Annotated in this window: 112 protein-coding genes, 5 tRNA genes and 1 pseudogene (1 of these 118 running past the window's edge); 71 read left to right on the top strand and 47 right to left on the bottom strand. The window is 70.8% G+C overall.

Annotated elements, in window-relative coordinates; translation table 11 throughout:
* The 6 genes from ACZ56E_RS29235 to ACZ56E_RS29210 all read left to right on the top strand — a co-directional run.
* On the top strand, positions 1-178 hold the final stretch of the coding sequence (locus ACZ56E_RS29235; RefSeq protein WP_471218686.1) for a hypothetical protein. 371 nt of this gene lie to the left of the window's left edge; only the last 178 of its 549 coding nucleotides appear in the window; the start codon falls outside the window, past its left edge; it ends in the stop codon at positions 176-178.
* A 117-nt stretch (positions 179-295) separates the two neighbouring features.
* Complete coding sequence (locus tag ACZ56E_RS29230; RefSeq protein WP_471218684.1) at positions 296-1135, top strand: DUF4097 family beta strand repeat-containing protein; 840 nt, start codon at positions 296-298, stop codon at positions 1133-1135.
* A 154-nt stretch (positions 1136-1289) separates the two neighbouring features.
* Entirely contained in the window at positions 1290-2240 is a 951-nt protein-coding gene (locus ACZ56E_RS29225) for an ATP-binding cassette domain-containing protein (RefSeq protein WP_471218682.1), read from the top strand.
* Between the two features lie 32 nt (positions 2241-2272).
* Entirely contained in the window at positions 2273-3109 is an 837-nt protein-coding gene (locus ACZ56E_RS29220) for an ABC transporter permease (protein WP_471218680.1), read from the top strand.
* A 250-nt stretch (positions 3110-3359) separates the two neighbouring features.
* Positions 3360-4952: an acyl-CoA carboxylase subunit beta gene (locus tag ACZ56E_RS29215; protein WP_471218678.1), complete on the top strand. Its 1593-nt coding sequence runs from the start codon at positions 3360-3362 to the stop codon at positions 4950-4952.
* Between the two features lie 52 nt (positions 4953-5004).
* Positions 5005-5199, top strand: a complete 195-nt coding sequence (locus tag ACZ56E_RS29210; RefSeq protein WP_398308774.1) for an acyl-CoA carboxylase subunit epsilon — start codon at positions 5005-5007, stop codon at positions 5197-5199.
* 64 nt (positions 5200-5263) lie between these two features.
* Here the strand turns inward: ACZ56E_RS29210 and ACZ56E_RS29205 are convergent, their stop codons facing one another.
* Entirely contained in the window at positions 5264-6142 is an 879-nt protein-coding gene (locus ACZ56E_RS29205) for a LysR family transcriptional regulator (protein ID WP_471218676.1), read from the bottom strand.
* Positions 6143-6257: 115 nt separating this feature from the next.
* Between ACZ56E_RS29205 and ACZ56E_RS29200 the strand changes: the two genes are divergently transcribed.
* Positions 6258-6647 carry a tautomerase family protein gene (locus tag ACZ56E_RS29200; RefSeq protein WP_471218674.1) on the top strand — a complete coding sequence of 130 codons (390 nt, stop codon included), beginning with the start codon at positions 6258-6260 and terminating at the stop codon, positions 6645-6647.
* A gap of 83 nt (positions 6648-6730) precedes the next feature.
* Here the strand turns inward: ACZ56E_RS29200 and ACZ56E_RS29195 are convergent, their stop codons facing one another.
* The 8 genes from ACZ56E_RS29195 to ACZ56E_RS29160 form a co-directional block, all read right to left on the bottom strand.
* Positions 6731-7315 carry a GTP-binding protein gene (locus tag ACZ56E_RS29195; RefSeq protein ID WP_030361923.1) on the bottom strand — a complete coding sequence of 195 codons (585 nt, stop codon included), beginning with the start codon at positions 7313-7315 and terminating at the stop codon, positions 6731-6733.
* The gene (locus tag ACZ56E_RS29190; protein WP_404754775.1) at positions 7296-7886 is read right to left on the bottom strand and encodes a DUF742 domain-containing protein; all 591 of its coding nucleotides are present in this window, start codon (positions 7884-7886) and stop codon (positions 7296-7298) included. The genes ACZ56E_RS29195 and ACZ56E_RS29190 overlap by 20 nt, the downstream gene beginning before the upstream one ends.
* A 94-nt stretch (positions 7887-7980) precedes the next feature.
* Positions 7981-8394, bottom strand: coding sequence for a roadblock/LC7 domain-containing protein (locus ACZ56E_RS29185; RefSeq protein ID WP_030787419.1), 414 nt, complete (start codon positions 8392-8394; stop codon positions 7981-7983).
* A 10-nt stretch (positions 8395-8404) separates the two neighbouring features.
* On the bottom strand, positions 8405-11536 hold the full coding sequence (locus ACZ56E_RS29180) for a sensor histidine kinase (RefSeq protein WP_471218671.1): 3132 nt from the start codon (positions 11534-11536) through the stop codon (positions 8405-8407).
* 339 nt (positions 11537-11875) lie between these two features.
* Positions 11876-12460, bottom strand: coding sequence for a GTP-binding protein (locus tag ACZ56E_RS29175; RefSeq protein ID WP_362998169.1), 585 nt, complete (start codon positions 12458-12460; stop codon positions 11876-11878).
* Positions 12441-12842: a DUF742 domain-containing protein gene (locus tag ACZ56E_RS29170; RefSeq protein WP_362998167.1), complete on the bottom strand. Its 402-nt coding sequence runs from the start codon at positions 12840-12842 to the stop codon at positions 12441-12443. Before ACZ56E_RS29170 ends, ACZ56E_RS29175 begins: the two co-directional genes overlap by 20 nt.
* Before the next feature lie 141 nt (positions 12843-12983).
* On the bottom strand, positions 12984-13397 hold the full coding sequence (locus ACZ56E_RS29165; protein ID WP_030787430.1) for a roadblock/LC7 domain-containing protein: 414 nt from the start codon (positions 13395-13397) through the stop codon (positions 12984-12986).
* A gap of 9 nt (positions 13398-13406) precedes the next feature.
* Complete coding sequence (locus tag ACZ56E_RS29160; protein ID WP_471218669.1) at positions 13407-17432, bottom strand: sensor histidine kinase; 4026 nt, start codon at positions 17430-17432, stop codon at positions 13407-13409.
* Positions 17433-18007: 575 nt separating this feature from the next.
* Here ACZ56E_RS29160 and ACZ56E_RS29155 point away from each other — a divergent pair.
* The 9 genes from ACZ56E_RS29155 (at position 18008) to ACZ56E_RS29115 (ending at position 21988) form a co-directional block, all read left to right on the top strand.
* Positions 18008-18208, top strand: a complete 201-nt coding sequence (locus tag ACZ56E_RS29155) for a hypothetical protein (protein WP_398308761.1) — start codon at positions 18008-18010, stop codon at positions 18206-18208.
* A gap of 79 nt (positions 18209-18287) precedes the next feature.
* Positions 18288-19076 carry a fumarylacetoacetate hydrolase family protein gene (locus tag ACZ56E_RS29150; RefSeq protein ID WP_362998161.1) on the top strand — a complete coding sequence of 263 codons (789 nt, stop codon included), beginning with the start codon at positions 18288-18290 and terminating at the stop codon, positions 19074-19076.
* Positions 19069-20547 carry a glutamate--tRNA ligase gene (gene gltX, locus ACZ56E_RS29145; protein WP_471218667.1) on the top strand — a complete coding sequence of 493 codons (1479 nt, stop codon included), beginning with the start codon at positions 19069-19071 and terminating at the stop codon, positions 20545-20547. The genes ACZ56E_RS29150 and gltX overlap by 8 nt, the downstream gene beginning before the upstream one ends.
* 100 nt (positions 20548-20647) lie before the next feature.
* Positions 20648-21376, top strand: coding sequence for an HAD family hydrolase (locus ACZ56E_RS29140; RefSeq protein ID WP_471218664.1), 729 nt, complete (start codon positions 20648-20650; stop codon positions 21374-21376).
* 87 nt (positions 21377-21463) lie between these two features.
* Positions 21464-21535 (top strand) — tRNA-Gln (locus ACZ56E_RS29135).
* A gap of 41 nt (positions 21536-21576) precedes the next feature.
* Positions 21577-21649, top strand: a tRNA-Glu gene (locus ACZ56E_RS29130).
* A 62-nt stretch (positions 21650-21711) separates the two neighbouring features.
* Positions 21712-21784: transfer RNA gene (locus tag ACZ56E_RS29125), tRNA-Glu, on the top strand.
* Positions 21785-21815: 31 nt separating this feature from the next.
* A tRNA-Gln gene (locus ACZ56E_RS29120) sits at positions 21816-21887 on the top strand.
* 28 nt (positions 21888-21915) lie between these two features.
* A tRNA-Glu gene (locus ACZ56E_RS29115) sits at positions 21916-21988 on the top strand.
* A 42-nt stretch (positions 21989-22030) separates the two neighbouring features.
* On the opposite strand, the gene ACZ56E_RS29110 is transcribed toward ACZ56E_RS29115, so the two are convergent.
* Complete coding sequence (locus ACZ56E_RS29110) at positions 22031-22690, bottom strand: MerR family transcriptional regulator (RefSeq protein ID WP_471218662.1); 660 nt, start codon at positions 22688-22690, stop codon at positions 22031-22033.
* A gap of 105 nt (positions 22691-22795) precedes the next feature.
* On the opposite strand from ACZ56E_RS29110, the gene ACZ56E_RS29105 reads away from it, so the two are divergent.
* Entirely contained in the window at positions 22796-23281 is a 486-nt protein-coding gene (locus ACZ56E_RS29105; protein ID WP_471218661.1) for a DUF4188 domain-containing protein, read from the top strand.
* A 120-nt stretch (positions 23282-23401) separates the two neighbouring features.
* Here the strand turns inward: ACZ56E_RS29105 and ndgR are convergent, their stop codons facing one another.
* The gene (gene ndgR / locus ACZ56E_RS29100) at positions 23402-24118 is read right to left on the bottom strand and encodes an IclR family transcriptional regulator NdgR (RefSeq protein ID WP_058942291.1); all 717 of its coding nucleotides are present in this window, start codon (positions 24116-24118) and stop codon (positions 23402-23404) included.
* Between the two features lie 181 nt (positions 24119-24299).
* Here ndgR and leuC point away from each other — a divergent pair, with 181 nt between their 5' ends.
* The 4 genes from leuC (at position 24300) to ACZ56E_RS29080 (ending at position 27677) form a co-directional block, all read left to right on the top strand.
* Positions 24300-25727, top strand: coding sequence for a 3-isopropylmalate dehydratase large subunit (leuC, locus tag ACZ56E_RS29095; protein WP_468611466.1), 1428 nt, complete (start codon positions 24300-24302; stop codon positions 25725-25727).
* A 2-nt stretch (positions 25728-25729) separates the two neighbouring features.
* Positions 25730-26323 carry a 3-isopropylmalate dehydratase small subunit gene (leuD, locus tag ACZ56E_RS29090; RefSeq protein WP_471218658.1) on the top strand — a complete coding sequence of 198 codons (594 nt, stop codon included), beginning with the start codon at positions 25730-25732 and terminating at the stop codon, positions 26321-26323.
* Positions 26324-26571: 248 nt separating this feature from the next.
* Entirely contained in the window at positions 26572-26808 is a 237-nt protein-coding gene (locus tag ACZ56E_RS29085; protein WP_362998149.1) for an SCO5555 family protein, read from the top strand.
* A 161-nt stretch (positions 26809-26969) separates the two neighbouring features.
* Positions 26970-27677, top strand: a complete 708-nt coding sequence (locus tag ACZ56E_RS29080; RefSeq protein WP_468313250.1) for an HU family DNA-binding protein — start codon at positions 26970-26972, stop codon at positions 27675-27677.
* A gap of 74 nt (positions 27678-27751) precedes the next feature.
* Here ACZ56E_RS29080 and ACZ56E_RS29075 read toward each other — a convergent pair whose 3' ends face one another.
* On the bottom strand, positions 27752-27955 hold the full coding sequence (locus ACZ56E_RS29075) for a hypothetical protein (protein ID WP_471218655.1): 204 nt from the start codon (positions 27953-27955) through the stop codon (positions 27752-27754).
* Between the two features lie 14 nt (positions 27956-27969).
* Positions 27970-28605 carry a 2-phospho-L-lactate guanylyltransferase gene (cofC, locus tag ACZ56E_RS29070; RefSeq protein WP_471218654.1) on the bottom strand — a complete coding sequence of 212 codons (636 nt, stop codon included), beginning with the start codon at positions 28603-28605 and terminating at the stop codon, positions 27970-27972.
* A 152-nt stretch (positions 28606-28757) separates the two neighbouring features.
* Between cofC and ACZ56E_RS29065 the strand changes: the two genes are divergently transcribed.
* From ACZ56E_RS29065 to ACZ56E_RS29055, 3 genes are read left to right on the top strand one after another with little or no spacing between them, the layout of a single operon-like run.
* A complete protein-coding gene (locus ACZ56E_RS29065; protein ID WP_471218652.1) occupies positions 28758-29552 on the top strand; it encodes a lysophospholipid acyltransferase family protein in 795 nt (264 codons plus the stop codon).
* Positions 29549-30577 carry an NAD(P)H-dependent glycerol-3-phosphate dehydrogenase gene (locus tag ACZ56E_RS29060; protein WP_471218650.1) on the top strand — a complete coding sequence of 343 codons (1029 nt, stop codon included), beginning with the start codon at positions 29549-29551 and terminating at the stop codon, positions 30575-30577. The genes ACZ56E_RS29065 and ACZ56E_RS29060 overlap by 4 nt, the downstream gene beginning before the upstream one ends.
* A 47-nt stretch (positions 30578-30624) precedes the next feature.
* A complete protein-coding gene (locus tag ACZ56E_RS29055; RefSeq protein ID WP_468611460.1) occupies positions 30625-31782 on the top strand; it encodes a D-alanine--D-alanine ligase family protein in 1158 nt (385 codons plus the stop codon).
* 24 nt (positions 31783-31806) lie between these two features.
* On the opposite strand, the gene ACZ56E_RS29050 is transcribed toward ACZ56E_RS29055, so the two are convergent.
* Together ACZ56E_RS29050 and ACZ56E_RS29045 are read right to left on the bottom strand one after the other, a co-directional pair.
* Positions 31807-32307 carry a DUF3515 domain-containing protein gene (locus tag ACZ56E_RS29050; protein ID WP_471218648.1) on the bottom strand — a complete coding sequence of 167 codons (501 nt, stop codon included), beginning with the start codon at positions 32305-32307 and terminating at the stop codon, positions 31807-31809.
* Between the two features lie 20 nt (positions 32308-32327).
* Positions 32328-32561, bottom strand: a complete 234-nt coding sequence (locus tag ACZ56E_RS29045) for an Lrp/AsnC family transcriptional regulator (RefSeq protein ID WP_016642988.1) — start codon at positions 32559-32561, stop codon at positions 32328-32330.
* 212 nt (positions 32562-32773) lie between these two features.
* Here ACZ56E_RS29045 and ACZ56E_RS29040 point away from each other — a divergent pair, with 212 nt between their 5' ends.
* Both ACZ56E_RS29040 and thiD read left to right on the top strand, forming a co-directional pair.
* The gene (locus ACZ56E_RS29040) at positions 32774-33742 is read left to right on the top strand and encodes a thiamine-phosphate kinase (RefSeq protein ID WP_468611458.1); all 969 of its coding nucleotides are present in this window, start codon (positions 32774-32776) and stop codon (positions 33740-33742) included.
* A complete protein-coding gene (gene thiD, locus ACZ56E_RS29035; protein WP_468611457.1) occupies positions 33739-34551 on the top strand; it encodes a bifunctional hydroxymethylpyrimidine kinase/phosphomethylpyrimidine kinase in 813 nt (270 codons plus the stop codon). The genes ACZ56E_RS29040 and thiD overlap by 4 nt, the downstream gene beginning before the upstream one ends.
* Here the strand turns inward: thiD and ACZ56E_RS29030 are convergent.
* The 3 genes from ACZ56E_RS29030 to rpmB all read right to left on the bottom strand — a co-directional run bounded on the left by ACZ56E_RS29030 (position 34524) and on the right by rpmB (position 39272).
* Positions 34524-35798, bottom strand: a complete 1275-nt coding sequence (locus ACZ56E_RS29030; protein WP_471218645.1) for an FAD-dependent monooxygenase — start codon at positions 35796-35798, stop codon at positions 34524-34526. The genes thiD and ACZ56E_RS29030 overlap by 28 nt on opposite strands.
* A 35-nt stretch (positions 35799-35833) precedes the next feature.
* Positions 35834-38932, bottom strand: a complete 3099-nt coding sequence (locus ACZ56E_RS29025; protein ID WP_471218643.1) for an AfsR/SARP family transcriptional regulator — start codon at positions 38930-38932, stop codon at positions 35834-35836.
* Between the two features lie 154 nt (positions 38933-39086).
* Positions 39087-39272, bottom strand: a complete 186-nt coding sequence (gene rpmB / locus ACZ56E_RS29020) for a 50S ribosomal protein L28 (RefSeq protein ID WP_016642993.1) — start codon at positions 39270-39272, stop codon at positions 39087-39089.
* Positions 39273-39511: 239 nt separating this feature from the next.
* On the opposite strand from rpmB, the gene ACZ56E_RS29015 reads away from it, so the two are divergent.
* From ACZ56E_RS29015 to mutM, 10 genes are all read left to right on the top strand, one after another.
* Positions 39512-41203: a DAK2 domain-containing protein gene (locus ACZ56E_RS29015; protein WP_471218641.1), complete on the top strand. Its 1692-nt coding sequence runs from the start codon at positions 39512-39514 to the stop codon at positions 41201-41203.
* Positions 41204-41272: 69 nt separating this feature from the next.
* Positions 41273-43483 carry an ATP-dependent DNA helicase RecG gene (gene recG, locus ACZ56E_RS29010; RefSeq protein WP_471218638.1) on the top strand — a complete coding sequence of 737 codons (2211 nt, stop codon included), beginning with the start codon at positions 41273-41275 and terminating at the stop codon, positions 43481-43483.
* A 64-nt stretch (positions 43484-43547) separates the two neighbouring features.
* Complete coding sequence (gene rsmD / locus ACZ56E_RS29005; RefSeq protein WP_468611452.1) at positions 43548-44141, top strand: 16S rRNA (guanine(966)-N(2))-methyltransferase RsmD; 594 nt, start codon at positions 43548-43550, stop codon at positions 44139-44141.
* Positions 44142-44167: 26 nt separating this feature from the next.
* Complete coding sequence (gene coaD, locus ACZ56E_RS29000; protein WP_193433174.1) at positions 44168-44647, top strand: pantetheine-phosphate adenylyltransferase; 480 nt, start codon at positions 44168-44170, stop codon at positions 44645-44647.
* Positions 44648-44758: 111 nt separating this feature from the next.
* Complete coding sequence (locus ACZ56E_RS28995) at positions 44759-45844, top strand: cell division initiation protein (RefSeq protein ID WP_471218635.1); 1086 nt, start codon at positions 44759-44761, stop codon at positions 45842-45844.
* Between the two features lie 160 nt (positions 45845-46004).
* The gene (locus tag ACZ56E_RS28990; protein WP_471218837.1) at positions 46005-46655 is read left to right on the top strand and encodes a YceD family protein; all 651 of its coding nucleotides are present in this window, start codon (positions 46005-46007) and stop codon (positions 46653-46655) included.
* Between the two features lie 2 nt (positions 46656-46657).
* On the top strand, positions 46658-46831 hold the full coding sequence (gene rpmF, locus ACZ56E_RS28985; RefSeq protein ID WP_026165248.1) for a 50S ribosomal protein L32: 174 nt from the start codon (positions 46658-46660) through the stop codon (positions 46829-46831).
* A 7-nt stretch (positions 46832-46838) separates the two neighbouring features.
* Positions 46839-47669: a ribonuclease III gene (gene rnc / locus ACZ56E_RS28980; RefSeq protein ID WP_362998121.1), complete on the top strand. Its 831-nt coding sequence runs from the start codon at positions 46839-46841 to the stop codon at positions 47667-47669.
* Positions 47670-47754: 85 nt separating this feature from the next.
* Positions 47755-50211 carry a tetratricopeptide repeat protein gene (locus tag ACZ56E_RS28975; RefSeq protein ID WP_471218633.1) on the top strand — a complete coding sequence of 819 codons (2457 nt, stop codon included), beginning with the start codon at positions 47755-47757 and terminating at the stop codon, positions 50209-50211.
* Between the two features lie 106 nt (positions 50212-50317).
* Positions 50318-51178 carry a bifunctional DNA-formamidopyrimidine glycosylase/DNA-(apurinic or apyrimidinic site) lyase gene (gene mutM / locus ACZ56E_RS28970; protein ID WP_471218631.1) on the top strand — a complete coding sequence of 287 codons (861 nt, stop codon included), beginning with the start codon at positions 50318-50320 and terminating at the stop codon, positions 51176-51178.
* On the opposite strand, the gene ACZ56E_RS28965 is transcribed toward mutM, so the two are convergent.
* Both ACZ56E_RS28965 and ACZ56E_RS28960 read right to left on the bottom strand, forming a co-directional pair.
* Positions 51151-51531: a winged helix-turn-helix transcriptional regulator gene (locus ACZ56E_RS28965; RefSeq protein ID WP_468611448.1), complete on the bottom strand. Its 381-nt coding sequence runs from the start codon at positions 51529-51531 to the stop codon at positions 51151-51153. The genes mutM and ACZ56E_RS28965 overlap by 28 nt on opposite strands.
* 83 nt (positions 51532-51614) lie before the next feature.
* The gene (locus ACZ56E_RS28960) at positions 51615-52496 is read right to left on the bottom strand and encodes a CAP domain-containing protein (protein ID WP_471218629.1); all 882 of its coding nucleotides are present in this window, start codon (positions 52494-52496) and stop codon (positions 51615-51617) included.
* Positions 52497-52624: 128 nt separating this feature from the next.
* Here ACZ56E_RS28960 and ACZ56E_RS28955 point away from each other — a divergent pair, with 128 nt between their 5' ends.
* The 4 genes from ACZ56E_RS28955 (at position 52625) to ACZ56E_RS28940 (ending at position 58967) form a co-directional block, all read left to right on the top strand.
* Complete coding sequence (locus ACZ56E_RS28955) at positions 52625-52906, top strand: acylphosphatase (protein WP_468611446.1); 282 nt, start codon at positions 52625-52627, stop codon at positions 52904-52906.
* 402 nt (positions 52907-53308) lie between these two features.
* On the top strand, positions 53309-53512 hold the full coding sequence (locus ACZ56E_RS28950) for a hypothetical protein (RefSeq protein WP_098245029.1): 204 nt from the start codon (positions 53309-53311) through the stop codon (positions 53510-53512).
* A 260-nt stretch (positions 53513-53772) separates the two neighbouring features.
* Entirely contained in the window at positions 53773-57333 is a 3561-nt protein-coding gene (gene smc / locus ACZ56E_RS28945; RefSeq protein WP_471218626.1) for a chromosome segregation protein SMC, read from the top strand.
* Between the two features lie 209 nt (positions 57334-57542).
* Complete coding sequence (locus ACZ56E_RS28940; RefSeq protein ID WP_471218624.1) at positions 57543-58967, top strand: sugar porter family MFS transporter; 1425 nt, start codon at positions 57543-57545, stop codon at positions 58965-58967.
* 53 nt (positions 58968-59020) lie between these two features.
* Here the strand turns inward: ACZ56E_RS28940 and ACZ56E_RS28935 are convergent, their stop codons facing one another.
* Both ACZ56E_RS28935 and ACZ56E_RS28930 read right to left on the bottom strand, forming a co-directional pair.
* The gene (locus ACZ56E_RS28935) at positions 59021-60004 is read right to left on the bottom strand and encodes an LLM class flavin-dependent oxidoreductase (protein ID WP_471218622.1); all 984 of its coding nucleotides are present in this window, start codon (positions 60002-60004) and stop codon (positions 59021-59023) included.
* Positions 60005-60118: 114 nt separating this feature from the next.
* Positions 60119-61570, bottom strand: a complete 1452-nt coding sequence (locus ACZ56E_RS28930; RefSeq protein ID WP_471218620.1) for a purine-cytosine permease family protein — start codon at positions 61568-61570, stop codon at positions 60119-60121.
* Between the two features lie 199 nt (positions 61571-61769).
* Between ACZ56E_RS28930 and ftsY the strand changes: the two genes are divergently transcribed.
* Positions 61770-63005: a signal recognition particle-docking protein FtsY gene (ftsY, locus tag ACZ56E_RS28925; protein ID WP_471218618.1), complete on the top strand. Its 1236-nt coding sequence runs from the start codon at positions 61770-61772 to the stop codon at positions 63003-63005.
* A 90-nt stretch (positions 63006-63095) separates the two neighbouring features.
* On the opposite strand, the gene ACZ56E_RS28920 is transcribed toward ftsY, so the two are convergent.
* A complete protein-coding gene (locus ACZ56E_RS28920; protein ID WP_468611441.1) occupies positions 63096-63761 on the bottom strand; it encodes a bifunctional DNA primase/polymerase in 666 nt (221 codons plus the stop codon).
* 421 nt (positions 63762-64182) lie between these two features.
* Here ACZ56E_RS28920 and nsdA point away from each other — a divergent pair, with 421 nt between their 5' ends.
* The 6 genes from nsdA (at position 64183) to ftsH (ending at position 74773) form a co-directional block, all read left to right on the top strand.
* Positions 64183-65664, top strand: coding sequence for a transcriptional repressor NsdA (gene nsdA, locus ACZ56E_RS28915; RefSeq protein WP_471218615.1), 1482 nt, complete (start codon positions 64183-64185; stop codon positions 65662-65664).
* A 267-nt stretch (positions 65665-65931) separates the two neighbouring features.
* Positions 65932-67296, top strand: a complete 1365-nt coding sequence (locus ACZ56E_RS28910) for an ammonium transporter (RefSeq protein WP_471218612.1) — start codon at positions 65932-65934, stop codon at positions 67294-67296.
* Positions 67293-67631, top strand: a complete 339-nt coding sequence (locus ACZ56E_RS28905; RefSeq protein ID WP_471218610.1) for a P-II family nitrogen regulator — start codon at positions 67293-67295, stop codon at positions 67629-67631. The genes ACZ56E_RS28910 and ACZ56E_RS28905 overlap by 4 nt, the downstream gene beginning before the upstream one ends.
* Before the next feature lie 71 nt (positions 67632-67702).
* Positions 67703-70252 (top strand): [protein-PII] uridylyltransferase, encoded by a 2550-nt coding sequence (locus tag ACZ56E_RS28900; RefSeq protein ID WP_471218608.1) that lies wholly within the window; start codon positions 67703-67705, stop codon positions 70250-70252.
* Between the two features lie 908 nt (positions 70253-71160).
* On the top strand, positions 71161-72714 hold the full coding sequence (ffh, locus tag ACZ56E_RS28895) for a signal recognition particle protein (protein WP_468611437.1): 1554 nt from the start codon (positions 71161-71163) through the stop codon (positions 72712-72714).
* Positions 72715-72838: 124 nt separating this feature from the next.
* Entirely contained in the window at positions 72839-74773 is a 1935-nt protein-coding gene (ftsH, locus tag ACZ56E_RS28890) for an ATP-dependent zinc metalloprotease FtsH (protein ID WP_471218605.1), read from the top strand.
* Positions 74774-74807: 34 nt separating this feature from the next.
* On the opposite strand, the gene ACZ56E_RS28885 is transcribed toward ftsH, so the two are convergent.
* Positions 74808-75668, bottom strand: coding sequence for an SAM-dependent methyltransferase (locus ACZ56E_RS28885; protein ID WP_471218603.1), 861 nt, complete (start codon positions 75666-75668; stop codon positions 74808-74810).
* 217 nt (positions 75669-75885) lie between these two features.
* Here ACZ56E_RS28885 and proS point away from each other — a divergent pair, with 217 nt between their 5' ends.
* From proS to ACZ56E_RS28795, 18 genes are all read left to right on the top strand, one after another.
* Positions 75886-77301, top strand: coding sequence for a proline--tRNA ligase (proS, locus tag ACZ56E_RS28880; protein WP_471218601.1), 1416 nt, complete (start codon positions 75886-75888; stop codon positions 77299-77301).
* A 259-nt stretch (positions 77302-77560) separates the two neighbouring features.
* On the top strand, positions 77561-78157 hold the full coding sequence (locus tag ACZ56E_RS28875; RefSeq protein WP_362994255.1) for a hypothetical protein: 597 nt from the start codon (positions 77561-77563) through the stop codon (positions 78155-78157).
* 190 nt (positions 78158-78347) lie between these two features.
* Positions 78348-78785, top strand: a complete 438-nt coding sequence (rpsP, locus tag ACZ56E_RS28870) for a 30S ribosomal protein S16 (protein ID WP_398308681.1) — start codon at positions 78348-78350, stop codon at positions 78783-78785.
* Positions 78786-78787: 2 nt separating this feature from the next.
* Positions 78788-79027: an RNA-binding protein gene (locus ACZ56E_RS28865; RefSeq protein ID WP_014176063.1), complete on the top strand. Its 240-nt coding sequence runs from the start codon at positions 78788-78790 to the stop codon at positions 79025-79027.
* Between the two features lie 94 nt (positions 79028-79121).
* A complete protein-coding gene (gene rimM, locus ACZ56E_RS28860; protein WP_471218599.1) occupies positions 79122-79691 on the top strand; it encodes a ribosome maturation factor RimM in 570 nt (189 codons plus the stop codon).
* Positions 79691-80512 (top strand): tRNA (guanosine(37)-N1)-methyltransferase TrmD, encoded by an 822-nt coding sequence (gene trmD, locus ACZ56E_RS28855; protein WP_471218596.1) that lies wholly within the window; start codon positions 79691-79693, stop codon positions 80510-80512. Before rimM ends, trmD begins: the two co-directional genes overlap by 1 nt.
* 131 nt (positions 80513-80643) lie before the next feature.
* Positions 80644-80994, top strand: coding sequence for a 50S ribosomal protein L19 (rplS, locus tag ACZ56E_RS28850; RefSeq protein ID WP_150172712.1), 351 nt, complete (start codon positions 80644-80646; stop codon positions 80992-80994).
* Between the two features lie 45 nt (positions 80995-81039).
* Complete coding sequence (gene lepB / locus ACZ56E_RS28845) at positions 81040-81762, top strand: signal peptidase I (RefSeq protein WP_468611432.1); 723 nt, start codon at positions 81040-81042, stop codon at positions 81760-81762.
* Positions 81755-82840: a signal peptidase I gene (lepB, locus tag ACZ56E_RS28840; protein ID WP_471218594.1), complete on the top strand. Its 1086-nt coding sequence runs from the start codon at positions 81755-81757 to the stop codon at positions 82838-82840. The genes lepB (ACZ56E_RS28845) and lepB (ACZ56E_RS28840) overlap by 8 nt, the downstream gene beginning before the upstream one ends.
* Positions 82725-83702 carry a signal peptidase I gene (gene lepB / locus ACZ56E_RS28835; RefSeq protein WP_471218592.1) on the top strand — a complete coding sequence of 326 codons (978 nt, stop codon included), beginning with the start codon at positions 82725-82727 and terminating at the stop codon, positions 83700-83702. Before lepB (ACZ56E_RS28840) ends, lepB (ACZ56E_RS28835) begins: the two co-directional genes overlap by 116 nt.
* Positions 83703-83782: 80 nt before the next feature.
* Positions 83783-84535, top strand: coding sequence for a signal peptidase I (gene lepB, locus ACZ56E_RS28830; RefSeq protein WP_471218590.1), 753 nt, complete (start codon positions 83783-83785; stop codon positions 84533-84535).
* Positions 84525-85037: an NUDIX hydrolase gene (locus ACZ56E_RS28825; protein WP_471117996.1), complete on the top strand. Its 513-nt coding sequence runs from the start codon at positions 84525-84527 to the stop codon at positions 85035-85037. Before lepB (ACZ56E_RS28830) ends, ACZ56E_RS28825 begins: the two co-directional genes overlap by 11 nt.
* A gap of 55 nt (positions 85038-85092) precedes the next feature.
* Complete coding sequence (locus ACZ56E_RS28820; RefSeq protein WP_005311352.1) at positions 85093-85401, top strand: DUF2469 domain-containing protein; 309 nt, start codon at positions 85093-85095, stop codon at positions 85399-85401.
* A 99-nt stretch (positions 85402-85500) separates the two neighbouring features.
* Positions 85501-85908 carry a YraN family protein gene (locus ACZ56E_RS28815; protein WP_471218588.1) on the top strand — a complete coding sequence of 136 codons (408 nt, stop codon included), beginning with the start codon at positions 85501-85503 and terminating at the stop codon, positions 85906-85908.
* Entirely contained in the window at positions 85908-87527 is a 1620-nt protein-coding gene (locus ACZ56E_RS28810; protein WP_471218586.1) for a YifB family Mg chelatase-like AAA ATPase, read from the top strand. Before ACZ56E_RS28815 ends, ACZ56E_RS28810 begins: the two co-directional genes overlap by 1 nt.
* Complete coding sequence (dprA, locus tag ACZ56E_RS28805; RefSeq protein ID WP_471218582.1) at positions 87524-88690, top strand: DNA-processing protein DprA; 1167 nt, start codon at positions 87524-87526, stop codon at positions 88688-88690. Before ACZ56E_RS28810 ends, dprA begins: the two co-directional genes overlap by 4 nt.
* Positions 88691-89052: 362 nt before the next feature.
* A complete protein-coding gene (whiG, locus tag ACZ56E_RS28800) occupies positions 89053-89895 on the top strand; it encodes an RNA polymerase sigma factor WhiG (RefSeq protein WP_362339986.1) in 843 nt (280 codons plus the stop codon).
* A gap of 106 nt (positions 89896-90001) precedes the next feature.
* Entirely contained in the window at positions 90002-90559 is a 558-nt protein-coding gene (locus tag ACZ56E_RS28795; protein ID WP_362994267.1) for a TetR/AcrR family transcriptional regulator, read from the top strand.
* Here ACZ56E_RS28795 and ACZ56E_RS28790 read toward each other — a convergent pair.
* Positions 90513-91154, bottom strand: coding sequence for a murein hydrolase activator EnvC family protein (locus tag ACZ56E_RS28790; RefSeq protein ID WP_471218581.1), 642 nt, complete (start codon positions 91152-91154; stop codon positions 90513-90515). The genes ACZ56E_RS28795 and ACZ56E_RS28790 overlap by 47 nt on opposite strands.
* Positions 91155-91503: 349 nt before the next feature.
* Between ACZ56E_RS28790 and rpsB the strand changes: the two genes are divergently transcribed.
* The 5 genes from rpsB (at position 91504) to ACZ56E_RS28765 (ending at position 96174) form a co-directional block, all read left to right on the top strand.
* The gene (rpsB, locus tag ACZ56E_RS28785; RefSeq protein ID WP_468611423.1) at positions 91504-92427 is read left to right on the top strand and encodes a 30S ribosomal protein S2; all 924 of its coding nucleotides are present in this window, start codon (positions 91504-91506) and stop codon (positions 92425-92427) included.
* A gap of 101 nt (positions 92428-92528) precedes the next feature.
* Positions 92529-93365: a translation elongation factor Ts gene (tsf, locus tag ACZ56E_RS28780; protein WP_399539197.1), complete on the top strand. Its 837-nt coding sequence runs from the start codon at positions 92529-92531 to the stop codon at positions 93363-93365.
* A 185-nt stretch (positions 93366-93550) separates the two neighbouring features.
* Positions 93551-94312 (top strand): UMP kinase, encoded by a 762-nt coding sequence (gene pyrH, locus ACZ56E_RS28775; protein WP_468611422.1) that lies wholly within the window; start codon positions 93551-93553, stop codon positions 94310-94312.
* Positions 94313-94469: 157 nt separating this feature from the next.
* A complete protein-coding gene (gene frr, locus ACZ56E_RS28770; RefSeq protein ID WP_398308653.1) occupies positions 94470-95027 on the top strand; it encodes a ribosome recycling factor in 558 nt (185 codons plus the stop codon).
* Positions 95028-95064: 37 nt separating this feature from the next.
* Positions 95065-96174: a phosphatidate cytidylyltransferase gene (locus tag ACZ56E_RS28765; RefSeq protein WP_468611421.1), complete on the top strand. Its 1110-nt coding sequence runs from the start codon at positions 95065-95067 to the stop codon at positions 96172-96174.
* An 865-nt stretch (positions 96175-97039) separates the two neighbouring features.
* On the opposite strand, the pseudogene ACZ56E_RS28760 reads toward ACZ56E_RS28765, so the two are convergent.
* The 22 genes and pseudogenes from ACZ56E_RS28760 to ACZ56E_RS28655 all read right to left on the bottom strand — a co-directional run bounded on the left by ACZ56E_RS28760 (position 97040) and on the right by ACZ56E_RS28655 (position 111166).
* Positions 97040-98279: pseudogene (locus ACZ56E_RS28760) on the bottom strand (tyrosine-type recombinase/integrase).
* 81 nt (positions 98280-98360) lie between these two features.
* Positions 98361-98627 carry a helix-turn-helix transcriptional regulator gene (locus ACZ56E_RS28755; RefSeq protein WP_468562318.1) on the bottom strand — a complete coding sequence of 89 codons (267 nt, stop codon included), beginning with the start codon at positions 98625-98627 and terminating at the stop codon, positions 98361-98363.
* Positions 98628-98866: 239 nt separating this feature from the next.
* Positions 98867-100261 (bottom strand): DNA primase family protein, encoded by a 1395-nt coding sequence (locus ACZ56E_RS28750; protein ID WP_468562316.1) that lies wholly within the window; start codon positions 100259-100261, stop codon positions 98867-98869.
* A gap of 40 nt (positions 100262-100301) precedes the next feature.
* A complete protein-coding gene (locus ACZ56E_RS28745; RefSeq protein WP_471218576.1) occupies positions 100302-101216 on the bottom strand; it encodes a bifunctional DNA primase/polymerase in 915 nt (304 codons plus the stop codon).
* A gap of 87 nt (positions 101217-101303) precedes the next feature.
* A complete protein-coding gene (locus tag ACZ56E_RS28740) occupies positions 101304-101807 on the bottom strand; it encodes a single-stranded DNA-binding protein (protein ID WP_471218573.1) in 504 nt (167 codons plus the stop codon).
* Positions 101808-101834: 27 nt separating this feature from the next.
* Positions 101835-102629, bottom strand: coding sequence for a deazapurine DNA modification protein DpdA family protein (locus ACZ56E_RS28735; protein WP_471218572.1), 795 nt, complete (start codon positions 102627-102629; stop codon positions 101835-101837).
* Positions 102626-102958, bottom strand: a complete 333-nt coding sequence (locus tag ACZ56E_RS28730) for a MazG-like family protein (protein WP_471218570.1) — start codon at positions 102956-102958, stop codon at positions 102626-102628. Before ACZ56E_RS28730 ends, ACZ56E_RS28735 begins: the two co-directional genes overlap by 4 nt.
* Positions 102955-103233: a hypothetical protein gene (locus ACZ56E_RS28725; protein WP_471218569.1), complete on the bottom strand. Its 279-nt coding sequence runs from the start codon at positions 103231-103233 to the stop codon at positions 102955-102957. The genes ACZ56E_RS28730 and ACZ56E_RS28725 overlap by 4 nt, the downstream gene beginning before the upstream one ends.
* A complete protein-coding gene (locus ACZ56E_RS28720) occupies positions 103230-103430 on the bottom strand; it encodes a hypothetical protein (protein WP_471218567.1) in 201 nt (66 codons plus the stop codon). The genes ACZ56E_RS28725 and ACZ56E_RS28720 overlap by 4 nt, the downstream gene beginning before the upstream one ends.
* Positions 103431-103447: 17 nt before the next feature.
* Positions 103448-103636, bottom strand: coding sequence for a hypothetical protein (locus tag ACZ56E_RS28715; protein ID WP_471218565.1), 189 nt, complete (start codon positions 103634-103636; stop codon positions 103448-103450).
* 3 nt (positions 103637-103639) lie between these two features.
* Positions 103640-103933, bottom strand: a complete 294-nt coding sequence (locus tag ACZ56E_RS28710) for a hypothetical protein (protein WP_471218563.1) — start codon at positions 103931-103933, stop codon at positions 103640-103642.
* Between the two features lie 141 nt (positions 103934-104074).
* Positions 104075-106309 (bottom strand): cell division protein FtsK, encoded by a 2235-nt coding sequence (locus tag ACZ56E_RS28705; RefSeq protein WP_471218561.1) that lies wholly within the window; start codon positions 106307-106309, stop codon positions 104075-104077.
* Between the two features lie 93 nt (positions 106310-106402).
* Entirely contained in the window at positions 106403-106651 is a 249-nt protein-coding gene (locus tag ACZ56E_RS28700; protein ID WP_471218558.1) for a hypothetical protein, read from the bottom strand.
* A 66-nt stretch (positions 106652-106717) separates the two neighbouring features.
* Positions 106718-107050 (bottom strand): hypothetical protein, encoded by a 333-nt coding sequence (locus tag ACZ56E_RS28695; protein ID WP_471218557.1) that lies wholly within the window; start codon positions 107048-107050, stop codon positions 106718-106720.
* Positions 107047-107700, bottom strand: coding sequence for a GGDEF domain-containing protein (locus ACZ56E_RS28690; RefSeq protein WP_471218555.1), 654 nt, complete (start codon positions 107698-107700; stop codon positions 107047-107049). Before ACZ56E_RS28690 ends, ACZ56E_RS28695 begins: the two co-directional genes overlap by 4 nt.
* Positions 107697-108704, bottom strand: a complete 1008-nt coding sequence (locus ACZ56E_RS28685) for a DUF2637 domain-containing protein (RefSeq protein ID WP_471218553.1) — start codon at positions 108702-108704, stop codon at positions 107697-107699. Before ACZ56E_RS28685 ends, ACZ56E_RS28690 begins: the two co-directional genes overlap by 4 nt.
* Positions 108701-108904: a hypothetical protein gene (locus ACZ56E_RS28680; protein WP_471218551.1), complete on the bottom strand. Its 204-nt coding sequence runs from the start codon at positions 108902-108904 to the stop codon at positions 108701-108703. The genes ACZ56E_RS28685 and ACZ56E_RS28680 overlap by 4 nt, the downstream gene beginning before the upstream one ends.
* Positions 108901-109194 (bottom strand): hypothetical protein, encoded by a 294-nt coding sequence (locus ACZ56E_RS28675; protein ID WP_471218548.1) that lies wholly within the window; start codon positions 109192-109194, stop codon positions 108901-108903. Before ACZ56E_RS28675 ends, ACZ56E_RS28680 begins: the two co-directional genes overlap by 4 nt.
* 88 nt (positions 109195-109282) lie before the next feature.
* Complete coding sequence (locus tag ACZ56E_RS28670; protein WP_471218546.1) at positions 109283-110056, bottom strand: DUF4097 family beta strand repeat-containing protein; 774 nt, start codon at positions 110054-110056, stop codon at positions 109283-109285.
* Positions 110057-110121: 65 nt separating this feature from the next.
* Positions 110122-110568 carry a transcriptional regulator gene (locus tag ACZ56E_RS28665; RefSeq protein WP_471218544.1) on the bottom strand — a complete coding sequence of 149 codons (447 nt, stop codon included), beginning with the start codon at positions 110566-110568 and terminating at the stop codon, positions 110122-110124.
* Positions 110569-110720: 152 nt separating this feature from the next.
* Positions 110721-110951: a hypothetical protein gene (locus tag ACZ56E_RS28660; protein ID WP_468562288.1), complete on the bottom strand. Its 231-nt coding sequence runs from the start codon at positions 110949-110951 to the stop codon at positions 110721-110723.
* A 92-nt stretch (positions 110952-111043) separates the two neighbouring features.
* Positions 111044-111166, bottom strand: coding sequence for a hypothetical protein (locus ACZ56E_RS28655; protein WP_404754265.1), 123 nt, complete (start codon positions 111164-111166; stop codon positions 111044-111046).
* 411 nt (positions 111167-111577) lie between these two features.
* Between ACZ56E_RS28655 and ACZ56E_RS28650 the strand changes: the two genes are divergently transcribed.
* Positions 111578-111973: a GntR family transcriptional regulator gene (locus ACZ56E_RS28650; protein ID WP_471218542.1), complete on the top strand. Its 396-nt coding sequence runs from the start codon at positions 111578-111580 to the stop codon at positions 111971-111973.
* The last annotated feature ends 68 nt before the right edge of the window (positions 111974-112041 follow it).

Raw genomic sequence — 112041 nt, 5'->3', positions numbered from 1 at the left:
GCCCGCCCACGTCAAGGCCCGTGTCGAGGAGGCGGCGAGCCGCGACGGCCTCTCGGTCAACGCCTGGCTCGTCCGCGCGGTCTCCGCCGCGCTGGACCAGCCCGACGCCCGGACGGTCATGACGGCGAACCGTGAGGCCCGGAGCTCGGGCAACGGGTTCACCGGCTGGGTGCGCTAGGCCCAGCACACCCGCAGGACTCGCAGGACCCGCAGGTCACGCGGGGCCCACAGGACTTCGTTTCACCCTTCACCGATCGAGCCATGCGGCTCGCCGAGCCGGCAGGACGGGACAGCCATGCCTTCTTTCGACACCCCCAAGCCCATCAGCGCCACCATCACCTTCGACGCGGGAAGCCTGAAGATCGTGGCGGGGGACCGCACGGACACCGTCGTCGACGTCCGCCCCAGCAGTGAGGCGCAGGAGGGTGACGTCAGGGCGGCCGGCCGCACCCGCGTCGAGTTCTCCAACGGCAAGCTGCTGGTCAAGGGGCCCAAGGAGCGCTCGCTCTTCGGCAAGGGCCCGTCGATCGACGTGGAGATCGCGCTGCCGGCCGGTTCCCAGGTGCACGCCACGGCCGCCATGGCGCACCTGACCGCCGAAGGCGGCCTGGGCCACTGCGAGTTCAAGACGTCCGCGGGTGACGTGCAGGTGGAGCGGGCGGCCGGTGCCCGCCTCAACACCGGCTACGGCGAGATCTCCGTGGGCCGCGTGGACGGCCCGGCCGACCTCCACACCGGCTCCGGCGAGGTCCGCGTCGGCGAGGTCAAGGGGACGGTCTCGGTCAAGAACTCCAACGGCAACACCGGCCTCGGCGACATCGAGGGCGCCATCACGGTGAAGGCGTCCAACGGCTCCGTCACCGTCGACCGCGCCGCCGCCGACGTCAGCGTCAAGACGGCCAACGGCCCCATCCGGGTGGGCGAGTTGGCGCGCGGCGAGGCCGTCCTCGAGACCGCCGCCGGCAAGATCGAGATCGGTATCCCGGAGGGCACGGCGGCCTGGCTCGACGTACGGACGAAGACGGGCAACGTACGTCAGTCGCTGGAGGAGTCGGATGCCCCCGGCGAGCCCACCGACACGCTGAAGGTGCGGGCCCGCACGTCGATGGGCGACATCGTGATCCACCGCGCCTGACTCCGGGCCCCTACTCGCGCCCCGCCCCACCTCCCCTCCCACCCCCCTCAGCTGCCGCCCCGGCAGCCGCCCGGGACCAGAATCGAACTGGTGTCCGGTACCGAGGCTGCCCTCCCGCGCTCGCCAAGCTGCCCTCCCGCGAAAAGGAACGGACATGCCCACGCCCCACCAGAAGCGCCCGGCGGCGATCACCGCCACCGGCCTCCGCAAGTCCTACGGCGAGAAGACCGTCCTCGACGGCATCGACCTGAACATCCCGCAGGGCACGATCTTCTCCCTGCTCGGACCCAACGGCGCGGGCAAGACGACCGCCGTGCAGATCCTCTCCACCCTCATCTCCGCCGACGCGGGCGAGGCGCGGGTGGCGGGCCACGACCTGGCGGCCGAGCCCGACGCCGTACGTGCCGCGATCGGTGTCACCGGCCAGTTCTCCGCCGTCGACAACCTCCTCACCGGCGAGGAGAACCTGACCCTCATGGCCGACCTGTACGGCTACGGGCGCCGCCAGGGCCGCCACCTCGCCGCCGACCTCATCGAGCGGTTCGATCTCGTCGAGGCGGCCGGGAAGCCCGCGTCGACGTACTCGGGCGGCATGCGGCGCCGCCTCGACATCGCGATGACCCTGGTCGGCAGCCCGCGCGTGATCTTCCTGGACGAGCCGACGACCGGACTCGACCCGCGCAGCCGGCACGGCATGTGGGAGATCGTCCGCGAGCTCGTCGCCGACGGCGTGACCATCTTCCTCACCACGCAGTACCTGGAGGAGGCCGACCAGCTCGCCGACACGATCGCGGTGTTGAGCGGCGGCAAGCTCGTGGCCCAGGGCACCCCCGCGGAGCTGAAGCGCCTCGTCCCGGGCGGTCACGTCCAGCTGCGCTTCGCCGACTTCAGGGGGCTTGAGACCGTCGCGCGCCTGCTCGGCACCGGCGCTCGCGACGACGACGCCCTGACCCTGCAGGTTCCGAGTGACGGCAGCCTGCGGTCCGTCAAGGCCGTACTCGACCTGATCGACGCCACCGAGATCGAGGTCGAGGCGTTCGCCATCGACACCCCCGACCTGGACGACGTCTTCTTCGCCATGACCGGCAGCCCCGCCAAGCCGTGACCGCCCACCCCGACCACGAGAGCGACGACCCGATGAGCACTGTCACCACCACCCCGGCCGTCACGCGCACGGTCCGGCCGGTCCCCACCCGCCCCTCCGCGCTGCACAACTCCCGGACCATGCTGCGCCGCAACCTCCTGCACGCCCGCCGCTACCCGGCCATGACGATCAGCCTGGTGAGCATGCCCATCGCCATGCTGCTGCTCTTCAACTACGTCTTCGGCGGCACGATGTCGGCGGGCATGGGCGGCGAAGGGGCCGGCGACTACATCGACTACCTCGTCCCCGGCATCCTGCTGATGGCCGTCGGCTCGGGCGTCCTGCCCACCACGGTCGGCGTCTGCACCGACATGACCGAGGGGATCGTGGCCCGCTTCCGGACCATGCCGATCAACGGCTCCTCGGTGCTCACCGGCCGTGCCGTCGGCGCCGTCATCCAGATCATGATCACCCTCGTCCTCGTCACCGGCGTCGCCTTCCTCGTGGGCTTCCGCTCCAGCGCCGAACCCGTCGAGTGGCTCGCCGCGGCCGGTCTCCTCGTCCTCATGAGCACCGCGCTCACCTGGCTCGCCGTCGCACTCGGCCAACTGGTGAAGGCCCCGGAGGCGGCCAGCAGCGTCGCCCTGCCCTTCTCCTTCCTGCTGCCCTTCCTCAGCAGCGTGTTCGTGCCGCTCGACTCGATGCCGGACTGGCTGCGCCACTTCGCCGAGTGGCAGCCCTACACCGCCTTCACCGAGACCCTGCGCGGGCTGCTCACCGGCGGCGAGATCGGCAAGTTCGGACCGCTCGCGGTGGGCTGGGGCATCGCCATCGCCCTGCTCGGCTTCGTCTGGGCGCGCTCGCTGTTCAAGCGCGGCACGACCCGGTGACCCCACCGACCCGCTGACCCACCGACCCCGCGGAGTCACGGGGGTGCCTCGCGGAGAGGGCCGCGCGACGACCACGTCGCGCGGCCCTCGTATCGTCACTTTTTGTGGAATCCCTACAACGGCAGAGGGGCTGAGCCGTCACTTCTTCGTGGCCCCAGTGGGCTTCTGTCCGGGGGTGCCAGGAAAACGGCCCGGAGACTGTACAGAGTCGACGGTCCGTTTCCGTGGGGGCGCTCCGTAAGGTCGCTACATGACCGTTTTGGACGAGACCGCTGCCTCCGGGGGCGAGCCCACCGACTCGCACGGCCGTGTGGCCGAACTGCACGAGATCCGTGCGGAGGCGCTGCGCGGGCCCAGCGAGAAGGCGACCGAGGCACAGCACGCCAAGGGCAAGCTGACCGCCCGCGAGCGGATCGAGCTGCTCCTCGACCCGGACTCGTTCAACGAGGTCGAGCAGTTGCGCAGGCACCGGGCCACCGGCTTCGGCCTGGAGACCAAGAAGCCGTACACGGACGGTGTGATCACCGGCTGGGGCACGGTGGAGGGCCGGACGGTCTTCGTCTACGCGCACGACTTCCGGATCTTCGGCGGTGCGCTCGGCGAGGCGCACGCCACGAAGATTCACAAGATCATGGACATGGCCATCGCGGCCGGTGCCCCGCTGGTCTCCCTGAACGACGGCGCCGGCGCCCGCATCCAGGAGGGCGTCTCGGCCCTCGCCGGCTACGGCGGCATCTTCCAGCGCAACACCAAGGCCTCGGGCGTCATCCCGCAGATCAGCGTGATGCTCGGCCCGTGCGCCGGCGGCGCGGCGTACTCGCCCGCTCTCACCGACTTCGTGTTCATGGTCCGCGACACCTCGCAGATGTTCATCACCGGGCCGGACGTCGTCCGCGCGGTGACGGGCGAGGAGATCACCCAGAACGGCCTCGGCGGCGCGGACGTGCACGCCGAGACGTCGGGCGTCTGCCACTTCGCGTACGACGACGAAGAGACCTGCCTGGCCGAGGTCCGCTACCTGATCTCGATGCTCCCCTCCAACAACCGGGAGAACCCGCCCACCCACGAGTCGGAGGACCCGGCCGAGCGCCGCTCGGACGTCCTGCTCGACCTGGTCCCGGCGGACGGCAACCGGCCGTACGACATGACGAAGGTCATCGAGGAGCTCGTCGACGACGGCGACTACCTCGAGGTCCACGAGCGCTGGGCGCGCAACATCATCTGCGCCCTGGCCCGCCTGGACGGCCAGGTCGTCGGCATCGTCGCCAACCAGCCGCAGGCGCTGGCCGGCGTCCTGGACATCGAGGCGTCCGAGAAGGCCGCCCGCTTCGTGCAGATGTGCGACGCCTTCAACATCCCGATCCTCACCCTCCTGGACGTGCCCGGCTTCCTGCCCGGCGTCGACCAGGAGCACGGCGGCATCATCCGCCACGGCGCCAAGCTCCTGTACGCGTACTGCAACGCCACCGTCCCGCGGATCTCGCTGATCCTGCGCAAGGCGTACGGCGGCGCGTACATCGTCATGGACAGCCAGTCCATCGGCGCCGACCTCACCTACGCCTGGCCGACCAACGAGATCGCGGTCATGGGCGCCGAGGGCGCCGCGAACGTGATCTTCCGGCGTCAGATCGCGGCCGCCGAGGACCCCGAGGCGATGCGCGCGCGCATGGTCAAGGAGTACAAGGCCGAGCTGATGCACCCCTACTACGCCGCCGAGCGCGGCCTGGTCGACGACGTCATCGACCCGGCCGAGACCCGCGAGGTCCTCATCAAGTCCCTCGCGATGCTCCGCAACAAGCACGCCGACCTGCCCTCGCGCAAGCACGGCAACCCTCCGCAGTAGCGGTCACCACACCGCGTCCGCGCCGCAGTAGCCCACAAGGAGAAGCTGCAAGATGACACCCCCTGACATTCGCGTAGAGAAGGGCCACGCCGAGCCCGAGGAAGTCGCGGCCATCACCGCGATCCTGCTGGCCCGCGCCGCCGCCCAGCCCGCCGCTCCCACCGCCCGCCGCGGCCGCGACAAGGCCGGCTGGCGCCGCCTGGAGCGCACCCCGGGCTTCCGCGCCCCCCACAGCTGGCAGGGCTGACCCCCTCCGGCCGTCGGCTTTCGGGCCCCGTCCTCCTTCGGGAGGGCGGGGCCCGCGCGTGTTCCTACCGTTCCTCGCGGGGCAGCGTCAGGTGAGCCACCGCCGACTCCGCCAGCGGGCGGACCGCCGGATGCCAGGCGCGGCTCCGCGGCCCACTCAGGACCAGGCGCCGCGCGGACCGCGGCTCCACCGGGAGCAATACCAGGTCCGGCGGGACCAGGGAGCGGGAGACCTCGGACAGGACGGTCACGCCGAGGCCTGCCTGCACCATGCTGATCAGGGTGGCCAGGTCCCGTACCCGGTGCGCGGGGGTGAAGCGCAGCCCGGCCAGGTCGTGGAGCGCGCGGACCCGGTCCTCGCAACTGTTCGGGGAGATCAGGAACTCGTCGTCCGCCAGATCGCGGACGTCGATGGCGACCTCGTCCGCCAGGGGGTGGTCGCGGGGGAGCAGGGCGCGGTAGCCGTCCAGGGCGAGCTGGGTGCCGGGGCCGGGCGGCGGGTCGATCAGGACGGCGGCGTCGGCCGTGCCGTTCTCCAGCCAGTCCGCGACCTCGGCGCTGTCGCCCTCGAAGACGCGCACGGTGATCCGCGGCCGGTCCTGCCGCCAGTGCCGCAGCAGCCCGGGCAGCAGGCCCTGACAGACCGTGGGGGTCGAGGCGAGCCGCACGGTGCCGGTCACCGCCCCGGCGTCGGCGGCGATCTCCGCCACCGCCCGGACCGCCGACAGCGCGGTACGGGCGTGCGGCAGGACCCGCTCCCCGAGCGCCGTCGTCCGCACCGGCCCGGACCGGACAAGCAGCGGGGCGGCCAGCTCGCGTTCGAGGGAGGCCACGGCGTGCGACACCGCCGACTGACTCATGCCGAGTTCGGCGGCGGCCGCGCTGAACCCGCCCGCGTCGACCACCGCGAGAAAGGCTCTGAGCTGCGGGAAGTTCACGGTCATGAGGCGGCCTCATAGGTCTATGACGGCTATGCGTTGGATCAATGGTGCCAGGCCGGGCGAGAGTTGCCCGTGCCGCCGACGCGGCGGACCACCGAAGAACGACGTGAGGAGAGCCATGCCCCACATCAGGGCCACCGTCACCGACCCCGCCCTGCCCGCAGGCACCGCGCGCGCCCTCGCCGAGGGGCTGACCGGCCTGGCGGTCTCCGCACTCGGCAAGTCCGCCGAGCGCACCATCGTCCACCTCGACCTCGTCCCCGCCGACCGGTACTACGTCGCGGGGAAGCCCCTGCCCGACGGCAGCCGCGACGCGCACCTGGAGGTCAGCATCACCGCGGGCACCAACAGCGCCGCGGAGAAGGCCGCCTTCATCACCGGAGCCGCCGCGTTCCTGTCGGAGCTCCTCGGCCCGCTCGCCCGCGGCGGCGTCGCCCTGCACGAACTGCACCCGGAGAGCTACGGCTACCAGGGCGTCACCCAGTTCGCGCACTACCGCCTGAGCTGAGGAACGGAACGCCGGAAACGAAGAGAGGCCCGCACGCCGGAGCGTGCGGGCCGTCATTCGCGTACGGGCAACAAAGAAGAGCGTTAACGGAGCCGTGCCATCAGCGCATGCTCGACCAGCGTGATCAGTGCGCTCTTCGCATCCGCGCGGTGGCGCGCGTCGGTCGTGATGATCGGGGTGTCCGGACCGATCTGCAGCGCCTCGCGCACCTCGTCGGGCGTGTACGGCTGGTGGCCGTCGAAGCCGTTGAGGGCGATGACGAAGGGCAGTCCGGAGTTCTCGAAGTAGTCGACGGCGGGGAAGCAGTCGGCGAGCCGCCTCGTGTCGACCAGGACGACCGCGCCGATGGCGCCACGGACCAAGTCGTCCCACATGAACCAGAAGCGGTCCTGACCGGGCGTACCGAAGAGGTACAGGATCAGGTCCTGGTCCAGGGTGATGCGGCCGAAGTCCATGGCCACCGTCGTGGTGGTCTTGTCTCCGGTGTGGGTCAGGTCGTCGATGCCCGCGGACGCGGACGTCATGACGGCCTCGGTGCGCAGCGGGTTGATCTCAGAGACCGCCCCGACGAACGTGGTCTTGCCCACGCCGAAGCCGCCCGCCACCACGATTTTCGCGCTGGTGGTGGAGCGGGCTGTTGCTCCGCCGCTAGAGCTTGCGAAGTCCACTGAGCACCCTTTCGAGCAGTGTCACGTCTGGCTGGCCGCCGGCGGACTCGTCGCCGCCGGGCTGATGGATGGCGACAAGTCCGGCCTCCGCCAGGTCGGCTACGAGGATCCGGGCGACGCCGAGGGGGATCGAGAGCAGCGCCGAGATCTCGGCGACCGACTTGATCTCCCGGCACAGGTTGCAGATGCGCTGATGCTCGGGCAACTGGCCCTGCAACTGGTGCGGTTGTGCGGTGGTGTGCACCAGCGCCTCGATGGCGAGCTGGTAGCGCGGCCTGGTGCGGCCGCCCGTCATGGCGTACGGGCGCACCAGGGGGTTGTTCGCCGATCCGGCGGGCGCCGGTTCAGGGGCGCGCCGCTGGGGGTGCACCGGCTGGATACGGGGCGCGCGCGCCGGGGTGCCCTGGTCGTACGGACGCGGCCCCGGCTGCTGGGGCTGCGCGTACGGCTGGCGGCGGTGGCTCGGTGCGGAGGGGAAGTTGTACCTGTTCGGCCCGCCGTCGTGCTGACCACCCTGGCCATGACCAGGGGACCAGTTCGCCGATGACGAACCGTCTGGGGGTGTTGCCACGTTTCTTCCTCCTCCAACTGTGCCGGGCCCATCACTGTGGAGCCGCGTCCCGAAACCTTACGGGCACAAGACGCGAAAACGCACCGTCTGTCTGTTAGTTGAGAAGGCTCCCCTGGAGCTCCGCGCGCAGGTCCGGCGTGAGAACGGTGCCCGCGCGGTCGACAAGAAGTGCCATCTCGTACCCAATGAGACCGATGTCCGCATCCGGGTGGGCGAGAACGGCGAGCGAGGAACCGTCGGAAATGGACATGATGAAGAGAAATCCTCGCTCCATCTCCACAACGGTCTGGGTCACGGAGCCGCCCTCGAAGATCCGGGAGGCCCCGGCGGTCAGCGAGGTCAGCCCGGAGGCGACGGCCGCGAGCTGGTCGGCGCGGTCGCGGGGGAAGCCTTCGGACATCGCCAGAAGGAGTCCGTCGGCGGAGACCACCACTGTGTGGGACACCCCGGGGGTGTTGTCCACGAAGTTGGTGATCAACCAGTTCAGGTTCTGTGCCGCCTGGCTCATCGGGCTCACACTAACGCTCCTGGTTGTAGGTGCTATCAGGGCTGAAGCCCTGGCCATTCGTGTCACTGCTCGAGTTGCGTCCCCGCTGGACGCCGCGGCGCAGGTTGCTCAGCCTGCCCCGCACTTCCTCGGGGTCGCGGGAGACCTGGGGGCCGCCCTGTGGGGTCTGTTCCGCGGTGCCCTCGACCAGATTGGCCTTGGGCACCCGCCGGGGGAGCCCGGACGAGGTGACCCCGCCCGCCTTCGGCTCCTTGAGGCGCTCGGCTCGCTGCCAGCGCTCGTCGTTGGACGAACGCCAGTCGTCCTTGCCCTCGCTCGGGGCGGGGGAACTCTCGTTCCCGTTCGCACCGGAGGAGCCCCTGCGGGGGAGGCCCGCGTCGGTCATCTCGTGGACGACGGACGGAGTCGGTCCCGGCCGGTCGAAGCCTACGCGCTCGTCGTCGGCCGCGGGGGCCGCCTGCGCGGATTCCGCTTCCTGGCCGTACTCGGGCTGGTAGCCGTCAGCGGTGGGCCAGTCGTCCTGACGGGACCGCTCCGGATAGGGCAGCTGCTGGTCCTGGTAGCCGGCCGCACCACCCTGGTAGTGCTGCTCGGCCGTGCCGTACTGCTCGGCGCCGTAGCCGTTCTCGGCGTACTGCGCGTCGGTGTACTGCGCCTCGGCGTACTGGCCGGTGGCGTACTGCTCGTTCTCGTACGCGCCGCCCTGGTCGTACGCCGCCTGCTGGTGCTCGTCGTACGCGGGGGCCTGCTGGTCGTAGCCGCCCTGCTGCTCGTACGCACCCGGCTGCTGAGCCTGCTGCTGCGGCTCGACCTCGTCGCGGAAGAGCGGGCGGTGGGCGCCGGGCTGCTGGGCCTGTGCCTCCAGAGCCGCGCGGCGCTCCTCGCGCATCAGCGAACGGCCGACCGGGTCGAGCTCGGGCTGCGCCTCGCCGCCGTCGCCGTGGTAGCGGCTGTCGTCGAAGCCGAGCTCCGCGGCCGTGCGCAGCGGCTCGGTCTCCAGGACCTGCTGCTCCGGGATGATCGAGGAGACGGTGAACTCGTCCTGCTGCGCCTCGCCACCGCCACCGTGCGTGATCGCGTCCGGCAGCATGACCAGCGACGTGGTGCCCGCCTGCTCGCCCGAGGGGCGCAGCTGCACGCGGATGCCGTGCCGGTCGGAGAGCCGGCCGACCACGAACAGACCCATGCGCTGCGAGATCGCGGCGTCCACGGTCGGCGGGTTGGCCAGCTTGTGGTTGATGTCCGCGAAGTCCTCGGCGGTGAGGCCGATGCCCTTGTCATGGATCTCGACCATGACGCGGCCGTCGGGCAGCCGGGTCGCGGTGACGCGGACCTTGGTCTGCGGGGAGGAGAACGTGGTGGCGTTCTCCAGGAGCTCGGCGAGCAGGTGCACGAGGTCGGTCACGGCCAGGCCGTGGATCTCGGCCTCCGGGACGCCGGCCAGCTCGATGCGCTCGTACTGCTCCACCTCGGAGGAGGCGGCGCGGAGCACGTCGACCAGCGGGACCGGCTGGTCCCAGCGGCGACCCGGCTCCTCGCCGGAGAGGACCAGGAGGTTCTCGCCGTTGCGGCGCATACGGGTCGCCAGGTGGTCCAGGCGGAAGAGGTTCTCCAGCTGGTCCGGGTCGGCCTCGTTGTTCTCCAGGTCGGTGATGAGGGTCAGCTGGCCCTCGATCAGCGACTGGTTGCGGCGCGACAGGTTGGTGAAGATCGCGTTGATGTTGCCGCGGAGCAGCGCCTGCTCGGCGGCGAGCCGCACGGCCTCGCGGTGCACCTGGTCGAAGGCGCGGGCGACCTCGCCGATCTCGTCCGTGGAGTTGATCGGGATGGGCTGCACGCGGGTGTCCACGCGGCCCGGGTCGGTGCGCGACAGCTGGTCGACCAGCATCGGCAGGCGCTGCTCGGCGATGCCGAAGGCGGCGGTACGCAGCTGGCGCATCGCCTTGGACATCTGGCGGGCCATCATCCCGGCCAGGATGAAGGCGGCGAGCAGCGCGAGCACCACGATGGCACCGGTGATGTACGCGTTGCGCTGCGCGGTGGCGGCGATGTCGGACGCCTCGTCCACGGCCTTGTCGGCGAGGTCCGACTCGATGGTGCGGTAGGCGTCGAACTTGGCGGTGGTGGTGGCCCACCAGGCCTTGGGCGTGATGCCCTTGCCGGCCAGCTCGACGCGCGCGCTCGGCTGGGTGCTCGGCATGGTGGCGATGGCCGCGACCATCTTGTCCTGCGTGAGGGCCGGGCCGCCCTGCTTCTCGGCGGCGGCCGCCAGCTCCTTCTTGGCGTCCTCCAGCTTGGCGACGTCCTCGGGGGTGCCGCCGCCGGTGTACTCCTCGATGGCGATGCGCTCCAGGTAGGCGTACGAGGAGAACGAGGTGCGCTGGAGCGTGAAGGAACCGGTGCCGGGGCCCGGCTCGACCAGGAGGTGCGTGCCGATGGACCGCTGGAGGGAGAGCGCTGCCTTGGAGAGGGAGATCGCGTAGACGGTGCGGCCGTAGCTGGTGATGTTGCCGGTGCCCAGACCGAGCTCGTTGGCGAACTCCATCAGCGGGTGCTGGATGGCGACGTAGCCCTCTTCGGTCTTCACACCGGGAAGCTTGGTGGTGTACGCGGCCTGGCGCAGCGGGGCGAGCTTCGGCTCGACCTTGTGGAAGGCGCCGAGACGACGGTTGAGGCCTTCCTTGTCCGGCATGCTCTCCGCCGCGGACTTGAACTCGGCGGCGGCGCGGTCGGTGGCCTTGCGGGCCTTGACGACGACCGGGTCGTTCCGCTTGCCGCGCAGCAGGGGAGCGGCGGTGAGGTCGCGCTCCTCGATGAGGCGGTTGCCGTAGTTGAGCGAAGCCCGCACGAGACGGGCGGTGCTCTCGGCGTCCTGGGCCTCGCTCCAGGTGTCGATGGAGCCCTTCACCTGGAAGCCGCCCATGACGAGACCGACGAGCACGGGTATGAGCAGGATCGCGTTCAGTCTGGTCGGCACGCGCCAGTTGCGGGGCGACATCCGTCCGCCGGAGGGAGCCGGGGACTCGTTGCCGGGGGCGGCGCTCACGTCAACGGGGGACGCCGCTGTGCGCGGCGGCGGGGTGAAGTTGCCCCGCGCGTCCCCGGTGGGGGATGCCGCGGGACTCGGCTTGCTTCGCCTCACTCGACCAACAACCTCTCGGCGGCGGCACTCACGTCGTGCCGCTGTCGTCTCCAAGGCCCGTGCTACTGGGCAGTTCAGCGCATTCCAGCACGTCAGGGGCTGCTCTTCCAAACAGTAGGAAGGGCCGGTTCCGAGTGGTGTAAGCCTCAGATAAATCGGTCATAAAGAGCGAGCCCCGCCAAAAGGCGGGGCTCTTGTGAGCACAGCGACACCAGGTGACCGCGACGCGTGGCGGTTACCTTGCAATTCTCTGTCGAAACGTTATGAACACGGCGCACGGCCGTGTCAAAGGACACAGGCTACTCCGGTTTGACTACGACAACTGCCGTACGGACCTGCCTACTTGAGACGTGCCATAAGTGCGTGTTCGACCAGCGTGATCAGGCCACTCTTTGCGTCCGCACGGTGTCGCGCATCGGTCGTGATGATCGGCGTTCCCGGGCCGATCTGCAGCGCCTCGCGCACCTCGTCGGGCGTGTACGGCTGGTGGCCGTCGAAGCCGTTGAGGGCGATGACGAACGGCAGCCCGCTGTTCTCGAAGTAGTCGACGGCGGGGAAGCAGTCGGCGAGCCTGCGGGTGTCCACGAGCACGACCGCGCCGATGGCGCCGCGCACGAGGTCGTCCCACATGAACCAGAAGCGGTCCTGACCGGGCGTACCGAAGAGGTACAGGATCAGGTCCTGGTCCAGGGTGATGCGACCGAAGTCCATGGCGACGGTGGTCGTCGTCTTGTCCCCGGTGTGGGTCAGGTCGTCGATGCCCGCGGACGCGGACGTCATGACGGCCTCGGTGCGCAGCGGGTTGATCTCGGAGACGGCCCCGACGAACGTGGTCTTGCCCACGCCGAAGCCGCCCGCCACCACGATCTTCGCGGAGGTGGTGGAGCGGGCCGAGCCCGAGTCACTAGAGCTGGCGAAGTCCACTGAGCACCCTTTCGAGCAGTGTCACGTCTGGCTGGCCGCCGGCGCTCTCGTCGCCGCCGGGCTGGTGGATGGCGACGAGCCCGGCCTCCGCCAGGTCCGCCACGAGGATCCGGGCCACCCCGAGCGGCATCGAAAGGAGCGCGGAGACCTCGGCCACCGACTTGACCTCACGGCACAGGTGGCAGATCCGCTGGTGCTCGGGGAGCAGCCCCATCAGCTGGGCCGGGTCGGCCGTGGTGCTCACCAGCGCCTCGATGGCGAGCTGGTAGCGGGGCCGGGTCCGGCCGCCGGTCATCGCGTAGGGCCGCACCAGCGGCTGGTCGCCCTCCATTCCGTACGAGGCGTCGCCGTACGGGTTGTGAGAGGCGGTGGGCGGGGTCATGGATCCTCCGGGCGGGACAGCAGGTCATCTGCGTGTGCCGTCTGACAGAGCCGGTGGGGGCAGTGTGGCGGCCGGACGGTTGGTCAGTACGTTCGGTCGGTGGGGCGGCCGAAGGGGTAAGGCTTCGGAGCGTGCTCCGGGCTAGTGGAGCAGGCTGCCCTGCAGCTCGGCGCGGAGGTCCGGGGTGAGGACGGCGCCCGCGCGGTCGACGAGGAGGGCCATCTCGTACCCGACGAGGCCGATGTCGCACTCGGGGTGCGCGAGCACCGCCAGGGACGAGCCGTCGGAGACGGACATGATGAAGAGGAACCCCCGCTCCATCTCCACCACGGTCTGGGTGACGGTGCCGCCCTCGAAGATCCGGGAGGCCCCGGCGGTCAGCGAGGTCAGGCCGGAGGCGACCGCGGCGAGCTGGTCGGCGCGGTCGCGGGGGAAGCCTTCGGACATCGCCAGAAGGAGTCCGTCGGCGGAGACCACCACTGTGTGGGACACCCCGGGGGTGTTGTCCACGAAGTTGGTGATCAACCAGTTCAGATTCTGTGCCGCCTGGCTCATCGGGCTCAACTAACGCTCCTGCTGGTGAGTGGGGCGAGGGAAACTGCCGGTCTGGCCGGTACCGGCCTGGCGCCCCTGCTGGATGCCCCGACGGAGATTCGTCAGCCGGCCGCGTACGTCATCGGGCGCACGCGAGACCTGCGGACCTGTGCTGTCCTGCTGCTGCTGGGCCGTGCCCGCGACCAGATTGGCCCGCGGGACGCGGCGCGGCAGTCCGGATGTGGTGACGCCGCCCGCGGTGGGCTGCCGGACGCGCTCGGCCTGGCGGCCCAGCTCGTCGTTGGGGGAGGAGCGCCAACCGCTCGGCATGCCGTTGCCGTTGGTGCCGCCTCCGCCCGCGGGCGCGGCGTTCGGGTCCTGGCGCTGGGGGCGCGAGGGGAGCGGGCGCTGCGGCGGCTCGGCGGCCTGGCGCGGCGCGGCCTCGGGGGCCTGCCTGCCCTGCTGCTCCTGCGGCGCGGCCTGCCGGTGCTGCTGCTCGTGCTGGGCTGCCTGGCGGTGCTGCTGCTCCTGCTGGGCCGCCTGCTGGTTCTGCTGCGCCGCCTGCTGCTGGGCCGCCTGCTGGTTCTGCTGCTGCTGGAACCAGTTGGTCTCCAGCGTGTCGAACAGCGGCGTACGGCCGTCGCCGGGGCCGGCCGGGGGCAGGGGCTCGGGCTCGGCGGGCTGGAGGGGCTGCGCGGGCTGGAGGTGCGGGTTCTGCTGCGGGTTCTGGTTCTGGTTCTGCTGAGCCTGTCGGCCCTGCGGCGCCTGACCCGGGCCCTGGCCCTGCCCCTGAGCGGGACCCTGGCCCTGGCCCTGGCCGCGGCGCGGGGCCGGCGGGCGCGGCACGGTGTAGTCGGGCATCTCCCGATTGCCGTGCTGCGCCGGGGCGTTGGACTGGTTCTGGGGCTGGTTCTGGTTCTGCTGCTGGTTCTGCGGCAGACCCTGGTTCTGGTTCTGGTTCTGTCGGCCACCCTGGCCGCCCTGGCCGCCGAAGACGTCCGAGCGGACGAACTGGCCGGTGGAGCCGCTGTCCTGCGGCGCCGGCGTGCCGGGCGCCGGGGCGTCGAAGTCCGGGCGGGCGAACTCCGCGGTGGAGCCGGGACCCTGCCGGTCGTCCGCACCAGCCGTGGGCTGGGGGAACTGGCCGGTGGACTCGTGCTCCTCGTGGCCCCGCGGGGTGTCGAAGGGCTCACGCGCCACCTGCGGCTGCGCGTTCTCGTCGCTCCAGCTGGGCACACGCGGCTGCGGGTTGCCCCCGGGCAGCTCGGCGCGCGGTCCGCCGCGGGGCGGCAGCTGGGGCCTGCGGCCCTGGTCACCGGCGTCGGCCTGGGAGTTCGCCGGAGGCTTCATGGCGTTCGTACGCTGCTGGGGCACCGGAGGCTGCGGCGCGTTGCCGCCGCGACCGCGCTGCGGCGCCTGCGGCTGACCGCCCTGCGGACGCTGGCCCTGGCCCTGACCGGATGCCTGACCGAGACCCAGACCGGGACCCTGCCCCTGGCCGGGACCCTGGCCCTGGCCGGGACCCTGGCCCTGGCCGGGACCCTGCGACTGACCCGGACCCTGACCCTGGCCCGGACCACGACCCTGAGCCGGACCCTGGCCCTGCCCCTGACCCGTGTCCCGGGAAGGCAGCGCGGCCCGCGGACCCGAGCCCGCGACCTGCTGGCGCGGCGCACCGGCACCGAGCAGCCCGGGGCCGCCCTGAGCGCCGGCACCGGGGCCACCGCCGAGCGCGGGACCACCGCGGCCGGGACCGCCGGTCAGACCGGGACCGTTGCCACCCGCACCGACACCGCGTCGCGCGGCAGCGGCACCGGCCGCGGCCTGCGCCGCCGCGGGACCGCCGGTCGGGGAGGGCGCACCGGGCTTGCCCGGCATCTTCTTGCCGCCCTGGGCGACGTCGACGGGCAGCATGACCAGCGCGGTCGTACCACCGGAGTCGGACGGGCGGAGCTGAATGCGGATGCCGTGGCGCTGCGACAGACGGCCGACCACGAACAGACCCATGCGGCGGGAGACGGAGACGTCCACGGTGGGCGGCGAGGCGAGCCGCTCGTTGATCGCGGCGAGGTCCTCGGGGGAGAGGCCGATGCCGGTGTCGTGGATCTCGATGAGGACGCGGCCGTCGGGCAGCGCGTGACCGGTGACCTTGACCTTGGTCTGCGGCGAGGAGAACGACGTCGCGTTCTCGAGCAGCTCGGCGAGGAGGTGCACGAGGTCGTTGACGACGCGTCCGGCGACCTCGGTCGCGGGCACCGAGGAGAGCTCGATGCGCTCGTACTGCTCCACCTCGGACGCGGCGGCACGCAGCACGTCGACGAGCGGCACGGGCCGGGTCCAGCGACGGCCGGGCTCCTCACCGGCGAGGACGAGGAGGTTCTCGCCGTTACGGCGCATGCGGGTCGCGAGGTGGTCGAGCTTGAAGAGCGAGGACAGCTGGTCCGGGTCGGCCTCGCGCGACTCCAGCTCGGAGATGAGCGAGAGCTGGCGCTGGATGAGGCCCTGCGAACGGCGCGACAGGTTGGTGAACATCGCGTTGACGTTGCCCCGGAGGAGGGCCTGCTCGGCGGCGAGGCGGACGGCCTCGCGGTGCACGTCGTCGAAGGCCGCGGCCACCTGGCCGATCTCGTCCCGGGAGTGCACACCGACGGACTCGACGGAGGTGTCGACGTCCTGCGGGTCCGACTCCGAGAGCTGCTTGACCAGCTCGGGCAGGCGGTCCTGGGCGACCTTGGTCGCGGTGTCCTGGAGCCGGCGCAGCGAGCGGATCATGGAGCGGGCCACGACGAACGCGCCGACGAGCGAGACGCCGAGCACGAGCAGGATCAGCGCACCGTTGAGGATGGCCGACTGCTCCGACTCGTTGCGCAGCTCGCGGGCCTTCTGCTCCATCTCGCCGAGCAGCGTCAGCTCGATCTTCGCCATCGCGTCGATCTTGGTGGTGTCGGCGTCGACCCAGTCCTTGTAGGACCGCTTGTCCTGGAGCTTGATGCCGCCTTCCTGCTCGAGCACGCGCTTGGCGTACTCGTTGGCGCCCTTGATCGCGGGGTTGGCGCCGTCGATGGGCTTGGTCAGCTCACCGGCGTTGCCCGCGTAGATCTTGCTGAAGGTCTGGAGCTCCGAGCGCTCCTTCTCGTTGGCGCTGAGGCCGAAGGTGCGGTCGGTCTCGGAGATCTTGCCGTACTCGTTGTCGTTCGCCGGCAGGGCCGCGGCGATGATCGCGCGCTGTACGGACGCGTACTCCTTGGCCGACGAGAAGGCGGCCAGCGAGCGCGTGCGCTGGATCATGTCCGGGTTGCTGGTCGCCTGCGCCATGTCCTGCGACAGCTTGAGGAGCTGCTCGACGAGCTGGCTGTACGCCTCGACGGTCTGCGAGGTGGAGCCCTTGTCGGCGAAGGCCTGCTTGCGGACGTCGTTGATGCCCTGCAGCTGCTGGGTGATCTGGACGGCGCTGTGCCGGACGCCGAGGAGGCCCTTCTCGCCGTCGGTGTCGTTGAGGTCCTGGGTGCCCTGCAGGAAGTTCCGGTAGACCCGGTCGGTCTTCTCGCGAGCGCCCTTGACCGTGTAGTCCGAGGCGTTCGCGCCGTGCGCGAGGGGGCCTGCGGACTTGTCGCGCTCCTCCTGGAGCGCCGCGGCCAGCTCCGTGGCCTGCTTGGTCATCTCGGTCAGCAGCTTCATGTTGTCGAGCTGCTGGATCTCGTCCAGGGACGAGTTGATGCGGAGCGCGCCGAGCGAGGTCGCGGTGATCACGGGGAGCGCGAGCAGCGAGACCAGACGGGTGGAGATGCGCCAGTTGCGCAGGGCTATTCGTGAGCCGGGGCCGGGCGTCTTGGTGCCGGACGGTCCTTTGCCCTTGCTCTTGGCCGAGGCGGCGGTCGAGCCGCTGCCGACGGTGCCCTGGCGTGCGGCCCCGGGGCCGCTGTCGCCGGGCGTACCCGGTCCGGGGTTCTGGGCGTGCTGGGGCGAGGAGCCGCGCTCCGGCTCCGCCGGAGCATCCCCTCGGCCGCGGTCGGCCTGGGGAGACCCCTTGCCATCCCTCTTGAAACGTCCCTGCACTAGCGTCGCAACCTCTGGACCAGGCGTCCTGCCGGATAACGGCGGGACGGTGTCGGCGTCGTGGGGCGGCAAGCGCCCCCTATGTGGTCGTGAGTGACCGGCGCTTGCTCCCCCTCCCCGCCGCCACTCGGCGCTGCGTTGCGCCCCTGCGCGCCGGTTCGATCCCGCGGCGGTCCCGGGAATTCCAGCACAGTGCCGGATCTCCAACAAGGCCCGTGTGTCGCGCCACGGCCTACGTGACGCGTTGTGAGTGGGGAGTCACCAGACGTAGAAAGTGATCTAGCAAAAAACGGACTGATCCCCACAAAGCTCCTGCCAGTGGGGGGTGTCCCAGTCTTCATGATCAGGAGCGGAATGGTGCCTTCAGTGGCGCAATGTCCGTTTCCAACGGGCTGACCCCAGGCCTGGATTGACCTTTTTGTCCGCTCCGTCGTGAGCAAACTCACATGAAGATCAAGGCGTCTTCCGGACTTTGGCCGGGAATTGGATGTTTAGCCTGACGCTTTACAGGGATGGCGAATCCGACAAGCCGCGTCCATCACGTGACGCCTCAACCGACAAGGTCCGAACAGCAGATGAAGACTGTGAAGTCGACGATGTTCCGCAACATAGCCAACCCGCGCCGCACCACTCTCGCGCACCTCAAGGACGCGGACGACGTCCAGGCCGCGCCCGAGCAGCCGGAGCACGCCGTCGAGCTGCCGACGCAGACCGCCAACCCGAAGCGCACGATCCTCATGGACGCGCCGGAGCAGCCCGCCCCCGTAGCGGGTTAATGGCGGGAGGTCGGACCCGCCTGCCGCGTTAGCCTGGAGTGTCACACTCCACCCATTCCAGCAAGGGGCCAAGGCACACGTGCGCATCGCCAGGTTCTCCATCGACGGCAACGTCGCCTTCGGCGCGGTCGAGGGCGAAAGTCCCCCCGGAACGACCGATGGGCTCGTCCTCGACATCATCAAGGGCATCCCGTTTGCGGACTTCGAGCTCTCCGGCACGAAGGTCCCGCTGAGCAAGGTCAGGCTGCTGCCCCCGGTGCTCCCCAACAAGGTCGTGGGCATCGGCCGCAACTACGCGGACCACGCGGCGGAGCTCGGCAACGAGGTCCCCGACGTCCCGGTCGCGTTCTTCAAGCCGTCCACCTCCGTGGCGGGCCCCGGCGACGCCATCGTGTACCCCTCCTTCTCGCAGGAAGTGCACCACGAGGCCGAGCTGGCCGTGGTCATCGGCCGCATGTGCCGCGAGGTCCCGCGCGAGCGCGCCCGCGACGTCATCCTCGGCTACACCTGCGCGAACGACGTCACCGCGCGTGACGTGCAGAAGCGCGAGAAGCAGTGGGCCAGGGCCAAGGGCTTCGACACCGCCTGCCCGCTCGGCCCCTGGGTGGAGACCGACCTCGACCCCTCCGACCTCACCATCCAGTGCACGGTCAACGGCGAACAGCGCCAGCTGGGGCGTACGGCCGAGATGGTCCGCTCCGTCGAGGACCTGATCGTGCACATCTCCGAGGCCATGACGCTGCTCCCCGGCGACGTCATCCTCACGGGCACCCCGGCAGGCGTCGGGCCGCTCAATGTCGGCGACGAGGTCGCCGTCACCATCGAAGGCATCGGCACTCTCACCAACAAGGTGATCAAGCGTGGCTAACGCGACCCCCGTACGCGTACGGTTCTGTCCCTCGCCGACCGGCAACCCCCACGTGGGCCTGGTCCGCACCGCCCTCTTCAACTGGGCCTTCGCCCGGCACAACGAAGGCACCCTGGTCTTCCGCATCGAGGACACCGACGCCGCGCGCGACTCCGAGGAGTCGTACGAGCAGCTCCTCGACTCGATGCGCTGGTTGGGCTTCGACTGGGACGAGGGCCCCGAGATCGGCGGCCCGCACGCGCCGTACCGCCAGTCGCAGCGCATGGACATCTACCGGGACGTCGCGGCCAAGCTCCTGGACGGCGGCTACGCCTACCCCTGCTACTGCACCACCGAGGAGCTGGACGCCCGCCGCGAGGCCGCCCGCGCCGCCGGCAAGCCGTCCGGTTACGACGGCCACTGCCGCGACCTCACCGCCGAGCAGAAGCAGGCGTACGAGACCGAGGGCCGCAGCCACATCGTCCGCTTCCGCATGCCGGACGAGGCCACCACCTTCACCGACCTGGTCCGCGGCGAGATCACCGTCCAGGCGGAGAACGTCACCGACTACGGCATCGTGCGTGCCAACGGCGCCCCGTTGTACACGCTGGTCAACCCGGTCGACGACGCCCTGATGGAGATCACCCACGTCCTGCGCGGCGAGGACCTGCTCTCCTCCACCCCGCGCCAGATCGCGCTCTACAAGGCGCTGATCGAACTCGGCGTCGCGAAGGCGATCCCCGAGTTCGGCCACCTGCCGTACGTCATGGGCGAGGGCAACAAGAAGCTCTCCAAGCGCGACCCGCAGGCGTCCCTCAACCTCTACCGCGAGCGCGGCTTCCTGCCCGAGGGCCTCCTGAACTACCTGTCGCTCCTCGGCTGGTCGTTCTCCGCGGACCAGGACGTCTTCTCGATCTCCGACATGGTCGCGAAGTTCGACCTCGCGGACGTCAACGCGAACCCGGCCCGCTTCGACCTCAAGAAGGCCGAGGCGATCAACGCCGACCACATCCGCATGCTGGACGTGAAGGCCTTCGCCGAGGCCTGCGAGCCGTGGCTGCAGGCCCCGCACGCCAACTGGGCGCCCGAGGACTTCGACGAGGCGGCCTGGCAGGCCATCGCGCCGCACGCGCAGACCCGCCTCAAGGTCCTCTCCGAGATCACCGACAACGTCGACTTCCTCTTCCTCCCGGAGCCGGTCTTCGACGAGGCCAGCTGGACGAAGGCCATGAAGGAGGGCTCCGACGCCCTTCTGCGCACGGCCCGCGCCAAGCTGGAGGCGGCCGACTGGACCTCCCCCGAGTCCCTCAAGGAGGCCGTCCTGGCCGCCGGCGAGGAGCACGGCCTGAAGCTCGGCAAGGCCCAGGCCCCCGTCCGCGTGGCCGTCACCGGCCGCACGATCGGCCTGCCCCTCTTCGAGTCCCTGGAGATCCTGGGCAAGGAGAAGACGCTGACCCGCATCGACGCGGCCCTGGCGAAGCTCACCGCGTAGCAGCGCGTACGCAGCCGAAGCTCACCGCGTAGCAGCGCGTACGCAGCCGAAGGACCCGGAAGCCACCACGGCTCCCGGGTCCTTCGCATACGGTCGAACCATGCCGATCAGAGCCGTGGTCTGGGACATCGACGACACCATCTTCGACTACGCGCGCGCCGACAGCGCCGGCATGCACGCGCATCTCACCGCCGAGGGACTCCTGGAGCGGTACGAGTCCGCGGAGCGGGCCCTCGGGCGGTGGCGGGAGCTCACCGAGCGGCACTGGGCCCGCTTCGGCGCCGGTGGCGTGACCTTCGAGGAGCAGCGCCGCGATCGGGTGCGGGACTTCCTCGACGCCCCCGGACTGAGCGACGCCGACGCCGACGCCTGGTTCGACCGTTACGTCGGTCACTACGAATCGGCCTGGTCCCTCTTCCCCGACACCGTGCCCACCCTGGACGCCCTCGCCGGCGACTACCGCCACGCGGTGCTCTCCAACTCCGCCCTGTTCGTCCAGGAGCGCAAGCTGCGCCTGCTCGGCGTCCGCGACCGTTTCGAGGCCGTGCTGTGCGCCGCCGACCTGGGCGTGTCCAAGCCCGCAGCCGAGGCGTTCCTCGCGGTCTGCGCACACCTGGGCCTGGCGCCCGCCGAGATCGCCTACGTCGGCGACCAGCCGGAGATCGACGCCAGGGGCGCGAGGGACGCCGGCCTCGTCGGGATCTGGCTCGACCGCAGCGGCACGGCGGGGGACGGCCCGACCGGAGTGCACCGCATCAAGGACCTCTCCGAGCTCCCCGCGCTGCTGCGTGGGGATACCCGTTTTGGAGCGCCGTCCACCTTCGGGTAATGTTCTTCCTGCGCCGCCCGAGAGGGCCGAAAGGTCCGGCCGGGAAGCGCAAGTCAAACAAAACCCCTTCCGGGGGTGGCGCTTTGATGGCCTATGGTGTAATTGGCAGCACGACGGTTTCTGGTTCCGTTAGTCTAGGTTCGAGTCCTGGTAGGCCAGCTCGCAGAGCTCATCTGCAAACTGTGGATCTCATCCACAATGCCCCCGTTGTGTAGCGGCCTAGCACGCCGCCCTCTCAAGGCGGTAGCGCCGGTTCGAATCCGGTCGGGGGTACAGATCCTTCCCGCGGGGACAGATCGGGTCGCACCCACTGTCACTGATGCAGGATCGCTAGGGCCCCCGTTGTGTAGCGGCCTAGCACGCCGCCCTCTCAAGGCGGTAGCGCCGGTTCGAATCCGGTCGGGGGTACTGTAGGTACTAGGCATGGTCTAGACCACATTGGGCTATGGTGTAATTGGCAGCACGACGGTTTCTGGTTCCGTTAGTTTAGGTTCGAGTCCTGGTAGCCCAGCTGGATCACGCGGTGACGCAAGATCCTCGCCCCCGTTGTGTAGCGGCCTAGCACGCCGCCCTCTCAAGGCGGTAGCGCCGGTTCGAATCCGGTCGGGGGTACAGAAACGGCAAGGGGCCTTCCCGTGAGGGAGGGCCCCTTCGTCATTCCCCCGGGCACTGCTGCCCGAAGCGGCGGCGGGACTCCTCCGCCTGCGCGATGCGGCGCAGGCTCAGCAGCACCGGCTCGTACAGCACCGTCAGAGCGACCGCCGCCTCCAACTGCTCGTCGGGCGAGTCGAACCGCTCGATCAAATCCAGGTCGGTCGCGGCCAGTTGGCCCCCTACGCGCGCGTAGGGCGCCAAGTCGTCCACCGAGCACGGGTAGCCGAGCCGCGTCAGGGCGGCGACCGCGGTCACCAGCATCCGGTAGGCCGGGGACTCGGCCCCGTACTCCACGGCGGTCTCCCAGCCGAGACGCACCAGCAACGCGTCCACCGTCCGCCCTGCCTCCTCCTGCTGCGCCACGTCCTGCCCGGCGGACTCCGCGGTGTGCGGCAGGGCCCAGACGGCCGTGCCCAGACGGGAGTTGTGGTCCAGGGACTCGTCCTCCAGGGCGGTCAGGACCTCACGCGCCGACGCGACAGGGACCCGGCCCACCTGGATCAGCGCCCGCACGAGCCGGAGCCGCCGCAGATGCCCGTCGTCGTACTCCGCCTGCGTCGCCGTCACGCGACGGCCCGGCGGGAGCAGCCCCTCGCGCAGGTAGTACTTGATCGTGGCCGTGGGGATCCCGCTGAGCCTGCTCAGCTCCGCCAGCTTCATCGGTCGTGCCTCCTCTTGCGCCTCCCTTTGGGGAGTGGCACTATCCAAACATGGATAGCGGAACTATCCAACGCTCGGCCACAGCCATGCCAAGGGGGAAACACCATGAGCAGCAAGCCGATCGAGGGGCGCATGACCGCGGACGCGCAGGAGGGCGTCGTCGTCTTCCACATCGGGATGCGCATCAACAACTACCGTGCCGTGCGCAGTTGGTGGCCCGTCGCCGTGGCCATGCCGCGCATGCTCAAGGAACTGTCGCGGGACCGGGAGAGCGGACTGCTGGGGTACCGGCTGCTGCTCGGCGGACCGCGTCTGGTGTACGTCGTGCAGTACTGGGAGTCGCAGGAGAAGCTGCTGGCGTACGCGGAGGACCGGGACAAGGAGCACCGGCCCGCGTGGGCGGCCTTGAACCGCCGCATCAGGGAGGGCAAGGGGAAGGTCGGCTTCTGGCACGAGACGTTCGTCGTGCCGGCCGGTGCCCACGAGGCGGTCTACATCAACATGCCGGCGTTCGGTCTGGGGGAGGCCCTGGGCGTGATCCCCGTCGGCCGCCGCGGAGACCGGGCCGCCGACCGCCTGAAGGTGGCCTGACGACGGCCTGGGCGCACAAAGAAGCGCCGGAAGGGGCCGCCGCGGCGTTGGGGCGGCTCCTTCCGGCGCTGTGCTGCGTGCGACGGGCGCTGTCCGGCGCGCTGAGCGCCGGGCCGTGTGTCAGCCCGAGCGGCGCAGGGCCTCGGAGAGGCGGCCCGCCGCGTCGATGACCGCCTGCGCGTGCATACGGCCGGGGTGGCGGGTCAGGCGCTCGATGGGTCCGGAGACCGAGACGGCGGCCACCACGCGGTTCGAGGGGCCGCGCACGGGCGCCGAGACGGACGCGACGCCCGGCTCGCGCTCGCCGATCGACTGGGCCCAGCCACGGCGGCGTACACCCGAAAGGGCCGTGGCCGTGAAACGGGCGCCTTGGAGGCCGCGGTGCAGGCGCTCCGGCTCCTCCCAGGCCATCAGGATCTGGGCCGACGAGCCCGCCTTCATGGTGAGCGTCGAGCCGACGGGGACGGTGTCCCTCAGGCCCGAGAGGCGCTCGGCCGCGGCCACGCAGATACGCATGTCGCCCTGCCGGCGGTACAGCTGCGCGCTCTCGCCCGTGACGTCGCGCAGGTGCGTGAGGACCGGGCCCGCCGTGGCGAGCAGGCGGTCCTCGCCCGCCGCCGCCGCGAGCTCCGCGAGGCGCGGGCCCAGAATGAAACGGCCCTGCATGTCCCGCGCCACCATCCGGTGGTGTTCCAGTGCCACGGCCAGTCGGTGAGCCGTGGGTCGTGCGAGCCCGGTGGCCGCGACCAAGCCCGCGAGGGTGGCCGGACCGGACTCCAGAGCGCTCAAGACAAGGGCCGCCTTGTCCAGAACGCCGACGCCGCTAGAGTTGTCCATGCGTCGATACTCGCGTCTCACTCTGTGAAACGCAAGTTCAATTTTCTGCGAGACGCGCCACTCTGTACGAGCGATCCGCGGACCAACGGATTTCGCGGCCGACGTGCGGCACGAGGGGTACGCGCGTCGGCGAACAGATTCTCTAGTTGGGCCGGCGAAGCGGCCGGTCGGAGGGAAAGCGATGGGTAGGACACTCGCGGAGAAGGTCTGGGACGACCACGTCGTCCGGCGCGCCGAGGGCGAGCCCGACCTCCTCTACATCGATCTGCACCTGCTGCACGAGGTGACCAGCCCCCAGGCCTTCGACGGCCTCCGCCAGGCCGGCCGTCAGGTGCGGCGGCTCGACCTCACCATCGCCACCGAGGACCACAACACCCCGACCCTCGACATCGACAAGCCCATCGCCGACCCGGTCTCGCGGGCCCAGCTGGAGACGCTGCGCAAGAACTGCGCCGAGTTCGGCGTACGCCTGCACCCGCTGGGCGACGTCGAGCAGGGCGTCGTCCACGTGGTGGGACCCCAGCTGGGACTGACCCAGCCCGGCACCACCGTCGTCTGCGGCGACTCGCACACCTCCACCCACGGCGCCTTCGGCGCGCTGGCGTTCGGCATCGGCACCTCCCAGGTCGAGCACGTCCTCGCCACCCAGACGCTGCCGATGGCCCGCCCCAAGACCATGGCCATCACCGTCGACGGCGAGCTGCCCGACGACGTCACGGCCAAGGACCTGATCCTCGCCATCATCACGAAGATCGGCACCGGCGGCGGCCAGGGCTACGTCCTGGAGTACCGCGGCTCCGCCATCGAGAAGCTCTCGATGGAGGCGCGGATGACCATCTGCAACATGTCCATCGAGGCGGGCGCCCGCGCCGGGATGATCGCCCCGGACGCGACCACCTTCGACTACATCAAGGGCCGCGCCCACGCACCGCAGGGCGAGGACTGGGACGCCGCGGTGGCGTACTGGAAGACGCTGAAGACCGACGACGACGCGGTCTTCGACGCCGAGGTCTACATCGACGCCACCTCGCTGGCGCCGTTCGTCACCTGGGGCACCAACCCGGGCCAGGGAGCGCCCCTTTCGGCGAGCGTCCCCGACCCGGCTTCGTACGAAGACGCTTCGGAGCGGTACGCCGCCGAAAAGGCCCTGGAGTACATGGGGTTGACCGCGGGGCAGCCGCTGCGCGACATCAAGGTCGACACCGTCTTCGTAGGCTCCTGCACCAACGGCCGCATCGAGGACCTGCGCGCGGCGGCCTCCGTCGTCGAGGGCCGCAAAGTCGCCGACGGCGTGCGGATGCTGGTCGTCCCCGGCTCGGTCCGGGTCTCCCTGGAGGCCGTCGCGGAGGGCCTGGACAAGGTCTTCATCGCCGCGGGGGCCGAATGGCGGCACGCCGGCTGCTCGATGTGTCTGGGCATGAACCCCGACCAACTGGCGCCCGGCGAGCGCTCGGCCTCGACGTCGAACCGCAACTTCGAGGGCAGGCAGGGCAAGGGCGGACGCACCCATCTGGTCTCCCCGCAGGTCGCCGCCGCCACCGCGGTCACCGGCCACCTCGCCTCGCCCGCCGACCTGTCCGATGCCCCCGTGACCGCCGGAGCCCGATAACCATGGAAGCATTCACCAAGCACACCGGCCGGGCCGTCCCGCTGCGCCGCAGCAACGTGGACACCGACCAGATCATCCCCGCCCACTGGCTCAAGAAGGTCACCAGGGACGGCTTCGAGGACGGGCTCTTCGAGGCCTGGCGCAAGGACCCCGAGTTCGTCCTCAACCGTCCCGAGCGGCAGGGCTCCACGGTCCTGGTCGCCGGACCCGACTTCGGCACCGGCTCCTCCCGCGAGCACGCCGTGTGGGCGCTGCAGAACTTCGGCTTCAAGGCCGTCATCTCGTCCCGCTTCGCCGACATCTTCCGCGGCAACTCGCTGAAGAACGGCCTGCTCACCGTCGTGCTCGACCAGAAGGTCGTGGACGCGCTCTGGGAGCTGACCGAGCGGGACCCGCAGGCCGAGATCACCGTCGACCTGGAGGACCGCCAGGTCCGCGCCGAGGGCGTCACCGCCGACTTCGAACTCGACGAGAACGCCCGCTGGCGGCTCCTGAACGGCCTGGACGACATCAGCATCACGCTGCGGAACGAGCCGGACATCGCCGCGTACGAGACCGGGCGCCCCTCGTACAAGCCGCGGACCGTTCAGGTCTGACAGCCCGCAACACCTCACAACAGCCTGCTGTACCCCCAATCGTGGACGGTTGGGGGTACATCTGTGTGTGCCTCCCGAGAGGGCCCCGCTGACCTGAACGGGTGGACTCAACTCCCTTGTCCGGGAAGGAAGAAGAGGCTGGAAATCCCCTTGTACTCGGCGCGACGGGGTACCCTCAGGAAGGCGGCGGACGGCGGCAGTTACCCCCTGCGGAGGCGACAACTCGCCCCAGATGGCACAATCGGTGCATGGGACGTGACAGCCAACTCGAGCTCTACGGGCTCGTCGCGGACCAACTGAAGGAAGCGCACTCCCGAGTGCGCGCACTGCAAGTCCCGGAGGGCGTACGGATGGCGCTGACCCGGAAGCTGCTGGTCATTACGGCCGCGGCCAAACACGATCTCGCCGATGCGGCAAGGCGTCTGGAGCGATTGATGGCGTCCCTCGACGAAGCAGACGAGGGCCGATTCCCCCAAGACCCCTGAGTCGCAGCCTCAACGGGCCTTCGAGGAACTCCGAGATGGGCCACTTCGTTGCGGCACAAGGGTGATTAGCCCGTTTCGTGTTTGATTTGCGGTATATATCTGCCTAACGTGCGAAAAAGCCGGAGTATTTCGCTCCCGGCAATGTCTCCGAAGGGGAAGACGTGAACAAGGCGCAGCTCGTAGAAGCGATTGCCGACAAGGTTGGAGGCCGCCAGCAGGCCGCCGACGCCGTCGACGCGGTCCTGGACGCCGTCGTCCGTGCCGTGGTCGGCGGGGACCGTGTTTCGGTCACCGGCTTCGGCTCGTTCGAGAAGGTCGACCGCCCGGCCCGTTACGCCCGCAACCCCCAGACCGGGGAGCGCGTGCGCGTCAAGAAGACCTCGGTGCCGCGCTTCCGCGCCGGTCAGGGCTTCAAGGACCTGGTCAGCGGCTCGAAGAAGCTCCCGAAGAACGATGTCGCGGTCAAGAAGGCGCCCAAGGGCAGCCTGACCGGCGGCGCTTCGGCGACGGTCAAGAAGGCCGCGGCCAAGAAGGCCACCGCGAAGAAGGCGACCCCGGCGGCGAAGAAGGCCACCACCGCCAAGAAGACCGCCGCGAAGAAGAGCACCGCCACCGCCAAGAAGGCCACGGCGACTGCCAAGAAGGCGACGGCGACGGCGAAGAAGACCGCCACGAAGTCGACGGCCAAGAAGGCCACCCCTGCGGCGGCGAAGAAGGCCACCACCGCCAAGAAGGCGACGCCGGCGGCCAAGAAGGCCACCGCCAAGAAGACCGCGCCGGCGAAGAAGGCCACGGCCAAGAAGGCGCCCGCCAAGAAGTCCACGGCGCGCAAGACGACCGCCAAGAAGACCACGGCCCGCAAGAAGTAGGGCACGAGGGCACTCACGCGCCGGGCCGGGCTCCCACGGGGGAGCCCGGCCCGCGTCGTGCGCCCGGACGGACCTCAGAACGTCTGCAGGGTCACCAGGGTGATGCGGCGCGCGTCGCCCTCGTCGGTGACCTCGATGCGTACCCGCTGCCCCGGCCGCAGCAGCCGCAGCCCGCCCGCATCGAAAGCGGGCGCATCGAAGGGCACGGGAGTCCCGTCGTCGAGCAGCACACTGCCGCTGCGGGTCTCGGAGTCGTACGTGTACGCGGTCGCCTGCATGGAAAGCAGCGTACTCAGTCGGCGATGAGCAGGCGCGCCGCGGCCGCGGCGGTGCGCGGCCCCACGCCGAGTGCGAGAGCGGCCCGCAGGTCCTCCCCGGTGTCCACGTCCTGGCGTACGGAATCGATCCCGTCGAGTCCGAGTTCCACGGCCCCGGACGCCGAATGCCGGGCCCGCGAGTCCGGCCCGAAAGCGGGACGCAATTGCGTCCCCGGCGTCGCGCACAGCAGCGTCGTCCCGATTCCTGCGGCATCCGGCATGAATGCGCGGGGAAATGCGGCGGCACTGTCGAGAGCGCGGGCCAATTCCATGGGGCGCAGTGCGGGCAGGTCGGCGTTCAGGGCCGCGACGGCCGCGTCGGGCCGCTCGGCGCGCACCCGGGCCGCCCCGTGCGCCAGTGCGGCGTTCAGGCCCCCTCCGGGCTCGTCGGCGAGAATTCGGGCGCCCAGCGCCGCGAGCTCCCGGCCTGCCAGAGAGTCGTCCGTGACGACCGCCACATCCCGCACCGCCCGGCATGCCGCCGCGGCGGCCACGGTGTCCTGTGCGAATGCCAGGGCGAGACCCGGGCGCAGACCGTCCCCGGACGCGGCGGCGAGCCTGCTTTTGGCGCGCGCCAGCGATTTCACGGGTATGACCAGGGTCCATTGCACGAGCGCTCCGTCCTTCGCGTCGCGCCCATTGTGACCTGCCGACGGACGAGGGGCGGTGGCCGGAGACGGGTGGGCGTACGGTGTTCTCGACAGACCGGCAGCCTGGGGCGACACTTGTGCGGCCGGCCAGGTTCATGGAGGAAGGTGTCCGAGTGTCCCGCCGCAGAATCGGCTTCTGGTACCGCCTTGCGGCGGTCATTGCAAAACCGCCGCTCGTGGTTCTGTTCAAGCGGGACTGGCGTGGAATGGAGCACATTCCGGCCGACGGTGGATTCATCACCGCGGTGAATCACAACTCGCATATCGACCCGTTCTCGTACGCGCACTACCAGTACAACACGGGGCGAGTGCCGCGATTCCTGGCAAAGGACGCGCTTTTCAAGGGCGGATTCGTCGCCAAGGTGATGAAGGGCACGGGCCAGATCCCGGTCTACCGCGAGACCACGAACGCGCTCGACGCCTTCCGCGCCGCCGTCGACGCCATCGCGCGCGGCGAGTGCGTCGCCTTCTACCCCGAAGGCACCCTCACCAGGGACCCCGACATGTGGCCGATGACCGCCAAGTCCGGTGCCGCGCGGGTCGCTCTGGAGACCAAGTGCCCGGTGATTCCCGTCGCGCAGTGGGGCGCCAACCTCGCTCTTCCGCCGTACAGCAAGAAGCCCGCCTTCTTCCCGCGGAAGACCCTCCAGGTGAAGGCGGGCCCGCCCGTCGACCTGTCGCGCTTCCACGACAAGGAGCCGACGCCCGAGGTGCTGCGCGAGGTGACCGAGACCATCATGGCCGCGATCACCGAACTCCTGGAGGAGATCCGGGGCGAGAAGGCCCCCGAGACGCCGTACGACCCGCGCAGGGCCCGGCAGGAGCAGCGACGCAGGGCAGCGCGCTGCCGCGCCGCGCAGGGCACCACAGAGAGCACCACGAAGAACACCTCGGAGGACAGCAAGTGACGAACCCCGTGAACTCGGCAGAGCCCGTGAAGGCCGCCGTCTTCGGAACGGGCTCCTGGGGCACGGCCTTCGGCATGGTGCTCGCCGACGCGGGCTGTGACGTCACCCTGTGGGGCCGCCGCGCCGAACTCGCCGACGCGGTCAACTCCACGCGGACCAACCCGGACTACCTCCCCGGCGTGCGGCTCCCGGAGAACCTCCGGGCGACCACCGACCCGGCCGAGGCCGCCGCGGACGCCGACTTCACCGTCCTCGCCGTACCGTCGCAGACCCTGCGCGCCAACCTCGCCGAGTGGGCCCCGCTGCTCGCCCCCGAGACCGTCCTCGTCTCCCTCATGAAGGGCGTCGAACTGGGCTCCGCCATGCGGATGAGCGAGGTCGTCGAGGACGTCACGAAGGTCCCCACGGACCGGATCGCCGTCGTCACGGGCCCCAACCTCGCCCGTGAGATCGCCGCCCGCCAGCCCGCCGCCGCCGTGGTCGCCTGCCGGGACGAAGCCGTCGCGCAGCGCCTCCAGACGGCCTGCCACACGCCGTACTTCCGCCCGTACACGAACACCGACGTGGTCGGCTGCGAGCTCGGCGGCGCCGTGAAGAATGTCATCGGTCTCGCCGTGGGCATCGCGGACGGCATGGGCCTCGGCGACAACGCCAAGGGCTCGCTCATCACGCGCGGCCTCGCCGAGACCACCCGGCTCGGACTCGCCATGGGCGCCGACCCGCTCACGTTCTCCGGACTCGCGGGCCTCGGCGACCTGGTGGCCACCTGCTCGTCGCCGCTGTCGCGCAACCACACCTTCGGCACCAACCTCGGCAAGGGCATGACCCTCCAGGAGACCATCGCGGTCACCAAGCAGACCGCCGAGGGCGTCAAGTCCTGCGAGTCCGTGCTGGATCTGGCCCGCAGGCACGGCGTCGACATGCCGATCACCGAGACGGTCGTGGGCATCGTGCACGAGGGCACGCCCCCGGTGGTCGCCCTCAAGGACCTCATGTCGCGCAGCGCCAAGCCCGAGCGCCGCTGACGGCGCCGACTGACTACTGCGGGACCAGCGGGTACTCTCAACGCGATATGAGCAGCGAGAACCTCCCCCAGAGCCCTGAGCAGCCGCTCCGCAAGCCGCGTGTGGCCGTCGTGTTCGGCGGCCGCAGCTCGGAGCACGGCATCTCCGTCGTCACGGCCGGTGCCGTGCTGCGCGCGATCGACCGCTCCAAGTACGACGTCCTGCCGATCGGCATCACCACGGACGGCCGTTGGGCGCTGACCGCCGACGAGCCCGAGCGGATGGCCATCGCCGACCGCCGGATGCCGAACGTCGCCGAGATCGCCGACTCCGTAGAAGGCGGCGTCGTGCTCCCGGTCGACCCCGGCAACCGCGAGGTCGTCTACAGCGAGCCCGGCTCCGTGCCCAAGGCGCTCGGCGAGGTCGACGTCGTCTTCCCGATGCTGCACGGTCCCTACGGAGAGGACGGCACCCTCCAGGGCCTGCTCGAACTCTCCGGAGTGCCCTACGTCGGCTCCGGAGTCCTCGCCTCGGCCGTCGGCCAGGACAAGGACTACATGAAGCGGGTGTTCGCCTCCTTCGGGCTGAACGTCGGCCCGTACCTGGTGATCCGCCCGCGCGAGTGGCGGCAGGACGAGGCGGGCGCCCGGCAGCGCATCGCGGACTTCGCCGGCGAGCACGGCTGGCCGCTGTTCATCAAGCCCGCGCGCGCGGGCTCCTCGATCGGCATCACGAAGGTCGACTCCTTCGACGGTCTCGACGAGGCCATCGCCGAGGCACAGCGCCACGACCCCAAGATCATCGTCGAGGCGCTGCTGCGCGGCCGTGAGATCGAGTGCGGCGTCCTGGAGTTCGAGGACGGGCCGCGCGCGAGCGTCCCGGCCGAGATCCCGCCCGTGCAGACGCACGACTACTACGACTTCGAGGCGAAGTACATCGACTCGACGCCCGGCATCGTGCCCGCGCCGCTGACGCCCGAGCAGACCGCGGAGATCCAGCGGCTCGCCGTCGAGGCGTTCGAGGCGGCGTCCTGCGAGGGCCTGGTGCGCGCGGACTTCTTCCTCACCGAGGACGGCCGGTTCGTGATCAACGAGATCAACACCATGCCGGGCTTCACGCCCATCTCGATGTACCCGCAGATGTGGGAGAAGAGTGGCGTCAGCTACCCGGAGCTGGTGGACCGCCTCATCCAGGCGGCCCTCAACCGCTCCACGGGCCTGCGCTGACCCACGCCCGAGGTGCCGCCCCCGTCAGGGGGCGACCCCCTTGGGGATCGTCTGCTTGATGGGGGCGGCGAAGTCCGTGAGCGGACTGAGGCCGCCCCCCGCCCGCTCCGCAGGCAGCGTCACCTCCACATAGGCGAGGCGCGCCCCGGTGGTGAAGGTGTAGGAGCCGTCGTCGTGCTTCTGCAGCAGCCAGGCGACACCGTTCACGTTCACGCTGTTCTTCTCGGCGTACGCGAAGTCGATCATCTCCGGGGGCCGCTCCACACCGCAGCGCAGTATGATCGCCGGGTCTCCCCACCCCGCGGTCAGCTCGGACTTCGGCCCGGGGTCGGTCCGCCCGAGACCGTCGACCTTCTCCGGGAGCTTCTCGTGCAGGTCCCGGCAGAGTCCCGCGGCCTTCGCGGCCGGGGACGGAACCACCACCGACGCCTCGTCGTCCGAAGATGAGCAGGCCGCCGTCGTGATCAACAGTGCGAGGGCGGACGTTCCTGTGAGGCAGCGGCGCCGGAGACGGGGGAAGTTCACCGGGCCAGGGTAGACGGGGGCTACAAGTGCACGACCGGGCAGGTCAGGGTTCGGGTGATGCCGTCCACTTGCTGGACCTTGGCGACCACCATGCGGCCGAGTTCGTCGACCGTGTCCGCCTGCGCGCGCACGATGACATCGTAGGGTCCGGTCACGTCCTCGGCCTGGATCACTCCCGGGATCTTGCCGATCAGCTCGGCGACGGTCGACGCCTTGCCGACCTCGGTCTGGATCAGGATGTACGCCTGTACCACGGAACCTCCAGGGCGGCCACGAGGATCATGTGGGGGGAGAAAGGGACGCCACGGTACCGCGTCGCCGCTCGTCACGGGGAGACCCGCGTGACCTGTGGCGCGCACATCGTGGCGGACGGACAGCAGAAGTCGACGGTCACGTCGACCGTACCGATGACAGAGACGGCTCGCGACCGGGGGCCGAGCAGCGTGAAAGGGCATGGTGAGACTCGGTGAAGGGATCCGTGGGCGAGTTGGGGGAGTTCGGGCTCATCAGAGAGCTCACCTCGCGGCTCACCACCACTCCGGCCGTACGGCTCGGCCCGGGCGATGACGCCGCGGTCGTGTCCGCTCCGGACCGCAGGGTCGTGGCGAGCACCGACATCCTCCTGGAGGGGCGGCACTTCCGCCGCGACTGGTCCACCGCGTACGACGTGGGCCGCAAGGCCGCCGCGCAGAACCTCGCCGACATCGCGGCCATGGGCGCCGTGCCGACCGCGCTGCTCCTCGGCCTGGTCGTGCCCGCGGAGCTCCCCGCGAGCTGGCCCACCGAGCTGATGGACGGCCTCAGGGACGAGTGCCAGGTCGCGGGCGCGGCCGTGGTGGGCGGCGACGTCGTGCGCGGCGACACAATCACCGTCGCGATCACCGCGCTGGGCGACCTGCGCAACCACGAACCCGTCACGCGCGCGGGCGCGCAGCCGGGCGACGTCGTCGCCGTGACGGGCTGGCTCGGCTGGTCCGCCGCCGGGCACGCCGTGCTCTCCCGCGGCTTCCGCTCGCCGCGCGCCTTCGTGGAGGCCCACCGCAGGCCCGAACCGCCGTACCACGCGGGCCCCGCGGCCGCGGGCCTCGGCGCGACCTCCATGACGGACGTCAGCGACGGCCTCATCGCCGACCTCGGACACATCGCCGAGTCCAGCAAGGTGCGGATCGACATCCGCTCCGGAGACGTCGACGTGCCCTCCCAGATGAACGACATCGGGCAGGCCGTCGGCGTCGACCCGCTGCAGTGGGTGCTGAACGGCGGCGAGGACCACGCGATCGTCGCGACGTTCCCGCCGGACGTGAAGCTCCCCGCCCGCTGGAAGGTCATCGGAGAGGTCCTCAACCCCTCCGCGCTGCCCCAGGTGACCGTGGACGGCGCCCCGTGGACCAGCAAGGGCTGGGACCACTTCGGGGACAACGGAGAGTCCGAGTGACCGGCCTGCCGAGGACCAGCGCGCCGCCGAGGGTCCTGACCGTCGCCGGGTCCGACTCGGGCGGCGGCGCGGGCATCCAGGCCGACCTGAAGACGATGCTCGCCCTCGGCACGCACGGCATGAGCGTCGTCACGGCCGTCACCGCGCAGAACTCACTGGGCGTGCAGGGCTTCTGGGAGCTTCCGGTGGAGGCGGTGCGGGCCCAGTACCGCAGCGTCGTCGACGACATCGGCGTACAGGCGGTGAAGACCGGCATGCTCGCCTCCGCCGAACTGGTCGAGGCGGTCGCCGACTTGCTCGCGGGCACGGACGCCCCCGCGGTCGTCGACCCGGTCGGCGTCTCCAAGCACGGCGACTCGCTGCTCGCGGTGTCCGCGCTGGACTCGGTGCGCACGAAGCTGCTGCCGGTCGCCACGGTCGCGACACCCAACCTCGACGAGGTCGCCCAACTCACCGGTGTCGTCGTCGACTCGGAGGACGGCCTGCGCCGCGCTGCCGACGCCGTCCTCGCGTACGGCCCGCAGTGGGTGCTCATCAAGGGCGGCCACCTCAGCGGCGACGCCGTGGACCTGCTCACCGACGGCTCCGAAGAGCACGTCCTGCGCGCCCCGCGCCACGACAACCGCCACACGCACGGCACGGGCTGCACCCTGGCCAGCGCGATCGCGGCGCAGCTGGCCAAGGGGCGGAGCGTCCCGGAGGCCGTCACGGCCGCCAAGGAGTACGTGACCGGGGCGATCGCCGCCGGGTTCGCCCTCGGCGGCGGGATCGGCCCGGTGGATCACGGCTGGCGGTCCACGGGCGCGTAGTCCTTGAGCACGAGGTCGCTCGCGGCCTTCTCCGTCAGCTTCTTGAAGAGGCCCGCGAGCAGCCGGGAGCCGAGCACGCGATACGCGCGGTCGCGGCTGCGGATCTTCTTCTCGGTCGGCGGGGCGAGGAAGGGCCCGGCGTTGTCGGCGGTCTTCTGGCAGCCCTTGGCATAGTCGCGGATCTCCGCCTCGTACGCGGCGAAGCCGGCCCGGTGGTCGCCCCCGGTGGCCGCGAGCTCACCGGCCAGGACGTACGCGGACACCAGCGCCGTGCCCGTCCCGATGCCGCCCATCGTGGCGCCGTACCCGGCGTCGCCCAGAAGCACCACACGGCCCTTGGAGAGCCGGTCGACGTGGATCTGGGCGATGGCGTCGAAGTACAGGTCGTCGGCGCTCTCCAGGCCTTCCAGGGCCTTGGGGGCGTGCTTCCAGCCCATGTCCGCGAACCGGTCCGCGAGGATCTTCTTCTGCTGCGCGATGTCGTGCCGGTCGTGGTCGAGCCGGTCGGACCGGAAGATCAGGCCCACTCCCGCCCTGTCCGGGTCGCCGTCGTAGTTGCTGATCACGACGGTGCGGCCGGGCTCGCTGTAGAGGCGGGCGGTGCGGTCGAGGCCGAGGTGGTTGGGGATGCCGAAGCCCGCCACGTAGTAGCCCAGGAAGCGCAGGTACCGCGACTCGTCGCCGAAGACCAGACGGCGGGTGTGCGAGTGCAGCCCGTCGGCGCCGACCACCAGGTCGAAGCGGCGGGGCGCGCCGTGGTCGAAGGTCACGTCGACGCCTTCGGAGTCCTCGGTCAGCGTGGCGACGGAGTCTCCGAAGACGTACTCGACCCGGTCCGCGGTGCGCTCGTACAGGATCTTGGAGAGGTCGCCGCGGAAGATCTCCACGTCGCCGCTCATGAAGAACGAGGGCAGGGCGACCCGTTCCGTGTCGTCGGCCTCCACGACGGTCTGGCGGCCCATGTGCGTCTGACGGCGGTGGACCTCGTCCCAGATGCCCATGCGGCGCAGCACGGTGCGGTGCACATCGCCCCGGAAATCGACCGCGAAGCCGCCCTCGCGCAGGGCGGGCGCCTTCTCCAGGACGGTGACCCGCGCTCCGTAGCGGGCCAGCCACAGGGCGAGGGCGGGGCCCGCGACACTGGCGCCCGAGATCAGGACGTCCAGGTGGGCGAGGCTGCGGGTGGCGACCCTGCGCGGGCTCTTCGTAGGGGCCGATCCGGTGTTCGTACGCGTCGTGTGTGTCATGCGGCAAAGCCTCGGGGCGGCCGCTGACCGTCCGCCTACCGTTCCCTGACCGCCCGCGTACGGTCCCCGGCCGTCGGCCCACCGTTCCTGACCGCCGCCGACCGCAGGTGCCGTCCCTCCTCGAAGGCCTTCTCGTACGCGTCGGGGGAGAGCTTCGCCCGGGCCGCCTCCGCGAGGGGTACGACATCGGGATCGTCGGCGACGAGGGTGCCGCGCAGGGCGTGGGCGGCGCCCAGGAGCCGCACTGCCGCCTCGGGGTCCGGCGCGACAGCGGCCAACGCCTCGGCCACCTCGGCCAGTTCCCCGGTGCCGGGTACGCCGCCGCCGACGCCAGGGGCCCGCACGTCGGAACCCGAAGCCAGCACCCGGGCCTGCTCGAACCAGTCGGCGGCCTCCGCCGCGCGGGACTCGGCGAGCGCGGTACGGCCCAGGCCGATCAGGATCCGCACGCTCTCCCCGAGGCTGAACCAGTTCGCCGCGCACGCCTCCAGAGCCGCTTCGTACTGTGCACGCGCGCGTGCCGTGTCGCCGCGGAGCCGGGCCACGTCCCCGAGCCCACGCCGCGCGGTCGCCACCTTGTCGGGCACACCGACGGCCCGGGCGAGGGCGGCGGAGCGCGCGTAGTGGGCGGCCGCCGCGTCGAGGTCACCCCCGTACATGAGGACCGTGGCACGCCGGTGCAGCAGATCCGCGGTCTCCTCGGGCGCCGCCAACTCCCTTACGTGCGCGAGGCCTTCGTCGAGCAGTTCGATGGCCCGCCCCCGCTCGCCCCGCCAGTCGGCGAACATGCCCAGCGGATCGAGGCAGTTGGCCATGCCCCAGCGGTCCCCGGTCGTCCTGAACCCCTCCAACGCCCGGGCGAAAGCCGCCTCCGAGGCCTCGGCACGGCCCGCGAACAGATCCTGGAAACCCAGCCCGAGATCCAGCAGGGCCACGCCCCAAGGGTGGTCGTCGACCTGCTCCCTCACCTGGTCCTCCATGGCGCGCGCGGGACCGCCCGCGATCGACCACAGCACCACCAGATACGGCAGCCGCAAGGGCCCTTCGAGGCCGCCGAACAGCGCGTCCGCGCGCGCGAGGCGGGCCGGCTCGTCGGGGTCGGTGCCGTCACCCGCGATCGTGTTGATCAGACACAGGACGTACTCCTCGGAGAGGCCCTCCGGCGGCTCCGCGCCCACCGCGGCGAGGAGGTCGACGGCCAGCTCCCTGCGCTCTCCGTAGCGGCCGCGCAGCAGCCAGAACCAGGCGAGCGCCGCCATCAGCCGGAGGCCGTCGCGCGGCGCCGTACGGGTCAGGTGGCGCAGCGCCGCGTCCAGGTTCAGCTGCTCGGCGTCGAGTTCGGCGAGAGCGGGCAGCTGCTCGCCGCCGCGCAGGCGTAGCTCGGCCGCCTCGGCCAGCCGCAGGAAGTACTCGGCGTGCGCGGCCCGCAACCGGTCCTCCTCGCCCGCCCCGGCCAGCTCCCGGGTACAGAACGCACGGATGGTCTGCAACATGTCGTAGCGCCCCTCGGTCACGTCGAGGAACGACTTCTCCGCGAGGGAGGCGAGCAGGTCCTCGGGGTACGGGATCCCGCAGACGGCCTCCACGGCGTCGGATGTGGCCCCTCCGGAGAACACGGTCAGCCGTCGGGCCAGCTCCCGCTCCTCGTCGTCGAGCAGCTCCCAGCTCCACTCCACGACCGCGTGCAGCGTGCGGTGCCGGGGTGCCTTCGTACGGTCGCCGCGCGAGAGCAGCCGGAAGCGGTCCCCGAGGCGGGCGGCGAGCTCGTCCAGGGTGAGGGTGCGCAGCCGGGCCGCGGCCAGCTCGATCGCGAGGGGCAGGCCGTCGAGCGCCGCGCAGATCTCGTCGGTCAGCCGCAGGGCGTGCTCGTCGCGGGGGCCCGCGAGCTCGGGCCGCACGGCGGCCGCCCGGTCCGCGAAGAGCGTGGCGGCGGGCCCTGCGGCCAGCGGCGGCACCGGCCACAGGACCTCTCCCGTGATCCCGAGCCCCTCCCGGCTGGTGGCGAGCACCCGCACACCCGGGCAGGCGCCGAGGAGCAGCGCCGCGACGCGGGCCGCCTCGTCCACGACGTGCTCGCAGTTGTCGAGGACGAGCAGCAGCTCACGGCCGCGCAACGCGGTGAGCAGCCGCTCCGTGGCGTCGCCGCCCTGACCGTGGAAGCCGTCGCGCACCCCGAGCGCGGTGAGGATCGCGTACGTCACCCGGGCCCCGTCGGCGAGCGGGGCCAGCTCCACGAAGCAGACGTCGGGCAGCGCGCGGGCCGCCTCGACCGCGAGCCGCGTCTTGCCCGCCCCGCCGGGCCCGGTGAGCGTCACGAGCCGCGCCTCCGCCAGCAGGGCGCCGATCCTCGTGAGCTCGTCGGCCCGCCCGATGAACCGCGTCAGCTGTGCGGGCACGCCCCGCTGCCGGGCCGGCTCCCGGCCCTGGAGCAGCTCCAGGTGGAGCGCGGACAGCTCGGCGGAGGGATCGGTGCCGAGCTCGTCCGCGAGGGTGCGCCGCGCCTCCTCGTAGACGGTGAGTGCCTCCGCGGGCCTGCCGCCCGCGTGCAACGCCCGCATCAGCTGTCCGTGCAGCCGCTCGCTCAACGGATGCCCGGCCAGCAGCTCGCGCAACTCCGGCACCAGCTCGGCTCCGCCGCCCAGCGCGAGGTCCGCCTCGACGCGGTCCTGCACGGCGGCCAGGCGCGTCTCCTCCAGGCGTGCGGCGAGCGGCCGGGCGTCCGGCAGATCGGCGAGGGCGGGCCCGCGCCACAGGCCGAGCGCCTCCCTCAGGAGACCGGCGGCCCGCGCGGGGTCCCCGGCGTGGAGGGCCTCGCGTCCCTCGCGGGCCAGCCGCTCGAAGCGGTGCAGGTCGACGGCGTCGGCGCGGACGGCGATGCGGTAGCCGGCGGGGGTGGCTTCGATGGCGAGGCCCAGGCGCTTGCGCAGCCGGGAGATCTGGGACTGCAGCGCGTTCGCGGCGCCGGCGGGCGGCTCGTCGCCGTACAGCCCGTCGGTCAGCGCGGCGACCGAGACGGTGCGGCCGGGGTCCAGGAGCAGCAGGGTGAGCAGGGCCCTGGGGCGTGGACCGCCGGGGTCCACGGGGGTGCCGTCGGGGGAGCGTACGTCGAGGGGGCCGAGGATGCCGAAGCGCATCCGTCAGATTCTGGCAGCCCCGCGCGCGTGGGCGGACGACCTGGCCGACCCCTCAAACGCGGACAGCCGACCCCTCAGACGTGGACATACGAAAAAGCCGGCCCCCCTGAGGGGACCGGCTTCTTCAGCAACCAGCTAGGTGGCCGCGCTGGCGTCAGCGCGAGACCTTGCCGGCCTTGATGCACGAGGTGCAAGCGTTGAGGCGCTTCGGCGTCCCGCTCACCACGGCACGCACACGCTGGATGTTCGGGTTCCAGCGACGGGGCGTACGGCGGTGCGAGTGCGAGATGTTGTTGCCGAAGCCCGGCCCCTTGCCACAGACGTCGCAGTTGGCAGCCACGGGTCACTCCAAAGACTTCAGATGCACTTACGGGTAATCCCGGCATGCCGGGATCAGTGCAATGATCGAAGTGGCGTTGCCAGGAGGAATGGCCCGATGCGTATCGGGCAACCGAAGCAGCATACAACGACTGCTTCGGTTCCACGAAACTACCACGTTCGGCCCGGCCCCCGCCCCGGGCCCTTCGTTCACCGTGGGTCTACGCTGCGTCCATTCCGCATGGTCAAGGAGGCGAACAGGTGCCGCAGAACCTCGACGCGGTCGCGGTGCGCGCCTGGTGCCGACTGGCTCTGGACGCCCTCGGCAGGGCCCGCGAGGAGATCGACTCCATCAACGTCTATCCGGTCGCCGACGGGGACACCGGGACGAACCTCTATCTGACCGTGGAGTCCGCCTCGCAGGCCGTCGACGCGGCCTTCACCGGCCATGAGCCGGCTCTTCCCTCGCTGGCCGAGACCGTCCGCGCGATGGCCCACGGAGCGCTCATCGGGGCCCGCGGGAACTCGGGCACGATCCTGTCGCAGCTGCTGCGGGGCATGGCGCAGGTCATCGGCGGCGACGAGGGTGAACGGGGCGGGGAGGCCGGTGATGGGTCCCCGCGAGGTGACGCGGATCACGCCGATGGCCGGACCCTGGAGCGCGCGCTGCGACAGGCCGCCGACGCCGCCTACCAAGCGGTCGTCCACCCGGTCGAGGGCACGGTCCTGACGGTGGCCACCGCGGCGGCGGAGGCGGCCGCGGGTACGGACGGCGACTGCGGGGCCGTGGCCAGGGCCGCGTACGACGGGGCCTGCGCGGCCCTGGAGGCGACGCCCGGGCAGCTGGCGGTGCTCGGCCGCGCCGGGGTGGTGGACGCCGGTGGCCGGGGGCTCGTGGCGGTCCTGGGAGCGCTGGTGGGCGCGCTGTCGGGCGGGACCGTCGCTCCCAGGAGCACGGCGTCCGCCCACGCGCGCGTGGAGGCTGCGGGGGCCGTCGAGTGCGAGGACCCACCTGGCGACGAGACGGGCGAGGGCGGCCCCGCCTTCGAGGTGATCTACCTCCTGGAGGCGGACGACGCCGCCGTCTCCCGGCTGCGGGACCGGCTCGACCGGCTCGGCGACTCGCTCGTCGTGGTCGGCGGCGACGGTCTGTGGAACGTCCACGTCCATGTCGACGACGCGGGCGCGGCCGTCGAGGCGGGCGTGGAGGCGGGCCGCCCCCACCGCATCCGGATCACCCACTTCGGGGTGGGCGACGCGCACACCACGGCGCAGCCGCCCCGGGAGCGCGCGCAGCGGGCCATCGTCGCCGTCGTGCCCGGCGAGGGCCTCGCGGAGCTCTACGCCGAAGCCGGGGCGACCGCCGTGCCGACGCGCGTGGGGGAGCCGCCCGGGAGCGGCGAGCTCGTCGACGCGATCCGCCGGGCCCACGCCCGCGAAGTGGTCCTCCTGCCCAACGACGCGGAGCTGCGGCACACCGCAGCCGCCGCGGCGGCGCAGGCCCGCACGGAAGGCGTGCGGGTCGCGCTGATCCCCACCCGCTCCGCGGTCCAGGGCATCGCGGCCCTCGCCGTGCACGAGCCGGACCGCCGCTTCGACGAGGACGTCGTCGCCATGACCTCGGCGGCCGGCGCGACCCGGTACGGCGAACTGGCCGTCGCCGAGCGGCAGTCCTGGACCATGGCGGGCATCTGCCAGGCCGGTGACGTACTCGGCCTGATCGACGGCGACGTCGCGGTCATCGGCTCCGAAGTGGCCCACACCGCCGCCTCGGTCCTCGACCGCATGCTGTCGGCGGGCGGCGAGATGGTCACGCTCGTACTCGGCGAATCCGCCCCCGACACCGTCGCGGACCAACTCGAAAAGCACGTGCGCGAGACATACCTGGCCGTCGACACGGTGGTCTACCGAGGCGGCCGCCAGTCGGCACTGCTGCTGATCGGCGTCGAATGACCCCGGCCGCACACCGCTGAGCCGCAGATCCGGGGTACCTGCGCCCCGATGTCAGTGCCGTGGTGTGCAATGGATCTCGTGCCCGCGCTCGAAGAACCCCTGAAGAAAGTGGTCGGCCCCGCCACCGCGAAGGTGATGGCCGAGCATCTCGACCTGCACACGGTCGGCGACCTCCTGCACCACTACCCCCGGCGTTACGCCGAGCGGGGCGAGCTCACCCGCCTCGCCGAGCTCCCCCTGGACGAGCACGTCACGGTGGTCGCCCAGGTCGCGAGCGCACGCATCCTGAAGTTCAACGGCGGCCGGGGCCAGCGCCTCGAGGTCACCATCACCGACGGCAGCGGCCAGGTCCAGCTCGTCTTCTTCGGCCGCGGCATCCACAAACCGCACAAGGACCTGCTCCCCGGCACCCGCGCGATGTTCGCGGGCAAGGTGTCGGTCTTCAACCGCAAGATGCAGCTCGCCCACCCGGCGTACGAACTGCTGCGCGGCGACGGCGACGAGGCGGGCGAGACCGTCGGCTCCTGGGCCGGCGCCCAGCTGCCGATCTATCCCGCCACCGCCAAGCTGGAGTCCTGGAAGATCGCCAAGTCGGTCGACATGGTCCTGCCCAGCGCCCAGGAGGCCGAGGACCCGCTGCCGCCCGCCCTCCGCGACGGCCGGGGCCTCATCCCGCTCCCCGAAGCCCTCCTGAAGATCCACCGACCGCACTCCAAGGCGGACATCGCCGCCGCCCGAGACCGCCTCAAGTGGGACGAGGCCTTCGTCCTCCAGGTCGCCCTGGCCCGGCGGCGTTACGCGGACGCACAGCTGCCCGCCGTCCCCCGCAGGCCCAAGGCGGGCGGCATCCTCGACGCCTTCGACGCCAAGCTGCCCTTCACCCTCACCGAGGGCCAGGAAAAGGTCTCCAAGGAGATCTTCGACGACCTCGCGACCGACCACCCGATGCACCGCCTGCTCCAGGGGGAGGTCGGGTCGGGCAAGACCATGGTCGCCCTGCGCGCCATGCTCGCCGTCGTGGATGCGGGTGGGCAGGCCGCGATGCTCGCGCCCACCGAAGTGCTCGCCCAGCAGCATCACCGTTCCATCGTGGAGATGATGGGCGAGCTGGCCGAGGGCGGCATGCTGGGCGGGTCCGACCAGGCCACCAAGGTCACGCTGCTCACCGGTTCCATGGGAGCGGCGGGCCGCAGGCAGGCCCTGCTCGATCTGGTCACCGGCGAGGCAGGCATCGTCATCGGCACGCACGCCCTGATCGAGGACAAGGTGCAGTTCCACGACCTGGGCCTGGTCGTCGTCGACGAGCAGCACCGTTTCGGCGTGGAGCAGCGCGACGCCCTGCGCGGCAAGGGCAAGCAGCCCCCGCACCTGCTCGTCATGACGGCCACGCCCATTCCCCGCACGGTCGCGATGACGGTTTTCGGCGACCTGGAGACGTCCGTCCTCGACCAGCTCCCCGCGGGCCGCTCGCCCATCGCGAGCCACGTCGTCCCCGCCCAGGACAAGCCCCACTTCCTCGCCCGCGCGTGGGAGCGCGTGCGCGAAGAGGTGGAGAAGGGGCACCAGGCGTACGTGGTCTGCCCGCGGATCGGTGATGACGCCGACGAACCCGCCGACACCAAGAAGGCCAAGAAGAAGGCCGAGGAAGAGGCCACCGCCGAGAAGCGGCCCCCGCTCGCCGTCCTCGACGTTGCCGAGCAGCTCGCCCACGGACCCCTCCAGGGGCTGAAGGTCGAGGTCCTGCACGGCCGCATGCAGCCGGACGACAAGGACGCGGTGATGCGCCGCTTCGCCGCCGGCGAGACCCAGGTCCTGGTCGCGACGACGGTCATCGAAGTCGGGGTGAACGTCCCGAACGCCACCGCCATGGTGATCATGGATGCGGACCGCTTCGGCGTCTCCCAGCTGCACCAGCTCCGCGGCCGCGTCGGCCGCGGCGCGGCCCCCGGCCTCTGCCTCCTGGTCACCGACATGCCCGAGGCCAGCCCCGCCCGCGGCCGCCTCGCCGCCGTCGCCTCGACACTCGACGGCTTCGAGCTGTCCCGCATCGACCTGGAGCAGCGCCGCGAGGGCGACGTGCTCGGCCAGGCCCAGTCCGGTGTCCGCTCCAGCCTGCGCATGCTCGCCGTCATCGAGGACGAGGAGGTCATCGCCGCCGCCCGCGAGGAGGCCGTCACCGTGGTCGCCGACGACCCCGACCTGGAGCGGCTGCCCGCGCTCCGCACCGCCCTGGACGCCCTGCTCGACGCCGAGCGCGAGCAGTACCTCGACAAGGGGTGACGCCCGTGCACGCCATATCGTGGAGGCAGCCCACCCACCTGCCAGCAGGAACAGAAGGAATCAGATGACCCGCGTGATCGCCGGCACGGCCGGCGGACGCCGCCTGGCCGTCCCGCCGGGCAACGGCACCCGCCCCACGTCCGACCGCGCGCGCGAGGGCCTCTTCTCCACCTGGCAGGCCCTTCAGGGCACGCTCGACGGCGCCCGCGTCCTCGACCTGTACGCGGGCTCCGGAGCCGTCGGCCTGGAGGCGCTGTCCCGCGGCGCCGCGCACACCCTGCTCGTCGAGGCCGACGCCCGGGCGGCCCGCACCATCCGGGAGAACGTGAAGGCGGTGGGCCTGCCCGGCGCCGAGGTGCGGGCGGGCAAAGCCGCCCAGATCGTCCAGGGCGGCACCCCCACCACCCCGTACGACCTGGTGTTCCTCGACCCTCCGTACGCCGTCACCGATGACGATCTTCGGGAGATCCTCCTCACACTCCGCTCGGAGGGCTGGCTCACGGACGACGCGCTCGTCACCGTTGAACGCAGTACAAGAGGCGGTGTCTTCGGCTGGCCGGAGGGTTTCGAGGCCCTCAGGTCCCGTCGCTACGGCGAAGGGACGTTTTGGTACGGTCGCGCCGCCTCTACGTGCGACGACTCAGTGATCGCGCCATGACCGGACCGGAGAGCGAGGGACTCACGATGCGCCGCGCCGTCTGTCCGGGGTCTTTCGACCCCATCACCAATGGACACCTCGACATCATCGCCCGCGCCTCCAAGCTGTACGACGTGGTGCACGTCGCGGTGATGATCAACCAGTCGAAGAAGGGCCTCTTCGAGATCGAGGAGCGGATCGAACTGATCCGCCAGGTCACCGCCGACTTCGGCAACGTCGAGGTGGAGTCCTTCCACGGCCTCCTCGTCGACTTCTGCAAGCAGCGCGACATCCCCGCCATCGTCAAGGGCCTCCGCGCGGTCAGCGACTTCGACTACGAGCTCCAGATGGCCCAGATGAACAACGGCCTCTCGGGCGTCGAGACCCTGTTCGTCCCGACCAACCCCACCTACAGCTTCCTCTCCTCCTCGCTGGTCAAGGAGGTCGCGGCCTGGGGCGGCGACGTGGCGCACCTGCTGCCGCCCCTCGTCCACGAGGCCCTGGTCGAACGCCTGGGCAAGAAGTGACCCACCCGCACGGGCGCTGACGGCTCGTCACCCGGTGTCGGGCGGGCGGCCACTGGCCTTACAGTCGTCCCGTCCGTCTCCCAACCAGCTGTAGAGAGTGGCGAGCACACGGTGGACGTGCAGAAGAAGATCGACGAGATCGTCCAGGCGGTCGGCAGCGCCCGGTCCATGCCCATGTCGGCCTCGTGCGTGGTCAACCGCGCCGATCTGCTCTCGATGCTCGAAGAGGTGCGCCAGGCACTGCCGGGCTCCCTCGCCCAGGCCCAGGAGCTCATCGGCGGCCGCGAGCAGCTGGTCGAGCAGGCCCGCCAGGAGGCGGAGCGGATCATCGAGACCGCGCACGCCGAGCGTGGCTCCCTGATCTCCGACACCGAGGTCGCCCGCCGCTCCCAGGGCGAGGCCGACCGCATCCTCGCCGAGGCCCGCCAGGCCGCCGACGAGGTCCGCGCCGAGGCCGACGACTACGTGGACAGCAAGCTCGCCAACTTCGAGGTCGTCCTCACCAAGACCCTCGGCTCGGTGGGCCGCGGCCGCGAGAAGCTCCTCGGCACCGGACCCGGCCTCGACGAGAACGGCTACGCGGACGAGGACGCCCCCGAGCGCAGCCACGACCCGGAGACGCTGCGCCGCACCGCCGACGCGTACGTCGACGCCAAGCTCGGCGCCTTCGAGGCGGTCCTCGCCAAGACGCTGGAGGCCGTCGGCCGCGGCCGCCAGACCCTGCACGGCCGGGCGCCCGCCGACGAGCTCGGCACCCTGGGCGAGGGCACCGCCCCCCAGGGCCACACCACCGACGCGGAGTACCTCGCGGACCTCGCAGGCCCCGCGGCCGTCGCGAAGGCCGCACCGCCGCAGCCCGCCCAGACCCCGCCGGTCCAGCCCCCACCGGCCCAGGCCCCGCCGATCCCGCCCCAGCAGCCCTACGCGCCCCCGCAGCAGCAGCCCGACCCGTACGGGTACCAGCAGCAGGACCAGTACGCGTACCAGCAGCCGTACGGCCAGCAGGACCCGTACGCGTACCACCAGCACGACCAGCACGGCCAGCACGATCAGTACGGCTATGCGCAGCAGGGCTACGACCAGCAGCCCCGGTACGACGCCCCGGCGCAGCCGCCCGCCGCGCTCGAAGAGGCCAGCCTCTTCGACACGACCATGATCAGCGCCGAGCAGCTGCGCCAGTACGAGCAGGGGCGCTAGCGGCCCGCGGGACCGGATTGGGCCGAGAGCGAAAGGTCAAGTATCCTGGCTCTTCGGTCGCGCATACGTCCGCGACCCAGGCTGCCCACCCGAGCCTCACATTCGCGGCATCAGTGCGGTGGCCCCCTTGAACTCCCCGGATTCGAAAGCAGGAAAAACCCTGAGCACGCGCCTCGACCACCGAAACCCCCTCGTGTTCGACACACACGAGCTGGGTCGGCGTCCTGGTGCCATGCAGCGGGTGACCCGCGAGGTCGAGGCGCCCGGTCCGCCGGGCACCTTCGGTATCGAAGGGGTCGTCGGAGTGCCGCAGGGCGCCCCGGTCCAGCTGGAGGTCCGTCTCGAGTCGGTCATGGAAGGGGTGCTTGTCACAGGCACCGCCCGTGCAACGGCCGAGGGGGAGTGCGTAAGGTGTCTGGAGCCGCTCGAGCTGGAGCTCGACGCGGACTTCCAGGAGATGTTCTCGTACCCTGACGCCGACGACCGGGGCCGCAGCGCGGAACCGGCCGACGACGCCGAGGAAGACGAGGACAGGCTCTGTCTCGAGGACGGCATGTTCGACCTCGAGCCTGTGCTGCGTGATGCGGTGGTGCTCGCACTGCCGATGCAGCCGGTGTGCCAGGAAGACTGTCCGGGCCTGTGCTCCCAGTGCGGAGTACGGCTCGCGGACGACCCGGACCACCACCATGACGCCGTCGACATCCGTTGGGCGGCATTGCAGGGACTCGCTGGCACCATCCAGGACGGCGAGAAGGACGAGATGAGCGGCGCCGAAGCGGAAGCGGGCGTCGACGAGAAGCAGGAGAAGTAGCCGTGGCTGTTCCGAAGCGGAAGATGTCGCGCAGCAACACGCGCCACCGCCGGTCGCAGTGGAAGGCTGCGGTCCCCACCCTGGTTTCGTGTGAGCGTTGCCAGGAGCCCAAGCAGCAGCACATCGCGTGCCCGAGCTGCGGCACCTACAACAAGCGCCAGGTCCTCGAGGTCTGAGCGGCTGGTGAGAGGCACCGTGTCTAGCCCCAAGAAGGCGGAAGACGCCAAGAAATTGGCGGAGACAACGGCCTCGTCCCACACGCTTCTGGAAGGGCGGCTCGGGTACAAGCTCGAGTCCGCCCTTCTGGTGCGCGCGCTGACCCACCGTTCGTACGCGTACGAGAACGGCGGCCTGCCGACGAACGAGCGTCTGGAGTTCCTCGGTGACTCCGTGCTCGGCCTCGTCGTCACGGACACGCTGTACCGCACCCACCCCGACCTGCCCGAAGGCCAGCTGGCCAAGTTGCGGGCCGCGGTGGTCAATTCGCGTGCGCTGGCGGAGGTCAGCCGCGGCCTCGAACTCGGCTCCTTCATCCGGCTCGGCCGGGGCGAAGAGGGCACGGGAGGCCGGGACAAGGCATCCATCCTCGCCGACACCCTTGAAGCGGTGATCGGCGCGGTCTATCTGGACCAGGGTCTGGACGCTGCGGGTGAGCTGGTCCACCGGCTCTTCGACCCGCTGATCGAGAAGTCCTCGAACCTGGGCGCGGGCCTGGACTGGAAGACCAGCCTCCAGGAGCTCACCGCGACGGAGAGCCTCGGCGTGCCCGAGTACCTCGTCACGGAGAGCGGCCCCGACCACGAGAAGACCTTCACTGCTGCCGCCCGCGTCGGAGGCGTCTCGTACGGCACCGGCACCGGCCGCAGCAAAAAGGAAGCGGAACAGCAGGCCGCCGAGTCCGCCTGGCGCGCCATTCGCGCGGCAGCGGACGAGCGCGCCAAGGCGGCTGAGGCCGCGGCGGAAGCGGAGGGGACCGCCGACACCCCCTCGGCCTCGGACGCCGCTCCGGCCTGACACCTGCTTTCCTTGTGAACCCCCGTGGGACCTCGGTCCCACGGGGGTTCATCCGTAGACACCCGATGGTGCCGAGGGGGGCCCGGTGGCGCAGACGGACGGCGGCGGAACCAGGTCGAACCGCCTCGAGAACGCGGTCGTGGTCGGCAACATCGTGCAGATCGGCCAGGTCGACGGCGACGTGTCGCTCGCCCCGCCGGCCGACGCCCCACGTGCCGCGCCGCCCGACCTCGTGCGCGTACGGGACGCCGACCCCTTCCGCCTCGGCGTGCACCGCCCGGTCCGGCTCGCCCCGGAGGCCGCGCCGCGGCTGCCCGGCTATGTCCGCCGCGACCTGGACACGCCGGAGCACGGCGGGCTCAGGGACCTGGTGGCCGGGGCGGCCGACGGCTTCGTGCTGCTGGTCGGCGGATCGTCGGTGGGCAAGACCCGCTCGCTGTACGAGGCGGTCAGCGAACTGCTGTCCGACTGGTGGCTGCTGCACCCGGCCGACGTCCGGCAGATCGAAGGCCTCCTCGCGCTGCCCCCGCGCTCCGTCGTGGTCTGGCTCGACGAGCTCCAGAACCACCTCAACGGCGAGCACGGACTCACCGCGTCCACCCTGCGCGCCCTGCTGTCCTCACCCCACCGCGTCCTCGTGGTCGCCACCCTCTGGCCGCACTTCTACGACGCGTACGTCGACCAGGACGACGACCGGCACCGCGTCGAACGCGAACTGCTCAAGCTCGCCGACGTCGTCCACGTCGGCGCCGGCCTCTCGCCCGCCGAACGCGAACGCGCCCGGACCGCCGCCGACAGCGACCCCCGGCTGCGGGCCGCCCTGGACTCGACGGACTTCGGCCTGACCCAGGTCATCGCGGGCGCGCCCCAGCTGGTGCACCGGTGGGACTGCGCCGACCCCTACGCGCGAGCGGTGCTCACGGCCGCCGTCGACGCGGCGCTGCTCGGCGCCAAGAGCCCGCTCCCCGAAAGCCTGCTGCGGGCGGCCGTGCCCGGCTACTGCACACCTGCCGAACGCGCCGCGGCCCCCGACGACTGGTTCGCGACCGCCCTCGCCTACGCCACCCGGCAGCAGCTCGGCGCCACCGCCCCGCTCGTCCCGGTCAGCGAGGGCCACCGGATGGGCCGCCCCGACGGCTACCGGATCGCCGACTACCTCGTCCAGCACATCGGCGGGAGCCGGCGCGGGGAGCCGCCGCCGCAGGCTTTCTGGGACGAGTGCACGGAGCACCTCCAGGATCCGACGGACGCGCGCAGGCTCGGTGCGGCGGCCGTCGCACGCCAGCGGTTCGGAGTGGCGGTGCCGCTGTTGCGCAGGGCGGTCGAGGCCGACGACGTCTCGGCGATGCGGCAGCTGGGTGAGCTGTACCGCAGGACGGGCGACCGGGCCGGCGCCCAGGAGATGGCGGACCGCCTCACCGCCTCGCCGGACTCCCACGCCGACCTCTACCGCGTCCTCCTCGCGGGCTGGGACTTCGAGGAACTCCTCGACCTGGCGGAGGCGGGCAACGACTACGCGGTCGGCCACATCATCGAGTACGGCGACCCTCGCCTCGCCCTCTCCCTGCTCCTGGAGAACATGGAACCGGACGACCTCGGCGCCTGGTACCGGGTGGCGGAGCTGCTGGTCGACGAGGGCGAGGAGGAGCGGGCCATCTCCGTCCTGGAGATGATCCTGGAGCGCCAGGAGGAGCGCGAGGAGGACGGGACCGGGGTCTTCCCGAACGACCTGATGATGTTCCTCGCCGAGCTCCTCAAGCAGGCCGGCCGCGTGGAGAGGCTGTACGAACTGACGGAGGACGGCTACTTCTGGGCGGCCCACTTCCTCGCGGACCTGCTCCAGGAGCGGGGCGCGCTCGAAGAGGCCCTCGACGTCCTGCGCGACTTCGCAGGTCAGGGCAGCATGGACGTCGACGACCTGCTGGCTCGGCTCCTCGCCGACCACGGCCGCGGCGAGGAGTTGTTCGCGCGGGCCGAGGACGGCTGCGTACGTGCGGCGGTCGAGGCGGCCCGGATGCTGGCCGCACAGGGGGAGACGACCCGCGCCCGCGCTCTCCTGACGCCGTTCGCCGACGCCGGCGAGGCGTATGCCCGCGCCGGTCTCGCCGAACTGCCCGTCGGCGAGGACGAGCTGCGGGAACGCGCGGCGGGCGGCGACCACCTGGCGGCCGATACGCTGGCCCGCCGGCTGCTGGCGGCAGGCGAGATCGACGAAGCGCTCCGCGTCACCACGGAGCTGTCGTCGTCCCTCCTGGAGCGGGAGATCATCGCCGCCTTCGTCGACCGGGGCGATGTGGACCGGGCCGTACGGCTCCTGGAGGAGAAGGCCGAGTCCGGTGAGGCGTACTGGACGCATCGCCTCGCCGATCTGCTCAAGGAGCACGGCAGGGCCGACGCCCTGCGCGCCCGCATCGACCGGGGCGACGCGGGCGCCGCGTCCCGGCTGTACGACCTCCTCACGGAACAGGGAAAGCATGCCGAGGCGGAGGCCCTCGCGCGGCACGGGCTGACGGCCGAGGGGCGGCCCGCGCAGGGCGGCTGAGAGCAGGCAAGGAGTGCGAAGACCGGCTCCGAGGGGGCGTGCCGACGGCCAAGAGCCACGCGACACGCTGCCGATTCCCACCCCCGCGCACCCGTCGAGGAGCCCCGTGCCCGAGCTGCCCGAAGTCGAAGTCGTCCGGCGCGGCCTGGAGCGCTGGGTCAGCGGGCGGGTCGTCTCGGACGTGCAGGTCCTGCATCCCCGTGCGGTCCGGCGGCACGTGGCGGGCGGCACCGACTTCGGCGACCGGCTGGCGGGCCACCGGATCGGGCTCGCGCAGCGGCGCGGCAAGTACTTGTGGCTGCCGCTCGCCGACTCCGCGCAGTCGGTCCTGGCCCATCTGGGCATGAGCGGCCAGCTGCTGGTGCAGCCGCACGACGCCCCCGACGAGAAGCACCTGCGGATCCGCGTCCGCTTCGCCGATGCTCAGGGCACCGAGCTTCGCTTCGTCGACCAGCGCACCTTCGGCGGGCTCTCGCTCCACGACAACACCCCCGACGGGCTCCCGGACGTCATCGCGCACATCGCGCGGGACCCGCTGGACGGCGCGTTCGACGACGACGCCTTCCATGCCGCGCTGCGCCGCCGGCGTACGACGATCAAGCGGGCACTGCTCGACCAGTCGCTGATCAGCGGCGTCGGCAACATCTACGCGGACGAGGCGCTGTGGCGCGCGAAGCTGCACTACGAACGGCCCACCGGCACCCTCACGCGCCCGCGCACCGCCGAACTCCTCGGCCACGTACGGGACGTGATGAACGCGGCGCTCGCCGTCGGCGGCACCAGCTTCGACAGCCTCTACGTCAACGTGAACGGTGAATCAGGCTATTTCGACCGCTCGCTGGACGCCTACGGCCGGGAGAACGAGCCGTGCCGCCGCTGCGGCACCCCGATCCGCCGGCGCCCCTGGATGAACCGGTCCAGCTACTTCTGCCCGCGCTGTCAGCGGCCGCCGCGCGTCGCGTCGTAGGCCTCCCGTGCCCGCAGCACGTCGTCCTGCCGGCTCTCCACGAAACGGATCAGGGCCAGCAGGCGCTCGGCGACCTCGCGTCCCAGCGGGGTGAGCCGGTAGTCCACGCGCGGGGGATTGGTCGGCTGTGCGTCGCGGTGGACGAGACCGTCGCGCTCCAGCGCGTGCAGGGTCTGGGAGAGCATCTTCTCGCTCACGCCGTCGACACGGCGACGCAGTTCGTTGAAGCGGAAGGTGCCGTCGTGCAGCGCTCCGAGCGTGAGCGCGCCCCAGCGCCCGGTGACGTGCTCCAGCGTGCCCCGCGACGGGCACTGCCGGGAGAACACGTCGTACGCCAGGTCGGTGGATTCCATGCCGACACGATACGCCCGCACAGCGCTTTCGAATAGTTAGCGCTGGCTGGCGGGGGCGGGTTGGACTAAAAAAGAGGTCGGGCTCAGAAGCCGAAGTCCTGCGTCCACCACGGACCGCCCGGCGCGAAGTGCGCGCCGACGCCCATGGTCTTGTAGTCGCAGTTGAGGATGTTGGCGCGGTGGCCCTCGCTGTTCATCCAGGCGTCCATCACGGCTCGCGCGTCGGCCTGGCCGCGGGCGATGTTCTCCCCGCCGAGGTCGGCTATGCCGGCCTTCTCGGCGCGGTCCCACGGCGTCGCGCCGTCCGGGTCCGTGTGGTCGAAGAAGTCGCGCTCCGCCATGTCGGCGCTGAAGTCGCCGGCCAGTGCCGCGAGCCGGTCGTCGGCCCGCACCGGCCGGCAGCCGACCTTGGCCCGCTCCTGGTTGACCAGTGTGAGCACCGCGGCCTCCGCAGCCGTCTCGCCGGACGAGGACTGCGAGCTCGCAGGGGGAGCCTTGGGCTTCTCCTCGGGCGTACGGGACGGGGGCGACGTCGGCTTCTTGACGGGGTCCGGCTTCTTCGGGGTCTGCCTCGACGGTTTCTCGGACGGCGTCTTCGAAGGCTTCGGGTCGGCCTTGGAGGGGGTGGGCCTCGGCGCCTCGGGGCGGTCGGTGCCACGGCTCGGCGACGGCTTGCCGCGGTCGGCCTCGGCGCCCGAGCCGCCCTGGGCGTCCACCTCGGTCGGGACGGCCGCGGAACGCACCTCGCCCGGCTCGCCGCCACCGCCGAGGCGGTAGTTGTCGCTGCCCGGCAGCACGCCCGCGGCGACCGCGACGGCGCCCATCGCGACGGCGGCGGAGACCCCGAGCAGGCCGGTGCGCACCGGGGTGGCGGCGCGGCCCTTGCGGCGGTGCGACACCGTCCCGGGGTGGTCCTCAGGGGTGGCGGCGGCCTGTCCAGCGCCGGAGCGTCGGTGGCGTCCCATCTCCTGGCCTTTCGTCCTGCGATCAACGTGACTCACTCGTATGAGTGAGGCTCATCGATTCGGGACTGTACGCGATGACGGATGGGGACGAAGTGCTCCCTGAGCAATTGGCCGGTTAGCGTGCTCCCATGAACGATGACGTGCGACTCACCGCCTGGGTGCGGGGACGCGTGCAGGCCGTGGGATTCCGCTGGTTCACGCGGGCCAAGGCGCTGGAGATCGGCGGCCTGAGTGGCTTTGCTCTCAATCTGGAGGACGGCCGCGTACAGGTCGTCGCCGAAGGCCCCCGGATCGGCTGCCAGAAACTGCTCGACTGGCTCCGCGAGGGCGACACACCCGGGCGAGTGGACGGTGTCACCGAGATCTGGGACACACCACGTGGCATATACGAGACCTTCGCCATCCGCTGACCGTGACCCGCACGAACGCGGCGCGGAGGGAGCGCCACGGCGCCGGACGTGTGTCCCGGGCAACTGCCTGAGGCAGAAAAAGCCTGGTGGTTGCCAAGAAGGGCTTGCCGTGGCAGGCTCCCCGAGTAAGGATGATCTCCACGCCCCCAGGGCCCCGAAGGAGTAGCAGCGCCGCCCGTTCAGAGGCCGCGCGCCCCCGGGTCGCCCGCCAATACGGGGCGTGATCGTGTTGACCGTCAAACTTTTTGGTGAGACTCTGGAAGCCCCGCGCACCTTAGCTGTTTGGCATGTGAGAACGGCCAGCAAGACCCAGCGAAACAACAAGTGCCAAGCACCGCGGGTGCGAATCCCTCACGACCCACACCGCTTCGGTCGGTCACTCAGTGTGGAGGACCATCCATCATGGCAAAGGCGCTTCTCGGTTACGTCGGCGGCAGCGACCCGCGACTCCTCGCCGAGATGCGACGGCTCCAGCAGCGCGTCCAGGACCTGGAATCCGAGCTCGTTCGGATCCAGGCGGAGAACGACGCGCTGGCGGCTGCCGCTTCTCACGAATCGCTCCTGGAGAGCATCGACGTACCCCAGGCGGAGCCTGCGCTCACCTGATCCCTATCCGATGACGAACATATGGGCCTCGCCTTGTCGTAAGGGCCCGTACTAAGCAAGTGGTCAGGCTGTAGTGTCAGCCGCTTGTCCAGATCTGCAAGGGACGCTTCGGCGTCCCTTCTTTCTTGTCCCGGCCCGGGTCCGGCTCGGCCCTGCTTTGCCCCGGCGTACGCTGCTCTCTTTACCGTGGTCTCTTTACCGTCTGATGTGCCCTGCACCTTCATCGGTGAAACTGTCAGCGAAAGGTAGAGTCCGACGGCGTGCATCTCAAGGCCCTGACCCTGCGCGGCTTCAAGTCCTTCGCGTCGGCGACGACGCTGAAGTTCGAACCGGGCATCACCTGTGTCGTCGGACCCAACGGCTCCGGCAAGTCCAACGTCGTGGACGCGCTCAGCTGGGTCATGGGCGAGCAGGGCGCCAAATCCCTGCGCGGCGGCAAGATGGAGGACGTCATCTTCGCCGGCACCACCGGGCGGCCCCCGCTCGGCCGCGCCGAGGTCTCCCTCACCATCGACAACTCCGACGGCGCCCTGCCCATCGAGTACGCCGAGGTCACCATCACGCGGATCATGTTCCGCAACGGCGGCAGCGAGTACCAGATCAACGGCGACACCTGCCGCCTCCTCGACATCCAGGAACTGCTCTCCGACTCCGGCATCGGCCGGGAGATGCACGTCATCGTCGGCCAGGGCCAGCTCGACGGGGTGCTGCACGCCGACCCGATGGGGCGCCGCGCGTTCATCGAGGAGGCCGCGGGCGTCCTCAAGCACCGCAAGCGCAAGGAGAAGGCCCTCCGCAAGCTCGACGCGATGCAGGCCAACCTCGCGCGCGTGCAGGACCTCACCGACGAGCTGCGCCGCCAGCTCAAACCGCTCGGCCGGCAGGCCGCCGTCGCCCGCAGGGCCGCCGTCATCCAGGCCGACCTGCGCGACGCCCGGCTCCGACTGCTCGCCGACGACCTCGTACGGCTGCGCGAGGCGCTGAACGCCGAGGTCGCCGACGAGGCCGCGCTCAAGGAGCGCAGGGACAGCGCCGAGGCCGAGCTGAAGACCGCCGTGCAACGCGAGGCCCAGCTGGAAGAAGAGGTGCGACGCCTCACCCCGCGACTCCAGCGCGCCCAGCAGACCTGGTACGAGCTGTCCCAGCTGGCCGAGCGCGTGCGCGGCACCGTCTCGCTGGCCGAGGCCCGGGTCAAGAGCGCCACCGCCGCACCTCCCGAGGAGCGGCGCGGCCGCGACCCCGAGGACCTGGAGCGCGAGGCCGCCCGCATCCGCGAACAGGAGGCCGAGCTCGAAGCCGCCCTGGAGGCCGCCGAGCACGCCCTGGAGGACACGGTCGCCCACCGGGCCGAGCTGGAACGGCAGCTGGCGGCCGAGGAGCGCCGCCTCAAGGACGTCGCGCGGGCCATCGCCGACCGGCGCGAGGGCCTCGCACGGCTGCACGGACAGGTCAACGCGGCCCGCTCGCGCGCCGCGTCCGCCCAGGCCGAGATCGACCGGCTCGCCGAGGCGCGGGACGGAGCCGCCGAGCGCGCCGTCGCGGCCCAGGAGGAGTACGAGCAGCTCAAGGCCGAGGTCGACGGGCTCGACGCGGACGACGCGGAGCTCGGCGAGCGGCACGACGCGGCGAAGCGGGAGCTCGCCGAGGCCGAGGCGGCGCTCACCGCGGCGCGGGAGGCGGCCACCGGCGCCGAGCGCAGCCGGGCCGCGGTCGCGGCCCGGCACGAGGCGCTCGCGCTCGGCCTGCGCCGCAAGGACGGCACCGGCGCGCTGCTCGCCGCCAAGGACCAGCTCACCGGCCTGCTCGGCCCCGCCGCCACCCTGCTCACCGTCGCCCCCGGCTACGAGGTGCCCGTCGCGGCCGCGCTCGGCGCCGGGGCCGACGCCATCGCCGTGCACGGTCCCGGCACGGCCGCCGAAGCCATCCGGCTGCTCCGCAAGCAGGACGCGGGCCGGGCGGCGCTGCTGCTCGGCGGCGCCCCCGAGGACGTACAGCCGGAGCGTCCCGGCGGGCCGCCGTACGTCGCCGATCTCGTGCGGGGGCCCGACGAGCTGATGCCCGCGGTGCGGCGGCTGCTGCGCGGGATCGTCGCCGTCGGCACGCTGGAGGACGCCGAGGATCTCGTCTACGCCCACCCGGAGCTGACCGCCGTCACCGCCGAAGGGGACCTGCTCGGGGCGCACTTCGCGCAGGGCGGGTCCGCCGGCGCGCCCAGCCTGCTCGAAGTGCAGGCGTCCGTCGACGAGGCCGCCGCCGAGCTGGAGCGACTGGCCGCACAGTGCGAGGAGTTGTCGGAGGCTCAGCGGAGCGCGGGGGAGCGGCGCAGGGAATGTGCCGCGCTCGTCGAGGAGTTGGGGGAGCGGCGGCGGGCCGCCGACCGGGAGAAGTCCTCCGTGGCGCAGCAGTTGGGGCGGCTCGCCGGGCAGGCGCGGGGCGCCGCGGGCGAGGCCGAGCGGAGTACTGCGGCCGCGGCCAAGGCCCAGGACGCGCTGGACAAGGCGGTCGAGGAGGCGGAGGAGCTCGCCGAGCGGCTCGCCGTCGCCGAGGAGGCGTCCCCTTCCGGCTCGGAGGAGGAGCCCGACACCTCCGTGCGCGACCGGCTCGCCGCCGACGGTGCCAACGCTCGGCAGACCGAGATGGAGGCCAGGCTCCAGGCCCGTACGCACGAGGAGCGGGTGAAGGCCCTCGCGGGCCGCGCCGACTCCCTGGACCGGGCCGCGCGCGCCGAACGCGAGGCACGCGCGCGTGCCGAGCAGCGCAGGGCGCGGCTGCGCCACGAGGCCGCGGTCGCCGGGGCCGTCGCCGCAGGCGGGCGTCAGCTGCTCGCCCACGTCGAGGTCTCCCTCGTACGCGCGCAGGAAGAGCGGACCGCCGCCGAGCGCGCCAAGGAGGTGCGGGAGCGGGATCTGGGGGCCGAGCGCGCCCGGGGCCGCGACCTCAAGGCCGAACTCGACAAACTCACGGATTACGTTCACCGCGGCGAGGTACTCGGTGCCGAGAAGAGGCTGCGGATCGAGCAGCTGGAGACCAAGGCGCTGGAGGAACTCGGTGTGGAACCGGCGGGACTCGTCGCCGACTACGGCCCCGATCAGCCCGTGCCGCCCTCGCCCCCCGCCGACGGGGAGGAGCTGCCCGACGACCCGCGGCACCCGCGCAACCAGCCGGTGCCGTTCGTCCGCGAGGAGCAGGAGAAGCGGCTCAGGTCAGCCGAACGGGCGTATCAGCAGCTCGGGAAAGTGAATCCGCTGGCCCTCGAGGAGTTCGCGGCGCTGGAGGAGCGCCACAAGTTCCTGAGCGAGCAGCTCGAAGACCTGAAGAAGACGCGGACCGACCTCCTCCAGGTGGTGAAGGAGGTCGACGAACGCGTCGAGCAGGTCTTCACCGAGGCCTATTACGACACGGCGCGGGAGTTCGAGGGTGTCTTCTCGCGGCTCTTCCCGGGCGGTGAGGGACGGCTCGTCCTGACCGATCCCGACAACATGCTCACCACGGGCATCGACGTCGAGGCCCGGCCGCCGGGCAAGAAGGTCAAGCGGCTCTCGCTGCTGTCCGGCGGCGAGCGTTCGCTGACGGCCGTGGCGCTGCTCGTCTCGATCTTCAAGGCGCGGCCCAGCCCGTTCTACGTGATGGACGAGGTCGAGGCGGCGCTCGACGACACCAACCTGCAGCGGCTCATCCGCATCATGCAGGAGCTGCAGGAGGCCTCGCAGCTCATCGTGATCACGCACCAGAAGCGCACGATGGAGGTCGCCGACGCGCTGTACGGCGTCTCGATGCAGGGTGACGGCGTCTCCAAGGTCATCAGCCAGCGCCTCCGCTAGCCCTTCCCTTCAGGACTTCAAGACTTGAACACAAGCAGCTCCAGAGTGCCCTCAAATTCACAGCAGCCCACCTATTGACTTCGAAACTTGAAGGCATAGTCTCTGCAACGTTGCTTTTACCTTCAGGTGGTGGGCGGCGTGAAGTTGTGCGCCACTTGAAGAGCTCGCCCCCACCCCCGGCAGCGCTGCCGGTGGCCCGAGGAGTACACGTGACCAGCACATCGCAGGCGCCCCAGTCCGGAGCCAGAGAGGCCCACCCGGACCATCTCGGCCATGTCATCTTCATTACGGCGGCGGCCGCGATGGGTGGCTTCCTCTTCGGCTACGACAGTTCGGTGATCAATGGCGCGACCGTCGCCATCCAGCACCGCTTCGACGTCGACGCCAACATGCTCGGCTGGATCATCGCCACCGCGCTGTTGGGCTGTGCCGTGGGCGCCGCGGTCGCCGGACGCATCGCCGACCGCATCGGCCGCATCCGCTGCATGCAGATCGCCGCCGTCCTCTTCGCGGCCAGCGCCGTCGGCTCGGCCCTGCCCTTCGCGGCCTGGGACCTCACGATGTGGCGCCTCATCGGCGGCATCGGCATCGGCATGGCCTCGGTGATCGGCCCGGCCTACATCGCCGAGGTCGCACCGCCCGCCTACCGCGGCCGGCTCGCCTCGTTCCAGCAGGCGGCCATCGTCATCGGCATCGCCGTCTCCCAGCTGGTCAACTGGGGCATCCTGAACATGGCCGACGGCGACCAGCGCGGCAAGCTGATGGGTCTCGAGGCCTGGCAGTGGATGCTCGGCGTCATGGTCGTCCCGGCGCTGCTCTACGGCCTGCTGTCCTTCATCATCCCCGAGTCGCCGCGCTTCCTGATCTCCGCAGGACGGCACACCGAGGCCAAGAAGGTGCTCGGCGAGGTCGAGGGCCACACCATCGACCTGGACGCCCGCGTCGACGAGATCGAGAAGGGCCTGCACCGGGAGCACAAGCCGTCCTTCAAGGACCTGCTCGGCAAGGTCGGCTTCCTGCCGATCGTGTGGATCGGCATCGGGCTCTCGGTCTTCCAGCAGCTCGTCGGCATCAACGTGATCTTCTACTACTCGAACCAGCTGTGGCAGTCGATCGGCAAGGACCCGTCCAGCTCGTTCCTGTACTCGTTCGAGACGTCGATCGTGAACATCGTCGGCACGGTCATCGCGATGATCTTCGTCGACCGCATCGGCCGCAAGCCCCTCGCCATCATCGGCTCCGCGGGCATGGCGGCGGCGCTCTTCACCATGGCGTGGGCGTTCTCGTACAAGACCGGCTCCGGTGACACCGTCTCGCTGCCGAACGCGCAGGGCCTGACCGCGATCATCGCCGCCAACGCCTTCGTGCTCTTCTTCGCCCTGTCCTGGGGTGTGGTCGTCTGGGTACTGCTCGGCGAGATCTTCCCGAACCGGATCCGCGCCGCCGCGCTCGGTGTGGCCGCCTCCGCCCAGTGGCTCGCCAACTTCGCGATCACCAAGACCTTCCCGAGCATGTCCGAGTGGTCCCTGACCGGCTCGTACATCATCTACGGCGCCTTCGCCGCGATCTCGATCCCCTTCGTCATGAAGTTCGTCAAGGAGACGAAGGGCAAGGCCCTGGAGGAGATGGGCTAAACCCCCGCTGCCCCCTCCTCTCCAGGAAGCTGCCCCGGCCCAAGGACTCGTGCTCACTTGTCCTTGAGCCGGGGCAGTACGTTTTCGCAGAAGTGGTGCAGGCTGCGCCAGCCCTCGTCGACGGGCATACCGCCGGAGAGCGGATGCAGGACGAGGTTCTCGGCGCCGCCCTTCGCGTACGCCACGCACTCGTCGGGCGTCAGGATCCGGTAGATCCCCTCGGCGCGCAGCTCCGCCACCGTGGTGGCCGACGACTTCACCGCCGAGCGGATGTGCTCGTTCTGCCAGGAGGCGTAGGTGCGGGCCTCGTGCAGGAAGTGCTCGCCGTGCTCGGCCCAGACGTCGTCCGGGTCGTCGGCGATGTGCAGGAGCGGGGTCTCGGCGGCCGGCATCATCGTCCAGCCCTCGGTGCCGTGCGCCGCGAGCTGTTCGTTGTAGTACGCCTCCAGCTCCGGCAGATGGGCGCTCGGGAAGAACGGCAGGCCGAGCCGGGCCGCCCGCCGGGCCGCCGCCTTCGATGAGCCGCCGACAAGCAGCAGCGGATGCGGCCGGGTGAAGGGGCGCGGCGTGACGCGCACCGTGCGGCCGCGGAAGGCGAACGGCTCGCCGGTCCAGGCCTGGAGCAGCGTCTCCAGCAGCTCGTCCTGGAGCTTTCCTCGGCTCTTCCAGTCGACGCCCGCCTGCTCGTACTCCTCCGGCCGGTAGCCGATCCCCGCCACCGTGACCAGGCGTCCCGCGCTCAGCAGGTCGAGTACGGCGATGTCCTCGGCGAGCCGCAGCGGGTCGTGCAGCGGCCCGATGACCGCGGACACCGTCACCGAGATGCGCCGGGTGGCGCCGAAGACGGCGCCCGCGAATGTGAAGGGCGAGGAGATCCAGTTGTTCTCCGCGCCGTGGTGCTCCTCCGTCTGGACCGTGGAGATGCCGCGGTCGTCCGCGTAGGCGGCCATCTCCAGGGCGGTCCGGTAGCGCTCGCTCAGCGAGGCGGGCGTCGCCGCGGGATCGACGAGATTGAAACGTACGACTGTGGTGGGCATGGAAACGTCCCCCTTCACCGTGCGTGGGCGGCGAAGGGGGACGTTAGCTGACGCGAAATCAGATGGATAGCCTCGTACGGGAGTTGGATGGTCCCGTCGGGAAGTTGGCGAGGATCAGGCGGAGACCAGCTCGGTGTCGTCCCCGCCCTTGCCGGCCGCCGCGTCCTGCTCCACCAGCGGCGTCTTCGGCAGGACCGCGTACAGCACGGCGGCGACGCCGATCGTGATCAGCCAGCCGAGGCCGTGCCGGCCGAGCCAGGACGTGGCGAGCGGGCCGCTGAACCAGTCGACCTTGGTGAAGAGCAGGCCCACCACCAGGGCGATCGCCCACGCCGCCATGGCCTGCCAGGCGAAGCCGGCCTTGTACCAGTAGGCGCTGGTGCGCTTGGTGTCCATCAGGGCCTCGCCGTCGTACGTCTTGCGGCGCAGCATGTCGATGCCGAAGACGCCGATCCAGGCGGAGAACGCGACCGCGAGGAGGGTGAGGAAGGAGATGAACGAGCCCATGAAGCTCGTCGCCACGTTCATCAGGATGTAGCCGAAGATCAGGCTGATGATCGCGTTCACGCTGACGGCCCAGGCGCGCGGGACCTTGATGCCGAGCGTCATGGCGGTGAAGCCCGCGGAGTACATCGACATCGAGTTGATCAGCAGCATGCCGACCAGGGCCATGATCAGGTACGGCACCGCGATCCACGTCGGGAGCAGCGAGCCGAGGAAGGAGACCGGGTCCTGCGCGGTGGAGAGCTTCGGCGCGGAGACCGCCATGACGGCGCCCATCAGGACCATCGGGACGACGACGATGGCGGCGCCGCCGACCGCGTGGCCGACCAGCGGCTTGTTCGAGGCGTTGCGCGGGAGGTAGCGCGTGAAGTCCGGGCCGGTGGGGACCCAGCTGATGCCGCCCGCCGCGATGGTGCCGACACCCGCGACCATCATCGCCGTGGAGCCCGCGGGCTTGTCGAAGACGGCGGACCAGTCGGTCTCGGCGAGGAGGTAGACGAGCACGAGCACGCTGAACGCGCCGAAGGCGTACGTCGACCAGGTGCTGCAGATGTGCAGGATCTTCCGGCCGAGGCCACTGATCAGGAACGTGCAGGTGACGAAGGCGACGAGCGTGACCACGGTCAGCCAGGTGCTCGACTTCACACCGAAGCAGATGTCCAGGACCGTGATGATCGCGTACGCACCGGTGACCGCGTTGATCGTCTCCCAGCCCCAGCGGGCGACCCAGATCAGGGCGCCCGGGAACAGGTTGCCGCGCTGGCCGAAGACCGCGCGCGAGAGCGTCATGCCGGGCGAACCGCCGCGCTTGCCGGCGACGGAGATCAGGCCGACCATGCCGTAGCTCAGCAGGGGCGAGACGAGCGCGACGACCAGGACCTGCCAGAAGTTCAGGCCGTTGGACACGATCAGACCCGCGCCCATGGTGAGCAGCAGGACGCTGATGTTGGCCGCGACCCACGTGGGGAAGAGTTCGCGGGTCTTGCCCGTGCGCTCGGCGTCCGGGACGGGCTCAAGGCCGCGCGTCTCGAGGGCGCCTTCGGATTCGGCGGTGGTGCTCATGGGGGTGGGTCCGTGCCTCTCGCTCGGCTCGCATCGTCGCGATCCGTCGGTGGGGGTTGATCGCGATGGACTCTACGCGCGTTGATGCAGAGAGCTCCATCGTACTTTAATCCGAGTAGTGCCTTCCCGTGGCATATGTTCTTTGGAGGAAAACACAATCTGGGCCTCTGCGGGGGCCATGGCCGATACTGGACGGGTTATGGAAATCGTCATCCTTGCTGTAGTCATCGCCGTGGTCGTGATCGGCGCGCTCGGCGGGCTCGTGATCGGCAGCCGCAAGAAGAAGCAGCTGCCCCCGCAGGCCCCGCCCTCCGCGCCCACCATCACCGCCCCTCCCGCCGAACCGAAGGTCGGCGACGAGGCCGAGACGCCGCGCGACGAACCGCGCCGCACGATCGAGGAGGTGGAACTCCCGCTCGTCGAGCCGTCGGCCACCGCGCCGGTCGTGGTCGAGGAGCCGGCCGTCGAAGAACCGGCCGCGCCGGAGATCGAGACCCCCGAGCCCACCGCAGGACGTCTGGTCCGGCTGCGCGCCCGGCTCTCCCGCTCGCAGAACGCGCTCGGCAAGGGACTGCTCACGCTGCTGTCCCGTGAGCACCTCGACGAGGACACCTGGGAGGAGATCGAGGACACCCTGCTCACCGCGGACGTCGGTGTCGCGCCCACCCAGGAGCTCGTGGAGCGGCTGCGCGAGCGCGTCCGCGTGCTCGGCACCCGCACCCCGGACGAGCTGCGCACCCTGCTCCGCGAGGAGCTCATCGCGCTCCTCGGTACCGGCGCCGGCACGGACTTCGACCGCACCGTGAAGACCGAGTCCGGCCTGGAGACGCCGGGCATCGTGATGGTCGTCGGGGTCAACGGCACCGGCAAGACCACCACCACCGGCAAGCTCGCGCGCGTCCTCGTCGCCGACGGCCGCTCGGTCGTCCTCGGCGCCGCCGACACCTTCCGCGCCGCCGCCGCCGACCAGTTGCAGACCTGGGGCGAGCGCGTCGGCGCCCGCACGGTCCGCGGCCCCGAGGGCGGCGACCCCGCCTCAATCGCCTTCGACGCGGTCAAGGAAGGCATCGCCGAAGGGGCGGACGTCGTCCTCATCGACACCGCCGGCCGACTGCACACCAAGACGGGCCTCATGGACGAGCTCGGCAAGGTCAAGCGCGTCGTCGAGAAGCACGCCCCGCTCGACGAGGTGCTGCTCGTCCTCGACGCCACGACCGGGCAGAACGGCCTGGTGCAGGCGCGGGTCTTCGCCGAGGTCGTCGACATCACGGGCATCGTCCTCACCAAGCTGGACGGCACGGCCAAGGGTGGCATCGTCGTCGCCGTGCAGCGCGAACTGGGCGTGCCGGTCAAGCTGATCGGCCTCGGCGAGGGCGCGGACGACCTGGCGCCGTTCGAGCCGGAGGCGTTCGTGGACGCGCTCATCGGGGACTGACACAGGCTCCGAGAGGCCGGAACTCTCGTACGCAGGAGAAGGGCCCCCTCGCACGGTGCAGATGCGAGGGGGCCCTTCCGTCGTCCGGCGCTACGCGGGGGAGCGGTGTGCCACGTACGCCAGGGTTCCCAGGAGGAGCCGCGCCTCGGGCGGGTTCGTCGCCGTGTCGAGCGCCGGGGAGCGGAGCCAGCGGACCGGGCCAAGGCCGCCCCGGTCGGACGGCGGCGCCGTGATGTGGTCGCCCCGGCCGAGGCCGTGCAGGTCCAGGTCGGCGCCGTCCCAGCCCATGCGGTAGAGCAGCTGGGGGAGTCCGGCCGCGGCGCCGGGGGCGACGAAGAACTGCGCCCGGCCGTCCGGCGTGACCGCCACCGGCCCGAGGGGGAGCCCCATCCGCTCCAGCCGGACCAGGGCGCGCCGCCCCGCGGCCTCCGCCACCTCGAGCACGTCGAACGCGCGGCCCACCGGCAGCAGCACGGCGGCGCCGGGGAACTCCGCCCAGGCGTCCGCCACTTCGTCCAGGGTGGCCCCGGCCGGGACCTCGGGCGCGAAGCCCAGCGGGTGGGCGCCGGGGGCCGGGCAAGCGGTGGCTCCGCACGAACAGGTGCCGTCCACGGCGGCCCGGGCGCCGGGCACCGCGGCCCAGCCCCACAGGCCGGTGTACTCCGCCACCGCGGTGCAGTCCGATGTGCGGCCGCGCCGCCGTGATCCGGTCCGGGGCCTGTCGGTTCCCCGGATGCCGCCGATCGTGAAGCCCATGCCCCCTCCAACGTGTCGCGCGTGCAGCGGTTACGAAACGGAATCGGCTCGTGACCGTCTGTCCTTGAGGCGGCGCTCGAAGCATTCACGGTGGTGCGCCGGTCATTGTGCGCCCCGGTGCACTCCGCTCCGCCCACTTTCCCTCGACCTGTGTCAAGTGAATCGCTTGTCGCCGCAAGGGAGTTCATTCGAAGGGGTGGCGAATGGTGGCGTTTCCGCAATCGCCCTCGCCGGACCCGTGATCGTAGGATTACTTTCGGTACATGGCCCTGGGAGTTCGAGCACTCGCGGGTATGCCGGAGGCAAGTCGGTTTCCTGTTCGACGGGTGACATTCTCCGGACGGGCGGCCGCAAGGCGCGGCATTCTGTTAGGGCTTGGCGTGGACAGCGCGCAAGTGTCATGATGGATGGGGGCGTTCCAGTGAGCGGCAACGGTGGAGGCGGCACGCACGCCACAAGCGCCGAGAAGCGCCCCAACGAGATGCTCACGTCCTGGTTCGTGCGCAGCGGCTGGTCGAAGGGCGAGCTGGCCCGGCAAGTGAACCGTAGGGCACGGCAGTTGGGCGCTCATCATATTTCCACCGACACCTCGCGGGTGCGCCGCTGGCTGGACGGCGAGAATCCGCGCGAGCCGATTCCCCGCATCCTCTCCGAGCTGTTCTCCGAGCGCTTCGGCTGCGTCGTCGCCGTCGAGGACCTGGGGCTCCGCCCGGCCCACCGCACGCCCGCCTCCTCCGGGGTCGACCTGCCCTGGACCGGTCCGCAGACGGTCGCCCTCATCAGTGAGTTCTCGCGCAGCGACCTGATGCTCGCCCGGCGCGGCTTCCTCGGCACCTCGCTCGCGCTCTCCGCGGGTCCCGCCCTCATCGAGCCCATGCAGCGCTGGCTCGTGCCCGCGCCCTCGTCCCCGCGCCAGGACCCCGAGCCCGCCGTGTCGCGCCGCCCGGCGCGGCTCTCCAAGCCGGAGCTCGACCTCCTGGAGTCCACGACGGTGATGTTCCGCCAGTGGGACGCCCAGTGCGGGGGAGGGCTCCGCCGCAAGGCCGTCGTCGGACAGCTGCACGAAGTGACGGACCTGCTGCAGGAGCCCCAGCCCGAAGCCACCTCCAAGCGCCTCTTCAAGGTCGCGGGCGAGCTCGCCGAGCTGGCGGGCTGGATGAGCTACGACGTGGGACTCCAGCCCACCGCCCAGAAGTACTTCGTCCTCGCCCTGCACGCCGCCAAGGAAGCGGGCGAGAAGCCCCTCGGGTCGTACATCCTCTCGAGCATGAGCCGCCAGATGATCCACCTCGGCCGCCCGGACGACGCGCTCGAGCTCATCCACCTCGCGCAGTACGGCAGCCGGGACTGCGCGGGACCGCGCACCCAGTCCATGCTGTATGCGATGGAGGCCCGGGCGTACGCCAGCATGGGCCAGCCCGGCAAGTGCAAGCGGGCCGTGCGGATGGCCGAGGACACCTTCGCCGACGCCGAGGACTTCGCCGAGCCCGAGCCGGACTGGATCCGCTTCTTCTCCGAGGCCGAGCTGAACGGGGAGAACGCCCACTCGTACCGCGACCTGGCCTACGTGGCAGGCCGCAGCCCCACCTACGCCTCGCTCGCCGAGCCCGTCATGGACCGCGCGGTCGAGCTCTTCGAATCCGACACCGAACACCAGCGTTCGTACGCGCTGAACCTCATCGGCAAAGCCACCGTCCACCTGCTGCAACGCGAGCCCGAGCAGAGCACTGTCCTCGCCGGACAGGCCCTCGACATCGCCAAGAAAGTCCGCTCCGAGCGGGTCAACACCCGCCTGCGCAAAACCGTCGACACGGCCGTCCGCGACTTCGGAGACGTCGCCGAGGTCGTCCAGCTCACCGAGCGACTCGCCATCGAGATGCCGGAGACCGCGGAGGCGGTCTGACCCCCGGCACGACCGGCCCCGGCCGCGGCCGGACCATCCCTTACAGCCCGACTCGGCTCCCCCCATGCCAGGTCAGCCGGATGGCCGCCGCGGCCGGTTCTCATGCTCGCGCAGGGTAGGAAACCGCACCCCGCGCCACCCGGCAGTTCATGGCCGCGTAACACGTAAGACCTCTTCGTCACTGCGGCGAAACACCGAGGGGCCCCCGCCGAAACCGTGCTGCGCCAATGTCTGGCGCACAACCGGCCCCACAGCGAGGAGACGCCGATGCCCCCAGGCATCACGATCGCCGCAGACGCCCCCGAGCTGTCTGCCGCCAACACGGGATTCATGCTCATCTGCTCCGCCCTGGTGATGCTCATGACGCCCGGACTGGCCTTCTTCTACGGAGGCATGGTCCGCGTCAAGAGCACCCTGAACATGCTGATGATGAGCTTCATCAGCCTGGGGATCGTCACCATCCTCTGGGTGCTGTACGGCTTCTCCGTCGCGTTCGGCACCGACCACGGCAGCCTCTTCGGCTGGGAGAGCGACTACGTCGGGCTCAGCGGCCTCGGCGTCAACCAGCTCTGGGACGGCTACACCATCCCGGTCTACGTCTTCGCCGTCTTCCAGCTGATGTTCGCGATCATCACGCCGGCGCTGATCAGCGGCGCCCTCGCGGACCGCGTCAAGTTCACGGCCTGGGCGCTGTTCGTCGCCCTCTGGGCCACGATCGTGTACTTCCCCGTCGCGCACTGGGTGTGGGGCACCGGCGGCTGGGCCTTCGAGCTCGGCGTCATCGACTTCGCGGGCGGCACGGCCGTCCACATCAACGCCGGAGCCGCGGCGCTCGGCGTGATCCTCGTCATCGGCAAGCGCGTCGGCTTCAAGAAGGACCCGATGCGACCCCACTCGCTGCCGCTCGTGATGCTCGGCGCGGCCCTGCTGTGGTTCGGCTGGTTCGGCTTCAACGCCGGATCGTGGCTCGGCAACGACGACGGCGTCGGCGCGCTCATGTTCGTCAACACGCAGGTCGCCACCGCCGCGGCGATGCTCGCCTGGCTCATCTACGAGAAGATCCGGCACGGCGCGTTCACCACGCTGGGCGCCGCGTCGGGCGCCGTCGCCGGCCTCGTCGCGATCACCCCGTCCGGCGGCTCCTGCTCGCCGCTCGGCGCCATCGCCATCGGCGCCATCGCCGGTCTGCTCTGCGCCATGGCCGTCGGACTCAAGTTCAAGTTCGGCTACGACGACTCCCTCGACGTCGTCGGCGTCCACCTGGTCGGCGGCGTCGCCGGCTCGGTCCTCGTCGGCTTCTTCGCCACCGGCGGCGGCCAGTCGGAGGCGAAGGGCCTGTTCTACGGAGGCGGCCTCGAACAGCTGTGGAAGCAGCTCGCGGGCGTCGGCGCGGTCTTCGCGTACTCCCTGGTCGCCTCCGCGGTGCTCGCCCTCCTCATCGACAAGACGATCGGCATGCGGGTCAGCGAGGACGACGAGGTCGGCGGCATCGACCAGGTCGAACACGCCGAGACCGCGTACGACTTCAGCGGTGCGGGCGGGGGTACGGCTCCGCGTACGGCCGTTCCCGGACCGGTCCAGGGCGCGGCGGCGGCAGCACAGGCTCAGAAGAACAAGAAGGTGGACGCATGAAGCTCATCACCGCGGTCGTCAAGCCGCACCGGCTCGACGAGATCAAGGAAGCGCTGCAGGCCTTCGGAGTCCAGGGCCTGACCGTCACCGAGGCCAGCGGCTACGGACGGCAGCGCGGGCACACCGAGGTCTACCGGGGCGCCGAGTACACGGTCGACCTCGTGCCGAAGATCCGCATCGAGGTCCTCGTGGAGGACGACGACGCCGAAGAGCTCGTCGAGATCGTCGTGAAGGCCGCCCGCACCGGAAAGATCGGGGACGGCAAGGTCTGGAGCGTGCCGGTCGACACGGCTGTCCGGGTGCGGACCGGGGAGCGGGGGCCCGACGCGCTGTGAGGCGTGCGGGACCGGAGAAGTCACGGGGCGGGACGGAACGGGACTGAGCGGGACGGAACAGGAGCTGCTGGGTGACGAGTGTGGACGTAGGTACCGAAACGAAACCGGAAGACTCCGGACCCAGCGGCTACGCGGCGGCCCGGCTGCGGCTCCTCCAGGAGGAGTCGCGGTCCGGGCCGCCGCGCCGTTCCGCCCTGGCCGAGCTGACGGACGACTGGCTGGCCGGGCTCTTCCACGCCGGAGGGCGCGGCGGGGGCGGGGGCGGGGTCGCTGGAGTGCCGCGGGGTGCCGCGCTCGTCGCGGTGGGGGGTTACGGCCGCGGTGAGCTGTCGCCGCGCAGCGACCTCGACCTGCTGCTCCTGCACGACGGGAGCGCGGACCCGGCCGAGGTGGCCGCGCTCGCCGACCGCCTCTGGTACCCCGTCTGGGACCTCGGGCTCGCCCTCGACCACTCCGTGCGCACGCCCGCGGAGGCCAGGAAGACCGCGGGCGAAGACCTCAAGGTGCACCTCGGCCTCCTCGACGCGCGGCATGTCGCAGGAGACCTCGGACTGACCGCCGCGCTCCGCACGGCCGTGCTCGCCGACTGGCGCAACCAGGCACCGAAGCGACTGCCCGAGCTGCGCGCGCTCTGCGAGGAACGCGCCGAGCGGCAGGGCGAGTTGGGCCACCTGCTCGAACCCGACCTCAAGGAGGCCAGGGGCGGGCTCCGCGACGTGACCGCGCTGCGGGCCGTCGCCGCGTCGTGGCTCGCGGACGCGCCCCGCGAGGGACTCGCCGACGCCCGGCGGCGCCTCCTGGACGTGCGCGACGCGCTGCACCTGACGACGGGCCGCGCCACCGACCGGCTCGCCCTCCAGGAACAGGACCAGGTCGCCGCCGAGCTGGGCCTGCTGGACGCGGACACCCTGCTGCGACAGGTGTACGAGGCCGCGCGCGTCGTCTCGTACGCCGGCGACGTCACCTGGCGCGAGGTGGGCCGCGTCCTGCGGGCGCGGTCCGGGCGGCCCCGGCTGCGGGCGATGCTCGGGGGGCGGGGGGCCGGTCGAGGGGTCGGCCGCGGGGACGGCCGGGGGAGCGTCGCCGAGCGGTCGCCGCTCGCCGAGGGGGTCGTGGAGCACGAGGGAGAGGCCGTACTCGCGCTCGCCGCCCGGCCCGAACGGGACCCCGTGCTGCCGCTGCGCGCCGCGGCGGCCGCCGCCCAGGCGGGGCTTCCGCTGTCCCTGCACGCCGTGCGGCGACTGGCCGCCACGGCGGGGAACCTGCCCACGCCGTGGCCCGCCGAGGCGCGCGAGCAGCTCGTGACGCTGCTCGGCGCGGGACGGCCGACGGTCCCCGTGTGGGAGGCGCTGGAGGCGGAGGGGCTCATCACCCGGCTCCTGCCGGACTGGGAGCGGGTGCGGTGCCGGCCGCAGCGGAACGCCGTCCACACGTGGACGGTCGACCGGCATCTGGTCGAGACGGCGGTGCGTGCGGCCGAGCTCACCCGGCGGGTGGGGCGGCCCGACCTGCTGCTCGTCGCCGCGCTGCTGCACGACATCGGGAAGGGCTGGCCCGGTGACCACTCGGTGGCCGGGGAGATCATCGCCCGGGACGTCGCGGCACGGATCGGCTTCGACACGGGGGACGTGGCGGTCGTCGCATGCCTGGTCCGCCACCACCTGCTGCTCGTCGAGACGGCCACGCGGCGCGACCTCGACGACCCGGCGACCGTGCGGGGCGTCGCCGAGGCGGTGGGATCCGCGGGGACGCTGGAACTGCTGCACGCGCTGACCGAGGCGGACGCGCTGGCGACCGGGCCCGCGGCCTGGTCGGCGTGGCGGGGGGCGCTGGTCGCCGACCTCGTGAAGCGGGTGGGTGCGGTGCTCGCCGGGGACGAGCCCGCGGATCCCGGGGCCGCGGCGCCCACGGCCGAGCAGGAGCGGCTCGCCGTGGAGGCGTTCCGTACAGGTGGTCCTGTGCTGGCCCTGCGGGCGCGGGCGGAAGGGGAGCAGCCCGCCGAGGAGCCGGAGTCGGAGCCGCTGGAGGTGGAGCAGCTGGGGGTGGAGCTGATGGTCGCCGTCCCGGATCAGCCGGGAGTGCTGGCCGCAGTGGCGGGGGTGCTCGCGCTGCACCGGCTCGCGGTGCGGACCGCGGAGCTGCGGGAGGCGGGGCCGCCGGTGGGTGTCGAGGGCGTGGCGGGCGTGGAGGGCTCTGTGCTCCTCCTGAACTGGCGGGTCGCGGCGGAGTACGGGTCCTTGCCGCAGGCCGCCCGGCTCCGCGCCGATCTGGTCCGCGCCCTCGACGGCTCCCTGGACATCGCGGGCCGCCTCGCCGAACGGGACGCTGCCTATCCCCGGCGCCGCGGAACGGTCGCGCCGCCACCCCGGGTGACGGTCGCCCCGGCGGCCTCACGCCTCGCGACGGTCATCGAGGTCCGGGCCCAGGACGCCCCCGGCCTCCTCCACCGAATCGGCCGCGCGCTGGAGGCGGCGGGAGTGGTGGTGCGAAGCGCACATGTGTCGACGCTGGGGGCGAACGCGGTGGACGCGTTCTATGTGACGGACGCGGAGGGCACTCCGTTGCCGGGGGAGCGGGCGGCGGGGGTCGCCCGGGGGGTGGAGGAGGCGCTGCGGGGCTGAGTCTGGCGGGGGCGCCTTCTGCCGCCCGTGGGGCGGGGCCGCGGGGGTATGTGCGTACTCGCCATCCCTGCGCCGCGCTGCCCGGACAAAGGCGCCATGGTGTGCTCGGTGCTCCGTTCGCACATACCCCCACGTCCCCTCGGGTCCGCTGGCGGCTGCGGCCCGGTGGGGGGCTTGGGCCTTCCCCCCGGGCGTGCGAGCGGCTGCGGCCCGGTGGGGGTCTTGCGTCTTCCCCTGCGGGCGCGCTCGCGCCTGCGGCCCGGTGGGGGCCTTGCGCCTTCCCTCGGGCGCGCTTGCGGCTGCGGCCCGGTGGGGGCTCCGGCCTGTGCTCCCCCGCGCGGCAACTGCGTCGCGGGCGATCCCCGCCCCCCGGGCCCCTACTCCCGCAGGCACCGCAGGGCAATCCCCACCCACCCGCCCCAACTCCTGCTATACGTCGCGGGCCAACCCCGGCCACCCGCCCCTACCCCCGCAAGACGTCGCGGGGTAAACGGGTGGGTGGGTGGGAGACATCCGCCGCGAAGCGGCGGGCTCGGCGCTCCTACCCCGGGCAGGACGTCGAGGGGCAGCCCCACCCGCCCGCCTCTACCCCCGCAAGCCGTCGCGGGGCAGCCCCACCCCCCCCCGGCCCCTACCCCCGCAAGACGTCGCGGGGTAAACGGGTGGGTGGGTGGGAAGCATCCGCCGCGGAGCGGCGGGCTCGGTGCTCCTGCCCGGGCAGGACGTCGCAGGCCACGAAAGGCCCCCCGTGCCGGACGCGAGGAAGGAGGCGGCCGGGGCAGCCGGGGCGGGGAAGCCGACGGTGCGAGCCGGGGAAGTCGCGACCGGCGCCCCAGGTACCCGCACTCGCCAGATACTCTGGAAGGCGACCTGTCCCCCTTCCCCCGACCCGAGGATTCGCGACCGCCGTGTTCGATACTCTCTCCGACCGCCTCGCAGCGACATTCAAGAACCTCCGGGGCAAGGGCCGCCTGTCCGAGGCGGACATCGACGCCACGGCGCGCGAGATCCGCATCGCCCTGCTCGAGGCGGACGTGGCCCTGCCCGTCGTCCGCGCGTTCATCAAGCAGGTCAAGGAGCGCGCGGCCGGCGCCGAGGTCTCCCAGGCCCTCAACCCCGCCCAGCAGGTCATCAAGATCGTCAATGAGGAGCTCATCGGCATCCTGGGCGGCGAGACGCGCCGCCTGCGGTTCGCGAAGACCGCCCCGACCGTCATCATGCTCGCGGGTCTGCAGGGTGCCGGTAAGACGACCCTCGCGGGAAAGCTCGGTCTCTGGCTGAAGGGGCAGGGCCACTCGCCGCTCCTGGTGGCGTGCGACCTCCAGCGTCCCAACGCCGTCAACCAGCTCAGCGTCGTGGCCGAGCGCGCGGGCGTCGGTGTGTACGCCCCCCAGCCGGGCAACGGCGTCGGTGACCCCGTGCAGGTCGCCAAGGACTCCATCGAGTTCGCGAGGACGAAGCAGTACGACGTCGTCATCGTCGACACCGCCGGCCGCCTGGGCATCGACCAGGAGCTGATGCAGCAGGCCGCGGACATCCGCGACGCCGTCAGCCCGGACGAGGTCCTCTTCGTCGTCGACGCCATGATCGGTCAGGACGCCGTCAACACGGCGGAGGCCTTCCGCGACGGCGTCGGCTTCGACGGCGTCGTGCTGTCGAAGCTCGACGGCGACGCCCGCGGTGGCGCCGCCCTGTCGATCGCCCAGGTCACCGGCCGCCAGATCATGTTCGCGTCGAACGGCGAGAAGCTGGACGACTTCGACGCGTTCCACCCGGACCGCATGGCGTCGCGCATCCTCGGCATGGGCGACATGCTCACGCTGATCGAGAAGGCCGAGCAGACCTTCTCGCAGCAAGAGGCCGAGAAGATGGCCGAGAAGCTGGCCTCCAAGAAGGGCCAGGACTTCACGCTCGACGACTTCCTGGCCCAGATGGAGCAGGTCAGGAAGATGGGCAGCATCAGCAAGCTGCTCGGGATGATGCCCGGCATGGGGCAGATCAAGGACCAGATCAACAATCTGGACGAGCGGGACGTCGACCGGACCGCCGCCATCATCAAGTCCATGACGCCCATGGAGCGTCAGGAGCCGACGATCATCAACGGCTCGCGGCGGGCCCGTATCGCCAAGGGCTCCGGCGTCGACGTCAGCGCCGTGAAGAACCTCGTCGAGCGGTTCTTCGAGGCACGCAAGATGATGTCCCGCATGGCCCAGGGCGGCGGCATGCCGGGTATGCCCGGGCTGCCGGGCATGGGCGGCGGCCCCGGCAAGCAGAAGAAGAAGCAGAAGCAGGCCAAGGGCAAGCGGAAGTCGGGCAACCCGATGAAGCGCAAGCAGGAGGAGCAGGAGGCCGCAGCGCGCCGCGAGGCCGCGAACCAGGCCGGTTCCGCCTTCGGGATGCCGGGCGCGCAGCCGGGCAAGGACTTCGAGCTGCCGGACGAGTTCAAGAAGTTCATGGGCTAGTTCGGACGTGTTGTACGCCGCTTGGGGCGCCCCTCTGGTGAGGGGCGCCCCCAGCGTTTTCCGGGCGGCGCTCTCCGGTGGGAGAGCGGGTGCCGGTGGCCGAGTTGTGTCGTAACGTCCGGGTATGAGCAACCCCGTGCCGCCGGACCGGGCCCCCGACAAGCCGTGGCGCTCCGAGGGCGCGCCCTCGCCCGGCCCCACGCCGCCGCCGAGGAAGAAGATGCCCGGCGGCTGGGGCGGCCTGATCGTGACGGCCCTGGTCGTCTTCGTCATCGCCAACCTCGTGCTGTCCTTCTTCAGCGACGGCGACGAGCCGACGATCTCGTACACGGAGTTCAGCAAGCAGGTCGACTCCGGCAACGTCACGAAGATCTACTCCAAGGGCGACGCGATCCAGGGCCAGCTCAAGAAGGAGCAGCCCAAGCCCGGCAAGGACAAGGGGAACTACACCAAGTTCACGACGCAGCGGCCCGCCTTCGCCGACGACAAGCTCTGGGACGACCTCACCAAGCACGACGTGACGGTCACCGCCGAGCCCGTCGTGCAGGAGCGCAGCTTCCTCTCGAACCTCCTCATCTCGCTCGCCCCGATGCTGCTCCTCGTCGTTCTGTGGATCTTCATCGCCCGGCGTATGAGCGCCGGAATGGGCGGCGGTGGCGGCATGCTCGGGCGCAAGACGCCGCCCAAGCCGGTCGAGCTGGAGCCCGGTGCGAAGCGGACCACGTTCGAGGACGTGGCGGGCATCGACGAGGTCGAGGGCGAGCTCAACGACGTCGTCGACTTCCTCAAGAACCCGGACGCCTATCGGGCGATGGGCGCCAAGATGCCGCGCGGTGTGCTCCTCGCGGGGCCGCCCGGCACCGGCAAGACGCTGCTCGCGCGCGCCGTCGCCGGCGAGGCGGGCGTCCCCTTCTTCTCCGCCTCCGCCTCGGGGTTCATCGAGATGATCGTGGGCGTCGGCGCCTCACGCGTACGGGAGCTCTTCGCCGAGGCCCGCAAGGTCGCCCCGTCGATCATCTTCATCGACGAGATCGACACCATCGGACGCGCGCGCGGCGGCGGCAGCGGGATGGGCGGGCACGACGAACGCGAACAGACGCTGAACCAGATCCTCACCGAGATGGACGGTTTCTCGGGCGCCGAGGGCGTGATCGTGCTCGCCGCCACCAACCGCGCCGACATCCTCGACCCCGCCCTCACCCGGCCGGGCCGCTTCGACCGGGTCGTCAACGTCTCGCCACCCGACCGGGGAGGACGCGAGGCCATCCTCAAGATCCACACGAGGCCCATCCCGCTGGCCGACGACGTCGACCTCGCCCAGGTCGCCCGTACGACACCGGGCATGACCGGCGCCGAACTGGCCAACCTCGCCAACGAAGCCGCCCTCATCGCCGTCAAGCGCAAGCAGCGGACGGTCACACAGTCCGACCTCTCCGAAGCCATGGAAAAGGTGCAGCTCGGCGCCGAACGGCCCCTGGTGATGCCGGAGGACGAGCGCCGGCGCACGGCTTACCACGAGAGCGGACACGCCCTGCTCGGTATGCTCCAGCCCGGCGCCGATCCGGTCCGCAAGATCACGATCGTGCCGCGCGGGCGCGCCCTGGGCGTGACGCTCTCGACCCCGGACTCCGACAAGTACGCCTACACCGAGGAATACCTTCGGGGCCGCATCATCGGTGCCTTGGGAGGCATGGCCGCCGAACACGTCGTCTACGAAGTCATCACCACCGGCGCCGAGAACGACCTGGAGCAGGTCACCAACATCGCACGCGGCATGGTCGGCCGGTGGGGCATGAGCGCCCGGGTGGGCCGCCTCTCCGCCCTCCCCAACGACGCCCAGCAGGCCTACGGGCTCGCGGCGGCCCCGCACACCCTCGACACGATCGACGGCGAGATGCGGCGGATCGTCGACGAGTGCTACGAGAGCGCCTGCCGGCAACTGCGCGAGCACCGGGACCAGCTGGACGCACTCGCCGCAGCCCTGCTGGAGAACGAGACGCTGGAGGAAGCGGCGGCGTACCGGATCGCCGGCATCACCCGGATGGCCAAGGAGAGCTGACGCAAGACCCTGCTACGGAGAGGGCCGATCCCCCTTACGGAGTGAGCGCGATCAAGTACCGGAAGACGTTCGGCATCCACACCGTCCCGTCCCCGCGCCGATGCTGATGCAGCGCCTCCGTCAGCTCCTTGTCCACCTGCACCTGGTCCGTCGCCCGCGCCGCCGCGTCGAACAGCCCCGTCGACAGCAACCCGCGCGCCGCGCTCTCCACGTCCGCGTACCCGAAGGGGCACGCGACCCGGCCCGACCCGTCCGGCTTGAGCCCCGCCCGGTGGGCGACCTCCTCCAGGTCGTCCCGGAGCGCGGGACGCCAACTCCCCGTGGACCGCAACGGGTCGGTCAACTTCGTCGCCACCCGCAGCACGGAAGAGGTCGCACAGCGCTCCGGAGGGCCCCAGCCGACGAGCACCACCGGAGTGCCGCGCCCGGCGAGCGGAGCCGCCGCCTCCAGGAGCCCGGAAAGCCCGTCGGAGTCACCCGCCGTGCAGCCGATCGGCTGGAAGGCGGTGACGAGGTTGTACGCCGGCAGGTCAGGGTCCGCCGCGTCCGCGGGACCGCCCTCGATGAGCCGGGCGCCGGTACGCGCGCGTGCCTCCCCCGCGGCGTCCGGCAGGAGGCGTTCTCGCGCGAGAGCGAGGCGTTCGGGCTGCGACGGATCGACGCCGGTGACCACGGCCCCCCGTGAGGCCGCCATCAGCAGAGCGAGTCCGGAACCGCAGCCGAGCCCCAGGAGCCGGGTGGCGCCACCCACTTCGAGCCGTTCGTACACCGCTTCGTAGAGCGGAACCAGCATCCGTTCCTGGATCTCCGCCCAGTCACGCGCGCGTGCACACCGGTCCACGCGGGGCGTGGCGCCCGCGGGGGAGCGGTGCGACTGCACGAGTGTTGGTGTCATCGAATGCGCCCCAATCAGCCGAGAGTTAGTGCCGTGCCGTAATCCAACGGTTCCTCCGCCCCCGTGCAGTGCGCTCGCACTCCCCCCGTATGCCAGAGAACTCCGCATCCGTCGTGGAGTCCAGAGGTTGTGGGCCAATGGTTGTGTTCCACCGTCGTGCGCTCCCCGGACGATAAAAACGCGCACTCTCCGGAGGCCCGCCCCTACCATGCGCGCCATGGCCAAGACACCTGTGCTCACGCCCCAGGCGGACGACTTCCCGCGCTGGTACCAGGACCTGATCAACAAGGCCGAACTGGCCGACAACGGCCCGGTGCGCGGGACCATGGTGATCCGACCGTACGGCTACGGCCTGTGGGAGCGGATGCAGCAGGACATGGACGCCCGCATCAAGGCGACAGGCACGCAGAACGCGTACTTCCCCCTCCTCATCCCGCAGGCGTACCTGACCAGGGAGGCGGAGCACGTCGAAGGCTTCGCTCCGGAGCTTGCCGTCGTCACCTACGGCGGCGGCAAGGAGCTGGAGGAGCCGGCCGTCGTCCGCCCCACTTCGGAGACGATCGTCAACGAGTACTTCTCCAAGTGGGTGCAGAGCTACCGCGACCTCCCGCTGCTCATCAACCAGTGGGCGAACGTCGTCCGCTGGGAGCTGCGCCCGCGGTTGTTCCTGCGTACGTCGGAGTTCCTCTGGCAGGAGGGCCACACGGCCCACGCGACGTACGAAGAGGCCCGCGACTTCGCCGCCCACATCCACCGCCACGTCTACGGAGACTTCATGCGCGACGTCCTCGCCATGGACTTCGTGCTCGGCCGCAAGACCGCCAAGGAGCGCTTCGCCGGCGCCGTCAACACCCTCACCCTCGAAGGCATGATGGGCGACGGCAAGGCCCTCCAGCTCGGCACCAGCCACGAACTCGGACAGAACTTCGCCAAGGCCTTCCACACCCGGTACCTGTCCAGGGACGGCAACCAGGAACTGGTCTGGCAGACCTCCTGGGGCAGCACGACACGGCTGATCGGCGCCCTGGTGATGATGCACGGCGACGACAGCGGGCTGCGCGTGCCGCCCCGCCTCGCCCCCGTCCAGGCCGTCGTCCTCGCCATCAAGGGCGACGACGCCGTCCTGGCCAAGGTCCGCGAGATCGGCGAGACCCTGAAGGCCGCGGGCGTACGCGTCCAGGTCGACGACCGCACCGACATCCCCTTCGGGAGGCGCGCGGTGGACTGGGAGCTCAAGGGCGTGCCGGTGCGCGTCGAGGTCGGCCCGCGCGACCTGGAGAACGGCACCGCGATGCTGGCCCGCCGCCTCAGGGGAGGCAAGGAGCCGGTCGCGACCGACGCCCTCGCCGCCTTGCTGCCCACCATCCTCGAGGAGGACCAGGCGCTGCTCCTGAGCCAGGCCCGCGAGCGCCGCGAGTCCCGCACCTCGGACGTCCGCACGGTCGACGAGGCCGTGGAGGCCACCGCCGCGGGCGGCTGGGCGCGCATCCCGTGGGCCGTGCTCGGCGCAGAGGGCGAGGCGGGGCTGGCCGAGCACGGAGTGTCCGTACGGTGTCTGGTCGCGGAGGACGGGGCGGTGCCGGACGCCGATGAGACCCCGGGTAACGTCGCTCTTGTGGCCCGCGCCTACTGAGGAGCGCGACTCCGGTACCGGCGCACTGTTCCCGGCGCGCACGCGGCCCCGGGCAACACGAGCCCCGGCGCGAGGGGTTGTTCTACGCGCTGGGGCGTACGCGCCACTACGTACCGGCTTGATGCGAGCTGTGAGGCTTCTCCGCAGATCAGCGCACCCGCCCTCGTCCGGACACATCAACGGCAACTGACGGGTACGTGCAAATTATTTGGGATGCCCCGGAATGGAACCCCCGGGGCACCCGGCTCGTTGTCACGACGTGAGCACGACACCACCTGTTCTCGCCGCAGAGCTGGCACAGGCGTGGGCCGACATTCAGCGGCACCACCCCGAGCTGCCCGACCTTGCCGCGCCCGAATCCCTGATCGGAGAGTCGTCGTCCGCCTGCGGCGCCGAGCTCTCCTTCGAGCGACTGCTTCACGAGGCAGTCCATGGCATCGCCGCCTCGCGCGGCGTACGCGACACTTCACGCGCCGGCCGCTATCACAACCGCAGATTCCTCGCGATCGCCGAGGAGCTGGGCCTGGACCATCCCGAGGAGCCACATCCCAGCAGCGGCTTCTCGCTGGTCACGCTCAACCCCGAGGCCAAGAAGCGCTACCGCCCGACGATCGACCGACTGCACCGCGCCCTGAAGGCACACAGCGCGGCGACGACGGCGGACACCGCGCGCAGCTTCCGGGGACCGGCCGCCCGGCACGGCTCCTCCGGAGGAGGCGTGCGAGTGAAGGCCGTCTGCGACTGCGGGCGCAATGTCCGCGTCGTGCCCTCCGTGCTCGCCCAGGCGCCCATCATGTGCGGCGGCTGCGGAAAGCCCTTCCGGATCCCGGAAGTGGTCGGCGTGGGCGTGGGCTGAGCCGATGCGGGGCGCCCGGTCCGGGTTCGGGTGCCCCGGCGGCGTATGGCACAATGGCTAGCTGTACTCGACAGTCGCATAGGACCCCTCTCTCCTCCGGCTGACGCGTCCATCGGGCACTCGAGTACCGCAACCCCACGCGGCATCACCGTTGTGCCCACCCACGTCAAGACCAGGAGACACCACTTCCGTGGCAGTCAAGATCAAGCTGAAGCGTCTGGGCAAGATCCGTTCGCCTCACTACCGCATCGTCGTCGCCGACTCCCGTACCCGCCGTGACGGCCGGGCCATCGAGGAGATCGGCCTGTACCACCCGGTGCAGAACCCGTCGCGCATCGAGGTCGACTCGGAGCGCGCCCAGTACTGGCTGTCCGTCGGCGCCCAGCCGACCGAGCCGGTCATGGCCATCCTGAAGCTCACCGGTGACTGGCAGAAGCACAAGGGTCTGCCCGCCCCGGCGCCGCTGAAGGTCGCCGAGCCCAAGGACAAGCGCGCTGCGTTCGAGGCCTTCACCAAGGGCCTCGAGGGCGACGACGCCAAGGGTGAGGCCATCACCCAGAAGGCCAAGAAGTCGGACAAGAAGGCGGACGAGGCCGAAGCCACGTCCACCGAGACCACCGAGGCCTGAGCATGCTCGAGGAGGCTCTCGAGCACCTCGTGAAGGGCATCGTCGACAACCCCGACGACGTGCAGGTGGCCTCGCGCAACCTGCGCCGTGGACGCGTTCTCGAGGTCCGGGTCCACCCCGATGACCTCGGCAAGGTGATCGGCCGCAACGGCCGCACCGCACGCGCTCTGCGCACGGTCGTGGGCGCCATCGGCGGCCGCGGTGTCCGCGTCGACCTCGTCGACGTGGACCAGGTTCGCTGAACCGGGTTCGTAGAACCACACAGCAGCACCGGCTCGGGCCGGGGAGGGCTTCAGGGCCTTCCCCGGCCCGTAGTCGTGAACGAGGAGAAAAGCAGTGCAGTTGGTAGTCGCCCGCATCGGCCGTGCGCACGGCATCAAGGGTGAGGTCACCGTCGAGGTCCGCACCGACGAGCCGGAGCTGCGGCTCGGCCCCGGCGCCGTCCTCGCCACGGACCCCGCCGCCACCGGCCCGCTGACCATCGAGACCGGCCGGGTGCACAGCGGCCGCCTCCTGCTGCGCTTCGAGGGCGTGCGCGACCGCACGGCCGCCGAGGCCCTGCGCAACACCCTCCTGATCGCCGAGGTGGACCCCGAAGAGCTCCCCGAGGAAGAGGACGAGTTCTACGACCACCAGCTCATGGACCTCGACGTCGTCCTCCAGGACGGCACGGAGGTCGGTCGCATCACCGAGATCTCGCACCTGCCCTCCCAGGACCTGTTCATCGTGGAGCGGTCCGACGGCAGCGAGGTGATGATCCCCTTCGTCGAGGAGATCGTCGTCGAGATCGACCTGGAGGAGCAGCGGGCGGTCATCGACCCGCCCCCCGGTCTCATCGACGACCGCGCCGAGATCGCCTCCGCGCGGGACGCGGAGGACGAGGCGGCTTCGGAGGGCACGGCGTAATGCGGCTCGACGTCGTCACGATCTTTCCCGAGTACCTGGAACCGCTCAACGTCTCCCTCGTGGGCAAGGCACGCGCGCGTGGGCAGCTCGACGTCCAGGTGCACGACCTGAGGGAGTGGACGTACGACCGGCACAACACGGTCGACGACACTCCCTACGGCGGCGGCCCCGGCATGGTCATGAAGACCGAGCCCTGGGGCGCGGCCCTCGACGACGTGCTCGCGGACGGGTACGAGGCAGGGGCCCACGGGCCCGCCCTGGTCGTTCCCACGCCCAGCGGCCGCCCCTTCACGCAGGAACTCGCCGTGGAGCTCTCCGAGCGCCCCTGGCTGGTCTTCACACCCGCGCGCTACGAAGGCATCGACCGCCGCGTCACGGACGAGTACGCGACCCGCATGCCGGTCTACGAAGTCTCCATCGGCGACTACGTCCTCGCCGGCGGGGAAGCCGCCGTCCTGGTCGTCACCGAGGCTGTGGCCCGGCTCCTGCCCGGCGTCCTGGGCAACGCCGAGTCCCACCGGGACGACTCCTTCGCCCCCGGAGCCATGGCCAACCTCCTGGAGGGCCCGGTGTACACCAAGCCTCCCCAGTGGCGCGGGCACGGCATCCCCGACGTCCTGCTCAGCGGCCACCACGGCAAGATCGCGCGCTGGCGGCGGGACGAGGCGCTCCGGCGCACCACCCGCAACAGGCCCGATCTCATCGAGCGCTGCGACCCCGGGGCCTTCGACAAGAAGGACCGCGAGATGCTCTCGATCCTGGGGTGGCGGCCGGGGCCCGACGGCCGATTTGGGCGAGACCCCGAGGCCGTGGAAGAATAGGCCGCTGCTGTACGTCCAGCGTGCGCCCCTGCCACAGGGGGAACGACGCCCGCCCGACGCGATCAGCTACCGAATCCTCATCACCACGTTCCGCTGATGACCTGTGGCATCAGTGAAGAAAGCAGACGATCATGGCTAACCTGCTCGACTCCGTCGACAGCGCGTCGCTGCGCAGCGACATCCCGGCCTTCCGCCCGGGTGACACCGTCAACGTCCACGTCCGCGTCATCGAGGGCAACCGCTCCCGTGTGCAGCAGTTCAAGGGCGTAGTCATCCGTCGCCAGGGTGCCGGCGTGCGCGAGACCTTCACGGTCCGCAAGGTCTCCTTCTCCGTGGGCGTCGAGCGCACCTTCCCGGTGCACACCCCGATCGTCGAGAAGATCGAGCTCATCACCCGCGGTGACGTGCGTCGCGCGAAGCTGTACTACCTCCGTGACCTGCGCGGCAAGGCCGCGAAGATCAAGGAGAAGCGCGAGAGCTGAGCTCCCGCGCGGGTCCACAGCGGGGCCGGATAGCATCTGGCCCCGATGGACACCGAAGAACAGCACACGGAGCGCGACCGCTCCTCCACACCCTCCGATTCCGGAGACGTCCCGCACGTCGCCGAAGCATCCGAGGAGACGGAGGAACGGTCGCGCTCCGTTTTCGCGTCGGTCGTCGAGTGGCTGCCGGGCGGCCGGCTCACGCTGACGTTCCTGCTGGGCGTGGGAGCCCTCCTCCTGGTCGCCACCTTCGTCGTGCAGCCCTTCCAGATCCCGAGCGGCTCCATGCAGCCCGCGTTCCGCTCCGGGGACCGGGTGCTCGTCAACAAGTTGGCGTACCGTTTCGGTTCCGAGCCGCAGCGGGGTGACGCGGTCGTCTTCGACGGCAGCGGCTACTTCGGAGACGCCGACTACATCAAGCGGGTCGTGGGCACCGGGGGAGACCGGGTGGTCTGCTGCGACAAGCGGGGGAGGATCAAGGTGAACGGCGAGCCCGTCGACGAGCCGTATCTGTACCCGGGGGACGCGGCCTCCAAGGTGCCCTTCGACGTCGTCGTCCCCGAGGACAGCCTCTTCCTCCTCGGCGACCACCGCAGTGACTCCCGCGACTCCCGCGACCACCTGGGGCAGCCGGGCGGCGGCATGATCCCCGTCGGCGAGGTCATCGGCAGGGCCGACTGGATCGCCTGGCCGATCGGCCGCTGGACCTCCCTGAAGCGCCCCGACAGCTACGCGCGCGTGCCCGCACCCGGTGGCGCCCATGGGTAGCCGGGGGCGGACACGCGCCGCCGGCCACCACGCCGACACCAGGCTCCCCACCGGGTCCCGGCCGACCGACGGTCCCGTACTGCCCGGCCGGGCGGAGCGCCGCAAGCTCGCGAAGAAGGTCAAGCGGCGCAGGCAGCGTTCGGCCATCAAGGAGATACCCCTCCTCATAGGTGTGGCGCTGCTGATAGCCCTCGTCCTGAAGACGTTCCTGGTGCAGGCCTTCGTGATCCCTTCGGGCTCCATGGAGCAGACGATCCGGATCGGCGACCGGGTCCTCGTCGACAAGCTCACCCCCTGGTTCGGATCGAAGCCGGAGCGCGGCGAGGTCGTCGTCTTCAAGGACCCCGGCACCTGGCTGGAAGAGGAACAGGGCAAGAAGAAGGACGACCCGGTGGTCGTCAAGCAGGTCAAGGAAGGGCTGACCCAGATCGGCCTGCTCCCCTCCGACAGCGAGCGGGACCTGATCAAGCGGGTGGTCGGCGTCGGCGGCGACACCGTGAAGTGCTGTGACAAGAACGACAAGGTCACGGTCAACGGCGTGCCGTTGGACGAGCCGTACATCCACCCCGGGGACAAGCCGTCGGCCTTCGAGTTCGAGGTGAAGGTCCCCGAAGGACGCCTCTTCATGATGGGCGACCACCGGAGCGACTCCGCCGACTCCCGCTTCCACCGCTCCGAGAAGTTCAGCGGCACCATCGCGGAGGATGAGGTGGTCGGACGCGCCGTCGTCATCGCCTGGCCCTTCGGTCACTGGCGCAAACTGGAGAAGCCCGAGACATATGCGTCGGTTCCCGACGCGCGTGCGGGATCGGACAGGGCCACAGGAGCGTCGCATAGGGTGGCCCCCGGCGATCGATACGGATTGATCCGGCTCCCGACCCCTGCGGAACTCCCGCTCGTTATGGGAGTGGTGGGCCTGCATCGCATCTGGGGCAGGCGGCGGCACGGACTGAGGAGTGGATGTGGGGGATTTGGCGGTCGGCGCACGATCCGGACACGAGGGGCCCGAAGAGCGGCCGGGACGATCCGACGAGCCGGGCGTCGACGCCGTCGCGGACGGTGCGGCCCCCGGGAGTGAAGCCGGCGACGGCGGCAGTGGCGGCGGTGACGGGGCGACGAGCGCACAGGACGCCAAGCAGCCGAAGAAGCCCCGCTCCTTCTGGAAGGAGCTCCCGCTCCTCATCGGCATCGCGCTGGTCTTGGCGCTGCTCATCAAGACCTTCCTGGTCCAGGCGTTCTCGATCCCTTCGGACTCGATGCAGAACACGCTGCAGCAGGGGGACCGCGTCCTCGTCGACAAGCTGACGCCGTGGTTCGGCTCGGAGCCGGAGCGCGGCGAGGTCGTCGTCTTCAGGGACCCCGGCCACTGGCTGGACGGCGAGCCCACCCCCGACCCGAACGCGATTCAGCGGGTCCTCGGCTGGGTCGGCCTGATGCCCTCCGCGGACGAGAAGGACCTCATCAAGCGCGTCATCGCGGTCGGCGGCGACACCGTCGAGTGCAAGGGCACAGGACCGGTGAAGGTCAACGGCAAGGCGCTGAACGAGCCGTACGTCTTCGCGGGCAACACCCCGTGCAGCGTCGACGACCAGGGCGGCCAGTTCAAGAAGACCGTACCCAAGGGCAAAATCTGGGTCATGGGCGACCACCGGCAGAACTCGCTGGACTCCCGCTACCACCAGAACCAGCCCGGCGGCGGCGCCGTCCCCGTGGACAACGTCGTGGGCCGCGCCATCGTCATCGCCTGGCCGCCCACCCGCTGGGCGACGCTGCCCAAGCCCGACACCTTCGACCAGCCGGGCATCAACGCGCTCGCCGGTGCGGCGCCGAGCGCCCTCGGACTCGCGGGTGCCGTGCCGCTCGTGCTGTGGCGCCGACGCCGGCTCACGGTGGCCGCGGCCCGGGCCGCGAGGGTTTCTGGCGGCAGTACCGCCGGGTAGGGTGCCGTCCCAGATCGCCGATCTTCCGCCGTCCGTTCGTACGGACGGCGGGGTCGTCTCCGAGACGGGGGAGCACTGGGATGAGCAGGACGCAACGTACGGACGAGGGCCGCGGACGGCTCGGCAGCACGCTGTCGAGCATCGCCGTGGCCCTCGGCTGTGTGCTCTTCCTCGGCGGATTCGTCTGGGGCGCCGTCCTGTACCAGCCCTACACCGTCCCCACCGGGTCGATGGCGCCCACGATCGGCTCGGGCGACCGCGTGCTCGCCCAGCGCATCGACGGCGACGAGGTGCGCCGCGGTGACGTCGTCGTCTTCAAGCAGAAGACCTGGGGCGACCTGCCGATGGTCAAGCGCGTCGTCGGCATAGGAGGCGACCGGATCGCCTGCTGCGAGGACGGCAAGCTGACCGTGAACGGCAAGGAGATCGCAGAACCGTATCTCCCGAAGGGCAAGTTCGCCACGTCCGGCATCCCCACCACGACGGTCCCCAAGGGCCGCCTGTTCCTGCTCGGCGACGAGCGCAGCGGCTCCCTGGACTCCACCGTGCACCTCGACGACGGGCAGAACGGATCGGTGCCGCGCGACGCCGTGCGGGCGCGGGTCGACGCGGTGGCCTGGCCGACGGACAGGCTCGGCATGCTGGAACGGCCCGAGGGCTTCACGGGCCTGCCGGGCGGCATCTCGGAGCCCGGACCGCTGCGCATGCTGGTGATCGCCGTCGTGGCGGGCATGGTCCTCGTCCTGGGCGGCGGGGCGTACGGGCCGGTGGCCAAGCGCATGGGGCGCCGACGCGGGAGCGACAGTGCGCGGGAGGCCGCGAGTGTCGGCTGAGGCGGCGTCCCTGTCGGGGCGGCCGCTGCGCCGGGTGGCGCGGGTGGTCCTGCTCGATCCGGACGACCGCATCCTGCTGCTGCACGGCCATGAGCCGGGAGACCCGGCGGACGACTGGTGGTTCACGCCGGGCGGTGGGGTCGAGGGCGACGAGACGCGGGAGCAGGCGGCGCTGCGCGAGCTGCGGGAGGAGACCGGCATCACCGCCGTCGAGCTCGGCCCGGTGCTGTGGCGGCGCCTGTGCTCGTTCCCGTTCGCCGGGCGGCGCTGGGACCAGGACGAGTGGTACTACCTGGCGCGTACGTCGCAGACCGCGACCGTCGCCGAGGGGTTCACGGAGTTGGAAAGGCGCAGTGTCGCCGGAGCACGTTGGTGGACGTGCCGTGAACTGACCGAGGCGCATGAGACGGTGTACCCGACCAGACTCGCCGGGCTGTTTCGCAGACTGCTCGACGAGGGGCCCCCGGACAGGCCCGAGATCCTCGACACGGAAATCGTGTAGGGGCTCGCGGGGCTGACGCACAATAGGGGGACGCACGGCTGAAGGGGAACATGCCATGAGCGCCGAGGACCTCGAGAAGTACGAGACCGAGATGGAGCTGAAGCTCTACCGGGAGTACCGCGACGTCGTCGGTCTGTTCAAATACGTGATCGAGACCGAGCGGCGTTTCTACCTCACCAATGACTACGAGATGCAGGTGCACTCGGTCCAGGGCGAGGTCTTCTTCGAGGTGTCGATGGCGGATGCCTGGGTGTGGGACATGTATCGGCCGGCTCGGTTCGTGAAGCAGGTGCGGGTCCTCACGTTCAAGGACGTGAACATCGAGGAGCTCAACAAGAGCGACCTCGAGTTGCCGGGCAGCTGAGGTGCCACGGCCGGTGCGGCGAGGTTCACTCGCGGGGGTGGCGGAGTTTTCCACAATCGCCGAGTTGTGCACCAAGATCCAATAGGTGCGGCCTGATCCGTGACTGTGGGTGCCGGAGGTGGTGCCGACATGAACGCACGGGGAGCACTCGGCAGGTACGGCGAAGATCTGGCCGCGCGGCGGCTGGTCGAGTCGGGGATGACGGTTCTTGAGCGCAATTGGCGCTCCGGCAGGACCGGTGAGATCGACATCGTGGCCATGGACGGCGATGCCCTCGTCGTCTGCGAGGTCAAGACGCGCAGGGCGGGCCGGCCCGGCTCCACGCCGTTCGAGCATCCGATGGCGGCCGTGGACCGGATCAAGGCGGAGCGGCTGCGGAGGCTGGCCGAGCGCTGGATCGAGGAGCGCGGCGGCCCACCACCCGGCGGAGTCCGCATCGATCTGGTCGGTGTGCTGATTCCACAGCGCGGCGTTCCCGTGGTCGAGCATGCGCGAGGGGTGGCCTGATGGGCTTCGCGCGTACGTGTTCGGTGGCGCTGGTCGGCGTCGAGGGCGTGGTCGTCGAGGTGCAGGCCGGTCTGGAGCCGGGGGTCGCGGCGTTCACCCTGGTGGGCCTGCCGGACAAGAGCCTCACCGAGAGCCGCGACCGGGTCAGGGCGGCGGTGGTCAACTCGGGCGGGGCGTGGCCCCAGAAGAAGCTCACGGTCGGACTGAGCCCGGCGTCGGTGCCGAAGGGCGGCAGCGGATTCGACCTGGCTGTCGCCTGCGCGGTCCTCGGGGCGGCCGAGCGGATCGACCCGAGGGTCCTCGCCGACATCGTGATGATCGGTGAGCTGGGCCTCGACGGCCGGGTGCGGCCGGTCCTCGGCGTGCTGCCCGCGGTTCTCGCCGCGGCCGACGCGGGGTACGAGCAGGTGGTCGTGCCGGAGTGCACGGCGGCCGAGGCCTCGCTGGTCCCTGGCGTCTCGGTCCTCGGGGTGCGCAGCCTGCGGCAGCTCATCGCGGTGCTGACCGACGAGCCCGTGCCGGAGGAGGAGCCTGACGAGCCCGGGCGGCCCGACCCGATGCTGGCGGGGCTCTGCGTCCCCGGCACCGGCGTCGGCACGGGCCTCAGCGGGGCCCTGGACGACACCCGTGGGCTGGATCTGTCCGACGTCGTCGGGCAGGCATCGGCGAGAACCGCCGTCGAGGTGGCCGCGGCGGGCGCCCACCACCTCTTCCTGCAAGGGCCACCGGGCGCAGGCAAGACCATGCTCGCGGAGCGGCTGCCCGCGATCCTGCCCCGGCTGACCAGGGAGGAGTCCCTGGAGGTCACTGCGGTCCACTCGGTGGCGGGCATGCTGCCCCCGGGCAGGCCACTGGTGGACATCGCGCCGTACTGCGCGCCCCACCACTCCGCGACCATGCAGTCCCTCGTGGGCGGCGGCAAGGGAATCGCCCGGCCGGGCGCGGTGTCGCTCGCCCACCGAGGGGTGCTTTTCCTCGACGAGGCGCCGGAGTTCAGCAGCCAGACCCTGGACTCCCTGCGCCAGCCCCTCGAATCGGGGCATGTGGTGATCGCCCGGAGCGCGGGGGTGGTGCGGCTCCCGGCGCGGTTCCTGATGGTGCTCGCGGCCAACCCCTGTCCATGTGGCCGGCACACCTTGCTGGGCGACGGCTGCGAATGCCCGGCGTCCGTCATCCGCCGCTATCAGGCCCGCCTCTCGGGCCCCCTGCTCGACCGGGTCGATCTGAAGGTCCAGGTGGAGCCCGTCACCAGGTCGGAACTGGCGGGGTACGGCACGCGTGGGGAGTCCACGCAGACCGTTGCCGACCGGGTGCGCACCGCGCGGGAGAGGGCGGCCGCCAGGCTGGCCGGCACCGGATGGCGCACCAACAGCGAGGTCCCCGGGCACGCGCTGCGCACCCGCTGGCCCGCGGCCCTCGGCGCGTTGGACGCGGCTGAAGTGGATCTGGAGCGCGGCTTCCTGACCGCCCGCGGCCTGGACCGCGTCCTGCGCGTGGCCTGGACCGTCGCGGACCTGGCGGGCCACGACCGGCCCGACGCGCAGGACGTCGCCCTGGCGCTGCAACTGCGCACGGGCATCTCCCGCGGCGTGCCGATGACGATCGGAGCGCCGACATGACGGCCGAGCGGCCGCCGGACGAGGAGCGGCTCGCCAGGGTCGCCCTGACCAGGGTGCTGGAGCCGGGGGACGTCGTCGGTGGGCGGTGGCTGCGCGAGGTCGGGGCCGGTGAGGTGCTGCGGCGGCTCGGCGGAGGGGAGGAGCAGGAGCGCTTGCCGGGGGTGACCGCGCGGCGGTGGGAGGGGCTGCGGGCGCGGGCGGCCAAGGTGCGGCCGGAGCGGGATCTGGCGGTGGTGCGGGAGGCCGGGGGCAGGTTCGTGTGTCCGGGCGACGCGGAGTGGCCGGTGACGCTGGACGACCTGGGGGACGCGCGCCCGCTCGGGCTCTGGGTGCGGGGGCGGCCTTCCTTGCGGATATGGGCGCTGCGGTCGGTGGCGGTGGTCGGCGCGCGGGCCTGCACGGAGTACGGCGCGCACATGGCGGCCGGTCTCGCCGCGGGGCTCGCGGAGCGCGGCTGGGTCGTGATCTCCGGAGGGGCGTACGGCGTGGACGGCGCCGCGCACCGAGGGGCGCTCGGAGCCGGCGGTGCAACCGTGGCCGTGCTCGCCTGCGGGGTCGACCGGCCCTATCCACGGGGGCACGCCGAGCTGATCGGGCGGATCGCGGAACAGGGCCTTGTCGTCGGCGAGTTGCCGCCGGGGGATCATCCGACGCCGAGCCGGTTCATTCTGCGGAACAGAGTGATCGCGGCGCTGACCCGGGGGACGGTGGTGGTCGAGGCCGCCTACCGCAGCGGTGCGCTCGCCACGGCCCGCAGCGCCCAGGAGTTGGGGCGCTTCACCATGGGGGTGCCGGGGCCCGCGACCAGCGGTCTCTCGGCCGGGGTGCACGAACTGCTGAGGGGTGACGGCGTCCTCGTCACCGATGCCGCCGAAGTCGTCGAACTGGTCGGCGACATGGGGGAGCTCGCACCGGCCCGCCGGGGGCCCGTCGTGCCGCGTGACCTGCTGACTTCCGGGGTGCGGCGGGTCCTGGCCGCGCTGCCCGCGCGGGGGTGGGTCGGGGCGCGGGACGTCGCGATCGGTGCCGGGACGACCGAGGACGACGCGATCGGGCGACTGTACGAGCTTCAGTCGTTGGGGTTCGTCGAACGACACGGCGACGGCTGGCAGTTGACACGCCAGGCGTTTCTGTCGGTCGTCCCCGATGGAGGTGAATCGTGACCGAGCGTGTTCCGCCGGACGGATGACCCCCGAAGGCCTTGGGAAATCGCGGAGTTGGCGCGTTCTCGCCGTCACACAGTGCGACGGCGCTGACCCCGGAAGGGGGTCAGCGGAACGTATCTGCGCACGCGCGATCCCATACTCTTCGCTCACTGCGACACTTCAGTCACGCTACGCTCACAAGGATTCCGACACGGACAGGCAACCAGACGGACGAACTCATTCATTCCACGCACGCTCTCCAACGCTCCGGCGCGAGCGCCACCGGTGATTCCACCGGCTCGCGCGACCTCCCCGACGCACGCGACCTCCCCGGCTCGCGCGACCTCACCAGTTCACGGCAGAACGGCTCAAGGCGACGAATGCCCCAGCACACCTCAGGGTCCGACCGGGCAGCGGTTCCCCCCGCGGCTCGTAGCGGCGAGCGGGAGCGGCCCCCCGCTCCCTCGTCGCTGGACGAGTTGTGGCGGTCGTACAAGGAGACGGGCGACGGACGGCTGCGGGAGCAGCTGATCCTGCACTACTCGCCGCTGGTGAAGTACGTCGCGGGCCGCGTGAGCGTGGGACTTCCGCCCAACGTCGAGCAGGCCGACTTCGTCTCGTCCGGGGTCTTCGGGCTCATCGACGCGATCGAGAAGTTCGACATCGAGCGGTCCATCAAGTTCGAGACCTACGCCATCACGCGCATCCGCGGGGCGATGATCGACGAACTGCGGGCGCTCGACTGGATCCCCCGGTCGGTGCGGCAGAAGGCGCGCAACGTCGAGCGGGCCTACGCCACCTTGGAGGCGCAGCTGCGGCGCACCCCGTCGGAGGGCGAGGTCGCTGCCGAGATGGGAATCGCGCTGGAAGAACTGCACGCGGTTTTCAGCCAGTTGTCCCTGGCGAACGTGGTGGCGCTCGAAGAGCTGCTGCACGTGGGAGGCGACGGCGGCGACCGCCTCAGCCTGATGGACACGCTGGAGGACCACGCTGCCGACAACCCCGTGGAGGTCGCGGAGGACCGGGAGCTGCGCAGGCTGCTTGCGCGGGCGATCAACACGCTGCCGGAGCGCGAGAAGACCGTCGTCACGCTCTACTACTACGAGGGCCTCACGCTGGCCGAGATCGGCAACGTGCTCGGGGTGACCGAGAGCCGCGTGAGCCAGATCCACACGAAGTCCGTGCTGCAGCTGCGGGCGAAGCTGGCGAGTTTTGGCCGCTGAGAGCGCTGAATCGTCCCTGCCCGGCACGGCGTGCGCGCGGGAGCAGCTCCCGCGTGCGGCGTCCCGTCCGTAAAGTGGAGCTGTGCCAAGGATTCGAGCGGCCTCAGTGGCCGAGCACCGGTCGATGCAGCGCGGCGCCCTGCTGGACGCCGCGCGCTCCCTGCTGTCCGAAGGCGGTACGGAGGCGCTGACCTTCCCCGCCCTCGCCGAGCGCACCGGGCTCGCCCGGTCCTCCGTCTACGAGTACTTCCGATCGCGGGCGGCCGTGGTGGAAGAGCTGTGCGAGGTCGACTTCCCCGTCTGGGCGGCCGAGGTCTCGGCGGCGATGGAGGGCGCGGAGTCCGCCGAGGGCAAGGTCGAGGCGTATGTGCGGCGGCAGCTGGCCCTGGTGGGCGACCGGCGGCACCGGGCCGTGGTCGCCATCTCCGCGAGCGAGCTCGACGCCGGGGCGCGCGAGAAGATCCGCGCCGCGCACGGCGGTCTCATCGCGATGATCGTCGAGGCGCTCGACGAGCTGGGCCACGAGCAGCCCCGGATGGCGGCGATGCTGCTCCAGGGCATCGTGGACGCCGCGGTGCGGCGCATCGAGCTCGGGGCGGCCGAGCGGCCCGACGCCATCACCGAAGCGGCCGTGGCCATGGCACTGCGAGGGGTCCGGGGCTGACCCCTCGGCCGTACGGGCCCGTCGGTGGTGGCCATGGCGGGAGCGGGCCGTGCACGGGCAGCAGGCGTGCGGGGCTCCGGCGCAGCAGCCACGGCGGGAGCAGGGCCATGGGGTTCAGATAGGTCTCGGCTCTGCGCAGGCCCCAGTGCAGACAGCTCGTCGGGCAGTGTCCCGTCGGAGGTTCCAGGAAGCCGAGCGGGGCGCCCGCCGCGATCTTGTCGCCCTTCTTCAGCGTCGCCCGCACCGGTTCGTACGTCGTGCGCAGGGGCGGGTCACCGGTGCCGGTCAGCTCCACCGAGACCACGCCGCGCCCCGCCACCCGGCCCGCGAACGAGACGCGGCCCTCGGCCACCGCCCGCACGGCGGAGCCCGCGGGGGCGGCGAGATCCACACCCCGGTGGCCCGCGCCGTAGTCGGTGGCGGGAGGGTCCCAGCCGCGCACGACCGGCGGGCGGGCACCCACCGGCCAGGTCGTCGCTGCCGCGGGGACGGGAGCGGGGACGGCAGCCGGGGCGGGGGCCAAGGGCTGGGGCAGGAGGGTCGCGAGCAGGGCCGCCAGTGTCGGCAGCAGCAGTTCCAGGCGCAGATGAGACATGCGAGAACCGTCCCGTGCCGGGCGGATCCGCAGGGATCATGGACCGGTTCTGTGGACGACCGGCCGGTTGTGGACAGCGCTGCCACCCGATCGAGTCAGGCCCGTCACCGGGCCGACGTCGGCGGCCTCGCCGGTCAGGGGCAGTGGCGTCACCTGCCGCCCCGCGGGTCCCGTACACTTCTTGTGGCGATCCGGGTCACCGGGTCGACTTCGCACGCCCCGACACCAGGTCTCGAAAAGGCCGGTGTCAGCGCCTCTCGGTCCCTCGCGGGCAAGGCGCACAGCGGGCGTCAGGCGCGAGTGCCGTCCGGCACACGCGGCACAACCGAGAATCTCAAGGAGAACGGCCATGGCCGTCGTCACGATGCGGGAGCTGCTGGAAAGCGGCGTCCACTTCGGTCACCAGACCCGTCGCTGGAACCCGAAGATGAAGCGCTTCATCTTCACCGAGCGCAACGGCATCTACATCATCGACCTGCTCCAGTCGCTGTCGTACATCGACCGCGCCTACGAGTTCGTCAAGGAGACCGTCGCCCACGGCGGCACGGTCATGTTCGTCGGCACGAAGAAGCAGGCGCAGGAGGCCATCGCGGAGCAGGCCACCCGCGTCGGCATGCCCTACGTGAACCAGCGCTGGCTGGGCGGCATGCTCACCAACTTCTCGACCGTCTACAAGCGTCTGCAGCGCCTCAAGGAGCTCGAGCAGATCGACTTCGAGGACGTCGCCGCTTCCGGTCTGACCAAGAAGGAGCTTCTCGTGCTCTCGCGCGAGAAGGCCAAGCTGGAGAAGACCCTCGGTGGTATCCGCGAGATGTCCAAGGTGCCCAGCGCCGTCTGGATCGTGGACACCAAGAAGGAGCACATCGCGGTCGGCGAGGCCCGGAAGCTCAACATCCCGGTCGTCGCCATCCTCGACACCAACTGTGACCCCGACGAGGTCGACTACAAGATCCCGGGCAACGACGACGCGATCCGCTCCGTCACCCTGCTCACCCGCGTGATCGCCGACGCCGTCGCCGAGGGCCTCATCGCCCGCTCCGGCGTCGCCACGGGCGACCAGAAGCCGGGCGAGAAGGCCGCCGGCGAGCCGCTCGCCGAGTGGGAGCGCGACCTGCTCGAGGGCGAGAAGAAGGCTGACTCCGAGGAGGCCGCCGAGGCCCCCAAGGCCGAGGAGAAGCCGGCTGAGGACGCCGCCGAGGCTCCGGCCGCCGACGCCCCGGCCGCCGAGGCGCCCGCCGCCGACGCCCCGGCCGCGGACGCCGAGCAGGCCTGACCTCACAGGTTCGGTAGTTGACGGCGGGGGCCCGATCGGCCCCCGCCGTTCACCCGTAGACCTCCGTAGATCTTTCAGACTTCGAGAGAGAATTTTCGATCATGGCGAACTACACCGCCGCCGACGTCAAGAAGCTCCGTGAGCTCACGGGCGCCGGCATGATGGACTGCAAGAAGGCGCTCGACGAGGCCGAGGGCGACGTCGACAAGGCCGTCGAGGCGCTCCGCATCAAGGGCCAGAAGGGCGTCGCCAAGCGCGAGGGCCGCTCCGCCGAGAACGGCGCCGTGGTCTCCCTCATCGCCGACGACAACACCTCCGGTGTCATCGTCGAGCTGAAGTGCGAGACGGACTTCGTCGCCAAGGGTGACAAGTTCCAGGCCGTGGCGAACAACCTCGCCGCCCACATCGCCAAGACCTCCCCGGCCGACCTCGAGGCGCTGCTCGCGTCCGAGATCGAGGCCGGCAAGACCGTCCAGGCGTACGTCGACGAGGCCAACGCCAACCTCGGCGAGAAGATCGTCCTGGACCGCTTCGCGCAGTTCTCGGGCGCCTACGTCTCCGCGTACATGCACCGCACGATGCCCGACCTGCCCCCGCAGATCGGTGTCCTCGTCGAGCTGGACAAGGCCGACGCCGACGTCGCCAAGGGCATCGCCCAGCACATCGCCGCCTTCGCGCCGAAGTACCTCTCCCGTGAGGACGTCCCGGCCGAGGTCGTCGAGACCGAGCGTCGCGTCGCCGAGGAGACCACCCGCGCCGAGGGCAAGCCCGAGGCCGCCCTCCCCAAGATCGTCGAGGGTCGCGTCAACGGCTTCTTCAAGGAGGCCACCCTCCTCGGCCAGCCGTACGCGCTGGACAACAAGAAGTCGGTCGAGAAGGTTCTCGCCGAGGCCGGTGTCACCCTGAAGCGCTTCTCGCGCATCAAGGTCGGCATCTGAGTCCGTACCGCGATCGACGGTAGACCCCGCTAGGGTCGACAGCGGTCGCCCGCGCACGGCCCTCGTGCGCGACGTACGACCGCAGGATCTGACGAGGAGGCCGCTGCCGAGCATGGGATGCGAACAACACCCCACCGGCAGTGGCCTTCTTCGTATGTGTGCCTAGTAAGAGAAGCGAGAACCACATGACCACCAAGGCCGACTCGAAGAGTGACGACGACAAAGGCGCCGGACGCTTCCTGCTGAAGCTCTCCGGCGAGGCGTTCGCCGGTGGCGGCGGCCTCGGGGTCGATCCCGATGTGGTGCACGCCATCGCCCGGGAGATCGCGGCCGTCGTCCGCGACGGCGCCCAGATCGCCATCGTCATCGGCGGCGGCAACTTCTTCCGTGGCGCCGAGCTTCAGCAGCGCGGCATGGACCGGGCCCGCTCGGACTACATGGGCATGCTCGGCACCGTCATGAACTGCCTCGCGCTGCAGGACTTCCTGGAGAAGGAAGGCATCGACTGCCGCGTCCAGACCGCCATCACCATGGGGCAGGTCGCGGAGCCGTACATCCCGCTGCGGGCCGTGCGCCACCTGGAGAAGGGCCGTGTGGTCATCTTCGGTGCGGGCATGGGCATGCCGTACTTCTCCACCGACACCACCGCCGCGCAGCGCGCCCTGGAGATCGACGCCGAGGCGCTGCTCATGGGCAAGAACGGCGTGGACGGGGTCTACGACTCCGACCCGAAGACCAACCCCGACGCGGTGAAGTTCGACGCCCTCGGCTACGGCGAGGTCATCACGCGCGACCTGAAGGTCGCCGACATGACGGCGATCACGCTGTGCCGGGACAACAAGCTGCCCATCCTGGTCTTCGAGCTGCTCTCCGAGGGCAATATCGCCCGTGCCGTCAAGGGTGAGAAGATCGGCACACTCGTGGGCGACCAGGGAAACCGGGCCTGACCCGAGGGACCTGGTCCAGTCTCAAGCGACGCACGCGAGACGTCACTTGAGAGGGATGGACAAAGCCCTGCCGGTCGGACACCGTGCAGGAAAGAGACGCGACGCAGCCGGCCGCCCCGTGCTAGCCGGGCCACTCAAAGACACGCAGGAGCAAGTGGTGATCGAAGAGACCCTCCTCGAGGCCGAGGAGAAGATGGAGAAGGCCGTCGTGGTCGCCAAGGAGGACTTCGCCGCGATCCGCACCGGCCGTGCGCACCCGGCGATGTTCAACAAGATCGTGGCTGACTACTACGGCGCGCTGACGCCGATCAACCAGCTGGCGTCGTTCTCGGTGCCCGAGCCGCGGATGGCCGTGGTGACCCCGTTCGACAAGTCCGCGCTGCGCAACATCGAGCAGGCGATCCGGGACTCGGACCTCGGCGTCAACCCGAGCAACGACGGCAACATCATTCGGGTGACCTTCCCGGAGCTGACCCAGGACCGCCGCAAGGAGTTCATCAAGGTCGCCAAGACCAAGGCCGAGGACTCCAAGATCTCGATCCGGTCGATCCGTCGCAAGGCCAAGGAGGCCTTCGACAAGGCGATCAAGGACGGCGACATCGGTGAGGACGAGGGCCGCCGTGCGGAGAAGGACCTCGACGACCTCACGTCGAAGTACGCCACCCAGGTGGACGAGCTGCTCAAGCACAAGGAAGCCGAGCTGCTCGAAGTCTGAGTCGAGGCTCGAGTCCGAGGAATCAGGAAACCGATCCGTGAACGACTCTTCCTGGGAGGCGCCGCCCAGAGCCGGGTATTGGGGGCCGCCCGATCAGGGGCCTGGTCAGGGGGCGACCCCGCCAGGTCCCGCGTACGATGCGCAGGACGCGCTGTTTCCGTCTGAGACGCAGCCCATGCCCATCGTGCCCGACGTACCCGTGAACGGCGGAGACCAGGACGACGACCGGGGGGCCACTCGGATGGGCGGCCCCCTGTTCCGTGACGAGCCTCCGCAGGAGCCCATGCCCAGCGCACCACAACCGCAGCCCGCCCCGGCGGCACCGCAGAAGAAGAGCGCGGGCCGGGATCTCGGGGCGGCCATAGGGGTGGGCGTGGGTCTCGGCGCGGTGATCGTCGCGTCGCTGTTCATCGTGAAGGCCGTCTTCATCGGCGTCATAGCGGTCGCCGTCGTGGTGGGCCTCTGGGAGCTGACCTCCCGCCTGGCGGAGCGCAAGAGCATCAAGGCGCCGCTCGTGCCGCTCGCGGTGGGCGGCGCGGCGATGGTCGTCGCCGGGTACGTGCGCGGGCCCGAGGGTGCGTGGGTCGCGATGGCGCTCACCGCGCTCGCCGTGCTGGTCTGGCGGATGACCGAGCCGCCCGACGGCTATCTGAAGGACGTCACGGCGGGGGTCTTCGCCGCCTTCTACGTGCCTTTCCTCGCCACGTTCGTGGCGCTGATGCTGGCCGCGGACGACGGTCCGCAGCGGGTTCTCACCTTTCTGCTCCTGACGGTGGTCAGCGACACCGGTGCGTACGCGATCGGCTGGCGCTTCGGCAAGCACAAGCTGGCGCCGCGCATCAGCCCCGGCAAGACCCGCGAGGGCCTGGTCGGCGCGGTCACCTTCGCGATGGCCGCGGGCGCGCTGTGCATGGAGTTCCTGATCGACGGCGGGACGTGGTGGCAGGGGCTCCTGATCGGCCTCGCGGTCGCGGCGAGCGCCACGCTCGGCGACCTCGGCGAGTCGATGATCAAGCGGGACCTCGGCATCAAGGACATGGGCACGCTGCTGCCCGGCCACGGCGGCATCATGGACCGCCTGGACTCCCTGCTGCCGACGGCGCCGGTGGTCTGGCTGCTGCTCGTGGTCTTTGTCGGATCTGGGTGACACCGGGGCTGACCTGCGTAGATGTGCGTGAGGGGTTCGTTGTCCACAGGGCGGCGAGCCCCTTGTCGTATGTCTGCGACACTGGAAGGACCATGCCTGTACCCGGAGAACTGGGAGCCGTCAGGCAAGAACGGGCCCATCACCTGCGTGTTTAGGCCCTCCCGGCGTCCCTTTCTGAGCTTCTGGGCCGTCCCTGGGCCGTCTCTGTGGCCGTGTCCCGCTGGTACCTGCGGGAAATAGTGCATCGGTCGCCTTCGGCGAAGAAGGCCGCTGACGTCGATGAGCGGTCTGAGACACAGTCGGTGAAACCACTGTGAGTGGGCGTCGGCTGACCAATCTCGGAACTTCGATGTGACACGAGATTTGCAGATCTACCCTCCCGAACTAGGGAGGTGCCGCTACGGTGGGACCACCGCCGCAGATTCAAGTTCTGGGTTGGTGCGAGGCCAAAGTTGCCTGCCGGGCGTTGGTCTCAAACGAAGTGAGGGCCCCCTTCGGCCGGAAACCTTCAGGGGCCCTCGGTGGATCACCGGCCGTGTAGCAACTCGGTCAGGAGTGCTGTGACGGTGGTTGCAGCCACCGTCACAAGCACCTCCCAGGCCATTCGCTTCGCGCGTCCGTAGTTTCTACGGGCACGCGCAGGCGTTTGGCATCTCCTAACCAGTCCGGCAACCGCCTCCCGCAGCGCCGCAATGCAGCGCCATAAGGCGATCATGTCGTTCTCCTTCCGTCCAGCGGGCACGGTTGTGCACGCAGGATGGAAGGAGTGCCAAGTGCGGCGTCCGCCACCGAGTACACCGGATCTGGAAGCGCTACGTGGCCGGAATGCGGAAATCGGTGCTCTGAGAGGTGTCGAAGCCGCGTATCAACTGGCTCCACAGGCACGTAGGGCAATGTCGACGGCCTTCCGGGTTCGCTCCTGGACCGACGGCATCAGGTGCGCATACACCCGCAGCGTCAGCCCCGGATCGGCGTGCCCCAGGTACTGGCTGACGGCCTTGATGCTCTCTCCGGAGTCCAGCAGCACGGACGCGTAGAAGTGTCTCAGCGCGTGCATGCCGTGCTCGCGTGCGGACTCATACTTGCCATCCTTTCCGGGGCCCGGGATGAGGCCGGCCGCCGCCAGGGCTGGCTTCCACTCCTGGATGTTGAAGTTGCTGCGCCACACGACCCCGCTCGCGGTGTTCGTGAAGAGAAGACGAGCCGTCACCTTCGGGCCGTCCGGCTTGCGCCACGGCAGAGTGATCTCAACCGGCTTGCAGACATCCATGTGGGCGCGCAGCGCCCCCGCGACGGACGCCGGTAGCGGTACGTCCCGCTCCTTATTGCACTTAGGGGGGGGCGAACACGGCTGTTCCCCGAATGAGCTTCACCTGCCGGACCACGTGCAGGGTGCTGCCCCCGAAGTCGAGCGCATCTTCAGCCAGGCCCACAATCTCGCCCTGCCGGAGCCCACAGCCCGCCCCCGTGTCGACCATGGGGCGGTATCGCTCGGTAAGAGCCTCACGCACGGCGTGTATCTGACTGGGTAGCCACGGCACGACTCGCCGGCGCTCGGTTGCCGGTGGGCGCACGGACTTTGCAAAGCACGGATTACGGGGCAACAAGCCGTCATCCACGGCGGCGCTGAGCACAGCCCGCACGTCGCCGTAGATATTTCGTGCGTACCCACCACTTACGGATGGGTCCTCTTCCAGGGTGCCGACCAGTGCGCGAATATGCTCGGGGCGGAACGAGTCGAGTGGACGTGAACCGAGTACGGGGATGGCGTGCAGGCGCAACCGGGTCTCGGCACCGATCTGGCTTGACAGGTCTGCGCTGTGGGCCGACAGCCACTTCTCGACGTAACTCTTGAAGGTGATCCTGGCTGCACGTGGGTCGACGTAGTGCCCGCGTGACATGTCGGATGCGGTGTCGGTGAGCCACTTCTCAGCGAGGCGTTTCTGCCCGTCAGCGAAGCTCTTGGACTTCTCGGTTCCGTCGGGGCCGATGTAGCGGGCGCGGTAGCGAAGTCCTGTGCCGTGGCGGTCGGTCTTGGTGCGGACGCTTTTGCCGTTGGAGTCGGTTTCAGTCTTGAACCAGCGGTCTTGGACATGGCCGGCCATGCGGTGGCGGCACCTCCTCGTGCAGATGGAGAGGGCAATGGAGTGGCCCTCCCCGGGGAAATCGAACGGAGCTTGTGAGCGTCAGGCCGCGTCGGCTTCGGCGCGTTGGAGGACTGCCACGTAGTTGCGTACGGCGGCGGGGTCGTAGCGGACGTGCTTGCCGATACGGAAGCCGGGCGGGCCGGTGCGCTTCTTGCGCCACTGGTAGACGGTCTCTTTGGGTACCTCGAAGATTTCGGCGATGTCGTCGGGGGTGAGGTACCGGTCAGGCAGACCCTCACGGAGCGCGGCTTGGGGGTCTGACTGCTTCGTGCCGGTGGAGAGCGTGAGCGTGTTTTGGCGAGACATTCCGTGGCTCCTCGGGGAAGCGTCGGGAGGCGGGAAAGTTGGAGCTACATTCCTGTGGGTCGCGGACCATCGCGGACCACCCCTGTTGACCTGCGGTTTTGTGGCGGTGCTGTGCGGACCATCGCGGACCACCCGGTGAGAGGTGGTCCGCGATGGTCTGCGATGGGGGCCGGGTAAACGTGCAGGTCACAGGGGGTGGTCCGCGATGGTCCGCGACCCGGCGGAATGTAGGCGCAACTTCAGTCGGTGGCGCCTTGTGGTGGGCGCAGGGTGATGCCGGTGTAGGTGCGGACGCGGGTCTCGCCTTCGCGGGGGCGTGTGAGGGCGAGTTGGGGGATGACGGACAGCAGGTTGCGGCCGAAGATCTGTTTCGTGCCGGAACGGACGCCGTTGTCCTCGCTCCACTCGCGCCAGGCGGCCCACAGGGTGTCCACGGGGATCGAGCAGGCCGGGCCGGTGGTGCAGCGCTCGCGGATGAACGCGGACGTGGGGGATGCGGTGTCCCGCATCGTGGTGACCGCCTCGCGGCTGGAGGCCGGTTCGGTGAGGCGGCCGGCGTGCTGGAGACGAGCGAGTCCGTCCAAGGCCCAGTTCAGGATGCCGGGCATTTCGGCGGTGAGCCGGTCGGTGAGTGTGGGATCTTCCCTGCCGAGCCAGGAGACTTGCATGCTGAGCAGGATGAAGCGGTTGGCGATGACGCCTGATGAGTCGCCGAAGTGCGGCAGCTCGTTGGACAGGATCATCAGCCGGGAGGGCAGCTTGCCGGTCCACTGCTCGCGGTACTTGCGGTCGACGTCGATGGTGTCGTCCCCGGAGATCGTCAGCAGCCGTTCTACGACTTGGCTGTTGTCGTTGCCCGACAGGCGGGCGTCGGAGATGACCGCCAGAGATTTGCCGATCAGGGTCGACAGGCCGAAGTTCGTGCCCAGTCCGGCCAGCGTCGGCCCGGCAAGGTTCTCCTTGCCGACCAGTGCTTTGAGCACCCTCGCGATGGTGCCCTTGCCGGAGCGCGAGGGGCCGACGATGAGCAGGATCTTTTGCAGGTCGGTGCGGCCGGACAGGACGTAGCCGAACCACTCCTGCAAGGCGGTCACGGCGTCGGTGTCCTCGGGCCAGATCTGGGCCAGGAAGCGTTCCCAGGTGGGCGCAATCGCGTCGGCGTCGTAGGCGAACGGCACGGAGACCAGGTTGAAGAACGCGGGGCTGTGCGGGAGGAGTTCACGGTCCCGGATGCGTAGCAGCCCGTTCTCACAGGCCACGATCGGCCCGTCATCGGGCCGGTCGTGCTGGTCATCGATCCAGGCCGGGGCGTCGGTCTCGGTGGGCAGCAAGATGATGGCCCCGAGAGCGTCGAGCAGGTTGCTGATTTTCTGTTTGGTGGGGGCCCAGTCCTGCATGTCGGGGTTGCCGTCGCGGTCGGTGCCGCTCTGGTAGATGGCGTGCTCCAGGCGGGTGTACATGCTGGCGCGCATCTGGTTCTCGTCCAACTCGCGCCAGCTGGTGCCGGTCCAGCGCATCCAGGACCCGCGCCAGCGGCGGCAGATCAGGTGTCCGTCGTCGTTTTGCCAGTCGGGCAGGATACGGCGGGCGACGGCCATGGGGTTGGAGGGCGCGGGCAGTTCTTCGGTGTTCATGCCGGGCCCCTCCCTTCCGTGGGGGTGCGTGCGGGGCGGTTCATACGGCCGTGGCGGCAGGGAGGCCCAAGCCGTTGGCGACGGCGCGGCGTGCGTAGGGTTCGGGCACGCCGACCGTGACGGCGGCGGCCACGATCTCTTCCGCGACGGCATCCAGCCCGCACGGGCCGGGGCACTGGGTGTGCTGGGAGGCGAGGAACCGGGCCACGCCAAAAGCCTGGGATCCGGCACCGGATTCGGTGTGCTCGCGGACTCGGGCCAAGCCCCTGTCCAGGCCGGTACGAACGTAGCGCTCGGTGTGGCGGCACCCGGTGGCCACCTTCGACTCCCACGTCCGGGGGACGGGGTGGGAAGACACCACCCCCGCGCGGGGCGGGGTGGTGTCTTCCTTGGCGGTCAGCGCGCGCACCGCGTCGGGCAGGGGTGCCATGCGGCCGGTGCCGGGACCGAGCCAGCGGGCGTAGGACATGCGGGACTTGATGTCCACGCCCGGCCGTACTCCGTGTGCGGAGCGCATGGTGCCCACATAGATCCAGTGCTGGCCTCGCGTGGTGGGCACGGTGCGGGTGGGGGGCAGATGCTTGTGGGCCCAGGCGATGGCGTCGGCGTGGTCGAGGTCGACGACGGTGAGGCGGACGCCGGCGGGGTGGTAGGCGACGGCGGTGGCCTGCCTCCACGCGGTGGCCCAGGCGGGGGAGGTGAGGGTGCCGGGGTCGGTGGTCGCGGCGGCCCAGGCGTGACAGGGGCGCGGGCAGGTGCAGGGTCCGGCCTGCTTCATGTTCGGTCGGCCGCCGCACGCGTTCTTGGCGCAGGCGGGGCAGTTCCCGAAGGGGGCTTTGCCGATGCGGAGCGGCAGCACGGGCACGCCCCTGGCGGCGAGTGCCAGCGCGGTGGCCAGGGGCCCGGTCGGCTGTGGCCTGAGGCGGGCTCGTCGGGGCGGGGTGGTGTGGGGCATTCTGGGGGTCTCCTGCTCTCTTGGAGGGACTGGAGAACCGGGGCGGGGTGCAGGCTTTGGCGAGACGGCACCCCGCCCCGGGCGTATCTAGAACGGCGGCTCTTCGCGGTACTTCGACTCCGAGCCCGGGGCGGCAGCGGCGGGGGTTCCCCAGCCGCCGTTGGCCGGGGCGGCGGTATTCCAGGCGTCGGCGGCCGGGCCGGAGCCAGAGGTGGCGCCGTTGCGCTGGAGGCGTTCGACCTTGGCGGTGGCGAAGCGCAGCGAGGGCCCGATCTCGTCGACCTCCAGGCCGAGCATGGACCGGTTGTTGCCCTCGGGGGTCTGCCAGTTGTGCTGACGCAGACGGCCGGACACGATCACGCGCATGCCCTTGGTGAGGCTGTCGGCGACATGCTCGGCAAGGTCGCGCCAGGCGGTGCAGCGAAGGAACATCGCGGTCCCGTCGCGCCACTGGTTGGCGGTCTTGTCGTAGGTGCGCGGGGTGGAGGCGACGGTGAACTTCACCATCGGCGCGCCGCTGGGGGTGAAGCGGAGTTCGGGGTCGTCGGTCAGGTTGCCGACGACGGTCAACGGGGTCTCTCCTGCGGACATGGGATCACTCACTTCCGGTTGGGGCCGTTAGGCCGCATCGAGGCTGGGTTGGTGCCAACTGGGAAGAGCGTTGAGGAGCCGAGCCCGCCAGCGCAGCGCGTAGGGCAGGCAGTTTGCGCAGTTCTTGTGCGTGTGGTCGGGCAGTGCCGGACGCCATCGGGCATGAGAGCTCCAGGCAGCGGAGTCGGCCGAGGCCAAGAGGTGCCCGACGCGTTCGAGCCCGAGGGTCTTGAAGCCGAAGCCGTGCAGGCGGTAGCCGCGGGCGGCCATCGCGGTGACGATCGCAGCGCCTTGCTTGGTGGACTGCAGACGGCATACGGAGCCCAGCCCGACGGTGGGTTCTTGGCGCAGGTCCACGCCGTAGCTCTCATACAGGTCTGCGCACGCGTGGTACTCGGCCACGGTGCGGCCCTGAAGGGTGGGGATGATCCGCAGGGTCGGGGCGAGGGAGCGCAGATCGAGGAAGTTGTGCACGGTGCGCCGCTGATGCTCCGGCACGCTCAACTGGGTCCCGACGAACGTGAGGGGGCCCGCTGTGCCGCCGTGGATGATGAGGTCTTCACACATCCAGTCCTGACCGGCGGCCCAGTCGTAAGGACCGACGCTCTCCCAGATGCGCCGCAGGTCATCTACGTATTGGCGCGGGCTGCGTGTCCAGCGGCCGTGACGCTGGAGCTCCGAGAAGCCGCCGGAGTCGACCGCATATTGGCCCCGTGCCGGGTACAGCTTCGCCGCGGTGGCGAAGTGCTCCGACTTCAGGAACAGCGGCACGTCGGTGAGCTTGACCCAGTGCCGTTTGTGGGTGGTCAGGTAGAACCTCATCCCTGATCTCGCACGGGCGGAAGGGTGAGGCGGCGGGCGGCGGCGTGCAGCTTGGCGTCGAGGACTGCCGGGGCGTGGTTGGTGATCGAGTGGAGGGCGACGGCGGCGGCGATGATGACGTCGGCCAGTTCCTGGGCGACGTCGCCGCGGCCGTGGGTGGTGCCCTTGCGGGGGTTTTGGCCGGTGGCGCCGATGTAGGCGGCGGCGACCTCTCCGGCCTCTTCACCGACCTTCAGCAGGCGCATGGCCAGCTCGTGGTCGTCGCGGCCGTTGGCCTTGTCCAGGGCGGCGGTGATGCGGGCGACGACGGGCCACAGGGCAGCGCTCATGCGGCTTCCTCTCCGGTGCGGGTCGGGGTGGTGGGGGCAGGTGTACGGCGGTGCTGGTCCAGGTCGATGACCGCGGCCAGGGAGCCGGGCGGTGCACTGTGCTCGGGGGCGGGGTGCGGGTCTCCGGGCGGCCGCGGCCCGCCGCGTGCACCGGCGGCCACGGCGGCGAGTACGGCGTCCCGGCGGCGGGCCGCGGCGTGGCCGGTGAGGGTGACAGCGCCGAACACGAGACCGGGGGCGGCCAGTACGGCGGCCGCGATGAGGTCGCCGTTCATCGGGTTTCCTGCCGCTGGGAGTCCAGGAGTTGTGCCAGCGTGCCGCCCAGCGTGTTGAGGCGGGTCTCGATGGCCTGCCACGAGACGGCGTCGATGCTCATGAGCGCGGCGATGGCGGTGGGCATGTCGCCGCGGGCGTGCGCTTCGAGCGCGGTGCGCAGTTCGCCCGTGGCCATCAGGGTCGGGGCCTGAGGCATAGCGGTTCCCTTCGGGGTCAGAGGTCGGGGATGGCGCCGATGACGGCGGTGGTGAGTTCGTTGATGGGTCCGGCGGCGCCGGTGGAGGCGAGGAAGAACCCGAACATCACGGCGGCGAACGCCGATCCGTAGCCGAGGGACTTGCCGCGCAGGAGGAAGAACAGGATCAGGCCGTAGAGGATGACGAGTGAGACCGAGATGGCCATGGGTCAGCCCTTCTTGGTGAACGGGTGGGTGGGGGGTGTGCTGGGCTCGTTCCGGCCTTCGCGGTAGATGCGCAGCCAGAGGTTGTAGAGGCGGCGGCCGAGGCGGACGCGCTTGCCGTAGCCGTGGCAGCGACGGCAGTCCTTGCCGCGGTTGAGGGTTCCGCGCCGGGTTCGCTTGATGGCGTGGCCCATGCCGTGGCAGCGCCGGCAGTCGCCGTACGGGCTGCCCGCACACAAGCTGATGTAACAGAGAGTCACGCCGAGTAGGCAGATGCCAGCAAGGGGCAGGGGGGTCATGGGGTGCCCTCCAGGGCGGATTCCGGGGATTCCCGCAGGTGAGGTGCTAGGCGCGAGTTCCCTGATCAGGCCGGGATTGAGGTGCTAGTGGGCGTGCTAGGTCTAGCACTGGCGGGGTGCTAGACCTAGCAGCGCTCCGCGTCAGCCCTTGCCGGGCTTTCCGTCGCGCTCAGTAACTGCCTTGGCGATGTCGGCGCGGGAGATGCCGCGCCGGGTGGTGCCCTTGCCCTTGTCGCTGGTGGCCCAGACGTCCTGGACCGTGATGCCGTGCGGGCGCAGGTTCTTGGCGACCGTCTCGGCTTTCCAGCCGCTGTAGACCTCGGGGCGAAGCGAGGCGAGGCGGGTGGCGACCTTCTCGTTCCACACCTTTTCCTCGTCGACGGCCACGACCTTCAGCACGTCGGCGAGCAGGTCAAAGGTGGCCTCGCCGGTCTCGGGCTGCTGGCCGATAGCGTGGCCGGTGACGTTGCCGTACTCCTCGCGCATGGCGCGGGCACGGGCCACGACCTGTTCGGCGCCGACCGCGTCGACGAACGCGGAGGCCACGATGCGCGGGTCGTCGCCCTCACCGGCCATCCAGCAGATGCCGCGGTCGGAGCGGGAGAACATCGTGGCCCGGTACCCGGCCTTGTAGGCGCCGGTGCCCAGCACCATGTCGTTGGCGGTATGGCCCATGACTTTGAGGCAGAACCGCAGCACGGCGTTGGCGCTGATGCCGGGCGGCAGGCTCTTGGCGTCGGGGCGCTGGGTGCCGAACAGCATCGTCATGCCGAGGGCGGGGCCGCGTTTGCCCAGGTCGGTGCAGATTTCTTCGATCTCGGCACCGTACTTGTCGTGTTCGAAGGGGACTTGGCACTCGTCGAACCCGGCCACGATGGGGTGCAGGCGAAGGGACTTGTCGCCTGCCAGCTCCGGGGTGACCTTCGACTCCGGGCAGCGCGAGCGCGGCAGCGACTTGATGACTTTCGCCCGGCGCCGCAGCTCCGTGCGCAGTTCGCGCAGGGCGTGCAGGACGTATTCGATGTCCTCGTCCTCGTCGCCCGCTCGGTAGCGGTGGCAGACGGGTTCGAGGGCGCCGAAGTCGCCGGTGCCCTTGAAGTCGAACGCGTGGATCTCGGCGCGGGGGTCGAGGGCGGCGATGAGCAGGAAGAGCCGCATCAGGAACGTCTTGCCCATGCGCGGAATGGAGCCGACGACGACGGAGGCGAACATCAGGGTGACCGAGACGTCGCCCATGCGCTGATCGTTGCCGAACACGACCGGCTTGAACAGGTCGACGGTGCCCGCCTTCAGCAGCGGCCATGCGGGCTTGGTCGTCTCGTTCATCGGCTTGTCGCCGACCCACAGCACGAGTCGCCCCTCGTGCTCGTCGGGGTCGGCTGAGGGCCACACGCAGCCGACTTTGCGCCGCAGGCCAGAAGCGAGCGACTTGCGGGCCTCCATGATGTCCTCCGGGGTCACACCCCAGGGCAGATCGAGGTCGGCGCGGTAGCCGGGCCCGTCCCGGGTGATCTCGGAGGTGAACCGCATCCCGTTCATGTCGCCGCCCTTCTTGATGGCGGCCGTCAGCTTCGGGTTGCCGATGTTGTCCAGGGCGCGCAACACGATCGAGGTGGTCAGCTTCTCCAGCTCGGTCCTGATGACCGCACGCCCGATCACGGGCTCATCGGCCTTGCCACCCTTGAAGCCGGCGGCCAGCACGGCGGCTGACGCGAACAGCACCAGCCAGCCCGGCGCCAGCACGTAGGCGGCCATCGCCAGCGGCACTCCGACGAGTCCGGCAACCGCCATGACCAGCATCCGAAGCCGCACCCGCCGGTCACGCTGGCGGGACAGCTTCAGGTACTCGCCGGTGTTCTCGTGCTCCACCTCATACGCCCGCAGCGGGGCGGCTTCGGCGTCCCACACCCAGCGGTTGGTCTGCTCAACCAGCCGCGCCACCCCCGTCGGTGCGTCCACCGACAGCCGGAACAGGTACCAGGGGGTGCGGATGCCGTGATACGCCGTGGCGTAGAAGGCGTTGCCGGTCGCGCGCTTCGTGGTGGACACGAAGCCCGGCTTGGACTTCAACCACGACGGCAGGATCGGCTTGCGCTTGAAGGTCACGATCCCGGGGCCCGGCAGAGTTGCCGGGTCGGCCGGACGCGGCGCCCGAGAGTCGTCCGACTCGTCGTCGTCCACGTCGGCCGTCGAGTCGGCCGTGTGGACGGCCGACTCATCACGCGCCGAGTCGGCCGACTCGACCGGCACACGGTCGGCCGACCCGGCACGCGCGCTGCGCACCTTGTCGAGGTCGACCACGCCCCCAGTCCGGTCGGCATGCATCTGGGCTTCGAGATGCTCAAAGAACTCGTGATTCTCGTCGGGGTGATTCACTGGTGAGCCCTTCCACTTCGGGTGTGAGGGATGCCGGGCCCGGCCGTGTGCTGTAGGAGGCGAGCGGCCAGGCCCGGTCAGAGCTTGAGCAGGTCAGCCGTGCTGGACACGGCAGCGGGCGCACAGGTCGCCCGTCAGGCGATCAGGCCCGATGTACAGGTGCTGGGCGCAGAAGTAGCCGCCGCAGCCGTACTCATCTCCACCCGGGACCTGGCCGCACAGGAAAGCCAGACCTCGGTCGATGGACTCGGTACAGCCGACTTCCTCGCAGGTCGCCTCGATGCCGTAACCGGCCTCAATCAGCTCGCCGTTGCGGGTGACTTCATAGGACGCGTAACCCATCTAGTTCTCCTTGCAGATCAGCCGTGTAGGGGCGAGTGGGTGTCGGGCGCCGTGAGCCAGCACCCTTCACAGGTCGAACAGGACCGGCGCCTCGACGGGCGGGGCGGCGGCTTTGCGCGCGCGGCGCGCGGCGGCGGTGTGGCACTCCGGGCACCACGCCACCAGGTCGGCGGCGGGCAGCGCGGCGGCGGCCACGGGCGTGGTGAGCGGGTCGGCGGGCGCGGCGAGGAGCCGCACGCGGTGGCCCTGGTGTTCGCGGGTGTAGTGGTCGTGCTCGCGCGGGCACCGTCCGCCGCCCTTGGCGTGCGGGTTGCCGCACGCTCCGGTGCACTGGCAGCGGAAGCCCGCCGCCACCATCACCGGCCGCCAGGTGCTCATGCCGGTCAGGGGTTCGCTCATGCCGCCACCCCCATCACGGGCAGTTCCGTGCGGGCGCCGCGGCGGCCGGAACGGCGTCCGGCGACGGTGGCGAACAGGCGGCCCAGTCCGGCCCGGCGCAGCCCGGAGCGGGCTTCCTGCTTGGCCGCGTACATGGCCTCATCCGCGCGCCGCAGCAGCGCGGACAGGTCCTCGCCGGGGAAGTCGGCGGCGCGGACCCAGCCGAGCGACACCGTGGTGCACACCGCCGGATCCAGACCCTCGACGGGCCGGGCGAGGGTGGTGTGCAGGTGGGCGAGCAGATCGGCGGCGCCGCCGTACCGGTCGAGAAGAACGGCGGCGAACTCATCACCCCCCAGCCGTCCGACCACCCCGGACGGGCCGACGTGGCGTGCCAGCCGAGCAGCGGTCGCCTTCAGCAGCTCGTCACCGGCGGCATGCCCGTGCCGGTCGTTGATCTGCTTGAAGTGGTCGACGTCGGCCAGCACCACGATGGCCCGCCCGTCCCCGAGCAGCGCCGTGGCTCGGCGGGTGAACGCATCCCGGGTCCGCAGACCGGTCAGCGGGTCGCGCCGCGCCACGTGCAGGCGACGGTGCAGCCACGCCACGTGGGCCGCCCATCCACCGGCGAGCGGAGCGCAGGCGGTGAGGGCTGCTAAGAGCGCGCTCATGCCGCCGCCCCCTCACCGGTCTCCGACGCGTCTGCGGGGGTCTCGACGGCGTGCAGCGGCTTGCTGGCGCGCTCCGCGGTCAGCACGTCCCGTACCTGCCGGGCGGGCTTGGCCCCGCAGCGCAGCGCCTTACGCAGCGCCTCACCGTTGTCGACCTCGGCATCCGACCAGGTGGCCGTCAACTCGCGCGCCTCGGCGAGCAGTTCCTCCAGTCCGCGCCGCACCGTCTTGTTCGGGCGGCGGCGCGGGGTGGCTGGCGGCTTGCGCCGACGCTGCGAGTCGGGCTTCTCGCCGTTGGACGGGTCCGGCTCCTGCCGCTCGTCGTGCGGCTCTTCCCCGGCCGCGGGGGCGAGCTCTCCGAGTTTGAGCAGGACGCGCGAGCGCCGTGGTGTCTTCGAGCGCCAGCGGCGCCCGTGCTGCTCGCGCAGCTCCGCGCGGGCCAGCTGGCGCTCCCGCTCGCGGGCGAGCGCGTCGGCGTAGGAGGTGATCTCCCACAGCGTCATGCGCCGCCACAGCGCAAACGTGGTCAGCGGGGCGAGGAGCCACCGACTGGCCCGGATCTTGTCCATCCGCCGCCCGGTCACCGCACCGATCCGCACCGCGTAGATGTGCGCGCCGATCTCGGAAAACACCACCCACAGCAGCGGCATCGTGCCGTGCGCGACCTTGGCCCACAGACTGTTCCCGGCGGCCACGTTCAGCCCGCAGGTGATCAGCGTGAGCGCCCAGGGCACGAACCGCACCCACGCCAGCGCCATATCCATACGGATCAGCAGCAGGTTGGCGACGGTGAACACCGGGATGGCCACGTCGATACCGACCGGCAGCATCCACGGGGAAGCAAAACCCCAGCGCAGCGCGGCGGCCGACACCGCGTCGAACGAGGCGATGAAGCCGAGCGAGCCGACCCCGGCCGCAGCCGCAGCGCCGACACCGGCAAGGCCCAGCTCCGGGCGCGTCAGCGGCGGCACCGCCGCACGCTCGGGAGCGGCCGGCGCGCTCACCGCGCACCGCCCCTCTGACGGCCCGGACGGCGGATGTCCAGCACCCAGCCGGTGAAGTGGAGGGCACCGCCGACGCCGACCAGGAACCGCCACAGCGGTTCACCGGTGACGAGGTAGACGGTGGCCGCGCTCATCATGACGAGCGCCCCGACCACCAGGAACGACACGATGACCCGCTCACGTGCGGCCAGCGTCCTCATGCCGCCACCGCCTTACGGGCACCGTCACGACGCGAGGCCGGGCGGCGCAACGGGGTGATGTTGAACAGCTCCGGCACGTACGCCTCGATGGCCTGCGCGGCGATACGGACCGCGTCGTCGGGCAGGTGCGGGTTGTCAGCGAGGATGTCGCGGGCCGCGTCCAAACGTGCCGCGCGCTCGGTCTCGCTCTCGCCCTCGGTTCCCAGCCACAGTTCCAGCGGGGTGCCCAGGGCGAGTTCGAGGAAGTCGGTGTCGCTGACGGCCTCATGGCCGCTGACGTAGCTACGCATGGTGACTCCTGGCAGAGGGAGGGACGGGAGGAAGCCGGGGCGGGCGCAGGCTTTGGCGAGACGGCGCCCGGCCCCGGCGAGGGGCGGTTCAGTGGTGGCGGACCCGGCCGGAGAGGCTGTCCGCGCTGACCATCAGACGGCTGGCGCCGGTGAGGCGGACATCTCCGGAAACGCTGTTCGCGCCCATCGGGCCGCAGGCGGCGCGGGTGGCCTGCACCTCGATGTCGCCGGAGGTGGTGTTGAGCTGCGCCTGGTGGCCGTCGTACAGGTCGACGGCGATGTTCCCGGAAACGGTCTGTGCGGTGATGGTCCCGGTCACCCGGGCCGCCACTACATCCCCCGAGGTGGTGCGGGCCTTCAGCTCCCGCACCCCGTCGGCGTTAAGGTCGCCGGAGACGGAGCGGAACTCCAGCGCATCGAGGTGGCCGAAGATCTCGACATCGCCAGAGGTGGTGACGAAGGCCAGCGAGGACCCGACAGGCAGGAAGACGTTCGCCTGGATCGGGCTCACCGTGGTCATGCTGCCGGAACTGCCGCTGACGACGCGGCCGTTGATGATGGTCATCCCGGTGACCGTGCCGTACACGGTGCCCGCGCTCTGCGTGACCCGGTTTCCGCGGATGCTCTGCACCATCACGTTGCCGGGCATCTTCGGTACCTCGATGCCGAGCGTCTGCCCGTTCTGTTCGGCGCGGGCGCCCGAGACCGCATCGGCGGCGGGCCCGGTGCAGTCGTCGGTGCTCAGCACCACACGGGCGTGGCTGTACAGGTCGCTGACGTGGACGTGTGCGTGACCGGCCGGCAGGGACAGGCCCAGCACGAGAGGACCGGCGGTCTTGGAGGCGAACGTGCGCTCGGTCATGACGAACTCCAGGAAGACGAGGAGGGAGGGTGCGCGAGAGTCCGGGGCGGTGCCCGGGGCGTGGCTCAGACGGTGGCGATAATCAGCGCGGCGACCAGCAGCCACAGGTGATGGAAGGACTGGTCAAGGGCGTAGGCGCCGGTACCGATGTGCGGGTTGTCGTCGCGGCCGGGGCGCGGGGTGCCGAGCCGGTAGAACTCGCCCTTGCCGGTCACCTTGGCCAGCCACGCCAGCGTGCTGCGGCGGTCGGCCCACCAGTGCGTGACGGCGTCGACACCCAGGCCCAGGACCACACCCAGCAGGGACAGGTGCAGGTCCAGCAGCCAGGCAACCGGCAGCAGGATGACGACCTTGGTCGCGGTGAGCGTGGCGACGTGCCGGGCGTCGGCCAGACGGCCCACCCATCCGGGCAGGCCCTTGTGCGCGGACTGGTGGGAGCTCTGCACCCAGTGGTCCCCCACGCTGTGGGCGACGTACAAGGCGATGAAGACAACAGCAAAGGCCGTGGCCATGGCGACTCCTTGGAGGGAGGGAGGAAGCCGGGCGGGCGCAGGCAGTGGCGAGACGACGCCCGGCCCGGACAGATGGCGCCGGCCGCGAACGCGGCGGGCGAGAGCGCCCCGGCCGGGAGTCGAACCCGGCCTGCGACCATCGGGGCGGTTGATCAGCGCTGTGCGTCGCGGTGCTGGACGAGCTGTATAGCCATCCGGGGGAAGTCGGCGACACCGTCGAAATCGGCGAAGGTCAGGCCGTAGATCGCGGTCGCCTGAAGCATTTCGCTCAACACCGCTGCCGCATCGGCTTTCTGTGCCGCGGTCGGGCGGTGGCTGGGGGCGAACTGCGCCGCAGCGGAGACGATGCGGGCGGCGATGTCGTCCAGCTGGTTCTGATCCACGATGGGTGTCCTCTCGGGTCAGCATGGAGCGGGTCTGTCCCGTGCTCCCCGCGGCCCCGGAACCAGGTCCGGGACCACAGGCAACCGGTCAGTCAGCGCCAGAACGGGATCGTCTTGGCGTGCTCCTCGCACCACTTGCAGGGCAGGTTCGCGCCCCCGCGGTGCAGGTGGGTGTGCTGCTCACACTGCGCGCAGTGGTAGATGTCCTTCGGCATAACGGGCTCCTCTCAGGGCTTTGGAGCTCTTCCGGCTCCCCGCACCCCCGCCCGTACGAATAGCTCCGCAGAGCCGGTCGGACGGGCGGGGGAGGCAACCGGCGCGGCCGGTAGGCCGCTGCGGTGAAGTTGGGATGCGCTGTTCCGCGCACAGGGACAGAACCCGTGCGCGTCCGCCCTCTTGCTTGCCGAGGTGGGGCGGACTGACCTCCAACCCATCGACCACCCGTGAGCAGATGGCTGGGTTGGGCACTCTGTTGAGTTCTGAAGGAACGACCGGCACGGGGCTCGCTCCGGAGGAAGCGACCTGTCCCGTTCCGACACGACTCAGATTGACCCAGGTCAATCTGAGAGTCAAGAGGATTCGCCGAAGGATCAGAGATTGACCTAGGTCCGGTTACTCTCGAAGCCATGGATTCGAGCCCCGATGCGCCCAAGCCCACGGCCAAGGAGATCGCTGCCGACTACCGCGCGAGGATCGCGGACCCGAACAACGAGGACTTTGTCCCGGGGAAGCGGCTGCCGGCCGCTCGCCAGCTCGCCAAGCAGCTTGGCGTGCAACTCATGACCGTGCAGAGCGCGTACAGCCAACTCCGCGACGAGGGTTTGGTTCTCACGCAGCAGGGGCGCGGGACCTTCGTACGCGATCCGTCGGTGCCCCTCGGCACAGAGCCCGGAAGTAGCCCCGCGTTCGCCGCATTGGCTGATGAACTCAGCTCGATTCATGCCGCGCTCCGCTTGCTCGATGAGCGGCTGGACCGCCTGGAGCGGGCTGTCGGCGAAGAGACTCCTCCACCTTCGCAGTGAGCGAGTCTGTGCGCCGCAAGAGTCGCTCAGTCGCGGCGCGCGCCTCGTGCAAACTCGCTTTGATCGCT

Source organism: Streptomyces sp. NPDC039480, assembly GCF_055597165.1.
The sequence above is the reverse complement of the archived record's forward strand: the minus strand, read 5'-3'. Positions and strand labels throughout refer to the sequence as shown.

Excerpts from the sequence above, each read along its gene's own strand:
- ACZ56E_RS29230 (WP_471218684.1), top strand. The coding sequence starts at position 296 with ATGCCTTCTTTCGACACCCCCAAGCCCATCAGCGCCACCATCACCTTC.
- ACZ56E_RS29225 (WP_471218682.1), top strand. The coding sequence starts at position 1,290 with ATGCCCACGCCCCACCAGAAGCGCCCGGCGGCGATCACCGCCACCGGC.
- ACZ56E_RS29220 (WP_471218680.1), top strand. The coding sequence starts at position 2,273 with ATGAGCACTGTCACCACCACCCCGGCCGTCACGCGCACGGTCCGGCCG.
- ACZ56E_RS29215 (WP_471218678.1), top strand. The coding sequence starts at position 3,360 with ATGACCGTTTTGGACGAGACCGCTGCCTCCGGGGGCGAGCCCACCGAC.
- ACZ56E_RS29210 (WP_398308774.1), top strand. The coding sequence starts at position 5,005 with ATGACACCCCCTGACATTCGCGTAGAGAAGGGCCACGCCGAGCCCGAG.
- ACZ56E_RS29205 (WP_471218676.1), bottom strand. The coding sequence starts at position 6,142 with ATGACCGTGAACTTCCCGCAGCTCAGAGCCTTTCTCGCGGTGGTCGAC.
- ACZ56E_RS29200 (WP_471218674.1), top strand. The coding sequence starts at position 6,258 with ATGCCCCACATCAGGGCCACCGTCACCGACCCCGCCCTGCCCGCAGGC.
- ACZ56E_RS29185 (WP_030787419.1), bottom strand. The coding sequence starts at position 8,394 with ATGAGCCAGGCGGCACAGAACCTGAACTGGTTGATCACCAACTTCGTG.
- ACZ56E_RS29170 (WP_362998167.1), bottom strand. The coding sequence starts at position 12,842 with ATGACCCCGCCCACCGCCTCTCACAACCCGTACGGCGACGCCTCGTAC.
- ACZ56E_RS29165 (WP_030787430.1), bottom strand. The coding sequence starts at position 13,397 with ATGAGCCAGGCGGCACAGAATCTGAACTGGTTGATCACCAACTTCGTG.
- ACZ56E_RS29155 (WP_398308761.1), top strand. The coding sequence starts at position 18,008 with ATGAAGACTGTGAAGTCGACGATGTTCCGCAACATAGCCAACCCGCGC.
- ACZ56E_RS29140 (WP_471218664.1), top strand. The coding sequence starts at position 20,648 with ATGCCGATCAGAGCCGTGGTCTGGGACATCGACGACACCATCTTCGAC.
- ACZ56E_RS29110 (WP_471218662.1), bottom strand. The coding sequence starts at position 22,690 with ATGAAGCTGGCGGAGCTGAGCAGGCTCAGCGGGATCCCCACGGCCACG.
- ACZ56E_RS29105 (WP_471218661.1), top strand. The coding sequence starts at position 22,796 with ATGAGCAGCAAGCCGATCGAGGGGCGCATGACCGCGGACGCGCAGGAG.
- ndgR (WP_058942291.1), bottom strand. The coding sequence starts at position 24,118 with ATGGACAACTCTAGCGGCGTCGGCGTTCTGGACAAGGCGGCCCTTGTC.
- leuC (WP_468611466.1), top strand. The coding sequence starts at position 24,300 with ATGGGTAGGACACTCGCGGAGAAGGTCTGGGACGACCACGTCGTCCGG.
- leuD (WP_471218658.1), top strand. The coding sequence starts at position 25,730 with ATGGAAGCATTCACCAAGCACACCGGCCGGGCCGTCCCGCTGCGCCGC.
- ACZ56E_RS29085 (WP_362998149.1), top strand. The coding sequence starts at position 26,572 with ATGGGACGTGACAGCCAACTCGAGCTCTACGGGCTCGTCGCGGACCAA.
- ACZ56E_RS29075 (WP_471218655.1), bottom strand. The coding sequence starts at position 27,955 with ATGCAGGCGACCGCGTACACGTACGACTCCGAGACCCGCAGCGGCAGT.
- ACZ56E_RS29055 (WP_468611460.1), top strand. The coding sequence starts at position 30,625 with ATGAGCAGCGAGAACCTCCCCCAGAGCCCTGAGCAGCCGCTCCGCAAG.
- ACZ56E_RS29030 (WP_471218645.1), bottom strand. The coding sequence starts at position 35,798 with ATGACACACACGACGCGTACGAACACCGGATCGGCCCCTACGAAGAGC.
- ACZ56E_RS29025 (WP_471218643.1), bottom strand. The coding sequence starts at position 38,932 with ATGCGCTTCGGCATCCTCGGCCCCCTCGACGTACGCTCCCCCGACGGC.
- recG (WP_471218638.1), top strand. The coding sequence starts at position 41,273 with ATGGATCTCGTGCCCGCGCTCGAAGAACCCCTGAAGAAAGTGGTCGGC.
- rsmD (WP_468611452.1), top strand. The coding sequence starts at position 43,548 with ATGACCCGCGTGATCGCCGGCACGGCCGGCGGACGCCGCCTGGCCGTC.
- coaD (WP_193433174.1), top strand. The coding sequence starts at position 44,168 with ATGCGCCGCGCCGTCTGTCCGGGGTCTTTCGACCCCATCACCAATGGA.
- ACZ56E_RS28965 (WP_468611448.1), bottom strand. The coding sequence starts at position 51,531 with ATGGAATCCACCGACCTGGCGTACGACGTGTTCTCCCGGCAGTGCCCG.
- ACZ56E_RS28960 (WP_471218629.1), bottom strand. The coding sequence starts at position 52,496 with ATGGGACGCCACCGACGCTCCGGCGCTGGACAGGCCGCCGCCACCCCT.
- ACZ56E_RS28955 (WP_468611446.1), top strand. The coding sequence starts at position 52,625 with ATGAACGATGACGTGCGACTCACCGCCTGGGTGCGGGGACGCGTGCAG.
- ACZ56E_RS28950 (WP_098245029.1), top strand. The coding sequence starts at position 53,309 with ATGGCAAAGGCGCTTCTCGGTTACGTCGGCGGCAGCGACCCGCGACTC.
- ACZ56E_RS28935 (WP_471218622.1), bottom strand. The coding sequence starts at position 60,004 with ATGCCCACCACAGTCGTACGTTTCAATCTCGTCGATCCCGCGGCGACG.
- ACZ56E_RS28930 (WP_471218620.1), bottom strand. The coding sequence starts at position 61,570 with ATGAGCACCACCGCCGAATCCGAAGGCGCCCTCGAGACGCGCGGCCTT.
- ftsY (WP_471218618.1), top strand. The coding sequence starts at position 61,770 with ATGGAAATCGTCATCCTTGCTGTAGTCATCGCCGTGGTCGTGATCGGC.
- ACZ56E_RS28920 (WP_468611441.1), bottom strand. The coding sequence starts at position 63,761 with ATGGGCTTCACGATCGGCGGCATCCGGGGAACCGACAGGCCCCGGACC.
- ACZ56E_RS28910 (WP_471218612.1), top strand. The coding sequence starts at position 65,932 with ATGCCCCCAGGCATCACGATCGCCGCAGACGCCCCCGAGCTGTCTGCC.
- ACZ56E_RS28905 (WP_471218610.1), top strand. The coding sequence starts at position 67,293 with ATGAAGCTCATCACCGCGGTCGTCAAGCCGCACCGGCTCGACGAGATC.
- ftsH (WP_471218605.1), top strand. The coding sequence starts at position 72,839 with ATGAGCAACCCCGTGCCGCCGGACCGGGCCCCCGACAAGCCGTGGCGC.
- ACZ56E_RS28885 (WP_471218603.1), bottom strand. The coding sequence starts at position 75,668 with ATGACACCAACACTCGTGCAGTCGCACCGCTCCCCCGCGGGCGCCACG.
- proS (WP_471218601.1), top strand. The coding sequence starts at position 75,886 with ATGGCCAAGACACCTGTGCTCACGCCCCAGGCGGACGACTTCCCGCGC.
- ACZ56E_RS28865 (WP_014176063.1), top strand. The coding sequence starts at position 78,788 with ATGCTCGAGGAGGCTCTCGAGCACCTCGTGAAGGGCATCGTCGACAAC.
- trmD (WP_471218596.1), top strand. The coding sequence starts at position 79,691 with ATGCGGCTCGACGTCGTCACGATCTTTCCCGAGTACCTGGAACCGCTC.
- rplS (WP_150172712.1), top strand. The coding sequence starts at position 80,644 with ATGGCTAACCTGCTCGACTCCGTCGACAGCGCGTCGCTGCGCAGCGAC.
- lepB (WP_468611432.1), top strand. The coding sequence starts at position 81,040 with ATGGACACCGAAGAACAGCACACGGAGCGCGACCGCTCCTCCACACCC.
- lepB (WP_471218594.1), top strand. The coding sequence starts at position 81,755 with ATGGGTAGCCGGGGGCGGACACGCGCCGCCGGCCACCACGCCGACACC.
- lepB (WP_471218590.1), top strand. The coding sequence starts at position 83,783 with ATGAGCAGGACGCAACGTACGGACGAGGGCCGCGGACGGCTCGGCAGC.
- ACZ56E_RS28820 (WP_005311352.1), top strand. The coding sequence starts at position 85,093 with ATGAGCGCCGAGGACCTCGAGAAGTACGAGACCGAGATGGAGCTGAAG.
- ACZ56E_RS28810 (WP_471218586.1), top strand. The coding sequence starts at position 85,908 with ATGGGCTTCGCGCGTACGTGTTCGGTGGCGCTGGTCGGCGTCGAGGGC.
- dprA (WP_471218582.1), top strand. The coding sequence starts at position 87,524 with ATGACGGCCGAGCGGCCGCCGGACGAGGAGCGGCTCGCCAGGGTCGCC.
- whiG (WP_362339986.1), top strand. The coding sequence starts at position 89,053 with ATGCCCCAGCACACCTCAGGGTCCGACCGGGCAGCGGTTCCCCCCGCG.
- ACZ56E_RS28790 (WP_471218581.1), bottom strand. The coding sequence starts at position 91,154 with ATGTCTCATCTGCGCCTGGAACTGCTGCTGCCGACACTGGCGGCCCTG.
- rpsB (WP_468611423.1), top strand. The coding sequence starts at position 91,504 with ATGGCCGTCGTCACGATGCGGGAGCTGCTGGAAAGCGGCGTCCACTTC.
- tsf (WP_399539197.1), top strand. The coding sequence starts at position 92,529 with ATGGCGAACTACACCGCCGCCGACGTCAAGAAGCTCCGTGAGCTCACG.
- pyrH (WP_468611422.1), top strand. The coding sequence starts at position 93,551 with ATGACCACCAAGGCCGACTCGAAGAGTGACGACGACAAAGGCGCCGGA.
- ACZ56E_RS28755 (WP_468562318.1), bottom strand. The coding sequence starts at position 98,627 with ATGTCTCGCCAAAACACGCTCACGCTCTCCACCGGCACGAAGCAGTCA.
- ACZ56E_RS28750 (WP_468562316.1), bottom strand. The coding sequence starts at position 100,261 with ATGAACACCGAAGAACTGCCCGCGCCCTCCAACCCCATGGCCGTCGCC.
- ACZ56E_RS28745 (WP_471218576.1), bottom strand. The coding sequence starts at position 101,216 with ATGCCCCACACCACCCCGCCCCGACGAGCCCGCCTCAGGCCACAGCCG.
- ACZ56E_RS28740 (WP_471218573.1), bottom strand. The coding sequence starts at position 101,807 with ATGTCCGCAGGAGAGACCCCGTTGACCGTCGTCGGCAACCTGACCGAC.
- ACZ56E_RS28735 (WP_471218572.1), bottom strand. The coding sequence starts at position 102,629 with ATGAGGTTCTACCTGACCACCCACAAACGGCACTGGGTCAAGCTCACC.
- ACZ56E_RS28730 (WP_471218570.1), bottom strand. The coding sequence starts at position 102,958 with ATGAGCGCTGCCCTGTGGCCCGTCGTCGCCCGCATCACCGCCGCCCTG.
- ACZ56E_RS28725 (WP_471218569.1), bottom strand. The coding sequence starts at position 103,233 with ATGAACGGCGACCTCATCGCGGCCGCCGTACTGGCCGCCCCCGGTCTC.
- ACZ56E_RS28720 (WP_471218567.1), bottom strand. The coding sequence starts at position 103,430 with ATGCCTCAGGCCCCGACCCTGATGGCCACGGGCGAACTGCGCACCGCG.
- ACZ56E_RS28715 (WP_471218565.1), bottom strand. The coding sequence starts at position 103,636 with ATGGCCATCTCGGTCTCACTCGTCATCCTCTACGGCCTGATCCTGTTC.
- ACZ56E_RS28710 (WP_471218563.1), bottom strand. The coding sequence starts at position 103,933 with ATGACCCCCCTGCCCCTTGCTGGCATCTGCCTACTCGGCGTGACTCTC.
- ACZ56E_RS28700 (WP_471218558.1), bottom strand. The coding sequence starts at position 106,651 with ATGGGTTACGCGTCCTATGAAGTCACCCGCAACGGCGAGCTGATTGAG.
- ACZ56E_RS28695 (WP_471218557.1), bottom strand. The coding sequence starts at position 107,050 with ATGAGCGAACCCCTGACCGGCATGAGCACCTGGCGGCCGGTGATGGTG.
- ACZ56E_RS28690 (WP_471218555.1), bottom strand. The coding sequence starts at position 107,700 with ATGAGCGCGCTCTTAGCAGCCCTCACCGCCTGCGCTCCGCTCGCCGGT.
- ACZ56E_RS28680 (WP_471218551.1), bottom strand. The coding sequence starts at position 108,904 with ATGAGGACGCTGGCCGCACGTGAGCGGGTCATCGTGTCGTTCCTGGTG.
- ACZ56E_RS28675 (WP_471218548.1), bottom strand. The coding sequence starts at position 109,194 with ATGCGTAGCTACGTCAGCGGCCATGAGGCCGTCAGCGACACCGACTTC.
- ACZ56E_RS28670 (WP_471218546.1), bottom strand. The coding sequence starts at position 110,056 with ATGACCGAGCGCACGTTCGCCTCCAAGACCGCCGGTCCTCTCGTGCTG.
- ACZ56E_RS28665 (WP_471218544.1), bottom strand. The coding sequence starts at position 110,568 with ATGGCCACGGCCTTTGCTGTTGTCTTCATCGCCTTGTACGTCGCCCAC.
- ACZ56E_RS28655 (WP_404754265.1), bottom strand. The coding sequence starts at position 111,166 with ATGCCGAAGGACATCTACCACTGCGCGCAGTGTGAGCAGCACACCCAC.
- ACZ56E_RS28650 (WP_471218542.1), top strand. The coding sequence starts at position 111,578 with ATGGATTCGAGCCCCGATGCGCCCAAGCCCACGGCCAAGGAGATCGCT.